This is a genomic window from Pseudomonas sp. TE3-3-F2023, from assembly GCF_036784815.1.
Taxonomy (GTDB): Bacteria; Pseudomonadota; Gammaproteobacteria; order Pseudomonadales; family Pseudomonadaceae; genus Aquipseudomonas; species Aquipseudomonas pudica.
Window position 1 is genome coordinate 1 of the sequence record NZ_CP145113.1, and the last position, 115,343, is coordinate 115,343.

At 62.1% G+C, this 115,343-nt stretch carries 97 protein-coding genes, 4 tRNA genes, 3 rRNA genes, 1 other RNA gene and 1 pseudogene (1 of these 106 running past the window's edge); 40 read left to right on the forward strand and 66 right to left on the reverse strand.

Annotated elements, in window-relative coordinates; genetic code table 11:
* Window positions 1–132: 132 nt before the first annotated feature.
* From rrf to mrcB, 14 genes are all read right to left on the reverse strand, one after another.
* A 5S ribosomal RNA gene (rrf, locus tag V3314_RS00005) occupies window positions 133–248 on the reverse strand.
* 131 nt (window positions 249–379) lie between these two features.
* Window positions 380–3,270: ribosomal RNA gene (locus V3314_RS00010) — 23S ribosomal RNA — on the reverse strand.
* Between the two features lie 238 nt (window positions 3,271–3,508).
* A tRNA-Ala gene (locus V3314_RS00015) sits at window positions 3,509–3,584 on the reverse strand.
* A 24-nt stretch (window positions 3,585–3,608) separates the two neighbouring features.
* Window positions 3,609–3,685: transfer RNA gene (locus V3314_RS00020), tRNA-Ile, on the reverse strand.
* An 85-nt stretch (window positions 3,686–3,770) separates the two neighbouring features.
* A 16S ribosomal RNA gene (locus V3314_RS00025) occupies window positions 3,771–5,307 on the reverse strand.
* The 16S, 23S and 5S rRNA genes sit together here with 2 tRNA genes alongside, the layout of an rRNA operon.
* Window positions 5,308–5,907: 600 nt before the next feature.
* The gene (gene msrQ / locus V3314_RS00030) at window positions 5,908–6,504 is read right to left on the reverse strand and encodes a protein-methionine-sulfoxide reductase heme-binding subunit MsrQ (protein WP_046613101.1); all 597 of its coding nucleotides are present in this window, start codon (window positions 6,502–6,504) and stop codon (window positions 5,908–5,910) included.
* Entirely contained in the window at window positions 6,504–7,517 is a 1,014-nt protein-coding gene (gene msrP, locus V3314_RS00035) for a protein-methionine-sulfoxide reductase catalytic subunit MsrP (RefSeq protein ID WP_046613102.1), read from the reverse strand. The genes msrQ and msrP overlap by 1 nt, the downstream gene beginning before the upstream one ends.
* A gap of 79 nt (window positions 7,518–7,596) precedes the next feature.
* Window positions 7,597–8,448 (reverse strand): CDP-diacylglycerol--serine O-phosphatidyltransferase, encoded by an 852-nt coding sequence (pssA, locus tag V3314_RS00040; RefSeq protein WP_003250045.1) that lies wholly within the window; start codon window positions 8,446–8,448, stop codon window positions 7,597–7,599.
* 150 nt (window positions 8,449–8,598) lie between these two features.
* Window positions 8,599–9,615 carry a ketol-acid reductoisomerase gene (ilvC, locus tag V3314_RS00045; RefSeq protein WP_013974255.1) on the reverse strand — a complete coding sequence of 339 codons (1,017 nt, stop codon included), beginning with the start codon at window positions 9,613–9,615 and terminating at the stop codon, window positions 8,599–8,601.
* A 57-nt stretch (window positions 9,616–9,672) separates the two neighbouring features.
* Window positions 9,673–10,164: an acetolactate synthase small subunit gene (gene ilvN / locus V3314_RS00050; protein ID WP_003250040.1), complete on the reverse strand. Its 492-nt coding sequence runs from the start codon at window positions 10,162–10,164 to the stop codon at window positions 9,673–9,675.
* A 1-nt stretch (window position 10,165) separates the two neighbouring features.
* Complete coding sequence (locus V3314_RS00055; RefSeq protein ID WP_046613717.1) at window positions 10,166–11,890, reverse strand: acetolactate synthase 3 large subunit; 1,725 nt, start codon at window positions 11,888–11,890, stop codon at window positions 10,166–10,168.
* A 408-nt stretch (window positions 11,891–12,298) separates the two neighbouring features.
* Window positions 12,299–12,631: a YqcC family protein gene (locus tag V3314_RS00060; protein WP_031324603.1), complete on the reverse strand. Its 333-nt coding sequence runs from the start codon at window positions 12,629–12,631 to the stop codon at window positions 12,299–12,301.
* Window positions 12,631–13,434 (reverse strand): tetratricopeptide repeat protein, encoded by an 804-nt coding sequence (locus tag V3314_RS00065; RefSeq protein WP_046613103.1) that lies wholly within the window; start codon window positions 13,432–13,434, stop codon window positions 12,631–12,633. Before V3314_RS00065 ends, V3314_RS00060 begins: the two co-directional genes overlap by 1 nt.
* Before the next feature lie 15 nt (window positions 13,435–13,449).
* Complete coding sequence (gene mrcB / locus V3314_RS00070) at window positions 13,450–15,771, reverse strand: penicillin-binding protein 1B (RefSeq protein ID WP_023661650.1); 2,322 nt, start codon at window positions 15,769–15,771, stop codon at window positions 13,450–13,452.
* A gap of 116 nt (window positions 15,772–15,887) precedes the next feature.
* Between mrcB and V3314_RS00075 the strand changes: the two genes are divergently transcribed.
* Window positions 15,888–17,450: a bifunctional aminoglycoside phosphotransferase/ATP-binding protein gene (locus tag V3314_RS00075; protein WP_046613104.1), complete on the forward strand. Its 1,563-nt coding sequence runs from the start codon at window positions 15,888–15,890 to the stop codon at window positions 17,448–17,450.
* Between the two features lie 244 nt (window positions 17,451–17,694).
* Entirely contained in the window at window positions 17,695–17,973 is a 279-nt protein-coding gene (locus tag V3314_RS00080; protein WP_013974260.1) for a TfoX/Sxy family protein, read from the forward strand.
* A gap of 177 nt (window positions 17,974–18,150) precedes the next feature.
* Here the strand turns inward: V3314_RS00080 and V3314_RS00085 are convergent, their stop codons facing one another.
* From V3314_RS00085 to V3314_RS00100, 4 genes are read right to left on the reverse strand one after another with little or no spacing between them, the layout of a single operon-like run.
* Window positions 18,151–19,032, reverse strand: coding sequence for a ChaN family lipoprotein (locus tag V3314_RS00085; protein ID WP_338459808.1), 882 nt, complete (start codon window positions 19,030–19,032; stop codon window positions 18,151–18,153).
* A 53-nt stretch (window positions 19,033–19,085) separates the two neighbouring features.
* Window positions 19,086–19,853, reverse strand: coding sequence for a heme ABC transporter ATP-binding protein (locus V3314_RS00090; RefSeq protein ID WP_085599560.1), 768 nt, complete (start codon window positions 19,851–19,853; stop codon window positions 19,086–19,088).
* A complete protein-coding gene (locus V3314_RS00095) occupies window positions 19,853–20,890 on the reverse strand; it encodes an iron ABC transporter permease (protein ID WP_338459809.1) in 1,038 nt (345 codons plus the stop codon). Before V3314_RS00095 ends, V3314_RS00090 begins: the two co-directional genes overlap by 1 nt.
* Window positions 20,887–21,771: an ABC transporter substrate-binding protein gene (locus V3314_RS00100; RefSeq protein WP_046613108.1), complete on the reverse strand. Its 885-nt coding sequence runs from the start codon at window positions 21,769–21,771 to the stop codon at window positions 20,887–20,889. The genes V3314_RS00095 and V3314_RS00100 overlap by 4 nt, the downstream gene beginning before the upstream one ends.
* Window positions 21,772–21,919: 148 nt before the next feature.
* Here V3314_RS00100 and V3314_RS00105 point away from each other — a divergent pair, with 148 nt between their 5' ends.
* The gene (locus V3314_RS00105) at window positions 21,920–22,237 is read left to right on the forward strand and encodes a Rieske (2Fe-2S) protein (protein ID WP_046613109.1); all 318 of its coding nucleotides are present in this window, start codon (window positions 21,920–21,922) and stop codon (window positions 22,235–22,237) included.
* Here V3314_RS00105 and sfsA read toward each other — a convergent pair.
* Together sfsA and V3314_RS00115 are read right to left on the reverse strand one after the other, a co-directional pair.
* Window positions 22,227–22,943: a DNA/RNA nuclease SfsA gene (gene sfsA, locus V3314_RS00110; RefSeq protein WP_046613110.1), complete on the reverse strand. Its 717-nt coding sequence runs from the start codon at window positions 22,941–22,943 to the stop codon at window positions 22,227–22,229. The two genes, V3314_RS00105 and sfsA, sit on opposite strands and share 11 nt — an antisense overlap.
* Window positions 22,943–24,115, reverse strand: a complete 1,173-nt coding sequence (locus V3314_RS00115; RefSeq protein ID WP_046613111.1) for a pyridoxal phosphate-dependent aminotransferase — start codon at window positions 24,113–24,115, stop codon at window positions 22,943–22,945. Before V3314_RS00115 ends, sfsA begins: the two co-directional genes overlap by 1 nt.
* A 210-nt stretch (window positions 24,116–24,325) precedes the next feature.
* Between V3314_RS00115 and dksA the strand changes: the two genes are divergently transcribed.
* The 13 genes from dksA to V3314_RS00180 all read left to right on the forward strand — a co-directional run bounded on the left by dksA (window position 24,326) and on the right by V3314_RS00180 (window position 43,185).
* The gene (gene dksA, locus V3314_RS00120) at window positions 24,326–24,769 is read left to right on the forward strand and encodes an RNA polymerase-binding protein DksA (protein ID WP_046613112.1); all 444 of its coding nucleotides are present in this window, start codon (window positions 24,326–24,328) and stop codon (window positions 24,767–24,769) included.
* Window positions 24,770–24,833: 64 nt separating this feature from the next.
* Entirely contained in the window at window positions 24,834–25,721 is an 888-nt protein-coding gene (gluQRS, locus tag V3314_RS00125) for a tRNA glutamyl-Q(34) synthetase GluQRS (RefSeq protein WP_046613113.1), read from the forward strand.
* A 245-nt stretch (window positions 25,722–25,966) separates the two neighbouring features.
* Window positions 25,967–26,143, forward strand: a complete 177-nt coding sequence (locus tag V3314_RS00130) for a hypothetical protein (protein WP_003250005.1) — start codon at window positions 25,967–25,969, stop codon at window positions 26,141–26,143.
* Window positions 26,127–29,102 (forward strand): sensor histidine kinase, encoded by a 2,976-nt coding sequence (locus tag V3314_RS00135; RefSeq protein WP_173015123.1) that lies wholly within the window; start codon window positions 26,127–26,129, stop codon window positions 29,100–29,102. Before V3314_RS00130 ends, V3314_RS00135 begins: the two co-directional genes overlap by 17 nt.
* Window positions 29,103–29,106: 4 nt before the next feature.
* On the forward strand, window positions 29,107–30,549 hold the full coding sequence (locus V3314_RS00140) for a sigma-54 dependent transcriptional regulator (RefSeq protein ID WP_046613115.1): 1,443 nt from the start codon (window positions 29,107–29,109) through the stop codon (window positions 30,547–30,549).
* A gap of 891 nt (window positions 30,550–31,440) precedes the next feature.
* The gene (locus V3314_RS00145) at window positions 31,441–32,829 is read left to right on the forward strand and encodes a polynucleotide adenylyltransferase PcnB (RefSeq protein ID WP_085599572.1); all 1,389 of its coding nucleotides are present in this window, start codon (window positions 31,441–31,443) and stop codon (window positions 32,827–32,829) included.
* Window positions 32,826–33,305 (forward strand): 2-amino-4-hydroxy-6-hydroxymethyldihydropteridine diphosphokinase, encoded by a 480-nt coding sequence (folK, locus tag V3314_RS00150; protein WP_046613117.1) that lies wholly within the window; start codon window positions 32,826–32,828, stop codon window positions 33,303–33,305. The genes V3314_RS00145 and folK overlap by 4 nt, the downstream gene beginning before the upstream one ends.
* Before the next feature lie 262 nt (window positions 33,306–33,567).
* A complete protein-coding gene (panB, locus tag V3314_RS00155; protein WP_046613118.1) occupies window positions 33,568–34,368 on the forward strand; it encodes a 3-methyl-2-oxobutanoate hydroxymethyltransferase in 801 nt (266 codons plus the stop codon).
* Window positions 34,365–35,228, forward strand: coding sequence for a pantoate--beta-alanine ligase (gene panC / locus V3314_RS00160; protein WP_046613119.1), 864 nt, complete (start codon window positions 34,365–34,367; stop codon window positions 35,226–35,228). Before panB ends, panC begins: the two co-directional genes overlap by 4 nt.
* A 264-nt stretch (window positions 35,229–35,492) precedes the next feature.
* Entirely contained in the window at window positions 35,493–37,157 is a 1,665-nt protein-coding gene (gene pgi / locus V3314_RS00165; protein WP_046613120.1) for a glucose-6-phosphate isomerase, read from the forward strand.
* Between the two features lie 166 nt (window positions 37,158–37,323).
* Window positions 37,324–39,258: an acetate--CoA ligase gene (gene acs / locus V3314_RS00170; protein WP_338459810.1), complete on the forward strand. Its 1,935-nt coding sequence runs from the start codon at window positions 37,324–37,326 to the stop codon at window positions 39,256–39,258.
* Window positions 39,259–39,300: 42 nt separating this feature from the next.
* Window positions 39,301–40,170, forward strand: coding sequence for an oxygenase MpaB family protein (locus tag V3314_RS00175; RefSeq protein ID WP_046613122.1), 870 nt, complete (start codon window positions 39,301–39,303; stop codon window positions 40,168–40,170).
* 78 nt (window positions 40,171–40,248) lie between these two features.
* Complete coding sequence (locus V3314_RS00180) at window positions 40,249–43,185, forward strand: DUF748 domain-containing protein (protein ID WP_338459811.1); 2,937 nt, start codon at window positions 40,249–40,251, stop codon at window positions 43,183–43,185.
* Between the two features lie 132 nt (window positions 43,186–43,317).
* Here the strand turns inward: V3314_RS00180 and V3314_RS00185 are convergent, their stop codons facing one another.
* Window positions 43,318–43,731, reverse strand: coding sequence for a VOC family protein (locus V3314_RS00185; protein ID WP_010955354.1), 414 nt, complete (start codon window positions 43,729–43,731; stop codon window positions 43,318–43,320).
* Window positions 43,732–43,791: 60 nt separating this feature from the next.
* Here V3314_RS00185 and V3314_RS00190 point away from each other — a divergent pair, with 60 nt between their 5' ends.
* On the forward strand, window positions 43,792–44,094 hold the full coding sequence (locus tag V3314_RS00190; protein WP_046613124.1) for a putative quinol monooxygenase: 303 nt from the start codon (window positions 43,792–43,794) through the stop codon (window positions 44,092–44,094).
* Between the two features lie 78 nt (window positions 44,095–44,172).
* Here V3314_RS00190 and V3314_RS00195 read toward each other — a convergent pair whose 3' ends face one another.
* The 16 genes from V3314_RS00195 to rlmE form a co-directional block, all read right to left on the reverse strand.
* A complete protein-coding gene (locus V3314_RS00195) occupies window positions 44,173–44,523 on the reverse strand; it encodes a BON domain-containing protein (RefSeq protein ID WP_046613125.1) in 351 nt (116 codons plus the stop codon).
* A gap of 262 nt (window positions 44,524–44,785) precedes the next feature.
* A complete protein-coding gene (gene pnp, locus V3314_RS00200; protein WP_046613126.1) occupies window positions 44,786–46,891 on the reverse strand; it encodes a polyribonucleotide nucleotidyltransferase in 2,106 nt (701 codons plus the stop codon).
* A gap of 251 nt (window positions 46,892–47,142) precedes the next feature.
* Window positions 47,143–47,412, reverse strand: coding sequence for a 30S ribosomal protein S15 (gene rpsO, locus V3314_RS00205; RefSeq protein ID WP_003249971.1), 270 nt, complete (start codon window positions 47,410–47,412; stop codon window positions 47,143–47,145).
* 146 nt (window positions 47,413–47,558) lie between these two features.
* Window positions 47,559–48,476 carry a tRNA pseudouridine(55) synthase TruB gene (truB, locus tag V3314_RS00210; protein WP_046613127.1) on the reverse strand — a complete coding sequence of 306 codons (918 nt, stop codon included), beginning with the start codon at window positions 48,474–48,476 and terminating at the stop codon, window positions 47,559–47,561.
* Between the two features lie 3 nt (window positions 48,477–48,479).
* Window positions 48,480–48,878 (reverse strand): 30S ribosome-binding factor RbfA, encoded by a 399-nt coding sequence (rbfA, locus tag V3314_RS00215; RefSeq protein ID WP_046613128.1) that lies wholly within the window; start codon window positions 48,876–48,878, stop codon window positions 48,480–48,482.
* Between the two features lie 116 nt (window positions 48,879–48,994).
* The gene (infB, locus tag V3314_RS00220; protein WP_046613129.1) at window positions 48,995–51,535 is read right to left on the reverse strand and encodes a translation initiation factor IF-2; all 2,541 of its coding nucleotides are present in this window, start codon (window positions 51,533–51,535) and stop codon (window positions 48,995–48,997) included.
* A gap of 27 nt (window positions 51,536–51,562) precedes the next feature.
* The gene (gene nusA, locus V3314_RS00225; RefSeq protein WP_003258062.1) at window positions 51,563–53,044 is read right to left on the reverse strand and encodes a transcription termination factor NusA; all 1,482 of its coding nucleotides are present in this window, start codon (window positions 53,042–53,044) and stop codon (window positions 51,563–51,565) included.
* Window positions 53,045–53,103: 59 nt separating this feature from the next.
* Window positions 53,104–53,562, reverse strand: a complete 459-nt coding sequence (gene rimP, locus V3314_RS00230) for a ribosome maturation factor RimP (RefSeq protein WP_003249960.1) — start codon at window positions 53,560–53,562, stop codon at window positions 53,104–53,106.
* 130 nt (window positions 53,563–53,692) lie between these two features.
* Window positions 53,693–53,769: transfer RNA gene (locus tag V3314_RS00235), tRNA-Met, on the reverse strand.
* 100 nt (window positions 53,770–53,869) lie between these two features.
* A tRNA-Leu gene (locus tag V3314_RS00240) sits at window positions 53,870–53,955 on the reverse strand.
* A gap of 21 nt (window positions 53,956–53,976) precedes the next feature.
* The gene (secG, locus tag V3314_RS00245) at window positions 53,977–54,375 is read right to left on the reverse strand and encodes a preprotein translocase subunit SecG (protein ID WP_046613130.1); all 399 of its coding nucleotides are present in this window, start codon (window positions 54,373–54,375) and stop codon (window positions 53,977–53,979) included.
* 4 nt (window positions 54,376–54,379) lie between these two features.
* Window positions 54,380–55,135, reverse strand: coding sequence for a triose-phosphate isomerase (gene tpiA, locus V3314_RS00250; RefSeq protein ID WP_046613131.1), 756 nt, complete (start codon window positions 55,133–55,135; stop codon window positions 54,380–54,382).
* A gap of 65 nt (window positions 55,136–55,200) precedes the next feature.
* On the reverse strand, window positions 55,201–56,541 hold the full coding sequence (gene glmM, locus V3314_RS00255; RefSeq protein ID WP_046613132.1) for a phosphoglucosamine mutase: 1,341 nt from the start codon (window positions 56,539–56,541) through the stop codon (window positions 55,201–55,203).
* A gap of 16 nt (window positions 56,542–56,557) precedes the next feature.
* The gene (folP, locus tag V3314_RS00260) at window positions 56,558–57,409 is read right to left on the reverse strand and encodes a dihydropteroate synthase (RefSeq protein WP_046613133.1); all 852 of its coding nucleotides are present in this window, start codon (window positions 57,407–57,409) and stop codon (window positions 56,558–56,560) included.
* Window positions 57,410–57,417: 8 nt separating this feature from the next.
* Window positions 57,418–59,322, reverse strand: coding sequence for an ATP-dependent zinc metalloprotease FtsH (gene ftsH, locus V3314_RS00265; RefSeq protein ID WP_015271861.1), 1,905 nt, complete (start codon window positions 59,320–59,322; stop codon window positions 57,418–57,420).
* Window positions 59,323–59,525: 203 nt separating this feature from the next.
* On the reverse strand, window positions 59,526–60,152 hold the full coding sequence (gene rlmE, locus V3314_RS00270) for a 23S rRNA (uridine(2552)-2'-O)-methyltransferase RlmE (protein WP_046613134.1): 627 nt from the start codon (window positions 60,150–60,152) through the stop codon (window positions 59,526–59,528).
* 102 nt (window positions 60,153–60,254) lie between these two features.
* On the opposite strand from rlmE, the gene yhbY reads away from it, so the two are divergent.
* On the forward strand, window positions 60,255–60,563 hold the full coding sequence (gene yhbY / locus V3314_RS00275; RefSeq protein WP_003249945.1) for a ribosome assembly RNA-binding protein YhbY: 309 nt from the start codon (window positions 60,255–60,257) through the stop codon (window positions 60,561–60,563).
* Window positions 60,564–60,704: 141 nt separating this feature from the next.
* Here yhbY and V3314_RS00280 read toward each other — a convergent pair whose 3' ends face one another.
* The 8 genes from V3314_RS00280 to grpE all read right to left on the reverse strand — a co-directional run bounded on the left by V3314_RS00280 (window position 60,705) and on the right by grpE (window position 71,118).
* Window positions 60,705–61,145: a hypothetical protein gene (locus tag V3314_RS00280; RefSeq protein ID WP_049798463.1), complete on the reverse strand. Its 441-nt coding sequence runs from the start codon at window positions 61,143–61,145 to the stop codon at window positions 60,705–60,707.
* Window positions 61,123–61,605 carry a transcription elongation factor GreA gene (greA, locus tag V3314_RS00285; RefSeq protein WP_046613135.1) on the reverse strand — a complete coding sequence of 161 codons (483 nt, stop codon included), beginning with the start codon at window positions 61,603–61,605 and terminating at the stop codon, window positions 61,123–61,125. Before greA ends, V3314_RS00280 begins: the two co-directional genes overlap by 23 nt.
* On the reverse strand, window positions 61,602–64,823 hold the full coding sequence (gene carB, locus V3314_RS00290; RefSeq protein WP_338459812.1) for a carbamoyl-phosphate synthase large subunit: 3,222 nt from the start codon (window positions 64,821–64,823) through the stop codon (window positions 61,602–61,604). Before carB ends, greA begins: the two co-directional genes overlap by 4 nt.
* Before the next feature lie 105 nt (window positions 64,824–64,928).
* Entirely contained in the window at window positions 64,929–66,065 is a 1,137-nt protein-coding gene (gene carA / locus V3314_RS00295; RefSeq protein ID WP_025340706.1) for a glutamine-hydrolyzing carbamoyl-phosphate synthase small subunit, read from the reverse strand.
* A 326-nt stretch (window positions 66,066–66,391) separates the two neighbouring features.
* Entirely contained in the window at window positions 66,392–67,198 is an 807-nt protein-coding gene (dapB, locus tag V3314_RS00300; protein WP_046613137.1) for a 4-hydroxy-tetrahydrodipicolinate reductase, read from the reverse strand.
* 13 nt (window positions 67,199–67,211) lie between these two features.
* Window positions 67,212–68,336: a molecular chaperone DnaJ gene (dnaJ, locus tag V3314_RS00305; protein WP_025340707.1), complete on the reverse strand. Its 1,125-nt coding sequence runs from the start codon at window positions 68,334–68,336 to the stop codon at window positions 67,212–67,214.
* A gap of 197 nt (window positions 68,337–68,533) precedes the next feature.
* The gene (gene dnaK / locus V3314_RS00310; RefSeq protein ID WP_135002627.1) at window positions 68,534–70,459 is read right to left on the reverse strand and encodes a molecular chaperone DnaK; all 1,926 of its coding nucleotides are present in this window, start codon (window positions 70,457–70,459) and stop codon (window positions 68,534–68,536) included.
* A 101-nt stretch (window positions 70,460–70,560) separates the two neighbouring features.
* Window positions 70,561–71,118: a nucleotide exchange factor GrpE gene (grpE, locus tag V3314_RS00315; protein ID WP_025340709.1), complete on the reverse strand. Its 558-nt coding sequence runs from the start codon at window positions 71,116–71,118 to the stop codon at window positions 70,561–70,563.
* 192 nt (window positions 71,119–71,310) lie between these two features.
* Here grpE and recN point away from each other — a divergent pair, with 192 nt between their 5' ends.
* Window positions 71,311–72,984 carry a DNA repair protein RecN gene (gene recN / locus V3314_RS00320; protein WP_135002628.1) on the forward strand — a complete coding sequence of 558 codons (1,674 nt, stop codon included), beginning with the start codon at window positions 71,311–71,313 and terminating at the stop codon, window positions 72,982–72,984.
* Between the two features lie 175 nt (window positions 72,985–73,159).
* Here the strand turns inward: recN and fur are convergent, their stop codons facing one another.
* Window positions 73,160–73,564, reverse strand: a complete 405-nt coding sequence (fur, locus tag V3314_RS00325) for a ferric iron uptake transcriptional regulator (protein ID WP_012274258.1) — start codon at window positions 73,562–73,564, stop codon at window positions 73,160–73,162.
* A gap of 97 nt (window positions 73,565–73,661) precedes the next feature.
* Here fur and bamE point away from each other — a divergent pair, with 97 nt between their 5' ends.
* Window positions 73,662–74,195, forward strand: a complete 534-nt coding sequence (gene bamE / locus V3314_RS00330; protein WP_085599585.1) for an outer membrane protein assembly factor BamE — start codon at window positions 73,662–73,664, stop codon at window positions 74,193–74,195.
* 60 nt (window positions 74,196–74,255) lie between these two features.
* Here bamE and V3314_RS00335 read toward each other — a convergent pair whose 3' ends face one another.
* Window positions 74,256–74,690: a type II toxin-antitoxin system RatA family toxin gene (locus tag V3314_RS00335; protein ID WP_046613141.1), complete on the reverse strand. Its 435-nt coding sequence runs from the start codon at window positions 74,688–74,690 to the stop codon at window positions 74,256–74,258.
* A 162-nt stretch (window positions 74,691–74,852) separates the two neighbouring features.
* Between V3314_RS00335 and smpB the strand changes: the two genes are divergently transcribed.
* A complete protein-coding gene (smpB, locus tag V3314_RS00340; RefSeq protein WP_013974300.1) occupies window positions 74,853–75,335 on the forward strand; it encodes an SsrA-binding protein SmpB in 483 nt (160 codons plus the stop codon).
* 135 nt (window positions 75,336–75,470) lie between these two features.
* Here the strand turns inward: smpB and V3314_RS00345 are convergent, their stop codons facing one another.
* Window positions 75,471–76,238 carry an FCD domain-containing protein gene (locus tag V3314_RS00345; RefSeq protein ID WP_013974301.1) on the reverse strand — a complete coding sequence of 256 codons (768 nt, stop codon included), beginning with the start codon at window positions 76,236–76,238 and terminating at the stop codon, window positions 75,471–75,473.
* A 256-nt stretch (window positions 76,239–76,494) separates the two neighbouring features.
* Between V3314_RS00345 and V3314_RS00350 the strand changes: the two genes are divergently transcribed.
* From V3314_RS00350 to V3314_RS00375, 6 genes and pseudogenes are all read left to right on the forward strand, one after another.
* The gene (locus V3314_RS00350) at window positions 76,495–78,165 is read left to right on the forward strand and encodes a lactate permease LctP family transporter (RefSeq protein WP_015271872.1); all 1,671 of its coding nucleotides are present in this window, start codon (window positions 76,495–76,497) and stop codon (window positions 78,163–78,165) included.
* A gap of 63 nt (window positions 78,166–78,228) precedes the next feature.
* Window positions 78,229–79,374 (forward strand): FMN-dependent L-lactate dehydrogenase LldD, encoded by a 1,146-nt coding sequence (gene lldD, locus V3314_RS00355; protein WP_013974303.1) that lies wholly within the window; start codon window positions 78,229–78,231, stop codon window positions 79,372–79,374.
* 75 nt (window positions 79,375–79,449) lie between these two features.
* On the forward strand, window positions 79,450–82,260 hold the full coding sequence (locus V3314_RS00360) for an FAD-binding and (Fe-S)-binding domain-containing protein (RefSeq protein ID WP_338459814.1): 2,811 nt from the start codon (window positions 79,450–79,452) through the stop codon (window positions 82,258–82,260).
* Between the two features lie 271 nt (window positions 82,261–82,531).
* Window positions 82,532–82,828 (forward strand): hypothetical protein, encoded by a 297-nt coding sequence (locus tag V3314_RS00365; RefSeq protein WP_013974305.1) that lies wholly within the window; start codon window positions 82,532–82,534, stop codon window positions 82,826–82,828.
* Window positions 82,829–82,927: 99 nt separating this feature from the next.
* Window positions 82,928–83,319, forward strand: a transfer-messenger RNA (tmRNA) gene (gene ssrA, locus V3314_RS00370).
* 325 nt (window positions 83,320–83,644) lie between these two features.
* Window positions 83,645–83,866, forward strand: a pseudogene (locus tag V3314_RS00375) (WYL domain-containing protein); the annotation flags it as partial.
* Here the strand turns inward: V3314_RS00375 and V3314_RS00380 are convergent.
* Window positions 83,861–85,399 (reverse strand): MFS transporter, encoded by a 1,539-nt coding sequence (locus V3314_RS00380; protein ID WP_338459815.1) that lies wholly within the window; start codon window positions 85,397–85,399, stop codon window positions 83,861–83,863. The pseudogene V3314_RS00375 and the gene V3314_RS00380 sit on opposite strands and share 6 nt — an antisense overlap.
* A gap of 184 nt (window positions 85,400–85,583) precedes the next feature.
* Between V3314_RS00380 and V3314_RS00385 the strand changes: the two genes are divergently transcribed.
* Complete coding sequence (locus V3314_RS00385) at window positions 85,584–86,447, forward strand: LysR family transcriptional regulator (RefSeq protein ID WP_338459816.1); 864 nt, start codon at window positions 85,584–85,586, stop codon at window positions 86,445–86,447.
* A gap of 57 nt (window positions 86,448–86,504) precedes the next feature.
* Here V3314_RS00385 and gabP read toward each other — a convergent pair whose 3' ends face one another.
* The 3 genes from gabP to V3314_RS00400 form a co-directional block, all read right to left on the reverse strand.
* Complete coding sequence (gene gabP, locus V3314_RS00390; protein WP_338459817.1) at window positions 86,505–87,896, reverse strand: GABA permease; 1,392 nt, start codon at window positions 87,894–87,896, stop codon at window positions 86,505–86,507.
* 383 nt (window positions 87,897–88,279) lie between these two features.
* Window positions 88,280–89,623, reverse strand: coding sequence for an MFS transporter (locus V3314_RS00395; protein WP_338459818.1), 1,344 nt, complete (start codon window positions 89,621–89,623; stop codon window positions 88,280–88,282).
* 175 nt (window positions 89,624–89,798) lie between these two features.
* Window positions 89,799–90,740, reverse strand: coding sequence for a 2-hydroxyacid dehydrogenase (locus V3314_RS00400; protein ID WP_338459819.1), 942 nt, complete (start codon window positions 90,738–90,740; stop codon window positions 89,799–89,801).
* Between the two features lie 99 nt (window positions 90,741–90,839).
* On the opposite strand from V3314_RS00400, the gene V3314_RS00405 reads away from it, so the two are divergent.
* Window positions 90,840–91,727 carry a LysR substrate-binding domain-containing protein gene (locus V3314_RS00405; protein ID WP_108480724.1) on the forward strand — a complete coding sequence of 296 codons (888 nt, stop codon included), beginning with the start codon at window positions 90,840–90,842 and terminating at the stop codon, window positions 91,725–91,727.
* A gap of 109 nt (window positions 91,728–91,836) precedes the next feature.
* On the opposite strand, the gene gudD is transcribed toward V3314_RS00405, so the two are convergent.
* The gene (gene gudD, locus V3314_RS00410) at window positions 91,837–93,183 is read right to left on the reverse strand and encodes a glucarate dehydratase (RefSeq protein WP_046613151.1); all 1,347 of its coding nucleotides are present in this window, start codon (window positions 93,181–93,183) and stop codon (window positions 91,837–91,839) included.
* Between the two features lie 19 nt (window positions 93,184–93,202).
* Window positions 93,203–94,555: an MFS transporter gene (locus V3314_RS00415; protein WP_338459820.1), complete on the reverse strand. Its 1,353-nt coding sequence runs from the start codon at window positions 94,553–94,555 to the stop codon at window positions 93,203–93,205.
* Between the two features lie 261 nt (window positions 94,556–94,816).
* On the opposite strand from V3314_RS00415, the gene V3314_RS00420 reads away from it, so the two are divergent.
* Window positions 94,817–95,524: a FadR/GntR family transcriptional regulator gene (locus V3314_RS00420; RefSeq protein WP_046613718.1), complete on the forward strand. Its 708-nt coding sequence runs from the start codon at window positions 94,817–94,819 to the stop codon at window positions 95,522–95,524.
* A 147-nt stretch (window positions 95,525–95,671) separates the two neighbouring features.
* Here V3314_RS00420 and V3314_RS00425 read toward each other — a convergent pair whose 3' ends face one another.
* From V3314_RS00425 to V3314_RS00440, 4 genes are all read right to left on the reverse strand, one after another.
* The gene (locus V3314_RS00425) at window positions 95,672–96,682 is read right to left on the reverse strand and encodes an NAD(P)-dependent alcohol dehydrogenase (RefSeq protein WP_046613153.1); all 1,011 of its coding nucleotides are present in this window, start codon (window positions 96,680–96,682) and stop codon (window positions 95,672–95,674) included.
* A gap of 163 nt (window positions 96,683–96,845) precedes the next feature.
* Complete coding sequence (locus tag V3314_RS00430) at window positions 96,846–97,436, reverse strand: HAD family hydrolase (RefSeq protein ID WP_046613154.1); 591 nt, start codon at window positions 97,434–97,436, stop codon at window positions 96,846–96,848.
* Window positions 97,433–98,302, reverse strand: a complete 870-nt coding sequence (tesB, locus tag V3314_RS00435) for an acyl-CoA thioesterase II (RefSeq protein WP_338459821.1) — start codon at window positions 98,300–98,302, stop codon at window positions 97,433–97,435. The genes V3314_RS00430 and tesB overlap by 4 nt, the downstream gene beginning before the upstream one ends.
* A 95-nt stretch (window positions 98,303–98,397) precedes the next feature.
* Window positions 98,398–98,967 carry a GNAT family N-acetyltransferase gene (locus tag V3314_RS00440; RefSeq protein ID WP_338459822.1) on the reverse strand — a complete coding sequence of 190 codons (570 nt, stop codon included), beginning with the start codon at window positions 98,965–98,967 and terminating at the stop codon, window positions 98,398–98,400.
* A gap of 179 nt (window positions 98,968–99,146) precedes the next feature.
* Between V3314_RS00440 and V3314_RS00445 the strand changes: the two genes are divergently transcribed.
* From V3314_RS00445 to V3314_RS00455, 3 genes are all read left to right on the forward strand, one after another.
* Window positions 99,147–99,839, forward strand: coding sequence for a histidine phosphatase family protein (locus tag V3314_RS00445; protein WP_338459823.1), 693 nt, complete (start codon window positions 99,147–99,149; stop codon window positions 99,837–99,839).
* A 195-nt stretch (window positions 99,840–100,034) separates the two neighbouring features.
* On the forward strand, window positions 100,035–100,949 hold the full coding sequence (locus V3314_RS00450) for a histone deacetylase (protein ID WP_046613159.1): 915 nt from the start codon (window positions 100,035–100,037) through the stop codon (window positions 100,947–100,949).
* Between the two features lie 148 nt (window positions 100,950–101,097).
* Window positions 101,098–102,333 carry a TIGR03862 family flavoprotein gene (locus tag V3314_RS00455; RefSeq protein ID WP_338459824.1) on the forward strand — a complete coding sequence of 412 codons (1,236 nt, stop codon included), beginning with the start codon at window positions 101,098–101,100 and terminating at the stop codon, window positions 102,331–102,333.
* A 120-nt stretch (window positions 102,334–102,453) separates the two neighbouring features.
* Here V3314_RS00455 and V3314_RS00460 read toward each other — a convergent pair whose 3' ends face one another.
* On the reverse strand, window positions 102,454–103,785 hold the full coding sequence (locus V3314_RS00460; RefSeq protein WP_135002030.1) for a DEAD/DEAH box helicase: 1,332 nt from the start codon (window positions 103,783–103,785) through the stop codon (window positions 102,454–102,456).
* Window positions 103,786–103,841: 56 nt separating this feature from the next.
* Entirely contained in the window at window positions 103,842–104,762 is a 921-nt protein-coding gene (gene yedA, locus V3314_RS00465; RefSeq protein ID WP_025340737.1) for a drug/metabolite exporter YedA, read from the reverse strand.
* 154 nt (window positions 104,763–104,916) lie between these two features.
* On the opposite strand from yedA, the gene V3314_RS00470 reads away from it, so the two are divergent.
* Entirely contained in the window at window positions 104,917–105,366 is a 450-nt protein-coding gene (locus V3314_RS00470) for an Lrp/AsnC family transcriptional regulator (protein WP_013974322.1), read from the forward strand.
* On the opposite strand, the gene V3314_RS00475 is transcribed toward V3314_RS00470, so the two are convergent.
* The 3 genes from V3314_RS00475 to V3314_RS00485 all read right to left on the reverse strand — a co-directional run bounded on the left by V3314_RS00475 (window position 105,363) and on the right by V3314_RS00485 (window position 107,374).
* Window positions 105,363–105,968: a 3'-5' exonuclease gene (locus V3314_RS00475; protein WP_046613161.1), complete on the reverse strand. Its 606-nt coding sequence runs from the start codon at window positions 105,966–105,968 to the stop codon at window positions 105,363–105,365. The genes V3314_RS00470 and V3314_RS00475 overlap by 4 nt on opposite strands.
* A gap of 8 nt (window positions 105,969–105,976) precedes the next feature.
* Complete coding sequence (locus V3314_RS00480; RefSeq protein WP_046613162.1) at window positions 105,977–106,456, reverse strand: NYN domain-containing protein; 480 nt, start codon at window positions 106,454–106,456, stop codon at window positions 105,977–105,979.
* A 162-nt stretch (window positions 106,457–106,618) separates the two neighbouring features.
* Window positions 106,619–107,374 (reverse strand): DUF2076 domain-containing protein, encoded by a 756-nt coding sequence (locus V3314_RS00485; protein ID WP_338459825.1) that lies wholly within the window; start codon window positions 107,372–107,374, stop codon window positions 106,619–106,621.
* 166 nt (window positions 107,375–107,540) lie between these two features.
* On the opposite strand from V3314_RS00485, the gene V3314_RS00490 reads away from it, so the two are divergent.
* Together V3314_RS00490 and V3314_RS00495 are read left to right on the forward strand one after the other, a co-directional pair.
* Window positions 107,541–108,197 (forward strand): YciC family protein, encoded by a 657-nt coding sequence (locus tag V3314_RS00490; RefSeq protein WP_046613164.1) that lies wholly within the window; start codon window positions 107,541–107,543, stop codon window positions 108,195–108,197.
* Between the two features lie 87 nt (window positions 108,198–108,284).
* Entirely contained in the window at window positions 108,285–108,776 is a 492-nt protein-coding gene (locus V3314_RS00495) for a hypothetical protein (protein WP_046613166.1), read from the forward strand.
* 150 nt (window positions 108,777–108,926) lie between these two features.
* Here the strand turns inward: V3314_RS00495 and hrpB are convergent, their stop codons facing one another.
* Window positions 108,927–111,455, reverse strand: coding sequence for an ATP-dependent helicase HrpB (gene hrpB, locus V3314_RS00500; RefSeq protein WP_338459826.1), 2,529 nt, complete (start codon window positions 111,453–111,455; stop codon window positions 108,927–108,929).
* Between the two features lie 117 nt (window positions 111,456–111,572).
* Here hrpB and V3314_RS00505 point away from each other — a divergent pair, with 117 nt between their 5' ends.
* Window positions 111,573–111,992, forward strand: coding sequence for a polyribonucleotide nucleotidyltransferase (locus tag V3314_RS00505; RefSeq protein ID WP_338459827.1), 420 nt, complete (start codon window positions 111,573–111,575; stop codon window positions 111,990–111,992).
* 22 nt (window positions 111,993–112,014) lie between these two features.
* Window positions 112,015–112,887: a cation diffusion facilitator family transporter gene (locus V3314_RS00510; protein ID WP_338459828.1), complete on the forward strand. Its 873-nt coding sequence runs from the start codon at window positions 112,015–112,017 to the stop codon at window positions 112,885–112,887.
* 124 nt (window positions 112,888–113,011) lie between these two features.
* On the opposite strand, the gene V3314_RS00515 is transcribed toward V3314_RS00510, so the two are convergent.
* Window positions 113,012–113,797 (reverse strand): DUF6515 family protein, encoded by a 786-nt coding sequence (locus tag V3314_RS00515; protein WP_338459829.1) that lies wholly within the window; start codon window positions 113,795–113,797, stop codon window positions 113,012–113,014.
* Window positions 113,798–114,192: 395 nt separating this feature from the next.
* Here V3314_RS00515 and V3314_RS00520 point away from each other — a divergent pair, with 395 nt between their 5' ends.
* Entirely contained in the window at window positions 114,193–114,669 is a 477-nt protein-coding gene (locus tag V3314_RS00520) for an Lrp/AsnC family transcriptional regulator (protein ID WP_003249795.1), read from the forward strand.
* A 53-nt stretch (window positions 114,670–114,722) separates the two neighbouring features.
* Window positions 114,723–114,926, forward strand: a complete 204-nt coding sequence (locus V3314_RS00525; RefSeq protein WP_196182907.1) for a DUF2788 domain-containing protein — start codon at window positions 114,723–114,725, stop codon at window positions 114,924–114,926.
* A 136-nt stretch (window positions 114,927–115,062) separates the two neighbouring features.
* Here the strand turns inward: V3314_RS00525 and V3314_RS00530 are convergent, their stop codons facing one another.
* A protein-coding gene (locus tag V3314_RS00530; RefSeq protein ID WP_085599635.1) for a pseudouridine synthase crosses the window boundary here: on the reverse strand, window positions 115,063–115,343 show its 3' portion. Its footprint extends 358 nt past the window's final position; the window shows 281 of its 639 coding nt (coding positions 359–639); its start codon lies beyond the right edge, outside the window — the gene reads right to left on this strand; the stop codon is at window positions 115,063–115,065.

Here is a 115,343-nt window from a genome sequence, read left to right on the forward strand (position 1 = left end):
ATGGCACCGGCTTTGCCGGTGTTCGCGGGTGAACCCGCTCCCACAGAGGGGGGGGGTATGCAGGCCTGGGATTTGTAGCCAGAAAGACAAAACCCCTACCTGCATGTGCAGATAGGGGTTTTGCGAAATGAATCTTGACGATGACCTACTCTCACATGGGGAAACCCCACACTACCATCGGCGATGCATCGTTTCACTACTGAGTTCGGGATGGGATCAGGTGGTTCCAATGCTCTATGGTCGTCAAGAAATTCTGTTGCCAGAATGTCCAGATGGACAGCCCAGCGAATTCGGATATGCGATATTTGTGATGTTGCGAACTTTCGGTTCTTTCGTCTTCACCACCGCAATCTGCGCTAGCAAATTGCTTGGGTGTTATATGGTCAAGCCTCACGGGCAATTAGTATTGGTTAGCTCAACGCCTCACAGCGCTTACACACCCAACCTATCAACGTCGTAGTCTTCGACGGCCCTTCAGGGGATTCAAGATCCCAGTGAGATCTCATCTTGAGGCAAGTTTCCCGCTTAGATGCTTTCAGCGGTTATCTCTTCCGAACATAGCTACCCGGCAATGCCACTGGCGTGACAACCGGAACACCAGAGGTTCGTCCACTCCGGTCCTCTCGTACTAGGAGCAGCCCCTCTCAAATCTCAAACGTCCACGGCAGATAGGGACCGAACTGTCTCACGACGTTCTAAACCCAGCTCGCGTACCACTTTAAATGGCGAACAGCCATACCCTTGGGACCGGCTTCAGCCCCAGGATGTGATGAGCCGACATCGAGGTGCCAAACACCGCCGTCGATATGAACTCTTGGGCGGTATCAGCCTGTTATCCCCGGAGTACCTTTTATCCGTTGAGCGATGGCCCTTCCATACAGAACCACCGGATCACTAAGACCTACTTTCGTACCTGCTCGACGTGTTTGTCTCGCAGTCAAGCGCGCTTTTGCCTTTATACTCTACGACCGATTTCCGACCGGTCTGAGCGCACCTTCGTACTCCTCCGTTACTCTTTGGGAGGAGACCGCCCCAGTCAAACTACCCACCATACACTGTCCTCGATCCGGATAACGGACCTGAGTTAGAACCTCAAAGTTGCCAGGGTGGTATTTCAAGGATGGCTCCATGAGAACTGGCGTCCCCACTTCAAAGCCTCCCACCTATCCTACACAAGCAAATTCAAAGTCCAGTGCAAAGCTATAGTAAAGGTTCACGGGGTCTTTCCGTCTAGCCGCGGATACACTGCATCTTCACAGCGATTTCAATTTCACTGAGTCTCGGGTGGAGACAGCGCCGCCATCGTTACGCCATTCGTGCAGGTCGGAACTTACCCGACAAGGAATTTCGCTACCTTAGGACCGTTATAGTTACGGCCGCCGTTTACCGGGGCTTCGATCAAGAGCTTCGCTTGCGCTAACCCCATCAATTAACCTTCCGGCACCGGGCAGGCGTCACACCCTATACGTCCACTTTCGTGTTTGCAGAGTGCTGTGTTTTTAATAAACAGTCGCAGCGGCCTGGTATCTTCGACCGGCATGGGCTTACGGAGCAAGTCCTTCACCCTCGCCGGCGCACCTTCTCCCGAAGTTACGGTGCCATTTTGCCTAGTTCCTTCACCCGAGTTCTCTCAAGCGCCTTGGTATTCTCTACCTAACCACCTGTGTCGGTTTGGGGTACGGTTCCCAGTTATCTGAAGCTTAGGAGCTTTTCTTGGAAGCATGGTATCAACCACTTCGTCGCCTAAAGGCAACTCGTCATCAGCTCTCGGCCTTGAAATCCCGGATTTGCCTAAGATTTCAGCCTACCACCTTAAACCTGGACAACCAACGCCAGGCTGGCCTAACCTTCTCCGTCCCTCCATCGCAATAACTGGAAGTACAGGAATATTAACCTGTTTTCCATCGACTACGCTTTTCAGCCTCGCCTTAGGGACCGACTAACCCTGCGTCGATTAACGTTGCGCAGGAAACCTTGGTCTTTCGGCGTGCGAGTTTTTCACTCGCATTGTCGTTACTCATGTCAGCATTCGCACTTCTGATACCTCCAGCAAGCTTCTCAACTCACCTTCACAGGCTTACAGAACGCTCCTCTACCGCGTCATCAAAGATGACACCCGTAGCTTCGGTGCATGGTTTGAGCCCCGTTACATCTTCCGCGCAGGCCGACTCGACTAGTGAGCTATTACGCTTTCTTTAAAGGGTGGCTGCTTCTAAGCCAACCTCCTAGCTGTCTAAGCCTTCCCACATCGTTTCCCACTTAACCATGACTTTGGGACCTTAGCTGACGGTCTGGGTTGTTTCCCTTTTCACGACGGACGTTAGCACCCGCCGTGTGTCTCCCATGCTCGGCACTTCCAGGTATTCGGAGTTTGCATCGGTTTGGTAAGTCGGGATGACCCCCTAGCCGAAACAGTGCTCTACCCCCTGGAGTGATACATGAGGCGCTACCTAAATAGCTTTCGAGGAGAACCAGCTATCTCCGAGCTTGATTAGCCTTTCACTCCGATCCACAGGTCATCCGCTAACTTTTCAACGGTAGTCGGTTCGGTCCTCCAGTCAGTGTTACCTAACCTTCAACCTGCCCATGGATAGATCGCCCGGTTTCGGGTCTATACCCAGCGACTAAACGCCCTATTAAGACTCGCTTTCGCTACGCCTCCCCTATTCGGTTAAGCTCGCCACTGAATATAAGTCGCTGACCCATTATACAAAAGGTACGCAGTCACCTAACAAGTAGGCTCCCACTGCTTGTACGCATACGGTTTCAGGTTCTATTTCACTCCCCTCTCCGGGGTTCTTTTCGCCTTTCCCTCACGGTACTGGTTCACTATCGGTCAGTCAGTAGTATTTAGCCTTGGAGGATGGTCCCCCCATATTCAGACAAAGTTTCTCGTGCTCCGTCCTACTCGATTTCATTGACAAGAGATTTTCGTGTACGGGGCTATCACCCACTATGGCCGCACTTTCCAGAGCGTTCCACTAATCTCAAATCAACTTAAGGGCTGGTCCCCGTTCGCTCGCCACTACTAAGGGAATCTCGGTTGATTTCTTTTCCTCAGGGTACTTAGATGTTTCAGTTCCCCTGGTTCGCCTCTTGCACCTATGTATTCAGTACAAGATACTCAGCTTGTGCTGAGTGGGTTCCCCCATTCAGAGATCTCTGGATCACAGTCTGTTTGCCGACTCCCCAAAGCTTATCGCAGGCTACCACGTCTTTCATCGCCTCTGACTGCCAAGGCATCCACCGTATGCGCTTCTTCACTTGACCATATAACCCCAAGCAATCTGGTTATACTGTGAAGACGACATTCGCCGAAAATTCGCATTTTGCTCTTTCGAGCAGAACTCACAAATTTTACCTTAGCCTGATTAACCAGCAGTGAAACTGGTCATCAGTCTATATCTATCACATATCCGAATTTTTAAAGAACGATCTGACAAAAGCCAGAAATCAACATTCGAAGCGAATGTTCATTTCTGAGTTTGATCAAGCAGTACAGCAAAAGTGGTGGAGCCAAGCGGGATCGAACCGCTGACCTCCTGCGTGCAAGGCAGGCGCTCTCCCAGCTGAGCTATGGCCCCGTATTCTACGGCTGAACCATGTAATGGTAGGTCTGGGCAGATTTGAACTGCCGACCTCACCCTTATCAGGGGTGCGCTCTAACCAACTGAGCTACAGACCTATAACAGGGTCGCGTTACAGCATCGTCTTTTACAATGAATCAAGCAATTCGTGTGGGAGCTCATCAGCAGGCTGATGTCGTCGATTAAGGAGGTGATCCAGCCGCAGGTTCCCCTACGGCTACCTTGTTACGACTTCACCCCAGTCATGAATCACACCGTGGTAACCGTCCTCCCGAAGGTTAGACTAGCTACTTCTGGTGCAACCCACTCCCATGGTGTGACGGGCGGTGTGTACAAGGCCCGGGAACGTATTCACCGCGACATTCTGATTCGCGATTACTAGCGATTCCGACTTCACGCAGTCGAGTTGCAGACTGCGATCCGGACTACGATCGGTTTTGTGAGATTAGCTCCACCTCGCGGCTTGGCAACCCTCTGTACCGACCATTGTAGCACGTGTGTAGCCCAGGCCGTAAGGGCCATGATGACTTGACGTCATCCCCACCTTCCTCCGGTTTGTCACCGGCAGTCTCCTTAGAGTGCCCACCATAACGTGCTGGTAACTAAGGACAAGGGTTGCGCTCGTTACGGGACTTAACCCAACATCTCACGACACGAGCTGACGACAGCCATGCAGCACCTGTGTCAGAGCTCCCGAAGGCACCAATCCATCTCTGGAAAGTTCTCTGCATGTCAAGGCCTGGTAAGGTTCTTCGCGTTGCTTCGAATTAAACCACATGCTCCACCGCTTGTGCGGGCCCCCGTCAATTCATTTGAGTTTTAACCTTGCGGCCGTACTCCCCAGGCGGTCAACTTAATGCGTTAGCTGCGCCACTAAAATCTCAAGGATTCCAACGGCTAGTTGACATCGTTTACGGCGTGGACTACCAGGGTATCTAATCCTGTTTGCTCCCCACGCTTTCGCACCTCAGTGTCAGTATCAGTCCAGGTGGTCGCCTTCGCCACTGGTGTTCCTTCCTATATCTACGCATTTCACCGCTACACAGGAAATTCCACCACCCTCTACCGTACTCTAGCTCGCCAGTTTTGGATGCAGTTCCCAGGTTGAGCCCGGGGCTTTCACATCCAACTTAACGAACCACCTACGCGCGCTTTACGCCCAGTAATTCCGATTAACGCTTGCACCCTCTGTATTACCGCGGCTGCTGGCACAGAGTTAGCCGGTGCTTATTCTGTCGGTAACGTCAAAACAGCAAGGTATTAGCTTACTGCCCTTCCTCCCAACTTAAAGTGCTTTACAATCCGAAGACCTTCTTCACACACGCGGCATGGCTGGATCAGGCTTTCGCCCATTGTCCAATATTCCCCACTGCTGCCTCCCGTAGGAGTCTGGACCGTGTCTCAGTTCCAGTGTGACTGATCATCCTCTCAGACCAGTTACGGATCGTCGCCTTGGTGAGCCATTACCCCACCAACTAGCTAATCCGACCTAGGCTCATCTGATAGCGCAAGGCCCGAAGGTCCCCTGCTTTCTCCCGTAGGACGTATGCGGTATTAGCGTTCCTTTCGAAACGTTGTCCCCCACTACCAGGCAGATTCCTAGGCATTACTCACCCGTCCGCCGCTGAATCAAGGAGCAAGCTCCCGTCATCCGCTCGACTTGCATGTGTTAGGCCTGCCGCCAGCGTTCAATCTGAGCCATGATCAAACTCTTCAGTTCAATACTGCTTGGGTTTTTAAGAAACCCTAAACTTGGCTCAGCAATCTCAAATGACTATGTGATTTCTCGCATGGCCACTTGTGATGCTGATAATCTTTGTGACTATCCGTCCGTACTCACAAGCACCCACACGAATTGCTTGATTCGATTTGTTAAAGAGCGTTTGGTTAAGAGCGTTTGGTCTCAACCGAGGCGCGCATTCTACGCTTTCCTCATTTGCTGTCAAGCGTTTATTTTGAAGTTTTTTGCGAGAAACTCGTTTAGCTTCAAATACTTGACTCGCTGCGATCTCTCGTAGCGGGAGGCGAATCATACAGCGTTTAGAAGCGCTGTCAACCATCATCTCAACCGCTGGCGACCTTTTGATCGTAGCCCTTTCAGCTCTTTCCGAACAACCTAACTTATTGAATTTCAAGAAGTTTGTCGTTCCGATGTCGCTGGAAGTGGGGCGCATTATAAGGGGATCCGAGAGGGCGTCAACCTTTAATTTCATTTATTTGAAATGTTCCAGGCGAAGACCTTATCAAGGCTACCAGGTGCTCGCCACAACACCTTCTGCGCCTGTGAGATCGAGCGCCGCACAGGCCCTTGCCCCCTCCCCTATCTCCGGCCAATTCTGGGCAGCACCCGCGCAACAGCAGGAACCCGCAACACCATCAACACAGCCCCAATACCCGCATAGATCGCCCACTCCCGCAGATCCGAGCGCACGATCCACAAGAAATGCAGCAACCCCAACCCAAGTATCACGTACACCAACCGATGTAGCTTCTTCCAACGCGCCCCCAACCGCCGCTGGCTATACCGATTCGAGGTAACGGCCAGGGCCAGCAACCCAAGAAACCCAAGCGCCCCCACAATAATGTAAGGCCGCTTGCGCAACTCCACCGCCAACTGCCCCCAGTCCAGCCCAAGGATAAAGAACAGGTAAGCCAGGATGTGCAGCACGATATAGGCGAACACCCACAACCCCAGTTGCCGGCGCACCACGATCCAACCCGACCATCCCGTCAGCTTCTGCAGCGGCGTCATGCCCAAGGTAACCAGCAGGAAGGTCAGCGCCCCGAGCCCAAGCCGGTCCATCATGATCTTTCCAGGATCAGGCCCTAGCAGATTCATCGCCGCCTCATACAACCACCAGGCCGGGAACAGGCACCCCACGATGAAGATGGCCAGGCGAAACCAGGGGTAACGCATCAATAGTTCTTCCGCAGATCAAGCCCGGTATACAGCGACGCCACTTCATCGGCATAGCCATTGAACATCTGGGTTTCTCGCACATTGGGACTGAACAGCCCGCTGGGCAGCCGCCGCTCACGCGCCTGACTCCAACGGGGGTGGTCGACCGTCGGGTTCACATTGGCATAGAACCCATATTCATCCGGCGCCAGCCCTTCCCAGGTGGTGCCGGGTTGCTCCGTCACCAGGCTGATACGCACGATCGACTTGATGCTCTTGAAACCATACTTCCACGGCACCACCAGCCGCAACGGCGCGCCATTCTGGTTGGGCAGCTCCCGGCCATACATGCCAACCGCCAGGATCGCCAAAGGATGCATCGCCTCATCCAGACGCAAGCCTTCCCTATAAGGCCAGTCGATCAGGGCGAACCCCGAACGCTGCCCCGGCATGTGCTCCGGGTCTTTCAGGGTTTCGAAGCGCACATAGCGCGCCTTGGACGTCGGCTCTACCTGCTTGAGCAACTGCGCCAACGGGAAGCCCAGCCACGGAATGACCATCGACCACGCCTCCACGCAACGCAGCCGGTAGATGCGCTCCTCTAGCTGGTACGGTTTGACGAAGTCTTCCAGTGCATAGCGCCCGGGCTTACCCACCTCGCCATCGACCACAACGCTCCACGGTTCGGTTTTCAGGCTATCGCCCTTGGCCGCCGGGTCGCCCTTGTCGGGCCCGAACTCGTAGAAGTTGTTGTAGTGGGTGGCATCCTTGAACGGCGTGATTGTCTCACCCTGGACCGTTACTGCCTGCCATCGGGTGGCCGCGAGTTTTTCACTGAACCAGCCAGGCGCCCTGCCAGCTTCGACATCGGCGTAACGGCTGGTTTCAGCTGCGCGCGCCATGCTCGGCAAGGCGCCCAGCGCCAGGCCGGCCAACGAGCCACCCAGCAGGGTACGACGGGAGAGGTAGATGCCTTCGGGGGTGATCTCCGATGCCTTGCACTCGGAAGACCTGGAAAGCTTGATGAGCATGAGCGGCTCCACAGCACTGGATAACGGATGTACCAGTAAGACTATGGAGCCGGCGGGTTATTCCTGCATTAAATGATTGTCACGCTTTGCGACGGCGTGCCTTGAGCAGGAACTGGATCGGCCCCGAAGCCGCATAGGCGAGGAAGATCAGCAGCAGGATACGCGGCGGGTCGCTGAACACCACGGCAAACACAAGCACCACGGCCAGGATAGCCACGAACGGCACACGACCCTTGAGGTCCAGCTCCTTGAAGCTGTTGTACTTGATGTTGCTGACCATCAGCATGCCGGCAGCAGCCACCAGCAGCGCCACCAGGAACGACAGCTTGGAGCCCTGGATGCCGTAGTCACTGAACGCCCACACGGTACCCGCGACCACGCCCGCGGCAGCTGGGCTGGCCAGGCCGATGAAGTAGCGCTTGTCAGCGGTGCCGACCTGGGTATTGAAGCGTGCCAGACGCAGTGCTGCACCGGCCACATAGATGAAGGCGACCATCCAGCCGACCTTGCCCATGTCGCCCAGCGCCCAGCCAAAGGCCAGCAAGGCCGGAGCCACACCGAAGGCGACCATGTCTGACAGCGAGTCGTACTCAGCACCAAAGGCGCTCTGGGTGTTGGTCATGCGTGCGACACGACCATCGAGGCCGTCGAGCACCATGGCCACGAAGATGGCGATGGCAGCGAAGGCAAAGTACTTGCTCGCCTCGCGCGGGTCACCGGCGCTCAGTGCGCTCTGTGCGCTCATCGAGCTGATGATGGAATAGAAACCGGCAAACAGGTTGGCGGTGGTAAACAGGTTGGGCAGCAGGTAGATGCCACGATGGCGCACCTTGCGCCCTTCGGCGTCATGCCCTTCTTCAACGTGCTCATCGACAGGTAGCAGGCTTTCGGCGTCGGAGGGCTTGTTCGGCTCTTCGGGACGTTCGCTCATGGAGGGTACCTTGCAACAGGATGGAAAATGTTCGACACGGGCCTGCAAAACAGGTTCTGACGGCAGGCCACTGGTCTGCTTTATACCAGAAGCGGACTGTCAGAACGAAAAAACGCGGCCGAAGCCGCGTTTTTCATCTTTCGACAAGACTTAGTTCTTGGTCTTGTCGACGATTTTGTTAGCCGAGATCCACGGCATCATCGAGCGCAGTTGCTCACCGATGATTTCGATGCCGTGAGCGGCGTTGTTGCGACGCTTGGCAGTCATCGATGGATAGTTGGTAGCACCTTCGGAGATGAACATCTTCGCGTACTCGCCGTCCTGGATGCGCTTCAGGGCGTTGCGCATGGCCTTGCGGGATTCTTCGTTGATGACTTCCGGACCGGTTACATACTCACCGTACTCGGCGTTGTTGGAGATCGAGTAGTTCATGTTGGCGATGCCGCCTTCGTACATGAGGTCAACGATCAGCTTCAGTTCGTGCAGGCACTCGAAGTAGGCCATTTCCGGCGCGTAGCCAGCTTCGACCAGGGTTTCGAAACCGGCCTTGACCAGCTCTACGGTACCGCCGCACAGAACAGCCTGCTCACCGAACAGGTCGGTTTCGGTCTCGTCCTTGAAGGTGGTTTCGATGATGCCGGTACGGCCGCCGCCTACGCCCGAAGCGTACGACAGGGCAACATTCTTGGCGTTGCCGGAGGCATCCTGGTAAATGGCGATCAGGTCAGGGATACCGCCGCCCTTGACGAACTCGGAGCGAACGGTGTGGCCCGGGGCCTTCGGCGCGATCATGATCACGTCGAGGTCGGCACGTGGAACAACCTGGTTGTAGTGGATCGAGAAACCGTGGGAGAAGGCCAGGGTAGCGCCCTTCTTGATGTTCGGCTCGATTTCCTGCTTGTACAGTTGGCCTTGGAACTCGTCCGGGGTCAGGATCATGACCAGGTCGGCAGCAGCGACGGCAGAGGCAACGTCGGTCACTTTCAGGCCATGGGCTTCTGCCTTGGCAACGGTGGCCGAACCTTTACGCAGACCGATGGTGACATCTACACCGGAGTCCTTCAGGTTGCACGCCTGAGCGTGGCCCTGGGAACCGTAACCGATGATGGCGACTTTCTTACCCTGGATGATGGAAAGGTCGCAGTCTTTATCGTAGAAAACTTTCATGAAAATACCCCTGGTTATATCTCGGCCCCTGCGGAGCCATCGCTAATTTTCTTGAATTTAGATGCTGAGCACTTTGTCGCCACGGGCAATGCCGGTAACGCCGCTGCGCACGGTTTCGAGAATCGATGCAGTGCCGATCGCCTGGATGAAGCTGTCCAGTTTGTCGCTGGTGCCGCTCAGCTGCACGGTGTACACGCTGGCAGTCACATCGACGATCTGGCCACGGAAGATATCCGTGGTGCGCTTGATCTCGGCGCGCTGGGCACCGGTGGCCTTGACCTTGACCAGCATCAGTTCACGCTCGATGTGAGCGCTTTCCGACAGGTCGACGAGCTTGACCACTTCGACCAGCTTGTTCAGGTTCTTGGTGATCTGTTCGATCACTTCGTCATGGCCAACAGTGGTCAGCGTCAGACGCGACAGGGTCGGGTCTTCGGTCGGCGCCACGGTCAGGCTTTCAATGTTGTAGTTACGCTGGGAGAACAGGCCGACCACGCGGGACAACGCACCTGGTTCGTTTTCCAGCAGCAGGGAAATGATGTGCCGCATATCAGGTACGCTCCGTCTTGCTCAGCCACATGTCACGCATCGAGCCATCCTTGATCTGCATCGGATAGACGTGCTCACTGCGGTCAACCGCGATGTCGATGAACACCAGGCGGTCCTTCATCGCAAACGCTTCCTCCAGCTTCGGCTTGAGGTCCTTCAGGCTGGTGATGCGGATACCCACATGGCCATAGGCCTCGGCCAGCTTGATGAAGTCAGGCAGCGACTCGACGTACGAGTGCGAGTGACGACCGTTGTAGGCCATGTCCTGCCACTGGCGGACCATGCCCAACACACCGTTGTTCAGGTTGACGATCTTCACCGGCAGGCCGTACTGCATGCAGGTGGACAGCTCCTGGATGTTCATCTGGATGCTGCCTTCGCCGGTCACACAGGCCACGTCCTGGTCCGGGAAGTTGAGCTTGACGCCCATCGCCGCCGGGAAGCCGAAGCCCATGGTGCCCAGGCCACCGGAGTTGATCCAGCGGTTCGGCTTGTTGAAGCGGTAGTACTGCGCCGCGAACATCTGGTGCTGGCCCACGTCGGAGGTGACGAAGGCATCGCCATTGGTCACTTCGCACAGGGTCTCGATGACTTTCTGCGGCTTGATGACATTGCCGTCACCCTTGTCGTAAGGGAACAGCTCGCCATTGCCACGCCATTCGTCGATCTGCTTCCACCAGGCATCCAGCGCCACCTTGTCAGGCTGCTCGCCGATTTCCTTGAGGATGCCAAGCATTTCGCTGAGCACGCTGTCGACAGGCCCGACGATCGGCACGTCGGCCTTGATCATCTTGGAGATCGACGCCGGGTCGATGTCGATATGGATGATCTTGGCGTTCGGGCAGAACTTGGCCGGGCCGTTGACCACGCGATCGTCAAAACGGGCACCGACGGCGAAGATGACGTCGGCATGGTGCATGGCCATGTTGGCAGTGAAGCTGCCGTGCATGCCGAGCATGCCGAGGAACTGGCGGTCGGTACCCGGGAAGCCCCCCAGCCCCATCAGGGTATTGGTGACCGGCAGGTTCAGCGACTTGGCGATTTCGGTCAGGGCTTCGGAGCCACCACCGAGGATCACGCCGCCACCGGAGTAGACGATCGGGCGCTTGGCCGCCAGCAGCATCTCGGCAGCCTTGCGGATCTGGCCGGAGTGGCCACGTACCGCCGGGCTGTAGGAGCGCAGCTTGACCTTTTTCGGGTAGACGTATTCGAACTTCTCGGCCGGGTTGGTCATATCTTTTGGAATGTCGACCACGACCGGACCTGGGCGACCGGATTGCGCCAGGTAGAATGCTTTTTTCAGAACTTCGGGGATTTCGCTGGCATGTTTGATCATGAAGCTGTGCTTCACGATCGGCCGCGAAATACCGATCATGTCGGTTTCCTGGAAGGCATCGGTGCCCACCATGGTGCTAGGCACCTGGCCGGACAGGATGACCATCGGGATCGAATCCATGTAGGCGGTGGCAATACCGGTAATGGCATTGGTCGCGCCCGGGCCGGAGGTCACCAGCACCACGCCGGCCTTGCCGGTGGCGCGGGCGTAGCCGTCCGCCATATGGGTAGCTGCCTGCTCATGACGAACCAGGATGTGCTCGACTTCCGGTTCCTTGAACAGCGCGTCGTAAACATGCAGGAGAGCACCACCAGGGTACCCGTAGATGTGCTTAACGCCTTCGTCACGCAAGAAGCGGACGACCATCTCAGCGCCAGATAAAAGCTCCACGTTGTTCACCTCTAAAACGCCAGAATACCGCCCTCACTGGACGGGTCTTAATAGGTTTACTGCCAAGCAGAGCATGAGCGAACGTCAGCACTGACTGAGCAAGTATTGGGAGCACCCCAGAGTGTTGCGGGGTTTTCCCACCCAGCGCGAGGTAACGCGTTGCGGGGTGTAACAGGTCGGCGCGGGTGTGCGCCTCATGATCTGCTTAGCGGGTCTGCTTCTGGCAGTCCCTCTACAGCGGAGATTGGATTCTTCTGATTCGGCGCCAACAAGTCAAGAAAAATTATTGCCAATTTTTCCCCAAGATGAATTCCTGCCACCACTAAAAATCGCTTCAGCAGCAGAATAAATAAGATTTCCACAAAAAAGGGCCACAATCTGCGGCCCTTGGAGGAAAAACTGAAGAAATCAGGCGGAAGGAGCAATCAATTGGTCAAATGCTGCCAACAGGCGCCGTAGCTCACGACTTTGTTCTGGCCGGTCGGTAAACACGGTTTCGGCCATTACAAGGATGCCTGATGCATTGGGCAGCGGGTGGCCCAGCTCGATGATGATCTTCATGCGCGGCAGGAAGATCCATTGCAACCACTGCTCGAAACTGAGGGTGTCGACTGCAAAAGGCACCGTACTGGCCAGTGCCTCGTCGCTTGGCGGCTCGTCATCCCACCAGCCTTGCACTTGCAGCTCACGCTCGATCAACAGCAGGTGGTCGGCAACATCCAGAATGCGCTGCTCGATCATCACGAATTGACCCGTGCCTTTTGCCGGGCCAGTGCTGCACCAGCGCTGTCACCCTGCTTTTCGCGGGCCTGGGCAATGGTGTTCCACAGCTCGGCCTGAAGGCTCGGGCGGCCGTTGGCGTAAGTCAGGGCACGACGTGCCAACTGCTCGGCCTGCGGTGCATCGCCTTGCGAAAGACGCACCTGGGCCAGGCGGTAAAGCACCTGCGGCTCGCGCGGGGCAATGCGCTGGGCACGCTCCAGGCTCGAGGCGGCACCGTTGAAGTCACCACTGCCCTGCTGGGTTTTCGCGGTGGTCAGCAGCGCCAGCACCGGGCCGTCCAGCTGCTCGTCGGCCGACAAGCCACCTGCAGCTGCGCTGCTACGCGGTATACCAGTTGGTGCGCTGGTGGTTTGCGGCGCACTGTTCATCGCCGCGATATCGAAAGGTTCGTCGGCGATCGGGTTGGGGTTGGTGGTCATCGGTGCCGAAGTGACAGGCCCTGTGGTGATCGGCCCCGGAGTGATCGGGGAGGTGCTGATCGGCGCTGCGCCATTGGCCGCCGGGAATGTCTGAATGCCCGAGGCGCCAGCGCCCTGCGGGATCATCACGGTGACGCCGGAGTCTTCAGGCAGCGTTTGCGCCTGTGCGGTGCCCGCGCTATAGCCACCCGCAGAGCGGTTGGCCGTCACGCGTTCGCTGTTGGACACGCGGGTGCTCGAGTCGACCACCGGAATATTGCCACGCGGGACGCTGGCGCACCCCTGGAGCACCGCCAGCGCCGTCACGGCAGGAAACAGCCACTTGTTCACGTCACACCTCATCAATGCAGCCTGTGCTTAATTCATCCAGCCCTTGACCCAGTCCATGACCGATTCAACTGGATCCTGCTCGCCGCCACAGGTCGCGCCGGCGGGTGGTTCACTGCCGCGAATATACGGCATCTGCACCGCTCCCGGACAGCTGCCATCAGACCCGTGGCCACTGTACGGGTCGATCCAGGCCTGCACCACGTTGTCCGGTTGCGGCATGTCCAGCGGCAGCGGGTCGGCCTTCTTCATGAAGCTGGTCCACACCTGCAAGGCACCGGTGGCACCGGTGAATGGCGTCTTGCCGTTATCGTCACGCCCCATCCATACAACGGCCAGCAGGTCCTGGCTGAAGCCGGAGAACCAGCTATCGCGTGAATCGTTACTGGTACCGGTCTTGCCCGCCAGGGTGAGATTGCGCGGCAAAGTGTTGTACACCGAGCGGCCGGTACCTTCGCGCATCACCCGCTGCATGGCGTTCTGCACCAGGTAGATGGCCCCCGGGTCGAAGGTTTGCTGGATCTGGAACGGGTAGCGCTTGAGCGGCTCGCCCTCGGCGGTGAGCACGCTGCGGATACCGCGCATCGGGGTGTTGAAGCCGCCGTTGGCGATGGTCTGGTACATGGTTGCGACCTGCATTGGCGACATGCCACCGGCACCCAGCAGCATGGCCGGGAAGGCTGGCCAGTCGACATTCACACCCAGCCGGCCAATGGTCTTGATCACGTTAGGCACACCCACTTCCAGGCCGATCTTGGCAGTCGACAGGTTGTAGGAGTTGGCCAGCCCCTGGTACAGGTAGATGGTGCCATGCGGGCGACGATCGTAGTTCTGCGGGCGCCAGACCTGGCCGTCGGCACCTTTGACCGAGAACGGCTCGTCCTGCACCCAACTGGTCAAGGTGTACTTGGTCGGTTGTTCCAGCGCGGTCAGGTACACCGCCGGCTTGACCAGCGAACCGATCGGCCGCACGGCATCAATGGCGCGGTTGAAGCCGGCGAAGCCGGCCTGGCGGCTGCCGATCAGCGCCTGCACCTCACCGGTTTCCGGATTGGTCACGACCATCGCCGACTCAACCTCGTCCGCCCCCTTGCGCCCCGCGAGGCGCTTGAAGGTCTCGCTCATCGAGGTTTCGGCCTTCATCTGCAGGATCGGGTCGAAGCTGGTGAAGATGCGCAGGCCTTCTTCGGTCAAGTCTTCATCGCGGTAGTCCTGGCGCAGCTGACGCTTGACCAGGTCAAGGAAGGCCGGGAACGAGCTGTCTGCCAGGCTGCCGCGCTTGGTCACGCCCAGCGGCATCTTCTTCGCTGCATCGACTTCTGCCTGGCTGGCCACGCCCTGCTCGGCCACCAGGTCGAGCACCAGGTTGCGGCGGGCCAGGGCGCGGTCCGGATAGCGACGCGGGTTGTAGTAGGAGGGCCCCTTGACCATGCCCACCAGCAGAGCGATCTGGTGCAATTTCAGCTCCGACAGCGGTTGGCTGAAGAAGAACTGGCTGGCGAGGCCGAAGCCGTGCACCGCACGCTGACCATCCTGGCCGACGAACACCTCGTTGAGGTAGGCCTCGAGGATCTCGCGCTTGTCGTAGTGCAGTTCCAGCAATACGGCCATCATCGCCTCGGTCAGCTTGCGGCTGAGGCTGCGCTCGCTGGTGAGGTAGAAGTTCTTCACCAACTGCTGGGTCAGCGTGCTGCCACCCTGGCGCATGGAACCTGCCGAGGTATTGACCCACATGGCTCGGGCGATGGACTTGGGCGACACCCCGAAGTGGCTGTAGAAATCACGGTCTTCCGTCGCCACCAGGGTTTCGAGCAGGTACGGCGGCACCTGGTCGATCTTGATCAGGATGCGGTCTTCGAGGTTTTTCGGGTAGATACCGCCGATCATCAGCGGCTCCAGGCGCACTACATCGAGCGTCTTGCCGTTGGCGCCGGAAAGGCCCGCCACATAATCGCCAGAGAAGCGCACACGCACGAACTGCGCCGGCTCCATGCCCTCGTAGAACTGGAAGCCACGGGTATTGAGCTCGACGGTATTGCCGTTGACTGCCGCCGCGCCCGGGCCGTTGGCCGCGCTTTCACGCCGGTAGCCGAGGGCGTCCAGCTCGGTGAGGAAGTCGTTCTTGCTCAGCTTCTGGCCGGTGAACAGCTCCAGCGGCCGGGCATACACCTTGGCCGGGATGGTCCAGCGCTTGCCGGAAAACTTTTCCTGGACAACGGCATCGAGGTAAACCGCGAAGCCGGCGACGATCACCAGGCCGACCAGGCTGAGCTTCAAAGCCCAGCCCAGCCAGGCGCGGGAGCGGCCGGTCGGGCGTTTCTGAGGGGTACGGGGATTTCGGGTTCGGGTCATGGCGGCGGATTATACGCACTTTATAAAGGCTGGGCAGACGCCCCCGGCGGTAGGCAGGGACGGCACCATTGACCATAATGGCGCATTCGAATTCCCTGCCCCCGGAAGGATTTCCCGTGAGCCAAGCCCTTATCACTGCGTTGCAGAACCCCGCCCTGTACCCTCACCCCGTGGATGGGTTCCAGCTCATCGAGACGCATATCTCCTGGGTCCTGCTCACTGGCGAGTATGCCTACAAGATCAAGAAGCCGATGAACTTCGGCTTCCTCGACTTCACCGGCCTGGACCAGCGCCGGCATTTCTGTAACGAAGAATTGCGCCTGAACCAGCGCCTGACCGACGGCCTGTACCTGGAAGTGTTGCCGATCACCGGTAGCGTCGACGCGCCGCAGATCGGTGGTGAAGGCGAAGCCATCGAGTACGTGCTGAAGATGCGCCAGTTCCCCCAGGGGCAGATGCTCAACACCCTGCAGGCCAATGGCGAACTTAATGCCGCGCACATCGACCAGATGGCCCGGCAGATCGCCGAGTTCCACTTGCAGGCCCCACGCGTTCCGGTGGAGCACCCGCTCGGCACGCCGGACAGCGTGATGGCGCCTGTGGAACAGAACTTCGAGCAGATTCGCCCGTTCCTCAGCGACAAGGCCGACCTGCAGCAACTCGACGCCCTGCAGGCCTGGGCACGCAGCAGCTTCGAGCGCCTGCATGGCCTGCTGGAAAAGCGCAAGGCCAATGGTTTCATCCGTGAATGCCACGGTGACATCCACCTGGGCAACGCCACCCTGATCGACGGCAAGGTGGTGATCTTCGACTGCATCGAGTTCAACGAACCGTTCCGCCTGACCGATGTGTACGCCGACACCGGCTTCCTGGCCATGGACCTGGAAGACCGCGGCCTGAAATGCCTGGCCCGCCGCTTCATCAGCCAGTACCTGGAACTGACCGGCGACTACGAAGGCCTGGAACTGCTCAACTTCTACAAAGCCTACCGCGCGCTGGTGCGGGCCAAGGTTGCACTGTTCAGCATGCCAGCCGATGCCGATGGCGTGCAGCGCGCCACCACCCTGCGCACCTACCGCAACTATGCCAACCTGGCGGAAAGCTACAGCGCCATCCCGTCGCGCCTGCTGGCCATTACTCACGGTGTTTCGGCAGTGGGCAAAAGCCACGTCGCCATGCGCATGGTCGAGGCCTTGGGAGCCGTCCGCGTGCGTTCGGATGTGGAGCGCAAACGCCTGTTCGGCGAACAGCAGCAGGCTGACGCTGGCCAGCTGAGTACCGGCATCTATGGCCAGGACGCCAGTGTCGCGACCTACCAGCGCTTGCACGAGGTGGCGGCGACCGTGCTGCGAGCCGGCTTCCCGGTGGTGCTGGATGCCACCTACCTCAAGCGCGATCAACGCCAGGCCGCGGCGGACATCGCCAGCCAGACCGGCGTGCCATTCCTGATCCTCGACTGCCATGCACCGGATGCGGTCATCGCCAGCTGGCTGGAGCAGCGCCAGGCAGAAAACACCGACCCGTCGGATGCCACCCTGGAAGTGGTCAAAGCCCAGGAGGCCAGCCGTGAGCCGCTGAGTGCACAAGAGCTGGTGCAGAGCACCCGTGTCGATACCCAGAGTGCAGGGAGCATGGACCAGGTGATCGAGCAGATTCGCCAGCGCTTGCCTGGGCTGTAAGGTCAGCGTTTTCCTGTGCCGGCCTCTTCGCGGGCAAACCCACCCCCACAGACAGGTACTGCGTCAGTCGTGAGACTTGCAGAGAACCTTGTGGAAGCGGGTTTACCCGCGAAGAGGCCGGCACAGGACATCTCGTCGCCCCCTATGGCAAAAGGCCGCGCATTTCCCATCCCCCGCTACACTCCTCTCTGACCTGCTCGCGATTTATCCCCCAATCCCCGTTCAGCCATCGCAAGGAGGCTCGATGAACGATGAATTGCAGCATCTGAAGAACCTTGGCAAGACCTCTGCGCAGTGGCTGCATGCAGCCGGCATCCACAGTGCATCGGATCTGCGCCGCCTGGGCGCGGTAGGTGCGTACCAGGCCGTGAAGACACGAGGGTTCCGCGCATCGAAGGTGCTGTTGTATGCCATTGAAGGCGCCCTGCTGGACATGCACTGGAACGATTTGCCACTGGAGCGCAAAGAGGCGCTCAACCAACAGCTGGATGCGAAAAGCCCTGCGCAAAAAAATCAGAAATAATCTCAGGAAAGGATTGACGACGAAATGAGAATCGTTATGATTATCACAACTGGTCGCGAGACTGGTTGGATAAGCTAAGAGCCCCTGGTTCGGACTCTCAGATTATCTCCTCATCAGGCTAATCACGGTTATTGACCCGGCAATTTGCCGGGTCTTTTTTTGCCTTTTGCAGCCTTGTCACCGCAGTTGCGCGCAATAGTCCTGCTCCGGCATCGCTGCTGTGTACCACACAAAATCAGCCTCGCCTGCCTCGACCTGCTCACCGACCTCTGCCAGAAGCAATACCTTGCTCTCCCCCTGCGCTTGCAGGTCAGCCAGGTGCAACGGCACACCCAAGTCCTTGCGCACGTGATAAGCCCCGGCCAGCAGCACTGCCGGCTGCGGTGCAGCCAGCAACCGCTCGGCCATGCGCCGGTCGCGCTGTTGCTGCACAGCCAGCATTGCCGGCAACTGGCTTTCTGGCAGCATCCCGCAATGCCCAGCACGTACATGCTCCAGCAAGGCGGCCTTGACCGCCGGCGCATTGGAGCGTTCGCCAGGTAACGAAGCCGGCTGACGATAAGCCTGGCGCATCTCGCCGGTTGATAGGTTGGCGGCCAGCAAAGGCACCCGCTGCTGCAAAGCCTCAGTCACGATTGGCCCGTACATCTGCCAATCCCAGCCGTCCTGCCAAGCCAGAGCCTTGGGCAAATCTGCCGGCAAAGGTTGCCCCGCGAGCTTGTCCAGCAGCGGTTGCTGCTCGGGCTGCAGCATTTCCAGCAGCAGGCTGCCCTGCACACGTTGGCCTTGCAGGGCGCGCAGCAGCCACAACTGCAGTGCGTGATGATCGGGGTTGTCGTGTTTCTCGCCGACCAGCACCCGGGGGGCGGCAGACAGGTGCTGCACCAGTTGCTCAGGGCTGATCAGCTGGCCATTGGCGAGATCGACGATATGCCCCAGCTCGGCATGGCTGCGCCCCTCACTGCTCTGCCAGGCGGGCAGCGGTGGCAGGTTGGCCTGGCAGCCACCCAGTACCAGCACCAGGCACAGCGAGAAAACGGACAGCAGCGGATGTCGCATGGGCAGTACCTCCATTCATGGTCTGCACCAGCACTTGTAGGAGCGCACCAGCGTTAGCGTGTGATGATCAGCGGATGCCCACGCTCTGGGTGCGTCTGTACCAGCACATCGATCCCGTATACCGCCTTCAAAGCCGCAGGCGTCAGCACTGCTGACGGTGCGGCAAAGGCATGGCAGCGCCCGTGCTCCAGCAGCAGGATACGGTCACAGTAGCGCGCCGCCAGGTTCAAGTCATGCAGGATCACCAGCACCGCGGCGCCACGCTCGGCAAAGCGGCGCACGGCCTCCAGGGTGGTGTGCTGGTGCAATGGGTCGAGCATCGAGGTCGGCTCGTCGAGCAGCAGCGTGGTACCCGCCTCGCCCGGCCACAACTGCGCCAGCACCCGAGCCAGGTGCACCCGTTGCCGCTCGCCGCCAGACAACGCCAGGTAACTGCGCTCCACCAGGTGCCAGGCATCCGCCGTCCGCAAGGCCGCCTCGACGATTTCCGCATCGCGCCGCTGCCCGGTGCCATGAGGCATGCGCCCCATGCCAACCACTTCCTCGACCCGGAACGAGAACCCCAGGCTGGACACCTGCGGCAATACCGCCAGGCGCCTGGCCCGTTCCTGCCCCGCCCAGTCGGCCAGCGGCCTGCCCTTTAGCGTCACCTGCCCGCGATCAGGCACCAGTTCACCACACAGAACATCCAGCAGGCTGCTCTTGCCCGCACCGTTGGGGCCGAGCACGCCCACCACCTGCCCCGGGCCCAGCTGCAGATGAATGTCATGCAGCACTTCATTGCTGCCCCGCCGCAAGTACAGCCCCTCGGCTTGCAACATCAGCTGCGCCCTCGTATCAGCAGGAACAGGAAGAACGGTGCACCGATAAAGGCCGTGACGATGCCGATCGGCAGCTCGGCAGGCGCCACCAGCAGCCGCGCCGCCAAATCGGCGAACAGCATCAGCGCACCGCCCGCCAACAAGGAAGCTGGCAGTACCACACGGTGATCAGGCCCGGCCAGCAGGCGCACCAGGTGCGGTACCACCAGGCCGATGAAACCGATCAACCCGGCAGCCGCCACCGCCGCACCTACGCCCAGCGCCGTGCAGAACACCAGCTCGCGCTTGAGCCGCTCCACGTCAATGCCTAGGTGGCGTGCCTCCGACTCACCCAGCAGCATGGCATTCAACGCCTTGGCCCGGCGTGGCAGCCACACAGCCACGCCCGCAGCCACCAGCAGCAACGGCCACAGCCGCTGGTAACTGGCGCCATTGAGGCTGCCCAGGTTCCAGAAGGTCAGCGTGCGCAGCGTGGCGTCGTCGGCCAGGTAGGAGAACAGCCCCACGACAGCCCCGCCCAACGCGGTCATGGCCACACCTGCCAGCAGCATCGTGGCGACGTTGGTCTGGCCGTCGCGTCGGCCCAGACGATAGACCAGCGCAGTCACGCCCAGCCCGCCGATGAATGCACAAAGCGACAATAGGTAAGGCGCAAGCACATCCGGCATGCCGCCCAACCAGCTGCCACCAACGATGGCCACCGCCGCGCCCACCGCCGCCCCGGCGGCAACCCCTACCAGGCCGGGGTCGGCCAGTGGGTTACGGAACAGCCCCTGCATCGCTACACCGGACAACGCAAGCACCGCGCCCACCGCCAACCCCAGCAAGGTGCGTGGCAGACGGATCTGGCCGAGGATCATCTCGGCCTGCTGCAGGCCGTCAGCAGCTATAGGCAGCCCCAGCAGGCGCAGGCCGGCACGCAGGGTATCGAACAGCGGCAGGCTGACCGGACCCAGGGCCAAAGACAACCACACCGCCAGGAGGCACGACAGGCTCAGGCAAACGAACAGCGTGCGTGGCTGGACCCGCTGTTTCATTGGGCGAGGCTGGCCTTGGCAGCCGGATAGAAGGTGGCCGCAAGCAACTGCAGTGTTGCCGGCAGGCGTGGTCCGAGCCCGCCGACCAGCAGCGTCGGGTCAAGCGATACCAGACGCTTCTCCCGCACGGCGCGCGAAGCCGCCAGCGCGGGGTTTTCTTTCAGCAACGCCTGCAAGGCCCGCTCATCGGCCAGCGCCCGGTCGGAAAACACGATCACATCCGGGTCCAGCGCCGCCAGTGCTTCGCTGGAGAAATTCTTGTAGCCCTGATGTTCTGCCAGGTTACGCCCACCCGCCTGGTTCAGCAGCCAGTCACCGGCGGTGCCCTGCCCCGCGATCAGCGGCTTGGCACCGGCATGCCCGAGCAGCAGCAATACTCCTGGCGCCTTCTGCCCGGCCTGGGCCTGCCTGACCTCGGCCTGCAAGGCATCGAGCTGCTGGTGGTAACCCGACGCCAAGACCGCGGCCTGATGTTCTGCCCCCAGCAACTGCCCCAGGCGCTCGAGGTTTTCATCCACCGCCGCCAGTTCAGCCTTGCTGGAGAACAGTTCGACCCGCACCCCAGCCTTGCGGATTTGCGCCAGTACCGGTGGCGGCCCCATCTCCTCGGTGCCCACCAGCACATCCGGGCGCAGGCTGAGAATGCCTTCCGCAGACAACTGCCGCTGGTAGCCGACGCTGGGCAGTGACTTCAGCGATGGTGGGTGCTGGCTGGTGGTATCCACCCCCACCAACCGCGCTTCACCACCCAGCGCACTGATCCATTCGCTCAGTGCACCACCAGCGCTGACCCAACGCTGCGGCAGCTCGGCCGCCAGGGCCTGGGTGGGGAGCACAAGGCTCGCGCACAGGGCGAGCAAGGCGACGGGACGACGCATCATCGGGTTCCTTCTGCAGGCGGGCCGCGCGCCTTGTGGCGGGCGACGGAACTGCGCACCATAAGCAGCCGGGCGCAGCGAATGCGGGCCATTTGATAATTATTCGCATTGAAGCGTCAAGCCACCACTTGTTTCACGAGTCGTCCTTGCCATGCACTTCCTTTGTACCTCCCACGGCCTGCTCGAAGGCCAAAGCCGCGCCTTCAGCGTAGACGGCGTCGAACTGTTCGGCGTACGCCGCCAAGGCCAGGTGTACCTCTACCGCAACCGTTGCCCCCACCGCGGCATCCCCCTGAACTGGGCAGAAGATGCGTTTCTCGATGACGGCGCCAGCCTGATCCACTGCGCCCATCATGGGGCGCTGTTCCTGATCGAAAGCGGCGAATGCGTGGCCGGGCCGTGCGAGGGCGAGCAGCTGCAGGCCCTGGGCTGCCACGAGGACAGCCAGGGCATCTGGTTCAAGGGGTAAGCAGCACCGGCAGGCGACGGTCGATGACGATGCCTTCAGCGGCGTCCAGGCGCGTGCCGTAGGCCAGCACCTCCACCCCCTCCGCCACCGCTGCGCGCAGGGCTTGGGCATAGGCCGCATCGATTTCCTCGGCCGGGCGCACCGCGTCGATACCGGTCAGGTTCACGCAATACAGCTGCACCGCCCGCACGCCTTGCCTGGCCAGCTTCGCCAGCTCGCGCAGGTGCTTGGCACCGCGCTGGGTAACTGCATCAGGGAAGGCCGCGACCGTGCTGTCTGGGTAGCCCAGCGTCACGCTCTTGACCTCGACATAGGCCGGGGCACCATCGAACTCCAGGCGAAAGTCGATGCGGCTACCTTCGTCGCCGTAGGCCACTTCACGCCTTAAAGCACTGAATCCTGCAAGTTCGACGATGATGCCGGCATGTAGAGCCTCTTCGACCAGTGTGTTGGCCCGCCCGGTATTCACACAGGCCAGCCGCCCTTGCGGGGTTTCGCTGATTTCCCACGTGCCCGGGAGCTTGCGCTTGGGGTCGTTGGAGCGGCTGAACCACACCTGCCCGCCTTCACGCATGCAGTTGAGCATGGAGCCGGTGTTGGGGCAGTGGATGGTCAGTTGTTCGCCGCCGGGCAGTTCGATATCCGCCAGAAAGCGTTTGTAGCGGCGTAGCAGGCGGCCCTGTTCGAGTGGGGGATGGAACTGCATCAGCCTTGCCAGCTCCGCAGGCCGCGGGCAATCCGCTGCACCGCCTCTTCCAGGCGTGGCAGGCTCTGGGTGTAGGCAAAGCGCACGTGGTGGCCGGCCAGGTGTCGGCCGAAGTCCAGGCCCGGGGTGAAGGCCAGGTGCTCCGTTTCCAGGAAATGCCGGCAGAAGGCGAACGCGTCACCGCCAAAGGCACTGATGTCGGCATAAAGGTAGAAAGCCCCTTGCGGCTCGACGGCAATGCGGAAGCCCAGCTCGCGCAGGGCGGGCAACAGGTAGTCGCGGCGACGGGCGAACTCGGCGCGGCGCTCCTCGAAAATGGCCAGGGTTTCGGGCTGGAAACACGCCAGCGCGGCATGTTGGGCCATGCTTGGCGCACTGATGTACAGGTTTTGCGCCAGCTTTTCCAGGTCGGCCACCGCGCCAGGAGGCGCCACCAGCCAGCCAAGGCGCCAACCGGTCATGCCGAAATACTTGGAAAAACTATTCAGGACAAATGCCGAGTCGTCCACTTCCAGCACGCTGGGTGCGTCCATGCCATAGGTCAGCCCGTGGTAAATCTCGTCTACCACCAGGTGGCCATGCCGTTCGCGGGTGGCGCGGGACAGGCTGGCCAGCTCGTCACGCCCCAGCACAGTGCCGGTCGGGTTGGCCGGCGAGGCGACCAGGGCACCGACCGTGTCCTTGTCCCAGTAGCGGTCGACAAGGCCGGCGGTCAGTTGATAATTCACGTCCGGGCCCACCGGCACCAGCTGCGCCCCGCCCTCGACCAGGCGCAGGAAGTGGCGGTTGCACGGGTAGCCCGGGTCGGCCAGCAGCCAGTGCTTGCCTGGGTCGACCAGCAAGCTGCTGGCCAGCAGCAGCGCACCGGAGCCACCCGGGGTGATGAGGATGCGTTCAGGGTCGACAATCAGGCCATAACGCTGGCCGTAGAAACCGGCAATGGCTTCGCGCAGCGCCGGCAGCCCGCGAGCGGCGGTGTAGCGGGTGTGCCCGGCGGCCAATGCGGCCTGACCGGCGGCAACGATGGGCGCGGCTGTGGTGAAGTCCGGCTCGCCGATTTCCAGGTGGATCACATCGTGCCCGGCCGCCTGCAGCTCGTTGGCCCGAGCCAGCAGCGCCATGACGTGGAAGGGTTCGATGGCGCGGCTGCGCGCGCTGTAGGGGTGGGCCATGACCTTCTCTCAATTGGGTCTAAACTGGAGATTCTACCTCTGCACGCCACCGAACGTGCGGTTCGCGCCGCTGTCAATTACCAGGATCGGGCGGGGTAGCGCACCCCCGATCTATCTGGTAAGTTCGGCGGCTCGCAGTCGCAGGGCCGGCGGGTGCCGGAGATGGAGCAGCCTGCGCATTGGATCAGATGAGTGAGAGGCGGTCTATTCATGTCCACCGTAGAAAAGCAAAAAGCCCAGACCATGTACGGTGTCGAGCCCTACGTAGAAACCAAGGGTGAAGAGTACATGGGCGAGCCCATGAAACAGCACTTCACCAAGCTTCTCGGCGCCTGGAAGCGAGACTTGATGGAAAGTGTCGACCGCACTGTGGATCACATGAAGGACGAAGCAGCCAACTTCCCCGACCCGGCCGACCGTGCCAGCCAGGAAGAAGAATTCGCCCTCGAGCTGCGCAACCGCGATCGCGAACGCAAGCTGATCAAGAAAATCGACAAGACCCTCGAGAAGATCAAGGCCGATGAGTACGGCTGGTGCGAATCGTGCGGCATCGAGATCGGCCTGCGTCGCCTGGAGGCCCGCCCTACCGCCGACCTGTGCTTCGACTGCAAGGAAATCGCAGAGAAAAAGGAAAAGACGGTCGGCAAAGGCTGATCTTTCTTTCCACCTGAACGGGGCGCATCATGCGCCCCGTTTCATTTATATACCCAGCCTGACCATGACCGAATCAAGCTACATCGGGCGTTTCGCCCCCACCCCCAGCGGCTTCCTGCACTTCGGCTCGCTGGTCGCCGCCCTCGCCTCCTGGCTAGATGCCCGCGCCGTGAACGGCCGCTGGCTGCTGCGCATGGAAGACACCGACCCGCCTCGGGAAATGCCCGGTGCCCGCGATGCGATCCTGCAGACCCTGGAACGCTACGGCCTGGAGTGGGATGGCGAAGTGGTGTTCCAGAGCCAGCGGCACGATGCCTATGCCGCGGTCGTCGACCGCCTGTTCAACATGGGCCTGGCCTACGCCTGCACCTGCTCGCGAAAGCAGCTCGAAGGTTACAACGGCATCTACCCAGGCCTTTGCCGCAATGCCGGGCATGCTCGTGAAGGCGCAGCGATCCGCCTGCGCGTGCCAGAGCTGCTCTACCGTTTTACCGACCGGGTGCAGGGCGAGTTCCAGCAGCACCTGGGGCGTGAAGTGGGCGATTTCGTCATCCAGCGCCGCGACGGGCTGTATGCCTATCAGCTGGCGGTGGTACTGGACGATGCCTGGCAAGGTGTTACCGACATCGTGCGTGGCGCCGACCTGCTCGACAACACCCCGCGCCAGCTCTACCTGCAAGAGTTGCTGGGCTTCTCGCAGCCGCGTTACCTGCATATTCCGCTGATCGTGCAGCCGGACGGGCACAAGCTGGGCAAATCGTACCGCTCGCCGCCGCTGCAGGCGGACCAGGCGACACCGCTGTTGCTGCGGGCGCTGCGGGCGCTGGGGCAGGAAGCAGACCCCGAGTTGTTGCTGGCAACGCCAGCCGAAGTGCTGGCGATGGCGCGCAAGCAGTGGCGGCCCGAGGCGATTGCACAGCGAACCACGGTGCCAGAGGCTGATTTGCGCTGAGGCAGGCCCGGCCCTATCGCCGGCAAGCCAGCTCCCACAGGTACAGCACAGCACTCAGATCCTGTGGTGATCCTGTGGGAGCTGGCTTGCCGGCGATAGGGCCAGAACAGGCAACCCACCCCTCAAAAACAAAAGCCCAATAAATTCAACCTCTTGGCGAACCCTATGGATTCCCGCTAGCATCCGCCCAGCCATTTGCGCCAATAATAAGTCCAAGCCCGCAGCGCCCAACCATCGAGGCCAGCATGTACATCTATCGTTTGGTCCTGCTTCTGGTCGTGGGGATCTACCTGTTCTCCCCGGCCATCATGGACTGGTGGATCGAACCGACCGGAGCCTGGTATCGCCCTTACCTGCTCTGGCTGATCCTGATCGTCGTCACCTTCATCCTGCAGAGCCAACGAGATGCCGATGAGCTTTAGCCTGACCCAGATGATCCTGATCAGCGCCGCGTACCTGATGGTGTTGTTCGGCGTGGCCTGGATCAGCGAGCGGGGGTTGATCCCGCGCTCGATCATTCGCCACCCGCTTACCTACATCCTGTCGCTCGGCGTGTACGCCAGTGCCTGGGCTTTCTATGGCTCGGTGGGCCTGGCCTACCAGTACGGCTACGGTTTCCTTGCCTGTTACCTGGGGGTGTCCGGCGCGTTCCTGCTGGCGCCGGTGCTGCTCTACCCTATCCTCAAGATCACCCGTACCTACCAGCTGTCCTCGCTGGCCGACCTGCTGGCGTTCCGTTTCCGCAGCACCTGGGCCGGGGCACTGACCACCATCATCATGCTGATCGGCGTGCTGCCCTTGCTGGCCCTGCAGATCCAGGCGGTGGCCGACTCGATCAGCATCCTTACCGGTGAGCCGGTCAAGGCACGGGTGGCCTTCGCCTTCTGTGCGCTGATCATCCTGTTCACCATCTTCTTTGGTTCCAGGCACATCGCCACACGCGAAAAGCATGAAGGGCTGGTGTTTGCCATCGCCTTCGAGTCGGTGATCAAGCTGCTGGCCCTGGGCGGTATCGGCCTGTACGCCCTGTATGGCGTATTCGGCGGCCCGCACGAACTGGAAGTGTGGTTGCTGCAGAACCAGACCGCCCTGGCGGCTCTGCATACGCCCCTGCAAGAAGGCCCATGGCGCACCCTGCTGCTGGTGTTCTTCGCATCGGCCATCGTCATGCCGCACATGTACCACATGGCCTTCACCGAAAACCTCAACCCGCGCTCGCTGGTCAGCGCCAGCTGGGGGCTACCGTTGTTCCTGCTGCTGATGAGCCTGGCCGTGCCGCTGGTGCTATGGGCCGGCCTGCGCCTGGGCGCCACCACCAACCCCGAGTACTTCACCCTGGGCCTGGGGCTTGCCGCCAACAACCAGGCGCTGGCGCTGCTGGCCTACATCGGCGGCTTGTCGGCTGCCAGCGGGTTGATCATCGTCACCACCCTGGCGCTGTCGGGCATGGCCCTCAACCATCTGGTGCTACCGCTGTACCAGCCGCCGGCCGAAGGTAACATCTACCGTTGGCTGAAGTGGACCCGCCGCGCGCTGATCGTCGCCATCATCACCGCCGGGTTCATGTTCTACCTGACCCAGAACAACCACCAGAGCCTGGCCAACCTGGGCATCGTCGCCTTCGTGGCCACGTTGCAGTTCCTGCCGGGCGTGCTGTCGGTGCTGTACTGGCCGACCGCCAACCGCCGCGGCTTCATCGCCGGCCTGCTGGCCGGCACCCTGGTGTGGATGGTGACCATGCTACTGCCACTGCTGGGAAACCTGCAGGGCTTCTACATCCCGCTGCTGGACATGATCTATGTGCTGGACGACACCAGCTGGCACATGGCGGCCATCGCCTCGCTGGCGGCCAACGTGCTGCTGTTCACCCTGATCTCGCTGTTCACCAACGCAAGCAACGAAGAGGTCAGCGCCGCCGAAGCCTGCGCAGTGGACAACGTGCGCCGCCCGCAACGCCGCGAGCTGCACGCCGCCTCGCCACAGGAATTCGCCACCCAACTGGCCAAGCCGCTGGGCGCCAAGGCCGCACAGAAGGAAGTGGAACAGGCTCTGCGCGACCTCTACCTGCCGTTCGACGAGCGCCGTCCCTATGCCTTGCGCCGCCTGCGCGACCGCATCGAGGCCAACCTGTCCGGCCTGATGGGGCCGAGCGTGGCCCAGGACATGGTCGAGACCTTCCTGCCGTACAAGTCCGGTAACGAAAACTACGTGACCGAGGACATCCACTTCATCGAAAGCCGCCTGGAAGACTACCACTCGCGCCTGACCGGCCTGGCCGCCGAGCTCGACGCCCTGCGCCGCTACCACCGCCAGACCCTGCAGGAACTGCCCATGGGCGTCTGCTCGCTGGCCAAGGACCAGGAAATCCTGATGTGGAACAAGGCCATGGAAGAGCTCACCGGCATCGCCGCCAAGCACGTGGTCGGCTCACGCCTGGTCACCATCAGCGAACCCTGGCGCGGCCTGCTGCAAGGTTTCATCAATGTGCCCGACGAGCACCTGCACAAGCAGCGCCTTGCGCTGGACGGCCAGCCGCGCTGGCTGAACCTGCACAAGGCGGCCATCGACGAGCCGCTGGCCCCAGGCAACAGTGGCCTGGTGCTGCTGGTAGAGGACCTTACCGAAACCCAGGCGCTGGAAGACAAGCTGGTTCATTCCGAACGCCTGGCCAGTATCGGCCGCCTGGCTGCCGGCGTGGCTCACGAGATCGGCAACCCGATCACCGGCATCGCCTGCCTGGCGCAGAACCTGCGCGAGGAGCGTGAGGGCGATGGCGAAATCATCGAGCTGTCCAGCCAGATTCTCGAACAGACCAAGCGGGTATCGCGCATCGTCCAGTCGCTGATGAGCTTCGCCCATGCCGGCGGCAGCCACCAGAACAGCGAAGAGCCGGTATGCCTGGCCGAAGTGGCGCAGGATGCCATCGGTCTGCTGGCGTTGAATCGGCGCAATTTCGAAGTACAGTTCTTCAACCTCTGCGACCCTGAGCACTGGGCCGAAGGGGACCCGCAGCGCCTGGCCCAGGTGCTGATCAACCTGCTTTCCAACGCTCGCGACGCCTCGCCGCCCGGCAGCGCCGTGCGTGTGCGCAGCGAAGTCAGCGAGCACACCGTCGACCTGATCGTCGAGGATGAGGGCAGCGGGATCCCGAAGAACATCATGGACCGCCTTTTCGAACCCTTCTTCACCACCAAGGACCCGGGCGAAGGAACCGGACTGGGGCTCGCTCTGGTCTATTCCATCGTGGAAGAGCATTATGGGCAAATCACCATCGACAGCCCGGCCGATATCGAACGGCAACGTGGCACCCGGATCCGCGTGACCCTGCCCCGGCATGTCGTAGCGACGTCCCCTGAAATTCGAGACCGTCGAGAGAATTGAATCAATGCCGCACATTCTGATCGTCGAAGACGAAACCATCATCCGCTCGGCCTTGCGTCGCCTGCTCGAACGGAACCAGTACCAGGTCAGCGAAGCCGGCTCGGTGCAGGAAGCCCAGGAACGCTTCAGCATTGCCACCTTCGACCTGATCGTCAGCGACCTGCGCCTGCCCGGCGCGCCCGGCACCGAACTGATCAAGCTCGGCCAGGGCACCCCAGTGCTGATCATGACCAGCTACGCCAGCCTGCGCTCGGCGGTAGACTCGATGAAAATGGGCGCGGTGGACTACATCGCCAAGCCCTTCGACCACGACGAGATGCTGCAAGCGGTGGCGCGTATCCTGCGCGACCGGCAGAACGCCCCGGCAGCCGCACCGGCGGCCGAGCCACGCGCCACCAATGGCAAGGCCGCCCCGGCCGACAAAGGCAGCGCGGCAGCCGCCAATGGCGAAATCGGCATCATCGGCTCCTGTCCGCCAATGCAGGACATGTACAGCAAGATCCGCAAGGTCGCGCCCACCGATTCGAACGTGCTGATCCAGGGCGAGTCGGGGACCGGTAAAGAGCTGGTCGCACGCGCCCTGCACAACCTGTCGCGTCGGGCCAAGGCACCAATGATTTCGGTGAACTGCGCAGCCATCCCCGAGACACTGATCGAGTCCGAGCTGTTCGGCCACGAGAAAGGCGCGTTCACCGGCGCCAGCGCCGGGCGCGCTGGCCTGGTGGAAGCTGCCGATGGCGGCACCCTGTTCCTCGACGAAATCGGCGAACTGCCGCTGGAAGCCCAGGCCCGCCTGCTGCGCGTGCTGCAGGAAGGCGAGATTCGCCGGGTGGGTTCGGTACAGTCGCAAAAGGTCGATGTACGCCTGATCGCCGCGACCCACCGCGACCTGAAGAACCTGGCCAAGGCCGGCCAGTTCCGCGAAGACCTCTATTACCGCCTGCACGTGATCGCGCTGAAACTGCCTGCCCTGCGCGAGCGCGGCAGTGACGTCAACGAGATCGCCAGCGCCTTCCTCGCCCGCCAGAGCGCGCGCATCGGCCGCGACGACTTGCACTTCTCGGCCGAAGCGGAGCAGGCCATTCGTCACTACAGCTGGCCGGGTAACGTGCGAGAGCTGGAAAACGCCGTGGAACGTGCGGTGATCCTCAGCGAGAGCGCAGAAATTTCCGCGGACCTGCTGGGCATCGACATCGAACTGGGCGACCTGGAGGAGGACGAAATCCTCGACAACGCCCTGGTCGTGGCCAGTACGGCAAATGCCAGCCATGAACCGACCGAGGACCTGTCGCTTGAGGACTACTTCCAGCACTTCGTGCTCGAGCACCAGGACCACATGACCGAGACCGAGCTGGCCCGCAAGCTCGGGGTCAGCCGCAAGTGCCTGTGGGAACGCCGCCAGCGCCTGGGCATCCCGCGGCGCAAGAGCAACGCTACCAGCGAGTAACCGTGTTGCCTGGGCGGGAGGCTCCTCCTGCCCTCATCCCTCTCTATGTGCCATTCCGGCCGCTTCGCGGGTGAACCCGCTCCCACAGGAATTTCACTGCCCTCAAGGTGGTGCGGTCCCTGTGGAAGCCGGCTTACCGGGATTTAGCGAAATCTGCGCCGTCCCCGTGGGAGCGGGTTCACCCGCGAAAGGGCCAGCAAAGCCAGCGCACACACCCCAGGTAACACTTCAGCCCCCGCAAAAATCTGTTACCCAAGCTTTCCGCCGTAACAGTTCCCGAGGCGTACGGTAACGAAATTTCGACATTTTCGACCGCCGCTAAACCGCTCACCAGCTCCAACCCCTTGATTTTACTGGGCTTGCAAAAGTTGGCACGGCACCTGCTATATGTCTGGTACAAGAACAATAACAAGCACTGCAACTCAGAATAAGAACAAGACGAAACGGCTCACGCACAATAAAAACAAGACGGCGGAGGCGCAGCTAACTGATTCTTTTGGAGAGGATGCGTGTTTGGGGCTTGCCCCACAACCAGGCAGAGAACAATAAAAACTGCACTAAAAAGCAGCGCCTGAACTGGTTGGATCGACAGATCAACGTGACATCAGCGGCCAAAGCAATCCGTTTGCTCTTAACCCCTGGATTGGGGGTCGTCCACAAGCTTCGAGATTTGTGGGCAGGGCACTCAACAAAAACAAGAAGCCCAGCAAAAAAACAATAAGAGCACGCAACGACTTCTTGGGGAGCTTAGGCTCCCCTTGTCGTTTCTACCCTTCCCGCAGGCACCCTGCTACCCGCCTACACCATTCCTTGAGTAAATGCTAGAATCCCCGCCCATCATGCGGCCATTCTCCTATTCTTGGCCGAACATTCCTTCAAACAGTGCATCCCATGCTGAAGAAGCTGTTCCAGTCGTTCCGCCCGCCCGTACCGGGCCCGCACCACAGGCGCACCACGCCTGAGGTGATCAACAAGAGCCAGCACTCGCTGCAACGCCATCAGTTCAGCCGCCATGCGGTGAGCATCGTGGAACGCCTGCAGAGCGCCGGTTACCAGGCTTACCTGGTCGGTGGCTGTGTCCGCGACCTGATGCTGGGCATCACGCCGAAAGACTTCGATGTCGCCACCAGTGCCACCCCCGAACAGGTCCGTGCCGAATTCCGCAACGCGCGCATCATTGGCCGCCGCTTCAAGCTGGTCCACGTGCATTTCGGCCGTGAGATCATCGAAGTCGCCACCTTCCGCGCCCACCACACGGAAGACGACCAGGGCGACAGCCACCGTTCGTCGCACAATGCCAGTGGTCGCATCCTGCGTGACAACGTGTACGGCACCCTGGAAGAGGACGCGCAACGTCGCGACTTCACCATCAACGCCCTTTACTACGACCCGGTCAGCGAGCGCATCCTCGACTACGCCAACGGCGTGCACGATATCCGCAACCGCCTGCTGCGCCTGATCGGTGACCCTACCCACCGCTACCAGGAAGACCCGGTGCGCATGCTGCGCGCGGTGCGTTTCGCCGCCAAGCTCGACTTCGGCATCGAAAAGCACACGGTCCAGCCGATCCGAGAGCTGGCTCCACTGCTGCGCGAAATTCCACCGGCGCGCCTGTTCGAAGAGAGCCTCAAGCTTTTCCTCTCGGGCCAGGGCGCCATCGCCTTCGAAATGCTGGTCGACCTGCAGTTGTTCGAGCCGCTGTTCCCGGCCAGTTCACATGCCCTGGACGAACGCCCGACCTACACCCACACGCTGATCAGCCAAGCGCTGAACAACACCGACCTGCGCGTGAAGCAAGGTAAACCGGTAACCCCGGCCTTCCTCTTCGCCGCGCTGCTGTGGCCAGCCCTGCCTGCCCGCGTGTTGCACCTGCAGAACCAGGGCGTACCGCCGATACCGGCCATGAACGGTGCGGCCCACGACCTGATCGCCGAGCAATGCGCACGCATCGCCATCCCCAAGCGTTTCACCCTGCCGATCCGCGAGATCTGGGACATGCAGGAGCGCCTGCCTCGCCGCAGCGGCAAGCGCGCCGACATGCTGCTGGACAACCCTCGCTTCCGTGCCGGCTACGACTTCCTGCTGCTGCGGGAAAGCGCCGGCGAAGAAACCGACGACCTTGGCCAGTGGTGGACCGATTACCAGGATGCCAACGACAGCGAGCGTCGCGAGATGATCCGCGAACTGGGTAGCCGCGACGAAGGTACCGGTGCCGGCCCGCGCAAACGCAAGCGTAGCGGTGGCAAGCGCAAGCGCAGTGGCGACGAGGCGTTCGAGTGAGTACCCGCGCCTATATCGGCCTGGGTAGCAATCTGGACGCACCTGCCGAGCAGCTGCGTAGCGCCTTGCAGGCCCTCGACCAGGTCGAAGCCACGCGCCTGGTGGCGGCCTCGGCCCTGTACACCAGCGATTCACTGCTGCCTGGCCAGCCGCGCTACACCAATGCCGTCGCCGCCCTGGACACTGCCTTGGCGCCGCTGGACCTGCTCGATGCACTGCAGGCTATCGAAAACGGCCAGGGCCGCGTGCGCAAGGAGCGTTGGGGCCCGCGCACACTGGACCTGGACATCCTGCTGTTCGGCGACCAGGTACTCGACGAGCCGCGCCTGAAAGTGCCGCATTACCACATGCATGCCCGGCCTTTCGTGCTGTACCCGCTGGCAGAACTGGTACCGGGCGATTTCCGCCTGGCCGACGGCCGCGCCCTTGCGCAACTGCTCGACGACTGCCCGTTCGTCGGCCTGGAGCGCCTGTAAACCGGGCGTTCCAGCCTTGCGCACTGGCGCGGTAACGCCAGTAACACCCTGATCGTAACAATGCGGTAACAGGGTGATTGACTTCCCCCACCTCGCTCACGACTATAGGCGTCCCGTGTGGCACCAAAGTGCCGCATACCCGTATTTAGGCCCGGACGGACCTGTGCCCGAACATCACGCGCGATGATGTGCCGCTCCGGAAGATGACTACACGCGTTGAATGCAGTCGTTTTTTACAGCGCCTGAACGAGGAATTTCCTACATGCCTGAAGTAACCCTGACCACCCTCAATGGCCTCAAGGCCAAGGGTGAAAAAATCACCATGCTGACCTGCTACGACGCGACCTTCGCCAAGGTCGCCAGCCAGGCCGGTGTAGAAGTGTTGCTGGTGGGCGACTCGCTGGGCATGGTCCTGCAAGGCCACGACAGCACACTGCCAGTGACCACCGCGGACATGGCCTACCATACCGCCAGCGTCAAACGTGGCAACGACGGCGCGCTTATCCTCGCCGACCTGCCGTTCATGGCGCATGCCACCCCGGAGCAGGCTTTCGCCAACAGCGCCACGCTGATGCAGGCCGGCGCCCACATGATCAAGATCGAAGGTGCTGCCTGGCTGGCCGAGACCATCCGCCTGCTGGCCGAGCGTGGCGTGCCGGTGTGCGCGCACATGGGCCTGACCCCGCAGACTGTCAACGTGCTGGGCGGCTACAAGGTGCAGGGCCGTCAGGAAGCCCAGGCCCGACAGATGCGCGCCGACGCCATCGCCCTGGAACAGGCCGGTGCGGCCATGCTGCTGCTCGAATGCGTGCCCAGCGAACTGGCGGCGGAAATCACCAGTGCCGTGGCCATCCCGGTGATCGGCATTGGCGCCGGCAGCGGCACCGATGGCCAGGTACTGGTCCTGCACGACATGCTCGGCCTGTCGCTGAGCGGCCGGGTACCTAAATTCGTGAAGAACTTCATGCAAGGCCAGCCGGATATCCATAGCGCTCTCGTCGCTTACGTCGAGGCGGTCAAGCAAGTCAGCTTCCCAGGCAGCGAACACGGGTTCAGTGCATGAATACAGTCAAGACCGTCCGCGAACTGCGCGCCGCAGTCGCCCGCGCCCGCGGTGAAGGCAAGCGCATCGGCTTCGTGCCGACCATGGGCAACCTGCACAGCGGCCATGCCGCCTTGGTGACCAAGGCTGCGCAGCGCGCCGATTTCGTGGTCGCCAGCATCTTCGTCAACCCGCTGCAGTTCGGCGCCAACGAAGACCTCGACAAGTATCCGCGCACCCTGGCCGCCGATCAGGAGCGCCTGCTCCAGGCTGGCTGCAATCTGCTGTTCGCGCCCAGCGTCGAAGAGATGTACCCCGACGGCATGAGCGTGCAAACCCGCGTCAGCGTGCCCGGCCTTTCCGAAGGCCTGTGCGGCGCCAGCCGGCCCGGGCATTTCGAAGGCGTGGCCACCGTGGTCAGCAAGCTGTTCAACATGGTCCAGCCCGACCTTGCCGTGTTCGGTGAAAAGGACTTCCAGCAGCTGGCGGTGATCCGCGCCATGGTGCGCGACCTGAACATGCCGATCCAGATCATCGGCGAGCCTACCGTGCGGGCCGAGGACGGCCTGGCGCTGTCGTCGCGCAATGGTTACCTCACGCCTGAGCAGCGTGCTGCGGCGCCAGCGTTGTACCGCACGCTGCAGCACATAGCTGCTGCCATCGAACGTGGCCAGCGGGACTTTGCCGCGCTGGTTGCCGAAGGCCAGACACAGTTGACCACCGCTGGTTTTCGGCCGGATTACCTGGAAGTGCGTCATGCCGTTAGCCTGCGCCCGGCAGTGATCGATGATCGAGACCTGGTGGTAATTGCGGCGGCTTACCTGGGTAATACACGGTTGATCGACAACCTGTACCTGCATGTGGAAGAAAAGACCGCGTAACGGCCTGGGGCTGCCTTGCAGCCCATTCGCCGGCAAGCCAGCTCCCAACTCGATCGCATCGGCCTCGATGCCATGCGCTATCCCTGTGGGAGCTGGCTTGCCGGCGATGAGGCCAGTACAAGCGATACAAGACAGTTGCCTCCCCCAAATTCCCCCGCCTTACCCATTCCCTGCAAGTGGCCTTTGCCTATAATGGTGCCAGCCTGAACCCGGCAATGAGTGCCGTGTCCAAGGTCTCACCACGCACCAAGGGAACCCCGCGCAATGGCGTATTACCGTACACCCCACGATGTCACGGCCCTGCCCGCCTGGCAGGCGCTCCAGCAACACCGCGACGCCATGCAAGGCTTCAGCATGCGCGAAGCGTTCGCCGCCGATGCCAAGCGCTTCGACCAGTTCTCCCTGAGTTCCTGCGGCCTGTTCCTCGACTACTCGAAAAACCTGATCACCGAACAAAGCCGCGACCTGCTGGTGAACCTGGCCAACGAAGTGGGCCTGCAGGACGCCATCAAGTCCATGTTCAGTGGCGAAATCATCAACGCCTCCGAAGGGCGCCCGGTGCTGCACACCGCCCTGCGTCGGCCGGTGGGTGACAAACTCAGCGTCAACGGCGTGAACGTCATGCCGGAAGTGCACAAGGTGCTCAACCAGATCACCGAACTGGTCGGCCGCATCCACGACGGCCTGTGGCGCGGCTACAGCGAAAAACCGATCACCGACGTGGTCAACATCGGCATCGGTGGCTCGTTCCTCGGCCCCGAGCTGGTCTCCGAGGCGCTGCTGCCCTACGCCCAGCGCGGTGTGCGCTGCCACTACCTGGCGAACATCGACGGCAGTGAGTTTCACGAGCTATCGGCGAACCTGCGCGCCGAAACCACTCTGTTCATCGTCTCGTCGAAGTCGTTCAATACCCTCGAGACCCTGAAGAACGCCATGGCCGCGCGTACCTGGTACCTGGCCCAGGGTGGCTCGGAAGCCGAGCTGTACCGCCACTTCATCGCCGTTTCCAGCAACAAGGCCGCCGCCGTGGCCTTCGGCATCCGCGAAGAAAACATCTTCCCGATGTGGGACTGGGTGGGCGGGCGCTACTCGCTGTGGTCGGCCATCGGCCTGCCGATCGCCCTGGCCATCGGTACCGCCAACTTCAAGGAGCTGCTGTCCGGTGCCTACACCATGGACCAGCACTTCCAGACCGCGCCGTTCGAAAAGAACATGCCGGTACTGCTGGCCCTGCTGGGCGTGTGGTACGGCAACTTCTGGGGCGCCCAGAGCCACGCGATCCTGCCGTACGACCACTACCTGCGCAACATCACCAAGCACCTGCAACAGCTGGACATGGAGTCCAACGGCAAGAGCGTGCTGCAGGACGGCACCCCGGTGAAGACCGACACCGGCCCGGTGATCTGGGGCGGCGTCGGCTGCAACGGCCAGCATGCCTACCACCAGTTGCTGCACCAGGGCACCCAGCTTATTCCGGCCGACTTCATCGTGCCGGTGGTGAGCTTCAACCCGGTGGCCGACCATCATCAGTGGCTGTACGCCAACTGCCTGTCGCAGAGCCAGGCGCTGATGCTGGGCAAGACCCGCGAGGAAGCCGAAGCCGAGCTGCGTGGCAAAGGCCTGAACGAAGCAGACATCGAAAAGCTTGCCCCGCACAAGGTCATCCCGGGCAACCGCCCGAGCAATACCCTGGTGGTGGAACGCATCAGCCCCCGCCGCCTGGGCGCGCTTGTGGCGATGTACGAGCACAAGGTCTTCGTACAGAGCGTGATCTGGGGCATCAACGCCTTCGACCAGTGGGGCGTGGAGCTGGGCAAGGAGCTGGGCAAAGGCGTTTACCAACGCCTGGTCGGCAGCCTGGAAGAGAGCGCCGAAGATGGCTCCACCCAAGGCCTGATCAACTACTTCCGCGGCCGTCACCGCGGTTGATCCCAAAGCCGTCATACGGCCGCTCCGTGTAGGAGCGGCCCATCGCGGCACAAGGCCGCTCCTACAGGGACCGAGTCTACCCTCAAGGAACATCACCTCTGGCTACACTGTCCTATCGAATAGCCGTTGCAGTCCATCGCCCCTTACAAGAGCAGGACCACCCGCCATGTTCGATATCCGCAACTACCCCCAGGCCCTGGCCGCCAGCCAGTCCGCCGCCCTCACTCCCGACGAGTACCGCCGCCTCTACCGCCAGTCGGTGGATGACCCCGACACCTTCTGGGCCGAACAGGCCAGGCGCCTGGACTGGATCAAGCCCTGGTCGAGCGTGCAGCAATGCGACCTGAAGACCGGCAACGCTCGCTGGTTCGACGGCGCCCAGCTCAACGTCAGCTACAACTGCATCGACCGCCACCTGGACCGACGCGGCGCACAGACCGCCCTGCTGTGGGAGGGCGATGATCCCAGGGATTCCAAGGCCATCACCTACCGCGAACTGCACCGCCAGGTATGCCGCCTGGCCAATGCGCTGAAAGCACGCGGGGTAAAGAAAGGTGACCGGGTGTGCATCTACATGCCGATGATCCCCGAAGCCGCCTTCGCCATGCTTGCCTGCACCCGCATCGGTGCCATCCACTCGGTGGTGTTCGGCGGCTTCTCGCCCGATGCTCTTCGCGACCGTATCCTCGATGCCGACTGCCGTACGGTGATCACCGCCGATGAGGGCGTGCGCGGCGGCAAACGCATACCGCTGAAACAGAACGTCGACAAGGCCCTGGCCAGCTGCCCCGCGGTCAGCAGCGTATTCGTGGTTCGCCGCACCGGCGGCGATGTCGCCTGGACCGAAGGCCGTGATCTCTGGTACCACGAGGCAACGGAAAAGGCCGGCGACGACTGCGCTCCCGAGCCAATGGGCGCCGAAGACCCGTTGTTCATCCTCTACACCTCCGGCAGCACCGGCAAACCCAAGGGCGTGCTGCACACTACGGGCGGCTACCTGCTGCAGGCCACCCTCACTTTCAAGGTGGTGTTCGACTACCGTGACGGCGAGGTGTTCTGGTGCACCGCCGATGTCGGCTGGGTTACCGGCCACAGCTACATCGTCTATGGTCCGCTGGCCAATGGCGCGATCTCGCTGATGTTCGAAGGCGTACCCAACTACCCGGACACCTCGCGCTTCTGGCAAGTGGTCGACAAACACAAGGTGAACATCTTCTACACCGCCCCTACCGCCTTGCGCGCGCTGATGCGCGAAGGCTCCGCGCCGCTGCAGGGCACTTCACGCCAGAGCCTGCGTCTGCTGGGTAGCGTCGGCGAGCCGATCAACCCCGAAGCCTGGGAGTGGTATTTCGAAGAAGTCGGGCAAAAGCGCTGCCCTATCGTCGATACCTGGTGGCAGACTGAAACCGGCGGCATCATGCTCACCCCGCTGCCCGGCTCGCAATCGCTCAAGCCCGGCTGTGCCACCCAGCCCATGTTCGGCGTGCAACCAGTGCTGCTGGACGAAAAGGGCAAGCTCATCGAGGGCCCCGGTGCCGGTCTGCTGGCGATCAAGGCCAGCTGGCCTGGGCAGATCCGAAGCGTCTATGGCGACCATCAGCGCATGGTCGACACCTACTTCAAGCCGATGCCCGGCTACTACTTTACCGGCGACGGTGCCCGCCGCGATGCCGATGGTGACTACTGGATCACCGGTCGCATCGATGACGTGATCAACGTTTCCGGCCACCGTATCGGTACCGCCGAAGTGGAAAGCGCGCTGGTGCTGCATGACAGCGTTGCCGAAGCGGCGGTGGTCGGTTACCCCCACGACCTCAAGGGCCAAGGCGTCTACGCCTTCGTCACACCGATGAATGGCGTAACACCGGACGACGCGCTCAAGGCCGAGCTACTGGCCCTGGTCAGCAAGGAAATCGGCAGTTTCGCCAAGCCCGAGCTGATCCAGTGGGCTCCGGCGCTGCCCAAGACACGCTCAGGCAAGATCATGCGGCGTATACTGCGCAAGATCGCCTGCAACGAACTCGACAACCTGGGCGATACCTCGACCCTGGCAGACCCCAGCGTGGTGCAGGGCCTTATCGACAAACGCCTCAACCAGTAACCGGCGGCCGCTGTTGTTGGCCGCCCTGAACCACAGGTCGCCATGGAAGCCCTTCGCCGCCGCATCGAAACCCAGGTCATGAGCCTTACCGGGCTGGCCCTCGGCCAGCTCGACCTGGAATCGCCCAAGGGCGACCCCGGCCTGTTCGGCCCGCACAGTATCAGCTGGCGGGTACATGGCGACTTCCCGAGCATGCTGGTCGGAGGCATCAGCGCCCTCATGCTGCAGTTGCTGCACCCGCTGGCCCTGGCCGGGGTGTGGGACCATTCCAACTTTCGTGAAGACCTGCTCGGTCGCCTGCGCCGCACCAGCCAATTCATTTCCGGCACCACCTTCGGCGCCACCCGCGATGCCGAATGGTTGATCGACAAAGTGCGCACCATCCACCTTCAGGTGACCGGCATCGCGCCGGATGGCCGCCCGTATGCGGCCAGCGACCCGGACCTGCTGACCTGGGTGCATGTGGCGGAAGTCAGCAGCTTCCTCGCCGCCCATCTGCGTTACCGCAACCCGCACCTTGCGCGCGCAGAGCAGGATGCCTACTACGCAGAGATCGCGCTTATCGCCGAGCGCCTTGGCGCCCGCGACGTGCCGCGCTCGTGCCAGCAGGTCGAGGACTACCTGCAGCGCATGCGGCCACAATTGCACTGCGACGCCCGCAGCCATGAGGTGGTCGGCATCCTGCTCGATGCCCCCGCCCCCAGTCGCCTGGCAAAGCCGGTGGGCAAGCTGATGCTGCATGCCGGCATCGACCTGCTGCCGGGGTGGGCCCAGACCATGCTCGGGCTGCAGCACGGCCCGTTGCAGCGGCGCATCATCCGCCTGGGCCTGCAACGCACCGCGCCAGTACTGCGCTGGGCGATGCGTGACGGCTCGGCGCACCGGGCCAAACGGCGCATGGGCATCGAATGAAGTCGAATGGTCGCCTCAGCGGAACTGATTTAACGTGCCATACTCCAAGCTCTCCTGCTTAGACAGACGAAGCGACACATGTACAAAGGATTGACTCGCGCCGTTGGCGCACTGCTGGCCTTGGTAGCCCTCTACAGCCTTCTCGGCTTTCTCGTTCTCCCCGGTGTCGCGCTGCGCATCGCCAACCAGCAGTTGGCCGAGTACGCAACCGTGCCTGCCCATCTCGAACGGATCGAGCTCAACCCCTTCAGCCTCGAGCTGACGCTGTGGGGCCTGCAGATCGGCGAGCCTGGCAAGGAGCAGGTCGGCTTCGACCGGCTATACGCCAACCTCTCGCTCGACAGCCTGTGGAGTGGCGCCCTGCACCTTGACGCAGTGGAACTGGTCAAGCCACGCAACGAAGTACTGTTCGCCAAGGACGGTACCCTCAACCTGACCCGCCTGTTCAAACTGCCAGCCAGCGAAGCCAAACCTGACGAACCGCCCAGCGACCCGTTCCCGCTACGCATCGGCAGCATCAAGCTCAGCGACGGCTACCTGCACTTCGAGGACCTGCGCCCGGGCGAGCCGATCGAGTTCCTCTATGACAACATGAACCTGGAGCTGAAAAATCTCAGCACCCTGCCCAACGACAACGCCGACATGACTTTGGTGGCCATCGGCCCCAACGGCGGGCGCATCGACTGGAAAGGCACCCTGAGCCTGGCGCCAATAGCCTCTGAAGGCACACTGAAGATCACCGAAGGCAGGATGAAGGCATTCTGGCCCTATGTACGCGATGCCGTGCCACTGGTGCTGGAAGAAGGCGTGGTCAGCCTCGACACCCACTACAAGCTCAACCTTGCCAAACAGACCGAACTGTTGCTGGACAACGCGTCGGTGCGCATTGCTCCGTTCGCCATCAAGGCCCCGGATGGCCGGCCGCTGGCACGCCTGGCCAGCCTGGAGGTAAGCGAAACCTCGGTCGACCTGGTCAAGCAGCTGGTCACCGTGGGCAAGATCCGCAGCGAAAAACTGGAAACCTGGGCTGCGCTGGAAAAGGACGGCCAGCTCGACTGGCAAAAGCTGTTCGCCAGCCAGCCGGCCAAAGCCACGCCGAAGGAAAAGGCCGAGCCTGCCACCGCCGAGCCAACGCCCGAACAGCAAGCCGCCAAGGAGCCAAGCAAACCTTGGCAGGTGTTGCTCAAGGACGTGCAACTGCGTAACTATCTGGTGCACTTGGCAGACCGTTCCCAGAAGGAGCCGGTGGCCCTGGACGTCGGCCCGCTCAATGCCGATCTGCAAGGTTTCGACAGCCTCAACAAGTCGCCTTTCACGCTCAAGCTCGATACCGGTGTGGGCAAGCAAGGCAAACTGCAGGCAGCCGGCCAGGTCAACCTGGCGCCCATCTGGGCCAAGCTGGACGTGAGCAGCCGCGACATCGACCTGCGAGTGGCCCAAGCCTATATAAGCCCGTTCATTCTGCTGGAGCTGCGCAGTGGCATGCTCGCCAGCGACCTCAAGGTCGACTTGAAGAACACCGCACCGCTGGCCTTCAGCGTTACCGGCAAGGCACAGGTCAGCCAGCTGCACACCCTCGACACCATCAAGAGCCGTGACTTCGTCAAATGGCAGCAGGTGAACGTCGATGGCCTGTCCTACGTGCACGGCGATGCGCTGTCGATCGACAAGGTGACCCTGCTGCAACCCTATGCGCGCTTCATCATCAACGAAGACCGCACCACCAACATCAACGACCTGCTGATCCCGCAGCCGGCCGGCGCTCCGGCAACCAGCCAGGCCAAGCCGGCCGCTGCCAGCAACGACAAGCCGCTGGGCATCCACATCGGCCAGATCGACATCAACGACGGCTCGGCCAACTTCGCCGACCTGTCTCTCACACCCAACTTCGCTACGGCCATCCAGCAGCTCAACGGCCGGATCGGCACCATCGACAACCGCAAGCCGGTGCCGGCCAAGGTCGACGTCAAGGGCAAGGTCGACCGCTACGCGCCGGTCACCATCAAAGGCGCCCTGAACCCTTTCAACCCGTTGGCCAGCCTGGACATCGCCACGAGTTTCAAGCGGGTCGAGCTGACCACACTCACCCCCTACTCCGGCAAGTTCGCCGGCTTCCGCATCCGCAAGGGCCGGCTCAACCTCGACTTGCACTACCTGATCACCAATGGCCAGCTGAAGGCCGAGAACAAGGTGGTGGTGGAGCAGCTGCAGTTGGGCGAGAAGGTCGACAGCCCCGACGCCGTGGACCTGCCGATCCGACTGGCGGTGGCGTTGCTGAAAGATACAGAAGGCAAGATCTCGATCGAGCTGCCTGTGTCAGGCGACCTCAACAACCCGCAGTTCAGCGTGATGCCGATCGTCTGGCAAACCCTGCGCAACCTGGTGTTGCGTGCGGCGCAGGCACCGTTCAAGTTCATTGGCGGGCTGGTTGCCGGCGGTGGCTCGGAAGACCTGGGCAACGTGTCCTTCGCGCCGGGCTCCAGCGAGCTCGGTGGCGACGCCAAGGCATCGCTGGACAAGCTGGCGTCGGCCCTGAAGGAACGCCCGGAGCTGCGTCTGGAAATCGAAGGCACCAGTGCCCAGGCCAGCGATGGCCCGCTGATCGCCCAGCAGCGCCTGGAGCGTGAGTACCAAGCCACCTGGTACAAGATCCTGCAGCGTCGCGGTGACAAGGTACCGGCCAATGCGTCGATGCTGGTGGTCGACGACAGCGACAAACCAGCGATGCTCGAAGGTATCTACCGTAATCGCCTGAAACAGCAGCCGCCTGCCGAATGGGAGCAACTGGGCCGTGACAAGCGCACCGCCAAGCTGCGCGAGGCGGTGATCAAGTCCTGGGCCGAGAGTACTGCGCTGCTGCGCACGCTGGGCCAGGAGCGGGCCAGCAGCATCAAGGATTACCTGGTGGACAAAGGCCAGCTGGAAGATGACCGGGTGTACTTCATCGATACCAACCTGGGCCAGGCCGAGAGCGATGGGCGGGTGGTGACGCCAATGCATCTGGATGCCGAGTAGTTTCTACCAGCAGGGCTGGCCTCTTCGCGGGTAAACCCGCTCCCACAAGGTATGCGCTGGCCTTGAGCTGTGCGCGCTCCCTGTGGGAGCTCATCGGGGCGCCGAATCGCCGCGAAGAGGCCGGTACAGGCTTCACACCAAACGCTGGCCCGACACCGCCGGGTGATACAACGGCTGCACCTTGTTCCCTGCCGGGTCCAGCAGGTGAAAGCTGCGCGCCCCGTCACCATGGTTGAACGGCCGGTCCAGCAAGGTCACGCCGTGCGCCTTGAAGTACTGGTACCAGGCTTCCAGCTCCTCCACGCTATCGACGATGAACCCATAGTGGTCCAGGGTCTGCAACCCATTGGCCGCCCCTGCCCCACGCCCCAGCGACAGATTGTCGTTACCACAAGTGAGATACACCAGGTCTTCGTTGGCCCGGTTCAGCACCTCCATGCCCAGCACATCGACGTAGAAACGTTCGCACTCCTCAAGGTTGGGCACCAACAACGCAATATGACGCAGGCCATTCAGGCGACCAGGGCGGGCAGGCAATTCGGACATTGGCGAGGCTCCATTTTTGTATACAATTCAAAGTAGAATTTAAAACAAAAGGAGAGCCTTGTGTATAGTCTGTTCATCAAGACCCGAGTGAAGCCCGGTTGCGCCGAAGATTTTCTGACTGCGATCAAGGTCAATGCCGCAGCGTCTGTCGCCACCGAATCGGGCTGCCTTGTGTTCGACGTGTCGCAGGACCGGGCCGACCCGGAGGTGATTTACCTGTACGAGATCTACCGCGATGAAGCGGCGTATGAAGCGCACACCGAAACCGCGCACTTTCGCGATAGCCGGCCGTTGGTCGAGCCGCTGATCATCGAGCAGGAATGCTTCGAGAGTGATGTGATCGCACGTAACCCGGTTTACTAGCCGCAAATGAAAAGCCCCGGCAAATAGCCGGGGCTCGGAGCAAAGATGGCCAAATCCGTTTGGCCGACGGGACAATCCTTATTCGGCTTTCAGGCCATCCGACATCACACTCTTGACGCCTTTGATGTTCTTGGTAATACGAACAGCTTCTTCTTTCTGGGACTGAGTCACCGCCACGTCAGACGACAGCGAGACGACACCTTGGCTGGTCTCGACTTTGATGTCGCTGCCTGGAATACCTTTTTCAGTCAGCAGGTCCGCTTTCACTTTGGTAGTGATCCAGGTGTCAGAACCTTCCTGCTTGGCGTTGTCCACGGTATTGGCGGCCAACATGACTGGAGCCTGGGTTGGCTCTGCAGCGAATGCGCCGTTAGCCAGGGTCAGGGTCAGGGCGGTAGCAGTAGCGGCAGCAATGGCGAACTTCTTCATGTGAGTCACTCCTGTTTTTCGAAAGGTCTGCGCCGTATGTCCTGGCGTCAGATATGAAGGTAGTTGCACGCGCTGTGCCAGCTTTTCCGCCTCGCTTGTTTCCTTTTAAATCAATAAGTTAACGAAAAATCAGTATTCCTGTCGTCGTGCATTTTGCAATCCGCACCGTAAACCTGCATGCAAGATGCAAGTCCGCAAAAGGTTCCCTTTCGCCCATGAAAAAAGGGCCCCGAAGGGCCCTTTCCTGTAGCGTGGCAGTCGCTTAGACGCCCGAGGCCTTGGCCGCGGCAACATCCTTGATCGACAGCTTAATACGGCCGCGGTTGTCCACGTCCAGTACCAGTACTTCGACTTCTTGGCCTTCTTTCAGGATGTCGGTAACTTTCTCGACGCGAGCATCGCTCAGCATGGAGATGTGTACCAGGCCGTCCTTGCCAGGCAGGATGTTGACGAAGGCACCGAAGTCGACGATGCGTTCGACCTTGCCGACGTAGATCTTGCCAATCTCGGCCTCGGCGGTGATGCCCAGGATGCGCTGCTTGGCAGCCTCTGCCGCTTCCTTGGTTTCGCCGAAGATCTTGATCGAGCCATCGTCTTCGATGTCGATCGAAGCCTTGGTCTCTTCGCAGATGGCGCGAATGGTGGCGCCGCCTTTACCGATGACGTCACGGATCTTGTCGGTGTCGATCTTCATCGCGATCATGGTCGGAGCGTTGGCCGACAGCTCGCTACGCGACTGGGCGATGATCTGGTTCATCTGGCCGAGGATGTTCAGGCGCGCTTCCAGGGCCTGGCCCAGGGCGATTTCCATGATCTCTTCGGTGATGCCGTTGATCTTGATGTCCATCTGCAGCGCGGTAACACCCTTGGCGGTACCGGCTACCTTGAAGTCCATGTCGCCCAGGTGGTCTTCGTCACCCAGGATGTCGGTCAGGACAGCGAACTTGTCACCTTCCTTGACCAGACCCATGGCGATACCAGCAACTGGGGCCTTCATCGGTACACCGGCGTCCATCAGGGCCAGGGAAGCACCGCAGACCGAAGCCATGGAGCTGGAACCGTTGGATTCGGTGATTTCCGAAACCACACGGATGGTGTACGGGAAGTCGCTGTCGCTCGGCAGCATGGCCTGCACGCCACGACGGGCCAGGCGACCGTGACCGATTTCACGACGGCCGGCGCCGCCCATGCGGCCGCACTCACCCACCGAGAATGGCGGGAAGTTGTAGTGCAGCATGAACGGGTCTTTCTTCTCGCCTTCCAGGGTGTCCAGCAGCTGGGCGTCACGTGCGGTACCCAAGGTCGCGACAACCAGGGCCTGGGTTTCACCACGGGTGAACAGCGCCGAACCGTGGGTCTTCGGCAATACGCCGACTTCGATGTTCAGCGGGCGCACGGTGCGGGTGTCACGGCCGTCGATACGCGGTTTGCCGTTGACGATGTTCTCACGGACGGTGCGGTATTCCAGTTCGCCGAAGATGTCCTTGATGGCGCTGGCGGACGGGCCGGTCTCTTCGTTGCTCAGACGGGCAACAGCTTCGTCGCGCAGCTGGCCCAGGCGGTTGTAGCGGTCAGCCTTCTGGGTAATGGTGTATGCCTGCGAAACGGCTTCACCGAACTCGCCACGCACCAGGTTCATCAGCTCGACATTGGCCGGGGCTGGCTGCCAGTCCCAGGTCGGCTTGCCGGCTTCGGCGGCCAGTTCCTTGACGGCCTGGATCACGGCCTGGAATTCGTCGTGTGCGAACAGTACGGCGCCCAGCATCTGGTCTTCGGTCAGCTCTTTGGCTTCCGATTCAACCATCAGTACAGCCGATTCGGTACCGGCAACGACCATGTCCAGGCTCGAGGCAGCCAGTTGCTCGTAGGTCGGGTTCAGCAGGTAGCCGGTGCTTTCGTGGAAGGCAACGCGAGCGGCGCCGATCGGGCCTTCGAACGGAATGCCGGAAATGGCCAGGGCAGCCGAGGTACCGATCATCGCAGCGATGTCCGGGTCGGTCTTCTTGCTGGTGGAAACCACGGTGCAGACAACCTGCACTTCGTTCATGAAGCCTTCCGGGAACAGCGGACGGATCGGACGGTCGATCAGGCGCGAGGTCAGGGTCTCTTTCTCGGAAGGACGGCCTTCACGCTTGAAGAAGCCACCCGGGATCTTGCCGGCGGCGTAGGTCTTTTCCTGGTAGTGAACCGACAGCGGGAAGAAACCCTTGCCTGGATCAGCCTGCTTGGCGCCTACCACGGTCACCAGCACGGTGACGTCGTTGTCGACGGTAACCAGCACAGCGCCGGTTGCCTGACGGGCAATACGGCCCGTTTCGAGAGTAACGGTCGATTGACCGAACTGGAAAGTCTTGATTACCGGGTTCACGGTTTCCTACCTTTTTCAGTGGCTCTTGGGGGGAACTGGTTTCTTGCGAATTCTTGGGCAGAACGGGGAATCGGCCCCATTGACCGTCCAGATACAACACGAGGCTGGGAGCCTGGCGCCAAGCGGAAGATCCGCTCAGCGTTGCCAGGCTGCCAACCTCGGAGATACGCGTGGCGTGTCCAACGGCAGCGCTGCAAAACAGCCCTGCCGAAGCCTGCGACACGCCATGCACACCACTGGCCAGGCCGCTATTAGCGACGCAGACCCAGGCGACCGATCAGGGCGCTGTAACGAGTGGTGTCTTTGCCCTTCAGGTAGTCCAGCAGCTTACGACGCTGGTTGACCATACGAATCAGACCACGACGGGAGTGGTGGTCTTTGTCGTTGGCCTTGAAGTGGCCTTGCAGCTTGTTGATGTTGGCGGTCAGCAGAGCAACCTGCACTTCCGGGCTACCGGTATCGCCGGCGGCTTGCTGGTATTCGGCAACGATCTGAGCTTTTTCTTCAACGCTGAGGGCCATGTGGCTTCTCCTGATAACGGATCCCGCATGCGGGTCCAATAGGCCAGGGACAAATCCCTGTATTAATAAAAAAGGTGTGACCGTGCCTACTGACAGCCACCCTTGGTCCCGTGGAACCTGGCAATTGCCCGGCCCCGCGGTTTCGGTCATTCCGACCGAATCAGCCGACGCGGCGCAATGCGCCCGTCTTCGCTCACTTCACCGATACCGATGAAGCGTGCATTGTGATCCTGTACCCGGACCATGCCAAATTGTGGCGCGTCCGGCGCGCGTACCGCCTGCCCATGCAACCAGTAGAACGCACTGTGCTCGGACAGGCACACCAGTGGCCAGTCCTGCAGGCCGCTGTCAGAAGGCATAAGGAAGCGGTCGAGCGCTTCGTTGCCGCCTTCGGCGTGGGCCTGTTCGAGTTCCTCGAGAGTGACCGTCTGCGCCAGCGCGAAAGGCCCGGCCTGGGTCCTGCGCAGCTCGGCGACATAGGCGCCGCAGCCAAGAGCCTCGCCGATATCCTCCACCAGGGTGCGGATATAGGTGCCTTTGCTGCATCCTACGCTCAACCGCGCACGGGTGCCTTCGCACTCGAGCAACTCCAAGCGGCCAATAGTAACAGAACGCGCCTCGCGCTCCACTACCTCTCCTGCACGTGCCAGCTTGTACAGTGGCTGGCCGTCACGCTTGAGCGCCGAGTACATCGGCGGTATCTGGCTGATCTGGCCACGAAAACGCGGCAGCAGGGCCTCGATGTCGGAGCGACCAACGGTCACCTCGCGAGTCTGCAGCACCTCACCCTCGGCATCGCCGGTGTTGGTAGTCTGCCCCATCTGCATGACTGTTTCGTAGCCCTTGTCGGAATCGAGCAGGTACTGCGAAAACTTGGTTGCTTCGCCAAAGCACAGCGGCAGCACGCCGGTTGCCAGCGGGTCGAGGCTGCCAGTGTGGCCGGCCTTTTCCGCATTGAGCAGCCAGCGCACCTTTTGCAGGGCCGCGTTGGAGGTGAAGCCCAGCGGCTTGTCGAGCAGGATGATGCCGCTGACGTTGCGGCGGATACGTTTGACCTGGGCCACCGCTTACTCCTCGGCGTCCGGCTTGTCGGCATCCTTGTGCAGACGGTCTTCGGCGACCGCGCGCTCGATCAATGCCGACAGGTGGGCACCACGGCTGACGCTTTCGTCGAAGTGGAAATGCAATTGCGGCACGCTGCGCAGTTGCATCACGCGCCCCAGGTGCAGGCGCAGGAAGCTCGCGGCGCTGGTCAGGGCCTTGAGGGTCTGCGGCACGGCGTCGGCGCCGTCCTGGCCCATCACGGTGATGAACACCTTGGCGTGGCCGAGGTCGCGGCTGACGTCCACGGCAGTGATGGTCACCAGGCCGACGCGCGGGTCTTTGACTTCACGGCGGATCAGCTCCGACAGCTCGCGCTGCATCTGATCGCCGATGCGTTGGGTACGGCTATATTCTTTTGCCATTCTTGCTACCTGTAACTTAAAGCGGCAAACGCCCGGCCAGGCTGAAGCCTGACCGGGCGCTACCTTCAGAGGCGCTGCCAGCCGCCCAAGGGCGGGGCCTGCACCACGCTCGCCCCTTACAGGGTACGAGCCACCTGGACTTTCTCGAAGACTTCGATCTTGTCGCCGACCTTGACGTCGTTGTAGCTCTTCACGCCAATACCGCACTCCATGCCGTTACGCACTTCGGAGGCATCGTCCTTGAAGCGACGCAGCGACTCCAGCTCGCCTTCGAAGATCACAACGTCTTCGCGCAGTACGCGGATCGGACGGTTGCGGTACACGGTACCCTCGATGACCATACAGCCAGCGATGGCGCCGAACTTCGGCGAACGGAACACGTCACGAACTTCGGCGACACCCAGGATGTTCTCGCGAACATCGCTGCCGAGCATGCCGGTCAGAGCCTTCTTGACGTCTTCGATGATGTCGTAGATCACGTTGTAGTAACGCATATCCAGACCTTCCTGCTCGACGATCTTGCGCGCGCCGGCATCGGCACGCACGTTGAAGCCGAACAGTACTGCATTCGAAGCCAGCGCCAGGTTGGCGTCGCTTTCGGTGATACCACCGACGCCGCCACCGATCACGCGCACCTGAACTTCGTCGTTGCCCAGGCCCGACAGCGAACCCTGCAGTGCTTCCAGGGAACCACGTACGTCGGTCTTGAGGACGATGTTGAGGGTCTTCTTCTCTTCCTGACCCATGGTCTCGAAGATGTTTTCCAGCTTGCCGGCGTGAGCACGAGCCAGCTTGACCTCGCGGTACTTGCCTTGACGGAACAGGGCAACCTCACGGGCTTTCTTCTCGTCGGCAACCACGGACAGCTCGTCACCGGCTTCCGGGGTACCGTCCAGGCCGAGGATTTCGACCGGGATCGACGGGCCGGCTTCCTTCACAGGCTTGCCGTTCTCGTCGAGCATGGCGCGCACGCGGCCATAATTGGAACCGCACAGGACCATGTCGCCCTGACGCAGGGTACCGTCCTGAACCAGGATGGTCGCCACCGGGCCACGGCCCTTGTCCAGGCGCGATTCGACAACCACGCCACGACCTGGAGCGGTCGGGGTAGCGGTCAGCTCGAGGATCTCGGCCTGCAGCAGAACAGCTTCAAGCAGCTCGTCGACGCCGGTACCCATCTTCGCCGAAACCTTGACGAATGGAGTATCACCACCCCAGTCTTCGGAGGTCACGCCTTCGACGGCCAGCTCGTTGCGAATGCGATCGATATCGGCACCCGGCTTGTCGATCTTGTTCACCGCAACCACCAGCGGAACGCCCGCGGCCTTGGCATGCTGAACGGCTTCGCGAGTTTGCGGCATCACGCCGTCGTCCGCCGCCACCACCAGGATGACGATGTCGGTAGCCTTGGCACCACGGGCACGCATTGCGGTGAACGCAGCGTGGCCTGGAGTATCGAGGAAGGTGACCATGCCGCGGTCGGTTTCCACGTGGTAGGCACCGATGTGCTGGGTAATACCACCGGCTTCGCCAGCAGCAACCTTGGCACGACGGATGTAGTCGAGCAGCGAGGTCTTGCCGTGGTCAACGTGACCCATGACGGTAACGACCGGCGCACGCGATTCGACTTCACCTTCGAACTTCAGCGATTCGGCCAGGGAGTCTTCCAGGGCGGTATCGCTGACCAGGGTCACTTTGTGGCCCAGTTCTTCGGCGACCAGCTGAGCGGTTTCCTGGTCGAGCACCTGGTTGATGGTGACCGGAGTACCCAGCTTGAACATGAACTTAACCACTTCAGCGGCCTTGACCGACATCTGTTGGGCCAGTTCCGAGACGGTGATGGTCTCGCCGATGGTCACGTCACGGATGACTGGACCGGTCGGGTTCTGGAAGCCGTGCTGGTTGCGCTTCTTCAGCTTGCTCTTGCCACCGCGGCCACGGCGTACGCCATCGCTCTCTTCATCGGTGGTGCGCGGTGCGGCCCGTGGAGTCGGAGCCTTTTCCTTCTCCTTGACCTTGACCTTGATCGACACGCGCGGGGCCTCGCCACGACGCTCGCCACCACGACGGTCTTCGTCACGGGTACGGCCTTCGTTGCGACGGGCTTCGTCCTTCTTGCGCTCGGCAGCACGGGCTGCGGCGTCTTCGGACGCCGGGGCATCGGCAACTACCGGGGCCGGGGCAGCGGCAGGCGCCGACTCTGGCTTGGCGGCAGGCGCTGGGGCTGCAGCGGCGGTTTCGGCGGCCTGACGGCGAGCCTGCTCTTCGTTGCGCTGGCGAACTTCGGCCTCGACCTTCTCGCGAGCGGCGTTTTCAGCCGCACGGCGCTCTTCCAGTTCACGCTTCTGCTCAGCCTGGATTTCTTCCGGGCTACGCTGCACGAATACTTTCTTCTTGCGTACTTCTACGCTGATGCTCTTGCTACCGGCGACACGCAGGGTGCTGGTGGTTTTGCGCTGCAAGGTAATCTTGCGCGGCTCTTCCGCCTTGCTCTTGTGGCTGCTCTTCAAATGAGTCAGCAAGGTCTGCTTCTCATTGTCGGTCACTACCTGACCGGCGTCGGTGTGCGGCAGACCTGCCTCACGCATCTGCTGCAGCAGGCGCTCTACCGGTGCCTCGACCTCTTGGGCCAGTTCTTTCACCGTGACTTGCGTCATGCACTTCTCTCCTCAGGCCGCGCCTAATTACTCGAACCAGTGGGCTCGGGCGGCCATGATCAACTTGCCGGCACGCTCTTCGTCGATGCCGTCGATGTCGAGCAGATCGTCTATCGACTGCTCGGCCAGGTCTTCGCGGTTAACCACGCCGCGCACCGCCAGTTCCGCCGCCAGGTCTTTGTCCATGCCCTCGAGGGAGAGCAGGTCGTCAGCCGGATGGGCGTCTGCCAGTTTTTCTTCGGTAGCGATGGCCTTGGTCAACAAACGGTCCTTGGCTCGAGCGCGGAGCTCGTTGACGATATCTTCGTCAAAGCCATCGATGTTGAGCATTTCTTCCAACGGTACGTAGGCAATTTCTTCGAGGCTGGTGAAGCCTTCGTCGACCAGCACTTGGGCCAGCTCCTCGTCGACTTCCAGTTCATCGATGAAATTGCGCAGGATGTCACCGGTTTCGGCCTGCTGCTTGGCCTGGATGTCCTTCTCGGTCATCACGTTCAGGGTCCAGCCGGTCAGCTGACTGGCCAGGCGAACGTTCTGACCGCCACGACCAATGGCCTGGGCCAGGTTGTCCTCGGCAACGGCGATGTCCATGGCATGGGCATCTTCATCAACGATGATCGCCGCGACTTCAGCCGGCGACATGGCGTTGATGACGAACTGCGCCGGGTTATCGTCCCACAGGACGATATCCACACGCTCACCACCCAACTCCCCGGATACGGCCTGGACGCGCGAACCACGCATGCCGATGCAGGCGCCTTGCGGGTCGATGCGCTTGTCCTTGGAGCGGACGGCGATCTTGGCTCGCGAACCCGGATCACGGGAGGCAGCCATGACTTCGATGAGGCCCTCGGCAATTTCCGGCACTTCGATGCGGAAAAGCTCGATCAGCATCTGTGGCGCGGTGCGCGACAGGATCAGCTGTGGGCCACGATTCTCGGTGCGAATTTCCTTGAGCAGCGCACGCAGGCGCACGCCAACACGGAAGGTCTCGCGCGGAATGATGTCTTCGCGGGCCAGCAGGGCCTCGGCGTTGTTGCCCAGGTCAACGATGACGTTGTCGCGGGTAACCTTCTTGACGGTACCGGAGATGATCTCGCCAACGCGCTCGCGGTAGGCATCGACCACCTGGGCACGCTCGGCCTCACGGACCTTCTGCACGATGACCTGCTTGGCGGTCTGGGCGGCAATACGACCGAACTCGATGGACTCGATCTTCTCTTCGATCACGTCACCGACCTTGGCTTCAGGGTGGGTTTCGTGAATCTTGCTCAACCAGGTCTCGATCGCCGGATCATCAAGATCGGCTTCGTCGACCACGGTCCAGCGACGGAAGGTTTCGTAGCTACCGGTGTGGCGGTTGATTTCCACACGCAGGTCGACTTCGTCTTCAAAACGTTTTTTGGTTGCAGTGGCCAGTGCCACTTCCAGCGCTTCGAAAATGACGCCGGGCGGTACACCTTTTTCGTTGGATACCGATTCAACAACCAGCAGTACTTCTTTGCTCATCGTACGCCTCGCCTTGCGCAAGCCATTGGGCCCGGATAGTCCGCCGGGCCCGGCACGTCTCAGTCAAAACTGGGAATAATATTGGCCTTGTCGATCGAGTCGATCGGCAACAGGAACTCTTGATTGTCCACCTGGACCACCACGTCCTGCTCCTCCACACCGCGGAGAAGGCCCTGGAAGTTACGACGACCCTCGAAGGGTGAGCGCAGCTTGATCTTCACTTGTTCGCCGGCATGCGAGGCAAACTGTTCCAGAGTGAACAGTGGGCGATCCATGCCTGGAGAAGACACCTCGAGGGTGTACTCACTGCTGATCGGATCTTCCACATCGAGAATTGCGCTGGCCTGACGGCTGACCGCTTCGCAGTCGTCCACCAGGATACCGCCTTCCTTGTCGATGTAGATGCGCAGTACCGAATGCTTACCCTGGGAAACGTATTCGATCCCCCAGCATTGATAGCCCAGACCCTCGACAACCGGGGCCAACAAGGCCTGCAACTGTTCTAGCTTGCTCGACACCTGAACCCCCTCGTGCATGCTGTGCAAATAAAAAATGGGCGAAGCGCCCATCCCTGAAAGCGCCGTTGGACAACGACGCCGAAAACTGTTCGGTTAGCAAAAAGCCCCTGAAAAGGGGCTCCGCTGAAGCTGGTTGCGGGGGCTGGATTTGAACCAACGACCTTCGGGTTATGAGCCCGACGAGCTACCAAGCTGCTCCACCCCGCGACAAAGCTGGGGCAAAAGTATAAGACCGAACCCTCTTGAGGGTCAAATCCGAACCTTCACCTGCAAGAAAGCCCGCTAAAGCGGGCTCTCAAGCTTTAATTGGTACCGAGAAGGGGACTCGAACCCCTACACCCTATGGGCACAACCACCTCAAGGTTGCGTGTCTACCAATTCCACCACCTCGGCAATACTACTACTTGAAACCCGTTACTTCTGCTCTTGTGCCGGAGGAGGTACATCACCCGTACTAGGAGTGGTTTCGCTCTTCTGCTGCTGGAGCACCGGTACATCATCATTAACTGCCGGTTTCTGCGGCTCTTTCACTTCTAGCACTGCTGGATCTGGAAGACCTGCTTGGCTAAGCTGGTGAGCTTGTTGCTTCGCGAAGTATCCTAACCCAAGTGCTGTCAAAAAGAAAGTGGCAGCGAGTATAGCAGTTAATTTACTCAGGAACGTTGCAGAGCCTTGGCTCCCGAACACGGTATTTGAAGCACCCGCGCCGAAAGATGCACCTGCTTCAGCACCTTTACCCTGTTGCAACAGAACCAGCACTACAAGCGACAGCGCTGCCAACAGATGAAAAACAACGATGACTGTTTCCAGCATTTGTTCAGTTTCCTGCGGCGCGACAAATTGCACCGAATTCGTCTGCGTTCAGGGAAGCCCCACCAATGAGCCCCCCATCGATATCCGGCATGCCGAACAGTTCGGCCGCATTGGCCGCCTTCACGCTGCCGCCGTAGAGCAACTGCACCTTCGCAGCCACTTCAGCATCTTCTGCCGCCAACTGGCCACGGATGGCTGCGTGCACATCCTGGGCCTGCTGTGGCGTGGCCGTAAGGCCAGTGCCAATGGCCCATACAGGCTCATAGGCAATTACTGCATTGGCAAAAGCCTTAACACCGAATTCCTCGATGATACTGCTTAGTTGACGCCCGACAACTTCGAGCGTTTTGCCAGCCTCGCGCTCTTCAAGGGTTTCCCCTATGCAAAGCACTGGCTTCAAACCTTTGGCTTGGGCCGCTGCAAACTTTCGATTGAGCACTTCGTCAGTTTCGCCAATGATCTGGCGACGCTCCGAATGACCAATCAACACTAACTTGCAGCCTGCTTCAACCAGCTGTTCCGGAGCAACTTCTCCGGTCAGCGCACCCTGTTCGGGTTGTACTGCAGAATTCTGTGCGCCGACAGTAATTTCCTTACCTGCCAGGCCATCGATCACTTGATTGATGAACAAGGCCGGTGGAAACACAGCGACTTCCACTCCGCTCGGCAAGGCCAGATTTCTCAAGCCTTCGGTCAGCTCAGCGACGCTAGCGCGGGTACCGTGCATCTTCCAGTTACCAGCTACCATAGGGCGACGCATGCTTTACCTCGTCGGTCAAAGTGGGCGCAGATAGTACCCAACCCTATCTGCGCTGGCAAGCGCCTTCAGACACAAACTTCGTCGACCAGTTTGGCCAACGCTTCTGCGTGCGCACGCACCTGGCTTTCGTCCTCGCCCTCGACCATCACCCGCACCAACGGCTCGGTACCGGATTTGCGCAGCAGCACGCGGCCGCGGCCGGCCAAGGCCTCGGTCACCTTGGCACTGGCTTCCTTGACCGCCGGGTGCTCCAGCGGGTCGACCTTGCTGGCGCCATAGCGCACGTTGATCAGCACCTGCGGGCACTTGCGCAGGGCCTGACGAGCCTGGGCCAGGGTTTCGCCGCGACGCTTGAGTGCCATCAGCACCTGCAGCGCAGCGATGATCGCGTCACCAGTGGTGGTGTGATTGCAGCACACGACGTGACCGGAGTTTTCACCACCGACCAGCCACTCACGCTCCAGCAGCTCGGCCATGACGTAACGGTCACCGACCTTGGCCCGCACGAACGGGATATCCAGGTCCTTCAGCGCAAGCTCCAGGCCCAGGTTGCTCATCAGCGTGCCCACCACCCCACCCTGCAGCTTGCCCCGCTCCTGCAGGTCGCGAGCGATGATGAACAGCAGCTCGTCACCATCGACGATGGCGCCGGTGTGGTCGACCATCAACACGCGGTCGCCATCACCATCGAAAGCGATGCCCAGGTCGGCATGACCGACCAGCACGGCAGCCTGCAGCGACTCGATGTGAGTCGAGCCACAGCCTTCGTTGATGTTCAGGCCGTCGGGTTGGGCATGCAGCACGGTTACGTCGGCACCCAGCTCACGGAAAACGCTTGGCGCGACCTTGTAGGTGGCGCCATGAGCACAATCGACCACCAGCTTGAGGCCGTCGAAGCTGGTGCTGCTCGGCACGCTGCTCTTGCAGAACTCGATGTAGCGGCCGGCGGCATCGTTGATGCGCGAAACCTTGCCCAGCTTGCCCGACTCGACAACGGTCATAGGCTGGTCGAGCAATTCCTCGATCATCAGCTCGACTTCGTCCGGCAACTTGGTCCCCTGGCCCGAGAAGAACTTGATGCCGTTGTCGTCGTGCGGGTTGTGCGAGGCACTGATGACGATGCCGGCTTCGGCATGGAAGGTACGCGTCAGGTAGGCGATAGCCGGCGTAGGCATCGGCCCGAGCAGCATCACGTCGGCACCTGCCGCGGACAGGCCGGCTTCGAGTGCGGACTCGAACATGTAGCCGGAAATACGCGTGTCCTTGCCAACCAGTACCCGGCAGTGGCCTTGCTTGCGGAAGGCCATGCCGGCGGCCCAGCCAAGCTTCAGCATGAAGTCAGGCGTGATCGGGTATTCGCCGACGCGACCACGAATGCCGTCGGTACCAAAGTATTTTCTGCTCATAGGGACTCCAATGTTCTTATTCGGCGTTTTGCACCGCAGCGATCATGCGCACCACATCAACGGTTTCGGCCACATCATGGACACGAAGGATGCTCGCCCCCTTGGTCATGGCCAACGCCGCCAGCGCAAGGCTGCCGTACAACCGCTCGCCGACCGGACGTTCCAGCGTCAGGCCGATCATGCTCTTGCGTGAAACACCCACCAGCAGCGGGCGCTTCAGGCGATAGAGCGCTTCCATGTGTTTGAACAAGCTCAGGTTATGCGCCAGTGTCTTGGCGAAACCAAAGCCCGGATCAAGGATGATTCTGTTTGCATCTATGCCAGCCGCAGCACAGGCGGCCATTCGCTGTTCAAGATAACGCGTAACGTCGGCGGTCACATCTTCGTAATGCGGGTCGTCCTGCATGTTGCCTGGCTCGCCGCGCATATGCATGAGGCATACCGGCAGGCCGGTATCCGCTGCAGCGTCCAGGGCGCCATCGCGCTCCAGGGCACGCACGTCATTGATCAGCCCGGCACCGAGACGCGCCGATTCACGCATGACCGCTGGCGTGGAGGTATCGACCGAGATGACCACATCGAGGCGACTGTTGATCGCCTCGACCATGGGGGCCACCCGCTCCAGCTCCTCGGTCACCGATACCGCGCGCGCGCCCGGCCGCGTGGATTCGCCGCCGATGTCGATCAGCGTGGCACCTGCGGCAACCATCGCCTCGGCATGACGCAACGCCTCGTCACGCTGGTTGAAGCGCCCGCCATCGGAGAAGGAATCAGGGGTGATATTGAGAATACCCATGACATGGGTACGCGACAAATCAAGAACCCGGTTGCCGCAAGGCAACCGGGTCGGGTACTGCACTGAGCTCATAGATGCCCTTAGTGTTGAGCCGCTGGACCGCCAATCGGCGATTCCGGGCGATCACCCTGGGCAGCAGGCTTGCCCGAAGCCGAGTCATCATCCCAGTCGCGCGGTTCGCGGGGGGTACGGCCGGCCATGATATCGTCAATCTGCTCGGCGTCGATGGTCTCGTACTTCATCAGCGCTTCGGCCATGGCATCGAGCTTGTCACGGTTGTCGGTGAGCAACTGCTTGGCCGTGGCGTAGCACTGGTCGATGATGCTGCGCACTTCCGAGTCGATCAACTTGGCGGTTTCGCCGGAAACGCTGGCGTGCTGGCTGGCAGCACTGCGACCCAGGAACACCTCGCCTTCTTCCTCGGCGTACATCAGCGGGCCGAGTTTTTCGGAAAGGCCCCACTTGGTCACCATGTTGCGGGCGATCTGGCTGGCACGCATGATGTCGTTGGAGGCGCCGGTAGTGACACCGTCGAAGCCCAGAGTCATTTCCTCGGCAATACGGCCGCCATACAGCGAGCAGATCTGGCTGATCAGTGCGCGCTTGGACAGGCTGTAGCGGTCTTCTTCCGGCAGGAACATGGTCACGCCCAGGGCACGACCGCGCGGAATGATCGAAACCTTGTAGACCGGATCGTGCTCAGGCACCAGACGACCGACGATGGCGTGGCCAGCCTCATGGTAGGCGGTGTTCTGCTTTTCTTTCTCGGACATGACCATGGTCTTGCGCTCGGCGCCCATCATGATCTTGTCCTTGGCCAGCTCGAACTCTTTCATTTCGACCAGGCGCTTGTTGGCGCGCGCGGCAAACAGAGAGGCCTCGTTGACCAGGTTGGCCAGGTCCGCACCGGAGAAGCCAGGGGTACCACGGGCGATGACGGCCGGGTTGACGTTCTCGCCGACCGGCACCTTGCGCATATGCACCTTGAGGATCTGCTCGCGACCACGAATGTCCGGCAGGCCGACCACCACCTGGCGGTCGAAGCGGCCGGGGCGCAGCAGAGCCGGGTCGAGCACGTCCGGGCGGTTGGTAGCGGCGATGACGATGATGCCATCGTTCATCTCGAAGCCGTCCATCTCCACCAGCAACTGGTTGAGGGTTTGCTCACGCTCGTCGTGACCGCCACCCATGCCGGCGCCACGGTGGCGACCAACGGCGTCGATCTCGTCGATGAAGATGATGCACGGGGCGTGCTTCTTGGCCTGCTCGAACATGTCGCGCACACGGCTGGCACCGACACCGACGAACATTTCCACGAAGTCCGAACCGGAAATGGTGAAGAACGGCACCTTCGCCTCGCCGGCGATGGCCTTGGCAAGCAAGGTCTTACCGGTACCGGGCGGGCCGACCATCAACACGCCACGCGGGATACGGCCGCCCAGGCGCTGGAACTTGCCCGGGTCGCGCAGGAACTCGACCAGCTCGCCGACCTCTTCCTTGGCTTCGTCGCAACCTGCAACGTCGGCCAGGGTGGTCTTGACCTGGTCTTCGGAAAGCAGGCGTGCCTTGCTCTTGCCAAAGCTCATCGGCCCGCCTTTGCCGCCCGCACCGCCCTGCATCTGGCGCATGAAGAACATGAACACGGCGATGATCACCAGGATCGGGAAGCTCGCAACCAGCAACTGGGTCCAGATGCTCTGCTGCTCAGGCTGCTTGCCTTCGATGATGACGTGGTTGTCGACCAGGTCGCCGATCAGGCCATTGTCGGTAATGGCCGGGCGCACGGTCTTGAAGTTGTCGCCGTCGGCGCGCTTGCCGGTAATGATGTAACCGTCGACGGTCACACGCTCGACCTTGCCATCCTTGACCTGCTGGATGAAGTCGGAATAGTTGAGGGTCTGCGGCTCGTTAGGGCTGGAGAAGTTGTTCATCACTGTCACCAGGACAGCTGCGATGATCAACCACAGGATCAGATTCTTTGCCATGTCGTTCAATTCGCTACCCTCTGAGGCCGGCGCACGACGCAGCCGCTCCTCGCATGATATTCATCGCCCTAACTTACTACATTACCTACGCAGCCGCAGGCACCGTCTGTAACCCTTTGTGAAAGCTAGACTACACGAAGTTCGGACGATCCTGACGCAGCGGCCGATTGGAAATAACTATCGGCCACCACGCTTCACGCCTTTCATGCCCCCTTGAAGCCCCTGCCCAGCAGGTACTGTTCGCGGGAACGGTCACGCGACGACGACGGCTTGCGCATCTGCACCTTGTCGAACTTGCTGCGCACGTCCTTGAGGTACACGTCAAAACCTTCGCCCTGGAAAATCTTGATCAGGAAGTCGCCGCCGGGCTTTAGCACGCGGGTTGCCAGATCGAGGGCCAGCTCGCAAAGGAACATGGCACGCGGCATGTCCACCGCAGGCGTACCACTCATATTGGGGGCCATGTCGGAAATCACAAGGTCTACGTGCGAATCGCCGACAGCCTCGAGAATGCGCTGCAACACTTCATCATCGGTGAAATCACCTTGGATGAAGGTCACATCGGGGATCGAGTCCATCTCCAGGATGTCGGACGCGATCAGGCGACCCTGGCCACCAATCAGACGACTGGTCACTTGCGACCACCCACCAGGAGCCGCGCCGAGGTCGATCACGCTCATGCCTGGGCGGATCAGCCGGTCCTTTTCCTGGATCTCCAGCAGTTTGTAGCTCGCACGCGAGCGGTAGCCATCCTTTTGTGCCTGTTTCACAAAAGGATCGTTGAAATGCTCTCGCAGCCAGTTTGCGCTGCTTTTGGAACGTTGTACCACGGGGCACCTCGATGATATGCGTCGTGATTGACTGGGCGGAGCCGGTGGCCCTCGGGTAAAATGCCGGTCAATTTTACAGAATCAGACGGAAAGGGTCAGATTATGCCGCTCAATAACGAGCAGAAGAAGCAATACAAGTCCATTGGTCATGACCTGAAGCCGGTCCTGATCGTTGCTGGCAATGGTTTGAATGAAGGTGTCATCGCCGAACTGGAGCGCGCCTTGGTCGACCATGAGCTGATCAAGGTCGAAATTCGCTCGGAAGACCGCGAAGAGCGTGCCGAGACCATTGCCGAGCTGTGCAAGGCCGGCCGTGCCGAGCTGGTGCAGACCATCGGCAAGAAAGCCCTGATCTACCGCAAGAACCCACAGCCGAACAAGCAGCTGTCCAATATCCACCGTTACAAGTAACGGCAAAGGGGCTGCTGCGCAGCCCATCGCCGGCAAGCCAGCTCCCACAGGTACGGCGCACGGCCTGAAATCGATGCAGTCGGTGTGGGAGCCGGCTTGCCGGCGATGGGCCGCGAAGCGACCCCAGCGATCTCGAGCCGCTTAGCGGCGCACCTTGACCGGAACCGGCTGGGCCACCAGCACGATGCCGGAAAAGCCCAGCACCAGGAAACAGAGCAGCTGCCAGCGCTCGCCAACGGAAATACCGTAGCGCAAGGTGTAATACCCCACACAGGCACCGAAGCCGAGCAACAGCATCTGGCCACGGAACTGCTGCCACCAGGCCGACAGGCCGTCCACCCTTGCCAGCACCGCCAGCTGGGTCAACAAGCCAAGCAGCGCCACACCGATCAACCAGCGGTCGATCTGCCCGGCGATATCCTGCACCAGCAGCGGCGCCAGGCCACTGACCTTGAGCGCGGGCACCAGTCCCACGTGAAACACCCACAGGCCACCAACCCAGAAAACCTGGGCCAGCTGCCAGAGGATTCCCTCGAGGGATGGCGCCCGCAGGCGCCGGTCAGATGTGCTTGACTTCGACAATCTCGTACTCGACCGTACCGTTAGGCGTCTTGACGACAACGGTATCCCCTTCTTCTTTGCCAATGATGGCGCGGGCAATCGGGGCGCTGTTCGAAAGCTTGCCTTTCTTCACATCGGCTTCATCTTCGCCAACGATCTGGTAGGTAACTTCATCATCGGTTTCGGTGTTGGCCAGCACCACAGTGGTGCCAAAAATCACCTTGCCGGTGTGAGCAATGGTGGTCACATCGATCACCACCGAGTTCTGCAAGCGACCTTCGATATCGCGGATACGCGCCTCGACCATGCCCTGCTCTTCACGAGCGGCGTGGTACTCGGCATTTTCCTTCAGGTCGCCCAGTTCGCGCGCTTCACCAATGGCCTGGCTCAAGCGCGGGCGCTCGGTCTTGCTCAGGAAGAGCAGCTCCTCTTCCAGGGCGCGAGCGCCCTGAACAGTCATCGGGTACTTGGTAATGCTCATGCTTTCAGTCCTGCATGCAGATCCTGCAGGCGGCGAACGGTCTTTTCCGGACCAAATTTCAGCGCCTCGCAGATGGCTTCACCGGCCGCAATGGTAGTAGTGCAGTAAATCTTGTGCTGCAGTGCATTGCGACGAATCGAGTAGGAATCGGCGATCGACTGGCGGCCTTCGGTGGTGTTGATGATCAGCGACACTTCGTCGTTCTTGATCATGTCGACCACGTGCGGGCGACCTTCGGTCACCTTGTTCACACGGCGCACTTTCAAGCCAGCCGCTTCGATAACCTTGGCAGTGCCGGCAGTTGCAACCACTTCGAAGCCCAGGGCGATCAGGTCGCGAGCAACGCCAGCCACTTGCGGCTTGTCGTCGTCACGCACGCTGATGAAGGCGGTACCGCCGATCGGCAGCACTTCGCTGGCACCCATCTGGGCCTTGGCAAAGGCTTCACCGAAGCTGTCACCAACACCCATGACTTCACCGGTCGATTTCATCTCAGGGCCGAGGATCGGGTCAACCCCTGGGAACTTGGCGAACGGGAAGACGGCTTCCTTGACGCTGTAGAAGTTCGGGATGATTTCCTGGGTGAAGCCCAGCTCTTTGAGGGTTTTGCCGGCCATGACGCGAGCCGCGATCATCGCCAGGGAGGTGCCGATGCACTTGGAGACGAACGGCACGGTACGCGAAGCGCGCGGGTTGACTTCGATCACGTAGATCTTGTCGCCCTGCAGGGCCAGCTGCACGTTCATCAGGCCGACCACGCCCAGCTCCAGGGCCATTTTCTTGACCTGTACGCGAACTTCATCCTGCACTTCCTTGCTCAGCGAGTAAGGTGGCAGCGAGCACGCCGAGTCACCGGAGTGAACACCGGCCTGCTCGATGTGCTGCATGATCGCGCCGATCACCACGTCGGTGCCGTCGCATACCGCATCCACATCCATCTCGATGGCGCAGTTGAGGAAGTGGTCGAGCAGTACCGGGCTGTCGTTGGACACCTGCACGGCTTCACGCAGGTAGCGCTTGAGCTCGTCCAGCTCGTAGACGATTTCCATGGCACGGCCGCCCAGTACGTAGGACGGGCGCACTACCAGCGGGTAGCCGATGCCGCCAGCAGCGCTAATGGCTTCTTCTTCGCTACGCACGGTGGCGTTTGGCGGCTGCAGCAGGCTCAGTCGCTGAACCATCTGCTGGAAACGCTCGCGGTCTTCGGCGCGGTCGATGGCGTCCGGGCTGGTACCGATGATCGGTACGCCGGCTTCTTCCAGGGCGCGCGCCAGTTTCAGCGGGGTCTGGCCGCCGTAGTGGACGATCACGCCTTTCGGCTTCTCGACGCGGCACACTTCCAGCACGTCTTCCAAGGTCAGCGGCTCGAAATACAGGCGGTCGGAGGTGTCGTAGTCGGTGGAAACGGTTTCCGGGTTGCAGTTGACCATGATGGTCTCGTAACCGTCTTCACGCAGCGCCAGTGCGGCGTGTACGCAGCAGTAGTCGAACTCGATACCCTGACCGATACGGTTAGGGCCGCCACCCAGGATCATGATCTTGTCGCGGGTCGACGGGTTGGCCTCGCACTCTTCCTCGTAGGTGGAGTACAGGTAGGCGGTGTCGGTGGCGAACTCGGCAGCGCAGGTGTCGACGCGCTTGTACACCGGGAACACTTCCAGCTTGTGGCGGTGACGGCGCAGGTTCTTGTCGGTGATACCCAGCAGCTTGGCCAGACGCTGGTCGGAGAAGCCCTTGCGCTTGAGGCGCAGCATGTAGTCCTTGTCGATCGACGACAGGGCCAGGGTCTTGACCTTTTCTTCTTCCTTGATCAGGTCTTCCATCTGCACCAGGAACCACATGTCGATGCCGGTCAGGTCGAAAATCTGCTCGCAGGTCATGCCGGCACGCATGGCGTCGGCCACGTACCAGATACGCTCGGCGCCCGGCACGGTCAGCTCGCGCTTGAGAATGCTGCTGGCTTCAGGGTTGGCCAGGTCGACTTTCGGGTCGAGGCCGCAGGCGCCGACTTCCAGGCCGCGAAGGGCTTTCTGCAGGGACTCCTGGAAGGTACGGCCGATGGCCATGACTTCACCCACGGATTTCATCTGGGTGGTCAGGCGGGCGTCGGCTTTCGGGAATTTTTCGAAGGCGAAACGCGGCAGCTTGGTGACGACATAGTCGATCGACGGCTCGAAGGACGCCGGGGTGCGGCCGCCGGTGATGTCGTTCTGCAGTTCGTCGAGGGTGTAGCCGACAGCCAGCTTGGCAGCGATCTTGGCGATCGGGAAACCGGTGGCCTTGGAGGCCAGCGCCGAGGAACGCGAAACGCGCGGGTTCATCTCGATCACGACCATGCGGCCAGTGTTCGGGCAGATACCGAACTGCACGTTGGAACCGCCGGTTTCCACACCGATTTCACGCAGCACCGCCAGCGAGGCGTTGCGCATGATCTGGTATTCCTTGTCGGTCAGGGTCTGTGCCGGGGCAACGGTGATCGAGTCACCGGTGTGCACGCCCATCGGGTCGAAGTTCTCGATCGAGCAGACGATGATGCAGTTGTCCTTCTTGTCGCGGACCACCTCCATCTCGTATTCCTTCCAGCCGATCAGCGATTCGTCGATCAGCAGTTCCTTGGTCGGCGACAGGTCCAGGCCACGGGCGCAGATTTCTTCGAACTCTTCACGGTTGTAGGCGATACCACCACCGGTGCCGCCCATGGTGAACGACGGACGGATGATGCACGGGAAGCCCAGGCGCTCGAGGACGGCGTTGGCTTCTTCCATGCTGTGGGCGATACCGGAGCGCGGGCACTCCAGGCCGATGTCCTTCATTGCCTTGTCGAAGCGCGAGCGGTCTTCAGCCTTGTCGATGGTGTCGGCGTTGGCACCGATCATTTCCACGCCGAACTTTTCCAGAACGCCGTGGCGCTCCAGGTCCAGGGCGCAGTTCAGTGCAGTCTGGCCACCCATGGTCGGCAGCAGTGCGTCCGGGCGCTCTTTCTCGATGATCTTGGCCACCGACTGCCATTTGATCGGCTCGATGTAGGTGGCGTCGGCCATGGCCGGGTCGGTCATGATGGTGGCCGGGTTGGAGTTCACCAGGATGACGCGGAAACCTTCCTCGCGCAGGGCTTTACAGGCCTGGGCGCCGGAGTAGTCGAATTCGCAGGCCTGGCCGATCACGATCGGGCCAGCGCCGAGAATCAGGATGCTTTTGATGTCTGTACGTTTTGGCATGGTTGTCACTCAAATCCGGGGTCAGTCGGCAAGCCGCCTTGAACAATCTGGGTCAGGCGCTTCCGGGCGCGGCGCAAGCCGGCCCGGGGCCTTGAAGCAGGATGCTCAGCGGCGCTTGGCCATGGCATCGATGAAACGATCGAACAGTGGCGCGACGTCGGTCGGGCCTGGGCTCGCTTCAGGGTGGCCCTGGAAGCTGAACGCGCTCTTGTCGGTACGCTCGATACCCTGCAGGGTGCCGTCGAACAGCGACTTGTGGATGGCGCGGACGTTGCCCGGCAGGGTGGCTTCGTCAACGGCAAAGCCGTGGTTCTGGCTGGTGATCATGACCACACCAGTGTCCAGGTCCTGGACCGGGTGGTTGGCACCGTGGTGGCCGTGGCCCATTTTCACGGTCTTGGCGCCAGAGGCCAGGGCCAGCAGCTGGTGGCCCAGGCAGATGCCGAATACCGGGATCTCGGTCTCGAGGATGTCCTTGATCGCCTGGATAGCGTAGTCGCACGGCTCGGGGTCACCAGGGCCGTTGGACAGGAACACGCCATCCGGGTTGAGTGCCAGCACTTCGCTGGCCGGGGTCTGGGCCGGCACCACGGTCACGCGGCAGCCACGGGCAACCAGCATGCGCAGGATGTTCAACTTGACGCCGTAGTCGAAGGCGACGACGTGGTACGGCAGGTCAGCGGCTTCGATGGTCGGGTGACTGTCGGTCTTCAGTTCCCACACACTGGAGCGCCACTCGTAGCGCTCCTTGGTGGAAACGACCTTGGCCAGGTCCATGCCCTTCAGGCCTGGGAAGGCGCGGGCAGCGGCGATGGCGGCTTCTTCGCTGATGTTGTCACCGGCGAGGATGCAACCGTTCTGAGCGCCCTTTTCACGCAGGATTCGGGTCAGGCGACGGGTGTCGATGCCGGCGATGGCGACGACGTTGTTGGCCTTGAGGTACTCAGGCAGCGACTGGGTGTTACGCCAGTTGCTGGCCAGCAGCGGCAGGTCACGAATGACCAGGCCAGCGGACCAGACGCGGTTCGACTCGGCGTCTTCCGGAGTAGTACCGGTGTTGCCGATGTGCGGGTAGGTCAGGGTAACGATTTGCTGCGCGTAGGAAGGGTCTGTAAGGATTTCCTGGTAGCCGGTCATAGCGGTGTTGAATACCACCTCACCAACGGTTTGACCGTCGGCACCGATAGCTTCACCGCGGAAAATACTGCCGTCGGCAAGGGCGAGTATGGCTGGCTTTGTCAAGAAGACCTCCCGTAAATCAAGCATGAAAGGGCGATCGCAGGTTGCAAAAAAGCGGAGTGACGTATGGACACGTCACCCCGCTTTCATGTGCTGAATTCAATTCGCTGCGCGCTTTTAGTGGACACACTAAAGCTGTAGCTTACAGAAAAGTGCGTTTTCGGTCTACCGCGGATGTGCCTCTAAAACACATCAATGCGACAGGCTGACATCGGCGCCGGCTTCTTCGCGGGTAAATACGCCCCACAGGTACAGCGCTGCCCTCAGGCATGGCGCTATCCCAGAGGGAGCGGGCAAGCCCGCGAAGAAGCCAACACCAGTCCAACTGCTTAACGCAGCTCGAGCACATCCTGCATGTCGTACAGGCCAGGCTCACGCCCGTCCAGCCACAGTGCCGCTCGCACGGCACCCTTGGCGAAGGTCATGCGGCTGGAAGCCTTGTGGGTAATCTCGACGCGCTCGCCTTCGGCGGCGAACAGCACGGTATGGTCACCCACCACATCACCGGCACGTACGGTGGCGAAGCCAATGGTCTGACGCTCACGTGCGCCGGTCTGCCCTTCACGGCCATACACGGCCACTTCCTGCAGGTTGCGACCCAGCGCCTGGGCAACCACTTCCCCCATGCGCAGCGCGGTGCCCGACGGCGCATCGACCTTGTGCCGGTGGTGCGCTTCGAGGATTTCGATATCCACATCGTCACCCAGCACGCGCGCTGCGGTATCCAGCAGCTTCAGGCACAGGTTGACACCGACACTGAAGTTGGCGGCGAAGACGATCGGGATTTCCTTGCCAGCTTCGGCCAACTGCTGCTTCTCTTCCGGAGTGAAGCCCGTAGTACCGATGACCATGGCCTTGCCCGCCTTGCGGCAGAACGCCAGGTTCTTCAGGGTTACCGAAGGGTGGGTGAAGTCGATCAGCACGTCAAACTCATCGACCACCTTGCCCAGGTCGTCGGAAATCGGCACACCAATACGGCCCAGGGCCGCCAGCTCACCAGCATCAGCACCCACCAGCGAGCTGTCCGGGCGGTCAATCGCCGCCGTCAGGCCTGCCTGGGGTGCCTGCTGCTGCACGGCTTCGACGAGGGTCTTGCCCATCCGCCCTGCCGCGCCCATCACTGCAATACGTCGCATAGCCATTTCCTTGTCAGAGATCGCCGAAGAAGCGCTTCACGCCATCGAACCAGCCACTGGCCTTGGGCGAGTGGGAGCTATCACCTTCCAGCGAATCACGCAGTTCTTCGAGCAATTCGCGCTGGCGGCGACTGAGGTTGACCGGAGTTTCCACCGCAACGCGGCACAGCAGGTCACCCGCACCACCACCGCGCACCGGGGCAACCCCCTTGCCGCGCAGACGGAACTGCTTGCCGGTCTGGGTGCCTTCCGGGATCTTCAGCTTCACCCGACCATCCAAGGTCGGCACTTCCAGCTCGCCACCCAGGGCGGCATCGGTGTAGCTGATCGGTACTTCGCAGTACAGGTGCTTGCCGTCACGCTGGAAGATCTCGTGCTCACGCACGTTGATCACCACATACAGGTCGCCAGTCGGGCCACCATGGGTACCAGCCTCGCCCTCGCCCGACAGGCGGATGCGGTCGCCGGTATCGACACCTGCCGGTACCTTGACCGACAGCGTCTTGTATTCCTCGACACGGCCTTCGCCGTGGCACGAGGTGCAGGGATCGGTAATGATCTTGCCCTGGCCATGGCAGCGCGGGCAGGTCTGCTGTACCGAGAAGAAGCCCTGCTGCATGCGCACCTGGCCGATACCGCCACAAGTCGGGCAGGTGGACGGGGTGGAGCCCTTCTTGGCACCGGAGCCGTCGCACGGCTGGCAGTTGACCAGGGTGGGCACGCGGATGCTGACCGTGGTGCCACGCACCGCCTCTTCCAGGTTAAGTTCCAGTGTGTAGCGCAGGTCGCTGCCGCGCTGGGCGCCGCCACGCGAGCCGCCACGCCCACCACCGAAGAAGTCGCTGAACACATCGCCGAAGATGTCGGAGAAGTTGGCACCACCGAAACCTGCGCCACCGCCACCCATGCTCGGGTCCACACCTGCATGGCCGTATTGGTCGAAAGCCGCACGCTTGCTGGCGTCAGACAGCACTTCGTAGGCCTCGTTGGCCTCCTTGAACTTGTCTTCCGACTCTTTGTCGCCTGGGTTGCGGTCCGGGTGGTACTTCATCGCCAGGCGGCGATAAGCCTTCTTGAGGTCAGCTTCGCTGGCGCCGCGCTCGACACCCAGTACCTCATAATAATCACGCTTGGACATAGGTCATTTGCACCTTGTTGGGCGTCTGGCATCTGCGCCGCGCCATCAGCACCTGCCTTATGCCCACCAGGGCCACTGACAGATGCTGTAAAAATTCTCGAATTCCAGATACGCCAACGCGGGAGCAAGCCCCCGCGCGGCGACATCCTACCAGCTCACCGCCAAACGGCGGTGAACCGGCCGACAACTTGCAGGGATTACTGCTTGTTGTTGTCTTTCACTTCTTCGAACTCAGCGTCAACCACGTCATCGTGCTTGGCTTCCGGCTCGGCTTGCTGCGCGCCACCCTGAGGCTGTTCGGCCGACTGCTCGGCGTACATCTTCTGGGCAACCGGTGCCGAAACCTTGGACAGCTCTTCGACCTTGGCGTCGATGGCAGCCTTGTCGTCGCCTTTGACAGCGGCTTCCAGGGCAACAACGGCAGCCTCGATGGCGGCTTTCTCTTCGGCGGTAACCTTGTCACCAGCGTCAGCGACCATCTTGCGGGTCGAGTGAACCAGCGCGTCACCCTGGTTACGGGCAGCGGCCAGCTCTTCGAACTTGCGGTCTTCCTCGGCATTGGCCTCGGCGTCACGCACCATGCGCTCGATTTCTTCGTCCGACAGGCCGGAGTTGGCCTTGATCACGATCGACTGCGACTTGCCGGTGGCCTTGTCTTTGGCGCTGACGTGCAGGATGCCGTTGGCGTCGATGTCGAAGGTTACTTCGATCTGTGGCACGCCACGTGGAGCCGGCGGAATGTCAGCCAGGTCGAACTTGCCCAGCGACTTGTTCTGGGCAGCCTGCTTGCGCTCACCTTGCAGCACGTGAATGGTCACCGCGCTCTGGTTGTCATCGGCAGTCGAGAACACCTGCGACTTCTTGGTCGGAATGGTGGTGTTCTTCTCGATCAGCGAAGTCATCACGCCACCCATGGTTTCGATACCCAGGGTCAGCGGGCTGACGTCCAGCAGCAGCACGTCTTTCACGTCACCGGCCAGCACGGCGCCCTGGATGGCAGCACCCATTGCCACGGCTTCGTCCGGGTTGACGTCCTTGCGCGCTTCCTTGCCGAAGAAATCGGCAACGGCTTTCTGTACCAGCGGCATACGGGTCTGGCCACCGACCAGGATCACGTCGTCGATCTTGCTGGCGTCGATGCCGGCGTCTTTCAGAGCGATGCGGCAAGGCTCGATGGTACGGGTAACCAGATCTTCGACCAGCGATTCCAGCTTGGCGCGGGAAATCTTCACGTTCAGGTGCTTCGGACCGGTAGCGTCTGCAGTGATGTACGGCAGGTTTACGTCGGTCGACTGAGCGGAGGACAGTTCGATCTTGGCCTTTTCAGCGGCTTCTTTCAGACGCTGCAGTGCCAGGGGATCGTTCTTCAGGTCCATGCCGGACTCTTTCTTGAACTCGTCCACGAGGTAGTCGATCAGGCGCATGTCGAAGTCTTCGCCACCAAGGAAGGTGTCGCCGTTGGTAGCCAGTACTTCGAACTGGTGCTCACCGTCGACTTCGGCGATTTCGATGACCGAAACGTCGAAGGTACCGCCACCCAGGTCATAAACGATGACGGTGTGGTCGCCCTTGGCCTTGTCCATGCCGTAAGCCAGTGCAGCGGCAGTCGGCTCGTTGATGATGCGCTTTACGTCCAGGCCAGCGATGCGACCGGCATCCTTGGTGGCCTGACGCTGGCTGTCGTTGAAGTAGGCCGGAACGGTGATGACCGCTTCGGTAACGGCCTCGCCGAGGTAGTCTTCGGCGGTTTTCTTCATTTTCTTCAGGACTTCGGCGCTGATCTGCGGCGGAGCCATGTCCTTGCCGCTGGCCTGAACCCAGGCGTCGCCATTGCTGGCCTTGACGATCTTGTAAGGCACCAGCTTGATGTCTTTCTGTACCACATCTTCTTCGAAGCGGCGGCCAATCAGGCGCTTCACTGCGAACAGAGTGTTGTGCGGGTTGGTGACCGCCTGACGCTTGGCCGACTGACCCACCAGGATTTCGCCATCATTGGCGTAGGCCACGATCGAAGGGGTGGTACGCGCACCTTCGGCGTTTTCGATGACCTTGACGTTACCGTTTTCCAGAACAGAGACGCACGAGTTGGTGGTCCCCAGGTCGATACCGATGATTTTACCCATGTTAACTCTCCCGAAACTTGAATTTGGTAGCAGCGACTACTTTGGCCAACTGCGGTAATACTTGAAGGCTTGACACCTAGATGGGGATGCCCGGAAGGATTTCAAGCCTTTTCATCGATCGAGGGCTGCGCGGCGCTCGGCGCCTTGCTGACCACCACCATGGCAGGGCGCAGCAGGCGGCCGTTGAGCAGATAGCCCTTCTGGAACACGTTCAGCACGCTGTTCGGCTCGACTTCGGCGTTTTCCTGCATGGCCATGGCCTGGTGATGCTCTGGATTGAACGGCTGGCCGTGAGGGTCGACCGCTTCAAGGTTGTAACGCTTGAGGGTGTCCTGGAACATCTTCAGGGTCAGCTCGACACCTTCACGGATCTGCTTGACGTGCTCGTCGTCGGCACTGGAGTGCGCCAGGGCCAGCTCCAGGCTGTCGATCACAGGCAGCAGGTCGCCCGAGAACTTCTCGAGGGCAAACTTGTGGGCTTTCTCGACATCCTGTTCGGCACGACGGCGAGCGTTCTGCACGTCGGCAACGGCGCGCAGCGCCTGGTCCTTGGCGGCGGCCAGCTGCTCCTCGAGTTCCAGGACGCGGGCGTCGGCAGCATTACCTGCACCGGTCTCTTCGACGTTTAGGTCTTTCTCGTTCAGCTGTTCGTCAGCCATGGGGTCTCTCCTGCGCAATTTTGTGGACTGCGAGCCAGGCTCGCCTTGGATGACGGCTATATGGGGCCGGAAAAACCAGCTTCAAGGGGCAAGGTGGTTTTCCCGGCTGCAACAGAATCTGCCAAGGGGCATTGGCAGGCCTGAAAAAAGTACTGTATAAATAAACAGACCTGACCTTTCGGGAGCCGCCCCATGCTGGTGCACCTGTCCATTCACAACTACGCCATCGTCGAGCACCTCGATCTCGAAATCGCCCGCGGCATGTCCGTCATCACCGGCGAGACCGGTGCCGGCAAGTCGATCATGCTCGACGCCCTCGGCCTGGCGCTGGGCGACCGGGCTGACAGCGGCGTGGTTCGCCCCGGCACGGACAAGGCAGACATACTCGCCACCTTCGACCTGGTGGACATCCCCGAGGCACATGCCTGGCTGGCCGAGCGCGACCTGGACAACGACGGCCTGTGCATCCTGCGCCGGGTGATCACCGCCGAAGGCCGCAGCCGCGGCTACATCAATGGCACGCCCTGCCCACTCGGCGATCTCAAGGCACTGGGCGAGCTACTGATCGATATCCACAGCCAGCACGAGCACCAGTCGCTACTGAAGACCGACACGCACCGCCGCCTGCTCGACGAGTACGCCGGTGCCGTCGACCTGGCCCGCCAGGTACAGCTGGCGGCCAAGCGCTGGAACCAGACCCGTCTGGAGCTGGAGCGCCTGTCCAACTCCGGCGATGAGCAGCGCGCCCGCCATCAGCTGTTGAGCTACCAACTGGAAGAACTGGACAACCTCGGCCTGGGCGAACACGAGCTGGAGCAGCTGGAGCAGGAACACAAGAACCTGACCAGCGCCGAAGCCCTGTTCGGCATTTGCCGACAGGTCATCGACCAGTGCAGTGAAAGCGATTCGGGCAATGTGCTCAGCGCCCTCACCTCCAGCCTCAACCGCCTGGGTGCCGCTACCAACTCGCCGAAGGCACTGAGCGAAGCGGCCAACCTGATCGCCAGCGCGCAGATCCAGGTCGAGGAGGCCGTGGGCGAGCTCAACCGCTTCCTCGACAACTTCGACGCCGACCCCATGCGCCTGCAGGCACTGGAAGAACGCCTCGACACTATCTATACGCTGGCGCGCAAACACCGCGTGCACCCCACCGAACTACCCCACCTGCAACAGCAGTTGATGGAAGAGCTGGAAGGCCTGAACGCCAGTGACGAGTCGATCGAGCGGCTGGGTGAAGAGCTGGCCGCTTTCGCCCAGCACTATAAAGAGAAGGCTCGCGAGCTCAGTGCACTGCGCCAGCAGGCCGCCCAGCAGCTGGCAGTGGCCGTCGAGCAGGAAATCCAGCGCCTGGGCATGCCCGGCGGGCGCTTCTGCATCGCACTTACACCCAATGAGGGAGCAGACCTTTCGCCTCATGGCCTGGAGCAGATCGAACTACTCGTCAGCGCCAACCCCGGCCAACCGCTCAAAGGCCTGGCCAAGGTGGCTTCAGGTGGCGAACTGTCCCGCATCAGCCTCGCCATTCAGGTGATTACCGCGCAGACCTCGCGCATTCCCACCCTGGTGTTCGACGAAGTCGACGTCGGTATCGGCGGGCCTACTGCCGAAATCGTCGGTCAACTGCTGCGCCGCCTGGGCGAACGCGGCCAGGTGCTAACCGTTACTCACCTGCCGCAGGTGGCGGCACAAGGGCATCACCACCTGTTCGTGCACAAGGTGCGCAACAGCGACACTACCCATACCGCCGTGGCCAACCTGGGCAAACGCGAGCGGGTCGAGGAAGTGGCGCGGATGCTGGGCGGCATAGACCTGACCAAGGAATCCCTGGCGCATGCGCGCAAGATGGTGGTGAGCGGCAAGGCCTGAACCCTTCTTTTCCAGGCCTCTTCGCGGGTAAACCCGCTCCCACAGGATATTCCGCAGTACCTGTGGGAGCGGGTTTACCCGCGAAGAGGCCTGCACAAACGACCCAGCTCTCAGCCTCAGAAAGCACAAAGGCGACCCGAAGGTCGCCTTTGCCATTCATAACGATAAGAAATCGTTACTTCTTTTTACGCACGTACAGGACCAGATTGTGGTCTACCAGCTCGTAGCCATGCTCGGCCACGATTTCGCGCTGGCGTTTCTCGATCTCGGCATCCATGAACTCGATGACTTCACTGGTATCCACGTTGACCATATGGTCGTGGTGACCGCCATCGGCCAGTTCGAACACCGCATGACCGCCGTCGAAGTTGTGGCGAACCACCAGACCCGCCGCTTCGAATTGGGTCAGTACGCGGTAGACGGTGGCCAGGCCCACGTCCTCGCCAGCCTCCATCAGCGCCTTGTAGACATCCTCGGCGCTCATGTGACGCTGCTCGGTGGAGTCGAGCATCTGAAGGATCTTGACTCGAGGCAGGGTCACCTTGAGACCGGCTTTGCGCAATTCGCTATTTTCAACCATGGTCAGCTTTCTCGCCGATGCTGCTTCGCAGCTTCTCTTAATACGGGTATGATCGGGGTTTACGTTGTCCAGCCAAGATAGTGGAAGTCGCCCACCGATGCAAAACACCAAGCTCTTGCTAACCAGCCTCACCCTAGTGGGACTGCTCGCACTCGCCGGTTGCTCGTTTCCCGGGGTTTACAAAATCGACATCCAGCAGGGCAATGTCGTTACGCAAGACATGATAGACCAATTGCGCCCCGGAATGACCCGCCGGCAAGTAAGGTTTATCATGGGTAACCCGCTGATCCAGGACACCTTCAACACCAACCGTTGGGATTACCTGTACAGCCTGCAGCCAGGCGGCGGCAAACGCCAGCAAGAACGCATGAGTGTGTTCTTCAACGAAAGCGATCAGCTGGTCAGCCTTTCTGGCGACTTCATGCCAGGCGTCAGCCGCGACCAGGAAATCCTTGGCGGCAGCAGTGACACCACGGTCAGCCCGGCCAACCAGGCAGAGCAGCCAACCGTGCAGCCTGAAGAAAAACCGGCCAAGCCAGGCTCGGTGGAAGAATCCATCCAGCGCGAGATCGACACCATCGAGACCACCCCGGTCCCGACTCCAGCGCCGTTGGAAACCTCGCCTCAATAAGCGGCGAGCAGAAACAAAAAGCCCGGACCTGGTCCGGGCTTTTTGTTGCCGCTTTTTCAGTCAGGCATTCAACTGCTTGGCACGCTGGCAAAACGCATCCACCAGCGTATTGGCCGCCTGGTTGAACAGCGGACCCAGGGTCGCGCGCACCAGCGGGCCGGCATAATCGAACGACAGGTCCAGGCTGATCTTGCAGGCCTTGTCACCCAACGGCTTGAACACCCACAGGCCATGCAGCTGGGTGAACGGCCCTTCTTCCAGGTTCATCTCGATGGACTGCCCCGGCACCAGTACATTGCGAGTGACGAAGTGCTGGCTCATGCCGCCCTTGGCCACTTCGAGCTTGGCGCGCATGTGCGTGTCGCTGGCTTCGATCACCGTCGAGGCCGAGCACCAAGGCAGGAACTGCGGATAGCTGGCCACATCGTTGACCAGATCGTAAAGCGCCTGGGCAGGGTATGGCAGCAGGGCGGAGCGTTGAATATGGGTAGTCATCCAGGCGTCACTTCCAAGGCTGGGTGGCGGCGCTTCGCAGCGCGCCGAAAACAGGTTCTGCCGCAAAGACAGGGGCTGTATTGTCCGGTATTCATTGCAGTGGCTCAAGCACACCGAAATCCCATAGCCGACGACGCGGCGACTGCCTATAATGCCGCCCCTATGGCTAAACAAAAGAAACATCCGACCGGGACCATCGCGCAAAACAAGAAGGCGCGACACGATTACTTCATCGAACACAAGTTCGAGGCCGGGCTGGTCCTGTCCGGCTGGGAAGTAAAAAGCCTGCGAGCCGGCAAGGCGCACCTGACTGACAGCTACGTGCTGCTGAAGGACGGTGAAGCCTGGCTGTTCGGCAGCCACATCACCCCGCTGACCACGGCCAGCACCCACGTCATCGCCGACCCCATCCGTACTCGCAAGCTGTTGCTGAACAAGCGCGAGCTCGAGCGACTGGAAGCGGCCGTGGCGCAAAAGGGCTACACCTGCGTGGCCCTGGCGCTGTACTGGAGCAAGCACCTGATCAAGTGCGAAATCGCACTGGGCAAGGGCAAGAAGGAATTCGACAAGCGCGACACCATGCGCGAGCGCGATTCCAACCGCGAGCTGCAGCGGGCAGTGCGGAACAAGGGCAAGGAAGAGTAATACCTCTTCTTTAGCCTGTTCCGGCCTCTTCGCGGGCAAACCCGCTCCCACTGGATTAACACTGAGTTCAGATTCGGTGCAGTCTCTGTGGGTGCGGGTTTACCCGCGAAGAGGCCAGCACTGCCAGTACAAATCTCAACGCCCGCTACGCCGCTCCGCCCGCGCCACTCGCTGCGCTTCTTCATGCGCCTCTTCCAGCACCTCCTGCACATACAGAATGTGCCGGCTGGACACCTCCCGCGCATCCTCCGCCCTGCCCTCGACTATCGCCAGGTACAGCTCCCGGTGCTGGCTGATCAGCATGTCCCGGGTCTCGGTGCGTTGCTGGTACATGCCACCGATGTTGGTCACTACATTGCGCTTGAGCAGGTCGAACAAGCCCCGAATGGTGTGCAGCAGCACGGCATTATGGCTGGCTTCGGCAATCGCAAGATGGAAGCGCGCATCGGCAGCGCCCTCCTCTGCGCGAGTCACCTCATCGGCCCTCGCATAGCAGTCCTGCAGCGCATCGAACGCCGCCTTCAGCCGCGCCCGGTCCGGCTGGGTCGCGCGCTGGGCCGCGTAGTAGGCGCAGGACGCCTCCAGGGTATGGCGGAATTCGAGCAGGTCACGCTGCGCCTCGGCACTGTGCTCGAGCAGCTGTAGCAACGGGTCGCTGAACGTTGACCCCAGCGACTCGGCGACAAAATTGCCCCCACCCTGGCGGCTGACCAGCAGCCCCTTGGCCACCAGCTTCTGGATCGCCTCACGCAGTGACGGGCGGGACACACCAAACTGCTCGGCAAGGACACGCTCGGCCGGCAACCGCTGCCCCGAGGTCAGCGTGCCTTCCAGAATCATCCCTTCCAACCGATCGACAATGTCGTCGGACAGGCGCCGTTGGCGGACCTGATCAAAAACCATCACATGCTCTCCACAAACCCCCGGCAGATTTCAGGGGGCGTCTATTCTCGCCGATCCAGATCGCGCAAACACCCACCAGGTGACGATTTTCCCGGCCCACCAGGCGCCCGCTCATCGGCACACGACCAAAGTTTTGCACGGGACAAATTGACACACCCACGAAGACGCTTTTAACCTAGCGCCCAGCCATTGTAAATTGGTCTTACCAATTATCCAATGCCAGTGCCTGACCAACAACAATTAGGGGCCACCCCATATGCAAACCTGGCAACAAATCTATAGCCCGCTTGGTAGTCTTGGCCTGTCCGCACTGGCGGCGGTCATTCCCATCGTCTTCTTCTTCCTCGCCCTCGCCGTATTCCGCCTCAAAGGCCACGTGGCCGGCAGCATCACCCTCGCATTGTCGATCCTGGTGGCCATCTTCGCCTTCCAGATGCCTGTCGACATGGCATTCGCCGCTGCGGGTTATGGCTTCCTCTACGGCCTCTGGCCGATTGCCTGGATCATCGTTGCCGCGGTGTTCCTGTACAAACTCACGGTCAAGAGCGGCCAGTTCGAAGTGATCCGCAGTTCGGTGCTGTCGATTACCGATGACCAGCGCCTGCAAGTGCTGCTGATCGGCTTCTGCTTCGGCGCCTTCCTGGAAGGTGCGGCCGGCTTTGGTGCACCGGTGGCAATCACTGCCGCGCTGCTGGTGGGCCTGGGTTTCAACCCGCTCTACGCCGCTGGCCTGTGCCTGATCGCCAACACCGCGCCAGTGGCCTTCGGCGCCCTGGGTATCCCGATCATCGTGGCCGGCCAGGTCACCGGCATCGACGCCTTCCACATCGGCGCCATGACCGGTCGCCAGCTGCCGCTGCTGTCACTGTTCGTGCCGTTCTGGCTGGTGTTCATGATGGACGGCCTGCGTGGCGTGAAGGAAACCTGGCCTGCCGCCCTGGTCGCCGGCCTGAGCTTCGCCGTCACCCAGTACTTCACCTCGAACTTCATCGGCCCGGAGCTGCCGGACATCACCTCGGCCCTGGCCAGCCTGATCGCCCTGACCCTGTTCCTGAAAGTCTGGCAGCCCAAGCGTTCGTTCGCCGAAGCCAAAGGCAGCGTCGGCGCCGCCGTGGTTCAGCCAAGCGGCAGCCAGCCAAGCCCCTACAGCTTTGGCGAAATTTTCAAGGCCTGGTCACCGTTCCTGATCCTCACCGTGCTGGTCACCATCTGGACCTTGAAACCGTTCAAGGCAGCGTTCGCCCCAGGCGGCGCGATGTACAACTTCGTGTTCAACTTCGCCATCCCGCACCTCGACCAACTGGTGATCAAGACCGCACCGATCGTCGCCGCGCCAACCGCCATGCCAGCGGTGTTCAAGCTCGACCCGATCTCTGCCACCGGCACCGCGATCTTCCTCTCGGCGCTGATCTCCATGGCCGTGCTGAAGATCAACTTCAAAACTGGTCTGACCACTTTCAAGGAAACCTTCTGGGAGCTGCGCTGGCCAATCCTGTCGATCGGCATGGTGCTGGCCTTCGCCTTCGTCACCAATTACTCCGGCATGTCCTCGACCATGGCGCTGGTGCTGGCGGGTACCGGTGCCGCGTTCCCGTTCTTCTCGCCATTCCTCGGCTGGCTGGGCGTGTTCCTGACCGGTTCCGACACCTCGTCCAACGCCCTGTTCAGCTCGCTGCAGGCCACCACCGCGCACCAGATCGGGGTCAATGACACTCTGCTGGTAGCAGCCAACACCAGCGGCGGCGTGACCGGCAAGATGATTTCGCCGCAGTCGATCGCCGTGGCCTGCGCCGCCACCGGCCTGGTTGGCAAGGAATCCGACCTGTTCCGCTTCACCGTCAAGCACAGCCTGTTCTTCGCCACCATCGTCGGCCTGATCACCCTGATCCAGGCCTACTGGCTGACCGGCATGCTGGTTCATCACTAGAGTGAAAGGGGCCGGGCGCCATCGCGCGCCCGGCAGTCCCCACATGCAACGCTGCGAGAATCCATGATCATTTCTGCCTCTACCGACTATCGCGCCGCGGCCCAACGCAAGCTGCCTCCCTTCCTGTTCCACTATGCCGACGGCGGCGCCTACGCCGAGCACACCCTGCGCCACAACGTCTCGGACCTGGCCAGTATTGCCCTGCGTCAGCGCGTGCTGAAGAACATGTCCGAACTCAGCCTTCAGACCAAACTGTTCGACGAAACCCTGAGCATGCCAGTGGCCCTGGCCCCGGTCGGCCTCACCGGCATGTACGCCCGCCGCGGCGAAGTGCAAGCGGCGCGCGCGGCAGCTGCCCACGGCATCCCGTTCACCATGTCCACGGTGTCGGTTTGCCCGATCGAAGAAGTGGCCCCGGCCATCGACCGGCCGATGTGGTTCCAGTTGTACGTGCTCAAGGACCGCGGCTTCATGCGCAACGCTCTGGAGCGGGCCAAGGCCGCCGGGGTCAAAACCCTGGTGTTCACCGTCGACATGCCGACACCCGGCGCCCGGTACCGCGACGCCCACTCTGGCATGAGCGGCAAGAACGGCCCGCTGCGTCGCGTGCTGCAAGCCATGACCCACCCCGAGTGGGCGTGGGATGTCGGCGTGATGGGGCGCCCGCACGATCTGGGCAACATTTCCACCTACCGTGGCAACCCCACCGGCCTTGCCGACTACATCGGCTGGCTGGCCAACAACTTCGACCCGTCGATCTCCTGGAAAGACCTGGAGTGGATCCGCGAATTCTGGGACGGCCCGATGATCATCAAGGGCATCCTCGATGCCGATGACGCCCGTGATGCGGTCAGGTTCGGTGCCGACGGGATCGTCGTGTCCAACCACGGCGGCCGCCAGCTCGACGGCGTGCTGTCCAGCGCCCGCGCCCTGCCGGCAATTGCCGATGCGGTCAAAGGTGACCTGAAGATCCTCGCCGACTCCGGCATCCGCAGCGGCCTCGACGTGGTGCGCATGATCGCCCTGGGCGCCGATACCGTACTGATCGGCCGCGCCTTCCTCTACGCCCTTGCCGTGCACGGCCAGGCCGGGGTGAAGAACCTGTTGGAGCTGTTCGAGAAGGAAATGCGCGTAGCGATGGTGCTGACCGGCGCCAAGTCGATCAGCGAAATCACCCGCGACTCGCTGGTACGCGAACTGGGCGCCTGACCGCCCGCAAGAACGACCGCCTGATTGACCCGGGGCATGTGGCGCACAGACGCCACGGCCCCGCGAGGAGACTGCATGAGCCTGCCTGCCGCGTTCCTGCGTGATGCCGAGCGCCTGATCCCCGCCGAACGCCGTTTCGACGACCCCACCTCCACCCTGGCCTTCGGCACCGACGCCAGCTTCTACCGGCTGATCCCCAAGCTGGTGGTGCGCGTCGAGTCCGAGGACGAAGTGGTCGGCCTGATCAAACTGGCCCAGCGCGAGCGGGTGCCGGTCACCTTCCGCGCCGCCGGCACCAGCCTGTCCGGCCAGGCCATCAGCGACTCGGTGCTGATCGTGCTGGGCGATAACTGGAACGGCCGCGAAATCCGCGGCCAAGGCGAACAGATCCGTCTGCAGCCCGGCGTCATCGGCGCCCAGGCCAATGCCTGGCTGGCCCCCTTCGGGCGCAAGATCGGCCCCGACCCGGCCTCGATCAACGCTTGCAAGATTGGCGGCATCGTTGCCAACAACGCCAGCGGCATGTGCTGCGGCACCGCGCAGAACACCTACCACACCCTGGCCGGCCTGCGCCTGGTGCTGGCCGACGGCACGCGCCTGGACAGCGAAGACCCCGCCAGCGTCGCCGCGTTCGAGGCCAGCCACGCCGACCTGCTGGAAGCACTGGCCCGCCTGGGCCGCGAGACCCGCGCCAACACTGCACTCGCCGAGCGCATCCGGCACAAATACCGGCTCAAGAACACCACCGGCCTGTCGCTGAACGCACTGGTGGACTACGACCAGCCGCTGGATATCCTGCAACACCTGCTGGTCGGGTCCGAAGGCACCCTGGGCTTCATCAGTGCCGTCACCTACGACACCGTGCCCGACCACCCGCACAAGGCCAGCGCCCTGTTGGTGTTCCCCAGCGTGGAAAGCTGCTGCCGCGCGGTGACCGTACTCAAGCGCCAGCCGGTCTCGGCCGTGGAGCTGCTCGATCGCCGCAGCCTGCGCTCGGTGCAGAACATGCCCGGCATGCCGCTGTGGGTAAAAGGCCTGTCGGATAATGCCTGCGCCCTGCTGATCGAGTCCCGCGCCGCCAGCCAGAGCCTGCTGCATGAACAGCTGCAACAGGTGATGGCCTCGATCGCCGACTTCCCGCTGGAACAGCAGGTGGACTTCAGCGAAGACCCGGCCGTGTACAACCAGCTGTGGAAAATCCGCAAGGACACCTTCCCTGCTGTTGGCGCCGTGCGCCAGACCGGCACCACAGTCATCATCGAAGACGTCACCTTCCCCATCGAGCAACTGGCAGACGGCGTCAACCGCCTGATCCAGCTGTTCGACAAGCACCGCTACGATGAAGCGATCATTTTCGGCCATGCCCTGGAAGGCAACCTGCACTTCGTCTTCACCCAGGGCTTCAACAGCGCCGCGGAAGTCGCCCGCTACCAGGCCTTCATGGACGATGTGGCGCAGCTGGTGGCGGTGGAGTTCGGCGGTTCGCTCAAGGCCGAGCACGGCACCGGGCGCAACATGGCACCGTTCGTCGAGCTGGAATGGGGCCATGACGCGTACCAACTGATGTGGAAGCTGAAGCGTCTGCTCGACCCAAACGGCATCCTCAACCCCGACGTGGTGCTGAGCGAAGACCCGGATATCCACCTGAAGAACCTCAAGCCGCTGCCCGCTGCCGACGAGATCGTCGACAGGTGCATCGAGTGCGGCTTCTGCGAACCGGTGTGCCCGTCCAAAGGCCTGACCCTGAGCCCGCGCCAGCGCATCGTCATGTGGCGTGACATCCAGGCCAGGCAGCGCGCCGGCATCGACACCCGCGAACTACGCCAGGCCTTTCAGTACCAGGGCATCGACACCTGCGCCGCCACCGGCCTGTGCGCCCAACGCTGCCCGGTCGGCATCAACACCGGCGAACTGGTGAAGAAACTGCGCAGCCAGGCTGCCGAGCATGAAAGAACCGCCGACTGGCTGGCCAAACACTTCCACACTGCCTTGGGCGGCGCGCGCCTGACCCTGACCGCCGCCAACACCGCACGCAAGCTGCTCGGCGCCCCACGCCTGGGCCGCCTGAGTGCCTCGCTGAACAAAGCCAGCAAAGGCCGCCTGCCACAGTGGACCCCGGCGATGCCACAACCCCTGCGCCCACTGGACTTCGGCCCGGCCAGCAACGACGCCCGCCCTCGCGTGGTGTACCTGGCCGCCTGCGTCTCGCGGGTGATGGGCCCGGCCTATGCCGACCGCGAGCAAAGCTCGCTGCTGGACAAGACCCGCGCCCTGCTGGAAAAGGCCGGTTACCAGGTGGTCTTCCCCGACAACGCCGACAGCCTGTGCTGCGGCCAGCCGTTCGCTTCCAAGGGCTACCCCGAACAAGCCGAACACAAGCGCCAGGAGCTGATCAACGCCCTCTTGCACGCCAGCCGCGGCGGCCTCGACCCGATCTACTGCGACACCAGCCCCTGCACCCTGCGCCTGGTGCAGGACCTGGGCGAAAGCCGGCTGGACTTGTACGACCCGGTGCGCTTCATCCGCACCCACCTGGTCGACCGCCTGGAGTTCGCGCCCCAGGACGAGCCGGTAGCCGTACACGTGACCTGCAGCACCCAGCACCTTGGCGAAAGCCAGGCGCTGATCGACCTGGCGCGGCGCTGCAGCAAACAGGTGGTGATCCCGGAGGGCATACACTGCTGCGGCTTTGCCGGTGACAAAGGCTTCACCACCCCCGAGCTCAACGCCCACTCGCTGCGCAGCCTGAAGGAGGCGGTGCAGTACTGCAGCGAAGGCATCTCCACCAGCCGCACCTGCGAGATCGGCCTGAGCAGCCACAGCGGCATCGACTACCACGGCCTGGTCTACCTGGTAGACCGCGTCACCCGGCCGCGTAGCATCTGACCCTGTGGGAGCGGGCATGCCCGCGAACACCGGCGCAGCCGGTGCCATACACCGCGCCGCCTGCTTCGCGGGCACGCCCGCTCCCACCGGTTCAGCGCATACCCCGAGCCAACCCAATTCCATGTGGGAGCGGGTTCACCCGCGAACACCGGCAAAGCCGGTGCCATCGCCATCCTCATTTCACTCCGCCACCATCCCGATTGAACCCCCGCCAATCCCCCGCAGTCCACCCTTACAGGCCCACCTTCCAGAGGCCCAGAAGGAGACTCCCATGAAAGGTACCGCGCTTTCGGCCCTGTTCGCGGCCGCCACCCTGCTGGCTTCGCCGGTGTTCGCCGCCGAAGACCTGTGCACCGCCAACCTGCAAAAGATCGACGACAGCATGGCCACCGCCGGCGCCACCTCCGAAGGCCTGGACAAGGCCATCACCGAGCACGTCGACAAAGCCAAGGCTGCCCAAGCCTCGGGCGACACCAAGGAATGCATTGCCATCACCAGCAAAGTCCTGGAGCGCCTGGAAAAAACCGAGAAAGGCAGCGGCACCAGCGGCGGCGGTAGCGGCGCGTGAGCCCAGAAGCGGGCGACCGGACCGGCTGTCGACGTCGCCCGCGCAATGGCGTATACTCCGCCTCACGTACCGTAAGGTGCGTTAGCTTAGAGCTAGTGTGGGGCCGATCAGGATTCGACGCCGGTAGCGAAACTCTAGGTGCATGCCGAGTTGGTAACAGAACTCGTAAATCCACTGTTGCAACTTTCTATAGTTGCCAATGACGAAAACTACGAGGGCTACGCTCTCGCTGCGTAAGCAGCTGAGCCCGCTCTCCTGGTAGCTTCGGCTCCAGCAATCATCAGGGGATGCCTGTAAACCCGAAATGATTGTCATACAGAACAGGATCGTCGTGTAGCACGTTGGGGGCAAAGCGACTAAAACTTACCCAACTCGTCCAAAGCACCCTGCCCGTCGGGCGGCTGCGGATTAACTCAGTAGACAAGGCTAAGCATGTAGTACCGACAGCGGAGTACTGGCGGACGGGGGTTCAAATCCCCCCGGCTCCACCAAATCCCAAAGAAGAAGACGCCCTCGGGCGTCTTTTTTTGTGCCTGGGGCTTTGGGGTGCGCGAGCCCCAAAATCAGATTTCACCCCTTCCGTGTAGGGCGTTTCCAAAAGATACTCCCAAAGCCTGTTTTCCGTTGCGGTCGTTTTTTAGCGTTCTAGGCTCGGTGGGTCGTTGTTCATCAACGACCAGCTTTGACAGGCTGATGACGACCATACACACGGTTTTGCCTATAGCGGCTGTGTGTGGGGCACCTCGTGTGCGCCGGTTTGGTCTTCACCGGTCTGTCAACCCATACACGGCTGCCACCACTTGTTTGACAGCAAGCGACTTTGTCCTCAGCCGCCTGCGTGGGCAGCCAGACTTGCTCGACCAATCGCCGAACACCCGCGAGCAGGATGAAGACTGGAATATCGAGGTGCCGGTCATCTTCGAACCTGACGGGCGATTGAACGCGGCGCAGAAGGCAATCATCGAAACCGACTTCGGCATGACGCTGGGGCAGTTGGTGGTGCCCAGCCGCAGGGCGCTGGTGAAGCACGTTTCATGATCGCCCCTCGGCCAGCAATACCTCTGGCATGGCCGGCAGCGGCCGGCTCAGCAACACGCCAACCAGTAGCGCAAACAGCAGCGCCGCCACACCGGCGACCAGTAACACAGCTTCGAAGCCTCCGATGAACGCCTGGTGGGCCAAGGGTGCCACCGTTTCCCGCAACCCGGGCTCAAGCAACGCCAATGCCGCCTGCAAATCACCCGCGGCAACCCGCGTGGCCATTGCGGCAACCTGGCCCGATTGCCCAGGCGCCACGGCAGCCATGGCCTCATGCAGCAACTGCCCACTATGTGCAGCCAGCACACCACCCAGCCCACCGATGGCCAGCACGATCGCCCCGAACCGCGTGGTTGTACTCAACCCCGAAGCCATGCCGGTGCGCTCACGCGGTACGCAAGCCATGATGTTCTTCTGCGTATCGCCATTCAGCAGCCCGGCGCCCGCACCCAACACCAGGCTGGCGAGGGCGAATGCACCGTAACCGTCCTGCTGCGTGGCCCAGGCACACAGCAGGTTAACCGCCCCGACCAATACCAGCCCAAGTGCGAACACCTGCGCCGGGCTCAAGTGTGCAGCCAGGCGCATGCCCAGGCGTGGCGCCAGCAGCATGGCCACGGCAAACGGCAACATGCCCGCCCCTGCGGCCAGGGCTGACAGCTGCAGGCCGTTCTGCAAGTACAGCGGCAGCAGGGTCATCATCACCTGGGCGCAGGCAGCGTAGGCGAACATACCCAGCAAGGCACCAACGAAGCGGCCGCTGCGCATCAGCCGCAGGTCCATCATCGGCCGTTGCTGACTGCGCTCGACCATGACGAACAGGCCAAACAGGAAAGCGCTGATCACCAGCCGACCCAACGTTTGCGCACTGCCCCAGCCCACCTGGCTGGCATCGATCATTGCCCAGATCAGGTAACCCAGGCTGCCGGCGAAAGTCAGGCTGCCCCATGGGTCGAGCCGGGCCGCAGCGCTGTCACGGGACTCTTCGACACTGCGCAGCACCATCACTGCAAGCACTGCCACCAACGGCAGGTTGATGTAGAAGATCCAGCGCCAGCCAAGGGTGCTGGCGATCACACCGCCCAGCAGCGGCGCAAAGGTAATGGTGGCGCCCATGCAGGCGCCCCAGAAGGCCCAGGCGCGCACGCGTTCCTGGGGTTGATGGAAGCGGTGGCCGATCGCGGCCAGGGCCGAGGTCAGCAGCAGCGCTGCGCCAACGCCCTTGGTTGCCCTGGCCAGGTCGAGGAACATCAAGGTGGGCGCCGCGCCGCAGGCCAGCGAGGCGATGCCGAACAGGGCCAGGCCGAGCAGCAGCATGCGGCGGCGGCCAAAGCGGTCGGCCAGGCTGCCAGCGGGCAGCAGGCAGGCGGCAAAGGCCAGCAGGTAGGCGCTGACCACCCATTCGATATCGGCAAACGAGCCGGACAGGTCACGGGCGATGCTGGGCAGGCTGACCGCGACGATGTTGGTGTCGAGGATGATCAGGGCGCAGACCAGGGAGGCGGTAAGCAGAGTGAAACGCGCAGAGGGCATGGTGAGGCTCCGGATGCAGGGCTGGTTGGTCAAAATGCCGGGACCGCTTTGCGGTCCCCTGCAATTCCCCGGCAGCCTTTGCCGCCAAGCCATCAGCCTTGTAGTGTTGGCCTCACCATAACGCCGCCAGCCCCCAGGCTTGTTAGCCCCGGCGGCCCGCGTCATTACCCTGCAGGTAACACCCATGGAAATCCGCCATTTCCGCTACTTCCTCTGCGTCGCCCGCCACGGTCACTTCACCCGTGCCGCCGAACAGCTCGGTATCGCCCCGCCCACCCTCAGCCGGCAGATCCAGGACATGGAGCGCGAGCTGGGCGTGCGCCTGTTCGAGCGCAACCAGCGCGAGGTCAACCTCACCGCTGCGGGCCAGGCGCTGTTGGTCGAGGCCGAACATGCAGTGCGCCAGTTCGACGCCGCGCAACTGGGTGCGCAACGGGCAGCCCGAGGCGAAAGCGGGCGCATAGAGCTGGGCTATGTGGCTTCGGCCGCGTATTCGGGCATGCTCCAGCAGCAAGTCAGCCGCTACAGCGAAACCTGCCCCGCAGTGCTCATGAACATTCGTGAACTGCCCATGGCCGAACTGCCCGGCATGGTCCGCGACGGCTTGCTCGACCTTGCCTATGTGCGCTCGCCGATGGAGCTACCCGAGGAACTCGAAGCCATCGCCTTGCACCAGGAAGGTTTCGTCCTCGCCCTGCCCGCCAACTCGCGAATAAATGAAGTACCGCAGATCCCGGCCTCGCGCCTGGCCAACGAAACCTTCATCCTGCCCGAACAGATCTCCGGCACGCTGGAAGTGGCAGCACAAGGTGGTTTCGTCCCGAGGCTCGGCCCCCAGCCGGGCAGCCTGGTGGCGGTGATCACCTTGGTATCACTCGGCCAGGGCATCGCAGTGGTGCCAGAATCGGTGGTCCAGCGCGTCAGCCTGCCGCAGGTGAACTACCGGCGTATTGTCGACTGCCAGGCCAGCTCGTGGCTTAGCCTTATTCATCGACGTTTCGAGAAGGCGCCAGCAGCAATCAGATACATCGATATGATGAAGAGCTGAAAAAACAAAGGGCACCTATCCACTGGTGCCCTTTGCCCTACCGCCAGGTGAACTGAATCACCCCATCGAACGCACCCCCACAGGTTGCGCATGGCCCCGCGTGGTCACGATCCCCAGGAAGGAAATCACTATCGCCAGGCCCAACGTAGAGGTCACCTCCGCCCGGTGTTCAGGCGTGAACATCATGACTGCAAGCGCCCCGCCAATGAACAGGATCACCGCCCAGGTGAGGTATGGGAACAGCCACATGCGGAACTTCAGCTCGGTGTTTTCCCGCTCCAGGCGGCGGCGCATGCGCAGCTGCGAAATGGCGATGACCATGTACACCAGCAAGGCGATGGCGCCGGAGCTGGCCAGCAGGAACTCGAATACACCCTTCGGCGCGAAGTAGTTGAGGATTGCAATGGCCGCGCCGATCAGCGTGCTGCCGAATACCGCAGCGCGCGGTACACCGACCTTGGAGGTCTTGTTGAGCATGGCCGGTGCGTCACCGCGCTTGGCCAGCGAGTACATCATCCGCGAGGCAATGTAGATCGAAGAGTTCATGCAGCTGGTCACTGCCACCAGCACCACCAGGTCGACCATGAAGGCCGCGTTGGGAATGTTCATGATTTCCAGCGCACGCTGGTAGGAACCCACCACCGCGAGCTGCGGGTCGTTCCATGGCACCACCGAAATGATCACGAAGATCGAGAGGATGTAGAAGGTGCTGATGCGCCAGATCACCGAGCGAGTGGCCTTGGCGATGTTGCGTGACGGATCGCTGGATTCGGACGCGGCGATGGTAACCGCTTCGGTGCCGATGAAGCTGAACATCACGGTGATGAACGCACCAACCACGGCCGACCAGCCCTTCGGCGCGAAGCCGCCGTGCTCGGCCATCAAGCCGCTAAGGCCGCTGACCTCGCGGTTGGGCAGCCAGCCCATCAGTGCGGCGATACCCAGGCCGATGAAACCGAGAATGGCCGTGACTTTCAGAATGGCGAACCAGAACTCGAACTCACCGTACTTGGCCACGCTGAACAGGTTGGTACCAGCCAGCAGCAGCACCGAAGCCAGGGCGAATATCCAGCTGTCCACCTGCGGAAACCAGGCGTTCAGCACATGCCCGGCGGCTAGCGCTTCGATCGGGATGACCAATACCCAGAACCACCAGTACAGCCAGCCGATGGTGTAGCCGGCCCAGCGGCCGATGGCCTGCTCGGCGTAGGTGGAAAACGATCCGGTGTCCGGGTGAGCCACGGCCATTTCGCCGAGCATGCGCATGACCAGTACCACCAGGGTCCCGGCCACGAAATAGGAAATTATGGTAGCTGGCCCGGCTGCCGCGATGGCGTGGCCAGAGCCGACGAAAAGTCCGGCGCCGATGATGCCGGCGATGGACAGCATCGTTACATGACGTGGCTTGAAACCTTGTGCAAGGTTGCCATCAGATCCCACGGTGTTCATTGATGTTGTTCTCTTTTTGCTGACACAAGGATGGACGGGCAGGTGTAGGCGAAAATATCTCCTTTGAAATCAATAAGTCGACACGTTACTCGCGCTCTGTTGTTGATATTTGGCACGCGTCACAGAGCAACGTGTCAGTGCAGGTCGGGCTTCATTTAAGCCCCGCAGGGCTGTGGGAAATTACACGAGAACGCCCCGGAACTGTTCGATCACGACAGGGCATTTCCATGAACGCCAGATGTCGTGAATGGCTTGCCCGATCGCGTCACCAGGCCGTCTGGAGCTTTTGTTTTTCATTTGGGTGTGTTTGTGGCTGTACTGGCCCTTTCTGCCAGCCACAAAAAAGCCCCGGTCTCCCGGGGCCTCTGTTGCCAGGCGTCTGCCTACGCCTGCCCGGTACGCTCGAAGCGTCGGGCCAGCAACAGGTAAGCGAGGATCCCCAGCACGCCATGGGCGGCCACGAACCAGAGTGCGTTGTGAAAGGAGCCGGTGCTGGCCACCACATAACCGATCACCAACGGGGTGACGATACCGGCGATGTTGCCGATGCCGTTGAACACTCCACCGCACAGGCCGACCATCTTCTTCGGCGCCACATCCGACAACACCGCCCAGCCCACCGCCGCCAGGCCCTTGCCGAAGAACGCCAGGGTCATCAGGGCGATCACTGCGGCATTGCCGCCCACATAGTTGGCCAGCACCAGGCTGGTGGACAGCCCCATGCCGATGATGAACGGGGTCTTGCGGGCCCTGGACGGGTGCACGCCGCGGCGGATCAGCCAGTCGGACAAGAAGCCTCCGAGAATGCCACCGGTAAAACCGCAGATTGCCGGCAACGCGGCCACCCAGCCGGCCTCCATGATGGTCATGCCACGGCCCTTGATCAGATAGATCGGGAACCAGGTGATGAAGAAGTAGGTGAGCGCGGTAATGCAGTACTGGCCCAGGTACACCGCCCACAGGTTACGGCTGGTGAACAGTTGCGCAAGCTCGGCCCGTGTCGGTCTGCTCTTGGCAGCCTTGCGTTCCTTTTCCAGGTCGACCAGTGCGCCGCCTTCACGCATGTAGTCCAGCTCTTCGGGGCTCAGCCCTGGCGCACTGTGCGGCTCGTGGTACAAGCGGAACCACACCACGCTCAGCGCCAGCCCCAGCACGCCCATCCAGATGAACACCTGCTCCCAGCTCAGCGCATGGGTCATCCACGCCATCAACGGTGCGAACACCACCACGGCCATGTACTGCGCCGAATTGAAAAATGCCGAGGCGGTGCCGCGCTCGCGGGTGGGAAACCAGCAACTGACGATGCGCGAGTTGGCCGGGAAAGCCGGCGACTCCACCAGCCCCAGCATGAACCGCATGGAGAACAGCGCCACGGCGGCGGACACACCAGCCAGGCCCATCCAGCCCACGGTCCCTTGCAGCAGGGTGAACAGCGACCAGAGGATCAGGCTGATGCCGTAGACCCGGCGGGCGCCGAAGCGGTCGAGCAACCAGCCGCCAGGCACCTGGCCCAGGGCGTAGGCCCAGGCGAAAGCAGAGAAGATCATGCCCAGCATGACCGGGTCCAGGCCGAGGTCCTTGAGCACCTCGGTACCGGTAATCGACAGGGTGGCGCGGTCGGCGTAGTTGATGACGGTGATGACGAAGATCAGTGCCAGGACCAGGAAGCGATGGCGACCGAACCCGGCCACGGCCTGCGGTGCGGCGACGGCGGATTTGCTGTTCATGTGGACCCTCTTGCTTCTCGGTGGAAGCGATTGTTCTTGTGCGGAGAAGGTGTGGCCTTTGGGGCCTTCTGTTGCCTGTGCCGGCCTCTTCGCGGCTAAAGCTGCTTCCACAGGGTCAGTGCAGTGTTCAGGGCATGCGCTGTTCCTGTGGGAGCCGGCTTGCCGGCGATGGGGCCTACACGCAATTCGGGGGAACCTCGCCACGGAAGCAAGCAGCGAGATTCGATAAAACCATCTGCCCCATTTCCAGCCGGGTTTGCAGCGTGGCGCTGCCTCGATGTGGCTGCAGAACGACCTGGTTCAGGTCACGCAGCGCCGGCGGCACATGCGGCTCGTGGACGAAAACATCCAGCCCGGCCCCGGCAATGCGCTGCTCCCGCAACGCCTCGACCAGCGCCTCTTCATCGACCAACTTGCCGCGCGCTACATTGACCAGGTACCCCTCCGGCCCCAGTGCATCGAGCACCTCGGCCGTCACCAGCACCTCGCCGCCATCGGCGGCAGCTGCAACCACCAGCACATCCACCGAACGCGCCAGTTCGACCAGATCGGCTTCAAAGCGGTAGCCGGTTTCTGGTTGCTCGCGCCGCCCGTTGTAGGCAATACGCATGTCGAATGCAGCGGCACGCCGAGCGATAGCCTTGCCCACCTCGCCAAGCCCGGCGATGCCCAGTTCTATACCGCTGACCTTGCGCGCCAATGGCAGGTCTACCTTGCCCCACAGGCCATCACGCACCAGCCGCTCCCCCTCGCCCAGGCGGCGCAAGATGCTGATGATCAAACCCATGGCCAGGTCGGCCACATCGGCGGTGAGCACGCCCGGCGTGGTGGTGACATGGATGCCGCGGCTGGCCGCATGGCGCAGGTCCACGGCATCGGTGCCAATGCCGCTGATGGCGATGATCTCGAGCGCGGGCAGTTGCTCCATCAGCTCATTGGACAGGCCCTTGGCACCACCTGTAACCACCCCACGAATGCGCGGGCCGGCATCGTCGAGCAACTGTTGCGGGTTGGAATGCTGATACAGGCGATGTATCCGATAAGCGTTGACCAGCCGGGCATCGATGGCCTCTGGTACTGGCTGGGTCAACAGCACTTCGATGGGGTTCTCGTTCATGGTGCGCATCCGGCAGTTCAAAGACATGACTCGATGCTAGGCCGGCATTTGATACAGGTCTAATATAGATACTGGATCGAATAATTCAGGAATTGAATCATGGAGTTGCATCAGCTGCGCTGTTTCGTAGCCGTGGCCGAAGAGCTGCATTTCGGCCGTGCCGCCACCCGCCTGCACATGACCCAACCGCCCTTGAGCCGGCAGATCCAGCTGCTGGAACACACCCTGGGCGTGCTGCTGCTCGAGCGTAACAACCGCCAGGCGCGGCTGACCCTGGCGGGCCAGAGCTTTCTCGAAGACGCCCGTCGCATCCTGCAGATCGCCGAGTCGGCCAGCCAGTCGGCGCGGCGCATTGCTCATGGCGAAGCGGGCCGGTTGACCTTGGGCTTCACCGCAGTGGGTGCCTACAGCATGATCCCGCGCTTGCTGGTGCATGCCGGGCAGACGCTGCCGGACATCGAACTGGTGCTCAGCGAACGCGTCTCCAGCACCCAGGTGCATGACCTGGAGGCAGGGCTGATCGATGTTGGCCTGGTGCGCCAGGTGCTGCCCAGCGCGCGCGTGGAGTACCTGCCGATCCACCGCGAACCCTTTATCGCCGCCCTGCCCGCCGGGCATGCGCTGGCGGCACGTGAGCGGCTCAGGCCGAGCGATTTCGATGATCAACCATTCGTGATGTACAGCGCCAACGAAGGGCGCTATTTCCATGACCGCATCGCCAACCTGTTTGCCCGGCATGAGGTGCAACCACGGTACCTGCACCAACTGGGGCAGACTCACTCGATACTGGGGCTGGTCAATGTGGGGCTGGGCTGCGCAGTGGTGCCGGCCTCGGCGCAGGCATTGCGCCTGGAGCAGGTGGTATTCAGGCCGTTGGTGGGGATGGAGCAGCAGGCGGAGATTTTCCTGGCGTTCTGCCGGGATAACCCCAACCCGGTGCTGGGGGCATTCGTGGCGATGGCGCGGAAGTTTTTCGAAGCAGGTTGATTTGTGCCTGTCTCTTCGCGGGCTCGCCCGCTCCCACAGGATAAATGCAGGCCTGGAGCCTGATGCAGTACCTGTGGGAGCGGGCAAGCCCGCGAAAGGGCCAGCAGCCTCAACGCACCAGGCAAGGCCGCTTGTTATCGAAGCTCCACCCCGGAATCAGGAACTGCATTGCCACGCTGTCATCCCGCGCGCCCAACCCCATGCTGCGGTAGCACTCATGCGCCTTGGCCAGCTGGTCTTCATCCAGCTCCACCCCAAGCCCCGGCCGCGCCGGCACGTGCACATGCCCATCGACGATGCGCAGTGGTTCACGGGTCAGGCGCTGGCCGTCCTGCCAGATCCAGTGGGTGTCGATCGCAGTGATTTCACCCGGCGCCGCAGCTGCCACCTGGGTGAACATTGCCAGCGAGATATCGAAGTGGTTGTTGGAATGCGAACCCCAGGTCAGCCCCCAGTCGTTGCACATCTGCGCCACCCGTACCGAACCCTGCAAGGTCCAGAAGTGCGGGTCGGCCAGCGGAATGTCCACCGACTGCAACTGGATCGCATGGCCCATCTGCCGCCAGTCGGTAGCGATCATGTTGGTGGCGGTGGGCAGGCCGGTGGCGCGGCGGAACTCGGCCATCACCTCACGGCCCGAGTAGCCGTTCTCGGCACCGCACGGGTCTTCGGCGTAGGCCAGCACATCGTGCTTGTCGCGGCACAGGGCAATGGCCTCCTTCAATGACCAGGCACCATTCGGGTCGAGGGTGATGCGGGCTTCGGGGAAACGTTCGGCCAACGCCGTTACGGCTTCCATCTCCTCCTCGCCGCGCAACACCCCGCCCTTGAGCTTGAAATCGCTGAAACCATAGCGCGCCTTGGCGGCCTCGGCCAGACGCACCACCGCCTCCGGCGTCAGGGCCTTTTCGTGGCGCAGGCGGAACCAGTCGTCCTCGGCATCGGCTTCGTTGCGGTAGGCCAGGTCGGTCTGCTGGCGGTCGCCGATGTAGAACAGGTAACCGAGCATCTTCACCGCCTCGCGTTGCTGCCCCTCGCCCAGCAGTGCCGCCATCGGCACGTTCAGATGCTGGCCAAGCAGGTCGAGCAGCGCAGACTCGATGGCCGTCACCGCATGCACGGTGATGCGCAGGTCGAAGGTCTGCAGGCCGCGACCAGCCGAGTCACGGTTGGCGAAGGTCTGGCGCATGGCATTGAGCACGCGCTGGTAATGGCCGACCGGCTGGCCGACCACCAGGCTGCGGGCGTCCTCCAGTGTCTGGCGGATCTTCTCGCCGCCGGGCACCTCGCCCAATCCGGTATTGCCGGCGCTGTCACGCAACACCACCACGTTGCGGGTGAAGAACGGGCCATGGGCACCACTGAGGTTGAGCAGCATGCTGTCGTGCCCGGCAACGGGGATCACGCGCAGCTCGGTGACCACAGGGGTGCTGGTGTGAAGGGTCTGCATGTTCATGGTTGTTGTCTCGCAGTCATCAATGGCTCTGACCCAGGGCCAAAGGGGCCTTGAGGTCATCGGAAGGGACGCCCTTTGGGCGAGTGCGTACGAAGAAGATGGCAATGGCCGCCAGCACCGAGGTCACCGCCAGGCCATACAGGCCGCCCTGGATCGAACCGGTCTGCTGCTCGAGCAGGCCGAAGGTGGTTGGGGCGACGAAGCCACCGAGATTGCCGACCGAGTTGATCAACGCGATCACCGCAGCGGCGATGCGGGCATCCAGGTAACCCTGCGGGATCGGCCAGAACAGTGACGACGCCGACTTGAAACCGATGGCCGCGAAGCACACCGCGACAAAGGCGAACACCGGCCCACTCGTGGTGGACATGAACATGCCGATGGCAGCGATCACCAGCGCACCTGCGACCCAGGCCTGCTGGAACTTCCAGCGCGCCGAGCCGGCGGCGAAGGCATACATGGCCAGGATCGAAATCAGCCATGGGATCGAGTTGAAGAAGCCGACCTGCAGGTCGCTGAGGTCACCCATGCGCTTGATGATGCTCGGTAGCCAGAAGGTAGCGGCGTAGATGGTCAGCTGGATGCAGAAGTAGATCAGGCAGAACAGCAGGATCTGGCGGTCCTTGAGCAGGCTCCAGGTCGATGGCTTGACCACGCCGATCGCTTCACGCTCAAGCTGCTCGCGATCGATGGTGGCCACCAGTGCGTCCTGCTCGGCCTGGCTCAGCCACTTGGCGTCCTGCGGCCTGGAGTCGAGCCAGAAGAACACGAAGAAGCACAAAGTCACCGAGGCCATGCCTTCGATGAACAGCATCCATTGCCAGCCATGCATGCCCAGCCCCTGGATCTGCATCAGCGCACCGGCCAACGGCCCGGAAATCAGCGATGCCAGCGCCGAGCCGCTGAGGAAGATGGCAATCGCCTTGCCGCGCTCGGCGGCCGGCAGCCAGCGGGTGAAGTAGTAGATCACCCCGGGGAAGAAGCCCGCTTCGGCAACGCCCAGCAGAAAGCGCAGCACGTAGAACTGGGTTTCGTTCTGCACGAAGGCCATGGCAGTGGCCACCAGCCCCCAGGTGAACATGATGCGGGTCAGCCACAGCCGTGCGCCGACCTTCTGCAGCAGCATGTTCGAGGGCACTTCGAACAACGCGTAGCCAATGAAGAACAGGCCGGCGCCAAAGCCATAGGCCGCAGCGCTGATGCCCAGGTCGCTTTCCAGATGCGGGCGGACGAAGCCGATGTTGACGCGGTCCAGGTAGTTGACGATGAACATGATGACGAACAGCGGCAGGACGTGGCGCTTGACCTTGGCCACGGCGCTGGCCAGGGCGTCGCCTTCATTCCGGGCAGACGGAGCGAGGGTATCGTTCACTTGCGGATCTCCCACTAATTGTTTTTGTGCGGGTCGAGGTTGTCTGACATGGCAGTGGGGAAGAGCATATGCGCAGCCCAGTTGTACGACAAGGCCGCAAACATCGGTAAAATCACAAAATACAAGCTATCAAAATGCGTATTAGCGTCGATTTTGCAAAATACACCAAGCTATCCGCTGACTTGAGTACAGGAAAAATCGGCAAAAAATATTTTTATCCGTTAACTTGTCGTACAAGCACAACAACAATTGGACTACACCATGGCCACCGAGCAAGCCCACAAACGCGGCCACAGCCGCGCCCATGACCTGGTCTCCAGGCTGACGCAACAGATCTTGCTGGGCACCTTCAAGCCAGGCGACAAGTTGCCCTCGGAAAACAGCCTGGTACGCGAGCATGGGGTCAGCCGCACCGTGGTCCGCGAGGCCCTGTCGAAATTGCAGGCCTCGGGGCTGGTGGAGCCACGCCACGGTATCGGTACGTTCGTGATGGAGCGCCAGGGCCAGGCCGGTCTGCGCATAGCTGCGGAAAGCGCGGCGAATGTGCGCGACCTGCTGGAGTTGCGCATCGGCCTTGAAGGCCAGGCCGCAGCCTTGGCCGCGCTACGCCGTGACGAGGGACACCTGACGCGCATGCGCCAAGCGCTGGATGATTACCAGGACCTGGCCGCCGCCGGCGACAGCTGCATCGAGGCCGACCGGCGCTTTCACCTGCTGATTGCCGAGGCCACTGGCAACCTGTACTTCACTGAAATGCTGTTGCAGCTGGGCAACGGCCTGATCCCGCGCAACCGAATGGCCCTGGCCGAACGCAGCGGGGCGAAGCTGGCCCGGCAGGCGTACCTGGCCAACCTCGAGCATGAGGCGATCCTCAATGCCATCCGCCGACAGGACCCGGACGCGGCCCGGGCAGCGGTGTGCCTGCACCTGTCCAATAGCCGCGACCGGTTGTTGCCCGAACAAGCCTGACAAGATCCCCTGTAGGAGCGGCCTTGTGTCGCGAAGGGCTGCACAGCAGCCCCTGGATTTCAGCTACAGAATTACAGGCCGGGGGCCGCTTTGCGGCCCTTTCGCGACACAAGGCCGCTCCTACAAAGAGAACCGCGTCGGGCCCTGCTACCAGGTCAGGCAGATCTTGCCGAAATGCCGGTTGCTCTCCTGATAACGGAACGCCTCGACGATCTGCTCCAGCTCGAAATGCTTGTCCACCACTGGCCGCAGGCCATTGGCATCGATTGCTCGCACCATCGCCTGTTGCTGGGCGCGGCTGCCCACCAGCACGCCTTGCAGGCGAATCTGCCGCACCAGCGCCTGCACCAGTGGCAACTGGCCGGCCACGCCGGTGAGGATACCGATCAACGACACATGCCCGCCAATGCGCGCGGCAATCATCGATTGCTCCAGCGTCGCCGGGCCACCCACTTCGATCACATGGTCGACGCCGCGGTTGCCGGTCAGCTCGCGCACTTTCTCACCCCACGCCGGGGTGCTCTTGTAGTTGATCAGGTGGTCGGCACCCAGGGCCTTCAGTCGCTCCAGCTTGGCGTCGCTGGACGAGGTGGCGATCACCGTCGCGCCAGCCAGCTTGGCAAATTGCAGGGCGAAGATAGACACGCCGCCGGTACCCTGCACCAGCACCGTATCGCCAGGCTTGAGGTGATCGTCGCTCGTCAGTGCACGCCAGGCCGTGAGACCGGCCGTGGTCAGCGTGGCAGCTTCAGCATGGCTGAAGCCCCTGGGCGCCAGGGTGAAGGAGGTGGCGCGAGCGGTGACCTGCTCACGGGCGTAACCATCGATACCATCGCCGGGCACCCTGGCGAAGCCTTCCACATTGGCTTGGCCGTCAAGCCAGTCTGGGAAGAAGGTACTGACCACATTGTCGCCGACCTGGAACTCGGTGACGCCGCTACCCACCGCGACCACTTCGCCAGCGCCATCGGCCATGGGGATGCGCCGCTCGCTCGGGCCCCACATGCCGCTGACCACGGCGAAATCGTGGTAGTTGAGAGAGCTGGCGTGCAGGCGCACGGTGATTTCGCCGGCCTGGGGTGCGAGAGCCTCGCTGGTACCGACCTCAACCTTGTCGTAGCCGCCGCCGGGTTGTACGTAGATGGCCTTGCTGGTCATGGATAGGTCTCCGTTCAGGGAATAGATTGGGGTTCAGCATAGACAGGTCCGGCCCTATCGCCGGCAAGCCAGCTCCCACAGGTATTGCACAGGTCTCAGCTCTAGTGGTGTCCCTGTGGGAGCTGGCTTGCCGGCGATAGGGCCTACATTGCCAACACAAGATTCAGCCCAGCATCACCTTAAGCGCCCGGCAATCGGCCGCATGCCAATCCACCAGCTCCGGCCACGGATTGTCCGGCAGGTTCACCAGAACCGTGCGCGCCCCTGCGGCGCGCCCACAGTCCAGGTCAAACCGGTAATCCCCCACCATCACCAACTCACCCGGTGCCACACCCCAGGCATTGGCAATCTTCAGCAGCCCATCCGGGCTTGGCTTGGGCGCCGCTTCGTCACGCCCCAGAATGTGCTCCACCGGGAAGCAGTCCGCCAGGCCGATGGCCTCCAGTGTCACATGCGCCAACTCACGGGCGTTGCGGGTGAGAATGCCCAGCCGGCAACCACGCTCGGCCAGTTCGCGCACCAGTTCAACCGCCCCGGTGGCCGCCGTGGAAGCAATCGCCAGGTCGCGCTCGTGCTCCAGCAGCCAGGCATGCTTGGCTGCCGCTTCGTCCGCCGGCAAGGCCGCCAGGTGGGTGAGGATGTCGTGCTCGGCCGGGATATCCAGCGCCAGGCGGATAGCGGCAAAATCGTGCACAGCCACCGTCAGGGTGCCGTCCATGTCGAACACCCAGTTGCGCACCTCGCCCAGGCTCATGCCCAGTCCTTGCGGTGGCGAATCAAGCCTTCCTGGCAGGACGACGCCACCAGTTGCCCGGCCTGGTTGAAGATGCTGCCTCGGCAGAAGCCGCGGGCATTACCTGCCCAAGGGCTGTCGGTGGCGTACAGCAGCCACTCGTCGGCACGCAGGTTGCCATGGAACCACAGCGAATGATCGAGGCTGGCAATCTGCATGTCACGCTGCCAAACCGATTTGCCGTGGGGCAGCAACGCAGTGGTCAGCAGGCCGAAGTCCGAGGCGTAGGCCAGCATGTATTTGTGCAAGGCCGGGATATCGGGCAGGTTGCGGTCCGCGCGAAACCAGGCGTACTTCACCGGGTCGCCAGGCTTGGGGTTGAACGGGTCGCGCTCGGTGACCGGGCGGATCTCGATCGGCTTGGCGCACAGCACCTTGTCGCGAATTCGCTCGGGCAACTGGTCGGCCATGGCCCGGGCCAGCTCTACTTCAGTGGGCAAGTTTTCCGGGCCGACCACCTCGGGCATCTGCGCCTGGTGCTCGAACCCTTCCTCGTCGTACTGGAACGAGGCGCTGCAGGTGAAGATCGGCTGGCCCTTCTGAATCGCCGTCACCCTCCGGGTGCTGAAGCTGCCGCCATCGCGCACGCGGTCCACCGAATACACCACCGGCAGGCTGGCATCGCCAGGGCGCAGGAAGTAGCCATGCAACGAATGCACATGGCGTGCATCCTCGACCGTCTGGCTGGCCGCCGACAATGATTGGCCCAATACCTGCCCGCCGTACAACTGGCGGAAGCCCAGGTCCTGGCTGCGTCCACGGAACAGGTTCTCCTCGATGGACTCGAGGCTCAACAGGTCGACCAGGTCGTCCAACACATGACTCATCGGGGGTTCTCCTAGCAAGGCAACATGTCTCTACAGCACTCTCATGAAGGCAAATGATACAGGGTTTGTCATTCGCGCCGGGCATGGCCATGAATTCAGGCGTGCAGGGTACGCTCCCAGTGAGCGCGGTCGATGCGATACAGCACATGCGGGCGCAGCGGATGGCCCACGGGCAGGCGGGGGTGTTCGAAACTGCCGTTCAGATCCTGCTGCATACCGATGGCCTGCATGACCTTCTGCGACGGCAGGTTGCTCTCGCTAGTGAACGACACCACCTCTTCCAGGCGCAATTGGGCGAAAGCACAGCGCAGGCAGGTCCACGCCGCCTCGCTGGCGAAACCCAGGCCCCAATGGCGGCGTGCCAGGCGCCAACCGATCTCCACCGCCGGCGTAAAATCGGCATCGAAGGCCACGTGCAGCAACCCGGTCATGCCGATGAAGGCACCGCTGTCCTTGCGCTCCAGGGCCCACAGGCCAAAGCCATACTCATTGAAATGCCCGCGCACGCGGCCGATCAGCGCGGCTGCCTCCAGGCGCGTCAGCGGCGCCGGGAAGTAGCGCATCACCTGCGGGTCGGCACACAAGGCGGCGAATTCGCGCAGGTCGTCGTCGTGCCACTGGCGCAGCACCAGCCGCGCGCTTTCCAGTTGCAGGATAGGGGTCATCGGGCGTGCTCCGGTTTTAGCGTCTTGCAGTTTACAGCGTAGGCGCGGGTGCAGGTTTCACCCAGCCGGCGCGCCCGAACGCAATTTTCACACGCCCTTCACCGCCCCCCGACAGGCCTGTTGGCAGGGTGCCAGCCAATACCGCCGCGCCAGCCGCGACCATGCCAACGGAGCAACGCATGCTATCGAGCAACACCCTGGGGCACCCTGCCATCCACGCCCGGCGCAAGCGACGCCTGACCCGCAAAGCCCTTGGTGCCGCTCTTGGCCTGTGCATGGTCGTGGCGGCGTTGAGCACCTGGCTTGCGACGAGGACGCACATTGCGGACCTTGGCAACGAACAGCAATTGATTGACAGCGGCCTGCTGCAAAACTGGGCCGACGGTACGGTGATCGTGATGATCCGCCACGCCGAGCGCTGTGACAGCGCCCCTGGCCCGTGCCTGGACGACCCCACCGGCATCACCGTGGGCGGCAGCCAGGCCGCGGCTCGCGTTGGCCAAGGACTGCACCAGTTGGGTCTGGACAACGCCGATATGCTCAGCAGCCCGAAACTGCGCACACGGCAAACCGCGCATTTCATCCTTGGCCAGGCGGTGGCCAGCGAAGACTGGTTGGAAAGCTGTGACAGCCGGTTCGCCAGCGAAGCGCTGGCACACAAACGACCGGGGCATAACCTGGTGCTGGTGACCCACAACGGCTGCATCGACCATTTTGCCCGTCAGCAGAACGTTGCGGGGGGCGAGCGTGAGAGCGCCTATGCCAGTGCGCTGTTCGTTTCGGTGGATGGCAATGGCAAGGCGCGCATCCTCGGCCGCCTGAACGAACCGGACTGGCAACGGGTGCTGGCCAGTACCACGAAACAGCACTGACGCCGCTCCTGCCTGCCAGGGCAACTGCCTTTCACTGCCTTTTCTGGCCTCATCGCCGGCAAGCCAGCTCCCACAGGTATCCCATAGCCTTTTAGCCTTGTGCAGTAACTGTGGGAGCTGGCTTGCCGGCGATTGGGCAGCAAAGCTGCCCCAGCCATGGCAAGATCAGCACTGACCCCGATTGCGACCCCACCCATGCCGTTGCCGCTGATCTACCACGAAGACTACAGCCCGGAGTTCCCTGCCGAACACCGCTTCCCCATGGACAAGTTTCGCCTGCTGCACGACCACTTGATCGACAGCGGGCTGACCACCGACCAGGCCCTGCTGCGCCCGGATATCTGCCCCAACGACATCCTCGCCCTGGCCCACGACCGCAGCTACATCGAGCGCTACATGAACGGTGACCTGTCACGCGAGGACCAGCGCCGCCTCGGCCTGCCCTGGAGCGAGGCCCTAGCCCGGCGTACCGTGCGCGCCGTAGGCGGCTCGCTGCTGAGCGCCGAGATGGCGCTGCAGCACGGCATCGCCTGCCACCTTGCCGGCGGCACCCACCACGCCCATTACGACCACCCTGCCGGCTTCTGCATCTTCAACGACCTGGCCGTGATCAGCCGCTACCTGCTGGAGGCCGGCCGGGTACACCGGGTGCTGATCTTCGACTGCGACGTGCATCAGGGTGACGGCACCGCGCGCATCCTGCACGACACACCAGACGCCATCACGGTGTCGCTGCATTGCGAACAGAACTTCCCGGCGCGCAAGGCACAAAGCGATTGGGACATTCCCCTGCCCCGGGGCATGGGCGACATGGCCTACCTGAAAGTGGTGGACGACGCCCTCAACTACCTGCTGCCACTCTATCGACCCGACCTGGTGCTGTATGACGCCGGTGTCGATGTGCACAAGGACGACGCCCTGGGCTATCTGCAACTGACCGATGCAGGCGTTGCCGCCCGTGATGAAGCAGTGCTGCGCCACTGCATGGGTCGCGATATCCCGGTGGTGGGCGTGATCGGCGGTGGATACAGCAAGGACCGTGCAGCCCTGGCCAGGCGCCATGGCATCCTTCATCACAGCGCGGCACGCGTCATCGGTTGTTCACAATGACTGTGGAGCCGCTTGTGGATAACCTGCGGGAAAGGCGCTGCAGCCCTTTACAGGCAAGGCCTGCAAAGCTCTGATCATTTTTTGAGCAGTGCTTCCACAGACCGCGCTGCGCTAGAATGCGCCTCTTTTCCACAGCCTGCTGCCCACCATGTCTGATCTGAGCCCCGCCTCCCCTCCCCTCGCTGTCGTCATCGGCGGCGGCCCAGCCGGCCTGATGGCCGCCGAAGCACTGGCCCAGGCGGGCCTGGCGGTCGAAGTTTTCGATGCCATGCCTTCGGTGGGCCGCAAGTTCCTGCTGGCGGGTGTCGGCGGCATGAACATCACCCATTCCGAGCCCTACCCGGCATTCGTCAGCCGGTACGCCGAGCGACAGGGCGAAATCGCCGCGCTGCTGCAGGACTTCGATGCCGACGCCTTGCGCCAGTGGATTCACGGCCTGGGCATCGAAACCTTCGTTGGTACCTCGGGCCGGGTATTCCCCACCGACATGAAAGCCGCGCCCCTGCTGCGCGCCTGGCTCAAGCGCCTGCGCGACAGCGGGGTAGTTATCCACACCCGTCACCGCTGGCTGGGCTGGAATGCCGAAGGTGCATTGCGGATTGCTTATCCACAAGGCGAGCGGCTGGTGAAGGCTGCCGTGGTGGTGCTGGCGTTGGGTGGCGGAAGCTGGGCGCGACTGGGCTCGGACGGTAGCTGGCAGCAACTGCTGGCCGCACGCGCTGTGGATATCTCGCCCTTGCGGCCCAGCAACTGCGGTTTTGAAGTGGCAGGCTGGAGCACGCTGCTCAAGGACAGGTTCGCTGGGGCGCCGTTGAAGAACATTGCGCTCAGCGTTCCCGGCAGCGCGCCGCGCAAGGGTGAGTTCATCCTCACCGCACAGGGTGTGGAAGGCAGCCTGGTGTATGCATGGTCAGCGCCGGTGCGCGAGGCCATCAACCGCGACGGCCACGGGGTGTTGCTGCTCGACCTGTTGCCGGAAAAGCCTGTGGACAAGATTGCCCAGGCGCTGGCCAAGCCACGGGGTTCGCGCTCCATGGCCAAGCACCTGCACAGCCAGCTGGGTATTGATGGGGTCAAGGCTGCGCTGTTGCGCGAGCTGACCGATCAGGCGACGTTTGCCGACCCTGGTGCCTTGGCGAGGGCGATCAAGGCATTGCCGATCACGTTGGTGCGTACGCGGCCGCTGGATGAGGCGATCAGCAGCGCGGGCGGGGTGCGTTTCGAGGGGCTGAATGAGGGCTTGATGGTCAAGGGCATGCCAGGGGTGTTCTGTGCCGGCGAGATGCTGGACTGGGAGGCCCCGACCGGGGGGTATCTGCTGACGGCGTGCTTTGCCAGCGGCTTGCGCGCCGGGCGGGCGGCGGCAAGCTGGCTGAAATCCTGACACATACTCGATCCACTGTGGGAGCGGGCGTGCCCGCGAACACGGGCGAAGCCCGTGCCATGCACCGCGGTGCCTGCTTCGCGGGCACGCCCGCTCCCACAGGTGCCAAGCTTCCCCAGGCTACGGCTTACGCTTGCGCGCCCCACCATTGAAGCTCGGCACCTTGCGCACCGCCTTCACCGCCGGCTCGGCACTACCTGATTCAGCGCTGTCCATCCAGCGCCCCAACCCGCGCTTGGCGCTGTTTTCCTTCGGCTTCTTGGGCTTCTTCGGCTTCTTGATCACCTGGCCACTGGCGTCGGTCATCGGCACCCGGTGGTCAGGGATGAAGTCCGGCTCTTCATGACGCGGCAGGGTCTGCCGGGTCAGCACTTCGATTGCCGCCAGCAGCTGTACTTCATCGGCACACACCAGCGAGATCGCCTCGCCCTTGTTGCCCGCCCGCCCGGTACGCCCGATGCGGTGCACGTAATCCTCGGCAACGATCGGCAGGTCAAGGTTGACCACCAGCGGCAGGTCATCGATATCCAGGCCGCGGGCCGCCACATCGGTCGCCACAAGCACCTGGATTTCGCGGGCCTTGAAGCTGTCCAGCGCGCGCTGGCGGGTAGCTTGCGGGCGGTCACCGTGGATGCCGTCGGCATTCACACCCTCGGCCAGCAAACGCTCTACCAGTTGATCGACGCCGTTGCGGGTCTTGGCGAACACCAGCACCTGCTTCCAGCGCTGCTTGCGCAGCAGGTGGCAGAACAGGTCCACCTTGCGTTTTTTATCCACAGGCACCAGCCACTGTTTGACGCTGGTGGCCGTGGCATTGCGAGGGCTGACTTCGATGCTCAGCGGGTCATTCAGGGCCAGCCCCGCCAGCATGCGGATCTGGTCGGAGAAAGTGGCAGAGAACAGCAACGTCTGGCGCTTGCGTGGCAGCGCGGCGTACACCGACTGCAGTTCTTCGGCAAAGCCCAGGTCGAGCATGCGGTCGGCTTCGTCCAGCACCAGGGTCTGCACCTGATTGAACTTCACGGCGTTCTGCCGGAACAGATCGAGCAAGCGCCCCGGGGTGGCCACCAGCAGGTCGACACCACGGCGCAGGCGCATCATCTGCGGGTTGATGCTGACCCCGCCATACACCGCGTAGGTGCTCAGCGGCAGGTTCTCGGCATACTCGCGCACATTGTTGTGCACCTGCTCGGCCAGCTCACGAGTGGGCACCAGCACCAGTGCGCGGATCGAGTTGCTGGCCACCTTCTCGCCTTCCAGCGCCAGGCGCTGAAGCACAGGCAGGGCAAAGCCCGCGGTCTTGCCGGTGCCGGTCTGGGCCGCGGCCATCAGATCGCGGCCGGCCAGCACGGCGGGGATGGCCTTGGCCTGCACCGGGGTCGGGGTGGTGTAGTCCAGTTTCTGCAGGGTGCGCAGCAGCGGTTCGATCAGGCCGAGTTTGGCGAAATTCATGGCAATACCGTCAGGGGGGTTCAGCGAAGGCGGCAAGTTTACCGCATCACCCCTGCCTACTTGCAGATTTCGCCTTTCAATGGCTGCGCCGGCTCTGGTGCCTTGCGCCACTGCGGTAGGCCGATCAGCACCACTGCGCCGATGATCACCGCCATGGCCACACATTCTTCTGCACCAATCTGCTCACCGGCAAAGACGATACCCAGCAGAACGGCCACTGCCGGGTTGACGTAGGCATAGCTGGTGGCAGCTGCCGGGCGCACGTGCTTGAGCAGGTACATGTAGGCACTGAACGCCAGGATCGAACCGAAGAATACCAGGTAGGCCAGTGCCCCCCAGCCGGCAGCGGTCGGCATCTGCGTCATGCGCTCGCCAGACAGCACGCTGCCGAGCAGCAGCACGGCGCCACCGACCAGCATTTCCGCAGCGCTGGCCATAGGCCCCTGAGGCAGCGGCAAGGTCTTGCTCCATACCGAGCCGAATGCCCACGACGCTGCCGCAAAGATGATCAGCGCCGCGCCAATCGGGCTTGCCTGCAGGTTGGAGCCCAGGTTCAGCAGGCCGATACCCACCAACCCGAGGGCGATCCCCGCCCACTCCAGCTTCGAATTGCGGTGCCCGAACAGCAGGCCGAACAGCAAGGTGAACAGCGGCACGGTCGCCACCGCCAGCGCCGCCACGCCCGAGGCCACGCCGGCATGCTCGGCCACGGTCACGCCACCGTTGCCACAGCTGAGCAGCAGGAAACCGATCGCCCCCGCAGCCCGCCACTGCGGCCAGGTCGGTGCCGGTACACCGCGCCAGCGCAAGAAACCATACAGCAGGCCCCCGGCAATCAGGAAGCGCACCCCGGCCATGAGCATCGGTGGCCAGCTCTCGACGCCAATGCGAATGAACAGATAGGTAGAGCCCCAGACCAGGTACAAGGCCAGGAAAGCGCCAATGAGCAACAACGGGAAGCGACGGGAGGCAGGCATGGGAAACACTCGAAATCCGTTTACGGGTGGCTTAGTTTAGAAAGGCCACCGTGTAAACTTAAGTTACAAAGCAGCTTTAAATGACCCGAACACTTTGCATTGCATGGTTATTCGGATGCTTTTCAATCGAATCGAAACCAGGCAGGGAAATTCCATGGACAAGTACGACCGCATGCTGCTCGCCGCCCTGCTCGACAACGGCCGCGCCACCTTCGCGCAACTGGCGCGCCAGGTGAACCTGTCGGCGCCGGCGGTGGCCGAGCGGGTGGCCAAGCTCGAGGCCAGCGGAGTAATCACCGGCTACCAGGCCAAGGTCGACATGAGCAAGATTGGCCTGCCGATCCAGTGCGTGATCGAACTGCGCCTGGCCAGCCACGGCAACCAGCAGGCCTACGAAGCGTTGACCCAGATACCCCAATTGACCGAATGCCATCGGGTAACCGGCGACCCCTGCGTCATCATGCAGGCAGCGGTGGGTTCGATGCCGGAGCTGGAAGAACTGATCAACCGGGTCGCGCAATTCGGCTTCAGCAAGACCTCGATCATTCTCTCCAGCGCTGTGGAGCGGCGGGTGCCGTTGGGGCAACTGGAGAAGAAGCCCTAACAGAACCTGGCCAGGGTTTCACGAACCTTCGCGGCAGGTGTTTTCTGCAGGCGGCAGAGCAGGTCGTGCGAGAGTTGCTGCACACCATGGCCCTGGCGCAGCACGCCGGCCAGGTGTTGCAGCAGGTTGGCGGCCATTTCGGCGTCGGCCATGGCCCGGTGCGCGGTACCGGTATCCGGCAGCCCGGCCCAGCGGGTCAAGGTGCCCAGCTTGTGGTTCGGCGCCGCCGGCAACAAACGCCGTGACAGCAGCAAGGAGCAGGCGAAGGCCTGGGTGCGGCTACGGCCGATGCGGCCCAGTTCGTAGTCCCAGAACTTCTGGTCGAAGGCGGCATTGTGTGCCAGCAGCGGGGTGCCACCAACGAACTCGGCCACTTCGTTCATCACCTTCTCCACCGGCGGCGCACTGCGCAGCATGGCGGTGGTGATGCCAGTGAGCCCGGCGACGAAGGCCGGTACCGGAACACCAGCGTTCATCAGGCTCTGGTAGCGCTCGACGATGCGCCCGCCCTCCAGCATCACCACCGCCACCTCAGTGGCGCGGCAGCCGGCACCGGGGCTGATGCCGGTAGTTTCAAAGTCGATGACAGCGATACGTTCCATGAAAAATCTCAGTGTTTTAGCAACAGCGCACCCTCGATGGGCACATAGCGGGTGGCGGCACGAATCAGCGAGAGCGCGGTAAGCCCCGGCACACCATACACCACTGCTTCGGTGCCATGGCGCTGTCTCACCCGCTCCAGCAGCAGATCGAAATCGCCATCGCCAGAGGCCAGTACCACTTGGTCGACGCGGCTGGCGGCGTCGATCACATCCAGGGTAATGCCCACATCCCAATCACCTTTGGCCGAGCCATCGCTGCGCTGGATGAAGGGCTTTAGGCGCACATCGAAACCGAGGTTGCGCAGGATCTGCTGGAACTGCTGTTGTTTGCTGTCGCCACGGTCGATGGCATAGGCCACGGCCTCGACGATCTGGCCTTCGCGGCTGACGTCGGCCCACAGGGCGGTGTAGTTGAAATGGCAGCCGTGGGCCTGGCGCACGGTGTAATAGAGGTTCTGCACATCGGCGAACAACGCGATCTTTTTCACCTTGGAACCCCTTGGTCGGCCTGGAGTGCTGGGGGCAGCTGTGCAGCCCTTTCGCGACACAAGGCCGCTCCCACAGGGGTTCGCGTACCCTTGTAGGAGCGGCCTTGTGTCGCGAAAGGGGCGCAAAGCGCCCCCAAAATCGCCAGCAGTATGCCAGACCTGTCAGACGTACGAATCGTCGTCCGAGAAGAACCCACCATCATCGCTGCCATAATCGCTGTCGGCATAACCACCCTGGTCGCTGTCCCAGCCACCGTTGTCAGCTACCTGCTGCTGCGCCCCCGAGTCGTTCCAGCCACCGTTGTCACTGGCCGGCGCCGGCTCTTCCTTGATCACCTCGACCACCTCCTCCGGCTGCGAGTTGTGGTTGAACAGGCTGCTGATGCCCTGCGCCAGCAACACGCCACCCGCCACACCGGCTGCAGTCTGCATCGCGCCGCCAAGGAAGCTGCTGGCACCACTGCGTGCCGGTGCAGCGCCAAAGCCAGACTGCTGCGCTTGTGGCTGGGAAAAGCCCGGCGCCGATGGCTCACGCCAGCCACCGCCAGATGTCACGGGTGCTGCAGCGGGACGCTGCGGTTGCGCGGCCGGGGCCGCATTGCGCCCAGCCGAACCAAAGATGCTGGACAGGAAACCACCACCGCCATTACTCGGCGCACTGCTGGCGCGGGCGGCCTCGGCCTGGGCACGGGCCTGCTTCAGTTCGGCTTCCAGTTGCTTGTTCTGCTCGTCGAGGCGCTTGATCGCTGCCTCCTGCACCAGAATCGCCTGGGCCATGTAATAAGGCGCCGCCGGCTGCTGACGTACATGTTCCTCGATGCATGCCTGGGCCTGCGCATCACGTGGCTGGCTCGGATCCTCGGCTTGCTTGAGGCGGCCGAACAGGCCATCGATCAGGGTTTGTTCTTCAGTATTCATGGGGCGACCTCGTGGGGTAGCGGACAACGGACAGCGTCAAAGATGGGGCGTACAGGCGTGGGATTCAATCACCGGCGGCGTGAAACTTTTTTCAGCAAGTGACAGCCTCAAGCCTGCTTTGGGCTAAAGTTAAGCCCCTGTTTTTACTGCCATGCGATCTTGACTGATGAATCCGCTGAGCGTCCTGCGCGACTCCCTGTACTTCTTCCGCCGTCACTTGCCAAACATTCTCCAGCTGTGCCTGCCGCTGGTGGTGCTGGAAGCCTTGCTCACCCAGTTGCTGTACCGGCAGATGGGCGACCAGGCATCGCCGGCCTACGGCATGCTGATCAGCCTGCTGTTCTACCCGCTGTACAGCGCCGCGCTGATCCTGTACCTCGACACCCGCAGCAATGGCCAGGATATCGCCAAGCGCGACCTGTTCGCCCGTGCCCTGCAACTGTGGCCGCAACTGGCCATGCTGATCCTGATCAGCTCGCTGCTGATCATGGCCGGCCTTGCGCTGTTCATCTTCCCGGGCGTGTGGATCATGATCAACCTGGTGTTCGCCGAATACCTGCTGGTACTGCGCGGCCGCCCGGTGGTGCAGTCGATGCGCGACAGCGCCAGCATGACCACTGGGCACTTCATGCGCATCATGATCTGTGTCGTAGGTGTGCTGGCGCCGATCTGGTTGATCGACGGGCTGCTGCTGATGGCCTTCCCCGAGCCATCCCCCGGCATGGAGCTGGCCATGGACAGCCTCAGCGGCGTCCTGCAGCTGTTCAGCACCGTGGTGCTGTATCGCCTGTTCATGCTGCTGGAAGGTGAAGCCGGGGCCTGAGGCATCCGGGAAAGTCTTCGTTCTGCTCGCACGCCCGACGGTGGCATTAGTGTAAACACTCCTTCAATGCCATTAGAGTAAATCGTCATGGACCAAACAATTAGCACTCAATATGCCGAATCGTTTCGAGGCCGGCTTTTAATGTGCCTCGACGATGGTTATGCCAATACTCGGCTTAGTCTTAGTAGCGACAAAACCGAGGGTTTCTTTGATTTCTCCCCAGGGGATGACTGGTTAATATTGGGCGGACGCACGCTGCCGCCACTGTTGGAGTTCCGTTATATCTCCAAAACCGAAGATCGCCTGCATTATCACATCCACCTTTGGGGACAACCAGACAAGAAGTTGGGTGTCAGCCGCAATGGCTACCTCGGCTTCTACAAGTATGCCGAAGTCACCGATTACTGGATGATCGAGCCACTGCACCTGCTCAATGGATCTCTAATCTGTCATCTGCGAGACCAAAGCGGGCAGAGCGTGGGCGCCATTGACTACAAACGAGACGACTACGGAGAAACGTTAGCCCCGCTGAATGTCAAGAAAGGTCAAATCGTCACCTTCGACCTGACGAAATATTAATTCATAGAGAGCACTTCGATGAAGCGCACATCTATTGGGCTTCTTAGCCTTCACAAATTTTCTTTGGCTGAATTACATGATTCATGAGGGTAGCCAGATCTCTCTCCCTCTGAACAAGGTAACTGATCTGGATACCGCTCTGCGTCACATTCAGGTGCCGCGCGGCTTCGCCCGCGCGGTCGCATCTGCCACCAAGGGGTCATCCGGCCAATAGTGCTTGGGATAACGCCCTTTCAAATCCTTCTTCACCTCGGCATAAGTCGTGCGCCAGAAGTTGGCCAAATCCTGGGTCACTTGTACCGGCCGCCGTGCCGGTGACAACAAATGCAACTTCACCTGCTGACGGCCTTGGGCAATGCGCGGAGTATCGGCGAGGCCGAAGAGTTCCTGCAGACGCACGGCGAGAATCGGTGGGTTTTCACTGTAGTCCAGGCGAATGTTCGAGCCGGAGGGCACCGCCAGGTGCGCCGGTGCCCATTCGTCCAGGCGCTGTGGCAATGGCCAAGGCAGCAGATTGCGCAAGATCGAGGACACATCCAGGGCGGCGAAATGGCTCAGCCGCGAGACCTTGCCCAAGTATGGCTGCAGCCAATCTTCCAGGGTCGCCAGCAGCGCTTCGTCCCCCAGGTCAGGCCATGCGCTTTGCCCCTCTTTGTCCAGATCAAGCTGACGTAACAGCGCCACCCGTGCTTGCCATTGGCGAAGTTCCGGGGTCCAGGTAAACACGTTCAGGCCCTTGCGCCGCACCAGGCCAAGCAACGCTTTGGCGCGGGCATCGTCATCCAGGTTGGGTAACGGTTCACGCCCCAGCACCAGCTCGCCGACCTTGGTCTGGCGTTCGGCACGCAGCGCCTGCTCGCGTTCGTCCCAGTCGAGGATATCCACCCGCTCGACCTGCTCGGCCAGCACGCCTTCGAGCAGCGCCGGATCGAATTCGGCAGCCAGATAGATGCGCTCTTCGCGCTGGCCCTGGCGGCTGCCCAGGTCGGCGATCACCAGCCACGGGCACTTCATCAGTGCATCGACTTCGGCAAACAGCGCCGCTCGGCCGTTGGCCAGCCGGTATTCCGCACCGCCTTCGCGGCGCTGCTGGGCGACGCGGTCGGGGTAGGCCAGCGCCAGCAGCGCGCCCAGCCAGCGCGGGTGATCGGGGTCCACGACCGGCGCGCGTGGTTTGCCACGCAACAGGCCACGGTACTGGCGAGCCAGTTGGCGCGCACGCTGCACGCCGCCGTGGCTGCCACGGGCAGCCTTGCTTTCGCCACTGACCAGCGCCAGCCGGCTGTGCAAATCAGCACCACCGCCGCGCTGGATATCCCGCTCGCCCAGCAGCGCAGCCACATCACAGGCCATCTGCGCCAGGCCAAGGTCCTGGCCGCGCAACAGCAGATGCGCGATACGTGGATGCGCCGGCAACTCGGCCATGGCCTGGCCGTGTTCGCTGAGGTTGTCACGGCTTCCGGGCTTGAAGGCATTGAGCCGTGCCAGCAGGTCCTGGGCCTGAGCGAAGGCGGCAGTGGGGGGCTGGTCGAGCCAGCGCAACTGCTCGGGCGTCACGCCCCAGCGTGCCAGTTGCAGGGCCAGGCCGGCCAGGTCGGCCTGCAGGATCTCGGCGTTGCCGTGTGCGGCCAGCTGTTCATGCTGGGCCTCGGACCACAGGCGGTAACACACGCCGGGCTCCAGGCGGCCGGCACGGCCGGCGCGCTGGGTAGCACTGGCGCGGGAGATGCGCTGGGTGTCCAGGCGGGTCATGCCGCTGCCAGGATCGAAGCGCGGTACCCGGGCCAAGCCTGCGTCGATCACCACGCGCACGCCGTCGATGGTCAGGCTGGTCTCGGCGATATTGGTGGCCAGCACTACCTTGCGCAGCCCCTCGGGCGCCGGGTCGATGGCTGCACGCTGGGCGTCGAGATCGAGCTCGCCATGCAGCGGGCAAAGCAGGACCTCGGGTCGCTCGGCCAGCGCTTCCTGCAGGCTCTGGTGCACCCGGCGAATCTCGGCTTGACCTGGCAGGAATACCAGCACACTGCCGGTCTGGTCAGCCAGTGCCTGCAACACGCTCTCCACTACCCGTGGCTCGATGAACTCACCCGGTTGGAAAGGCCGCCCCCAACGGATGTCGACGGGGTGCATGCGGCCTTCGCTGCTGACCACCGGGGCATCATCCAGCAGCCGCGAAAGGCGCTCGCCCTCCAAGGTCGCGGACATCAGCAGAATCTTCAGTGGCGGGTCGTCTCGCAGCAATTCCCGGCCATTCAGGCTCAATGCCAGGGCCAGGTCAGCATCGAGGCTGCGCTCGTGAAACTCGTCAAAGATCACCAGCCCCACGCCCTCAAGCGCCGGGTCGGCCTGCAGGCGGCGGGTGAGGATGCCTTCGGTCACTACTTCGATGCGGGTTTTCGGCCCGACCTTGCTGTCCAGGCGGATGCGATAGCCCACGGTTTCGCCGACCTTTTCGCCCAGTTCGCTGGCCAGCCGCTCGGCCGCAGCCCGCGCTGCCAGACGCCGGGGCTCGAGCATGAGAATGTTCTGCCCGGCCAGCCACGGCTCGTTGAGCAGCGCCAGCGGTACTCGGGTGGTCTTGCCGGCGCCAGGCGGTGCCTCTAGCACCGCTTCGTCACGGTTTTCCAGGGCCTGGCGCAGGGCCGGCAAGACAGCATCGATCGGTAATGAAATCATGGTGGTCCTCGAACAGTCTGGCGAGTATAACGGCGAACCCAAGCTGCCCTATCATGGTCTTAGCTTCAGGTGCAGGCGTTTCGCTTGCCCTGCTGAATACCTTTTCGGAGTTTTTACATGCGCATCCCATCCCGCGTCATCGGTGGCGCCCTCATCGTCACCTTGCTGACCCAACTGACGGCCTGCGGCACCATTCTGTACCCGGAACGTCGTGGCCAGATCGGCGGCAAGATCGACCCAGTGGTTGCCGCAATGGATGCCATCGGCATCCTGTTCTATGTGATCCCGGGGCTGATCGCCTTCGGTATCGACTTCGCCACGGGCGCCATCTATTACCCAGGCGGGCGATCCGCCCAGGTCGACCCGGTCAAACTGCGCGAAGCCGTGAGCCCCGATGGTAAGGTCGACAACCTGAAGTTGCAGGCCATTCTGGAAAGCGAATTGGGCCAGCGCCTGCCGCTGAACGACCCACGGCTGATCCAGCATCGCGGCAGCATCGAGCAGTTGGCCAGCCTGGGCCTGGTGCCTACTGCCTGAAGCACAAGGACGCTACCCACGGATGATGACCACCCCGGCTGAACACCAGCGCCTGCTACGCCTGGCCACTCGCGCATCGCTGGCGGTGGCCAGCATCCTGGTCCTGAGCAAGGCGCTGGCCTGGTGGCTGAGCGGGTCGGTCAGCCTGCTGGCCGGGCTGACCGACTCGGCACTGGACGCTGTTGCCTCGTTCCTGAACCTGCTGGCCGTGCACTACGCCCTGCGGCCAGCCGACAACGACCACCGGTTCGGCCATGGCAAGGCCGAAGCCCTGGCCGGTATGGCGCAGGCGCTGTTCATCGGGGTCAGTGCGGTGCTGATCGGGGTGCAAGCGGTTGACCGCCTGCACACGCCGCAACCCTTGGGCGATACCGCCGTCGGTATCGGGGTGATGCTGCTGTCGCTGGTGCTGACCCTTGCCCTGCTGGCACTGCAACACAAGGTCATCCGCCTGACCGGCTCCACGGCGGTACGGGCCGACTCCCTGCACTACCGCTCGGACCTGCTGCTCAACGGCAGCATCCTGCTGGCCCTGCTGCTGGCACGCTTTGGCTGGCCGCAGTTGGATGCGCTGTTCGGCTTGGGTATCGCTGTCTATATCCTCTGGAGCGCGCTGCAGATCGCGCGGGAGAGTACGGCCATCCTGATGGACCAGGAACTGCCCGGCGATGTTGGTGAAGACATGGCTGCGCTGGTGCTGGCCATTCCCGGGGTTGAAGGCGTGCACGACCTGCGTACTCGGGTGTCGGGCAACCAGTGGTTCGTGCAGTTGCATCTGGAGATGCCGGGGCAATTGCCGCTAAATGAAGCGCATGCCTTGTGCGTGGAGGCCTCGAGGGTGATCCGCCAGCGTTATCCACAGGCGGATGTGATGGTGCATGCGGATCCGGTGTGAACCTGCAAGGGCCCTATCGCCGGCAAGCCAGCTCCCACAGGCACTAAACATGGCTTCAGGCCGGCGCGGTTCCTGTGGGAGCTGGCTTGCCGGCGATAGGGCCGGGACAGGCAGCACATCTGGATCAGTTGATGCTGTAGCCTCGGCCGCTGAAACAAGCGCCCAGCGCCCGCCGGTAGTTGTCCGCCACAGTGGCCGACGGCGCATAAGTCGCCGTCGCCGGGTCGAAGCCTGACTGGCTCACCGCCCAACGGTGGCACTGGTAACGGTCCTGATCCTGCTGTTCCCGCCCTTGCCCGTACATCGGGTAGGCCACCACGTCATACCCACCGCCTATAGGTGCCGGCACCGCAACCGGCGGGTTGACCACCACGTACTCGCGGCTGTCGGCCAGGTACTGGTAATAGGTATCGGCCACAAGGAAGAACAGCGCCCCGCCCAGCCAGACTTCCCGCGCATAGGACGGCAGGTAGTCGACCCGCACGCCACGGGGCGGGGTTACCACGACATAACGGCCACCATGGGGGCGATACCAGTAGCCACCTGAGTAGAAGTAATCATCGCCACGGTAGGGTACTTTCCAGTAGCGGTCCGGGAAATGATCGATGGTGTGCCCCGGGCGATACTGCGGCCCCGGCCCCCAGCCATTGCCATGACCATCCGGGCGCCCTTGCCAGTCACCACCGGGCCGTTGCCCCGGGCCACCGGCTTCCCAATGGCGGTTATCGCCATGGCGGCGGGGAATGTCCTGGTAATAGCCCTGGCGTGGCGGCTGGGTCTGCTGCACTTCGTCACGCGAATTGAGCGAGCGGCCCGGCGCCCCCTCGCCCGGCCCTTCGGCCATGGCCCCGAGGCTGATGCTCAACCCCAACACACCAACACCTGCCAACTGCCAGATGCGCGACTTCATGCTGTTCCTCTCGGTAGAAAATACGGCAACCACAGCCAGTCTACCGCGCCTGTCATGCAGGCCAATTAAATTTCCGGACATGAAAAAAGGGAGGCCGCTGGGCCTCCCTTCAGGAATTGTCGTCCGTGCTCGGCACTTGTGGCGCCGGCTCACCTCACACCGTCTTCTGGAAGGTGTGTAGCCCGGGGGCCTGCAGATCCTGTTGGATGGCTGGCCGCGACCGCCCGCCTAGGGCGCGTCGCCGTGGACTGATGTCCGGGCAGTGATTCTGTGGATAAAGATACCGGACAGGCCGCGGCAGATGATTGCGAAGATTGCTTGGATAAATAGCACTTGCGCAATTTTTCACCCTGGATTGATAATTCACCGCAATCCGAACAGAAAAGGCATAACCCATGAGCAAACTTGACCGCTACGACCTGAGCATCCTCGCCGAATTGCAGCGCGATGCGCGCATTTCCAACCAGGAACTGGCCGAACGCATCGGCCTGTCGCCTTCGCCATGCTCGCGTCGGGTCAAGCAACTGGAGGACGATGGCTACATCTCGCGCCAGGTGGCCCTGCTCGACCGCAAGAAGCTGGGCCTGAGCCTGACTGCCTATGTGCTGATCGGCATGGACCGACACACCCCGGAGCGTTTCGAAACCTTCGAGGCGGCCATCCGCAACCTGCCACAGGTGCTTGAATGCAGCCTGGTCACCGGCATGGATGCCGACTACCAGCTGAAAGTGGTGGTGCCAGACATGGACCATTACCAGAAACTGCTGCTAGGCAGCCTGACCCGCATTGAAGGCGTCACCAGCGTGCGTTCGAGCTTCGTGCTGAACCAGGTGCTGGCCAGCACCGAGCTGCCCTTGACCCACCTGCGTTAATGCCTGCGCCAGCAGGCGTATAATCGGACGCTCAAACCGCCTGGAGAACACCGATGGATCCCGCCGTATTCGAAGAGTGGATGATGATCACCCTGGTCACCGTGTTGATCGGTTTCATGGGTTTCATCGTCTGGGACCTGGCGAAAAAGTCCAAGGCCGGGCGGTTCGGGACCCTGATCCTGTTCTTCGTGCTGGGGCTGGGGGTGTTGGCCTTCATCATCAAGAGCGTGGTGGTGGGGTTTCTCGAAGGGGTGTAAGGCTCAAGAAAGCCGGGAGCGCTTTGCGCTCCTTTCGCGACACAAGGCCGCTCCTACAGGGATCGCACAATGCCTGAGTTTGCGCTGCACCTGTAGGAGCGGCCTTGTGTCGCGATGGGCCGCAAAGCGGCCCCCGCTAGCGCTGCAATTTCGCCGCCACTTCGCGCCAGCACCCCTGCTCCAACCCATCCAGCGCCCAGTCGCCAATCCGCACCCGCACCAGGCGCAAGGTCGGCAACCCCACCGCCGCCGTCATCCGCCGTACCTGGCGGTTACGCCCTTCGCGAATAACCAGCTCCAGCCAGCTGGTCGGCACGCTCTTGCGAAAACGCACCGGCGGGTTGCGCGGCCACAGCTCGGGCTCGTCCAGGCGCCGCGCCTCGGCCGGCAAGGTCGGCCCATCGTTCAGTTCCACGC

Bases quoted from the DNA above. Each gene is read 5' to 3' on its own strand.
- msrQ (WP_046613101.1), bottom strand. From the start codon at position 6,504: ATGCGTTACCCCTGGTTTCGCCTGGCCATCTTCATCGTGGGGTGCCTG.
- msrP (WP_046613102.1), bottom strand. From the start codon at position 7,517: ATGCTCATCAAGCTTTCCAGGTCTTCCGAGTGCAAGGCATCGGAGATC.
- pssA (WP_003250045.1), bottom strand. From the start codon at position 8,448: ATGAGCGAACGTCCCGAAGAGCCGAACAAGCCCTCCGACGCCGAAAGC.
- ilvC (WP_013974255.1), bottom strand. From the start codon at position 9,615: ATGAAAGTTTTCTACGATAAAGACTGCGACCTTTCCATCATCCAGGGT.
- ilvN (WP_003250040.1), bottom strand. From the start codon at position 10,164: ATGCGGCACATCATTTCCCTGCTGCTGGAAAACGAACCAGGTGCGTTG.
- V3314_RS00060 (WP_031324603.1), bottom strand. From the start codon at position 12,631: ATGATCGAGCAGCGCATTCTGGATGTTGCCGACCACCTGCTGTTGATC.
- V3314_RS00065 (WP_046613103.1), bottom strand. From the start codon at position 13,434: ATGAGGTGTGACGTGAACAAGTGGCTGTTTCCTGCCGTGACGGCGCTG.
- mrcB (WP_023661650.1), bottom strand. From the start codon at position 15,771: ATGACCCGAACCCGAAATCCCCGTACCCCTCAGAAACGCCCGACCGGC.
- V3314_RS00080 (WP_013974260.1), top strand. From the start codon at position 17,695: ATGAACGATGAATTGCAGCATCTGAAGAACCTTGGCAAGACCTCTGCG.
- V3314_RS00085 (WP_338459808.1), bottom strand. From the start codon at position 19,032: ATGCGACATCCGCTGCTGTCCGTTTTCTCGCTGTGCCTGGTGCTGGTA.
- V3314_RS00090 (WP_085599560.1), bottom strand. From the start codon at position 19,853: ATGTTGCAAGCCGAGGGGCTGTACTTGCGGCGGGGCAGCAATGAAGTG.
- V3314_RS00095 (WP_338459809.1), bottom strand. From the start codon at position 20,890: ATGAAACAGCGGGTCCAGCCACGCACGCTGTTCGTTTGCCTGAGCCTG.
- V3314_RS00100 (WP_046613108.1), bottom strand. From the start codon at position 21,771: ATGATGCGTCGTCCCGTCGCCTTGCTCGCCCTGTGCGCGAGCCTTGTG.
- V3314_RS00105 (WP_046613109.1), top strand. From the start codon at position 21,920: ATGCACTTCCTTTGTACCTCCCACGGCCTGCTCGAAGGCCAAAGCCGC.
- sfsA (WP_046613110.1), bottom strand. From the start codon at position 22,943: ATGCAGTTCCATCCCCCACTCGAACAGGGCCGCCTGCTACGCCGCTAC.
- V3314_RS00115 (WP_046613111.1), bottom strand. From the start codon at position 24,115: ATGGCCCACCCCTACAGCGCGCGCAGCCGCGCCATCGAACCCTTCCAC.
- dksA (WP_046613112.1), top strand. From the start codon at position 24,326: ATGTCCACCGTAGAAAAGCAAAAAGCCCAGACCATGTACGGTGTCGAG.
- gluQRS (WP_046613113.1), top strand. From the start codon at position 24,834: ATGACCGAATCAAGCTACATCGGGCGTTTCGCCCCCACCCCCAGCGGC.
- V3314_RS00130 (WP_003250005.1), top strand. From the start codon at position 25,967: ATGTACATCTATCGTTTGGTCCTGCTTCTGGTCGTGGGGATCTACCTG.
- V3314_RS00135 (WP_173015123.1), top strand. From the start codon at position 26,127: ATGCCGATGAGCTTTAGCCTGACCCAGATGATCCTGATCAGCGCCGCG.
- V3314_RS00140 (WP_046613115.1), top strand. From the start codon at position 29,107: ATGCCGCACATTCTGATCGTCGAAGACGAAACCATCATCCGCTCGGCC.
- V3314_RS00145 (WP_085599572.1), top strand. From the start codon at position 31,441: ATGCTGAAGAAGCTGTTCCAGTCGTTCCGCCCGCCCGTACCGGGCCCG.
- panB (WP_046613118.1), top strand. From the start codon at position 33,568: ATGCCTGAAGTAACCCTGACCACCCTCAATGGCCTCAAGGCCAAGGGT.
- panC (WP_046613119.1), top strand. From the start codon at position 34,365: ATGAATACAGTCAAGACCGTCCGCGAACTGCGCGCCGCAGTCGCCCGC.
- pgi (WP_046613120.1), top strand. From the start codon at position 35,493: ATGGCGTATTACCGTACACCCCACGATGTCACGGCCCTGCCCGCCTGG.
- acs (WP_338459810.1), top strand. From the start codon at position 37,324: ATGTTCGATATCCGCAACTACCCCCAGGCCCTGGCCGCCAGCCAGTCC.
- V3314_RS00175 (WP_046613122.1), top strand. From the start codon at position 39,301: ATGGAAGCCCTTCGCCGCCGCATCGAAACCCAGGTCATGAGCCTTACC.
- V3314_RS00180 (WP_338459811.1), top strand. From the start codon at position 40,249: ATGTACAAAGGATTGACTCGCGCCGTTGGCGCACTGCTGGCCTTGGTA.
- V3314_RS00185 (WP_010955354.1), bottom strand. From the start codon at position 43,731: ATGTCCGAATTGCCTGCCCGCCCTGGTCGCCTGAATGGCCTGCGTCAT.
- V3314_RS00195 (WP_046613125.1), bottom strand. From the start codon at position 44,523: ATGAAGAAGTTCGCCATTGCTGCCGCTACTGCTACCGCCCTGACCCTG.
- rpsO (WP_003249971.1), bottom strand. From the start codon at position 47,412: ATGGCCCTCAGCGTTGAAGAAAAAGCTCAGATCGTTGCCGAATACCAG.
- rbfA (WP_046613128.1), bottom strand. From the start codon at position 48,878: ATGGCAAAAGAATATAGCCGTACCCAACGCATCGGCGATCAGATGCAG.
- infB (WP_046613129.1), bottom strand. From the start codon at position 51,535: ATGACGCAAGTCACGGTGAAAGAACTGGCCCAAGAGGTCGAGGCACCG.
- nusA (WP_003258062.1), bottom strand. From the start codon at position 53,044: ATGAGCAAAGAAGTACTGCTGGTTGTTGAATCGGTATCCAACGAAAAA.
- secG (WP_046613130.1), bottom strand. From the start codon at position 54,375: ATGCTGGAAACAGTCATCGTTGTTTTTCATCTGTTGGCAGCGCTGTCG.
- tpiA (WP_046613131.1), bottom strand. From the start codon at position 55,135: ATGCGTCGCCCTATGGTAGCTGGTAACTGGAAGATGCACGGTACCCGC.
- glmM (WP_046613132.1), bottom strand. From the start codon at position 56,541: ATGAGCAGAAAATACTTTGGTACCGACGGCATTCGTGGTCGCGTCGGC.
- folP (WP_046613133.1), bottom strand. From the start codon at position 57,409: ATGAGCTCAGTGCAGTACCCGACCCGGTTGCCTTGCGGCAACCGGGTT.
- ftsH (WP_015271861.1), bottom strand. From the start codon at position 59,322: ATGGCAAAGAATCTGATCCTGTGGTTGATCATCGCAGCTGTCCTGGTG.
- yhbY (WP_003249945.1), top strand. From the start codon at position 60,255: ATGCCGCTCAATAACGAGCAGAAGAAGCAATACAAGTCCATTGGTCAT.
- greA (WP_046613135.1), bottom strand. From the start codon at position 61,605: ATGAGCATTACCAAGTACCCGATGACTGTTCAGGGCGCTCGCGCCCTG.
- carB (WP_338459812.1), bottom strand. From the start codon at position 64,823: ATGCCAAAACGTACAGACATCAAAAGCATCCTGATTCTCGGCGCTGGC.
- dapB (WP_046613137.1), bottom strand. From the start codon at position 67,198: ATGCGACGTATTGCAGTGATGGGCGCGGCAGGGCGGATGGGCAAGACC.
- dnaJ (WP_025340707.1), bottom strand. From the start codon at position 68,336: ATGTCCAAGCGTGATTATTATGAGGTACTGGGTGTCGAGCGCGGCGCC.
- dnaK (WP_135002627.1), bottom strand. From the start codon at position 70,459: ATGGGTAAAATCATCGGTATCGACCTGGGGACCACCAACTCGTGCGTC.
- grpE (WP_025340709.1), bottom strand. From the start codon at position 71,118: ATGGCTGACGAACAGCTGAACGAGAAAGACCTAAACGTCGAAGAGACC.
- recN (WP_135002628.1), top strand. From the start codon at position 71,311: ATGCTGGTGCACCTGTCCATTCACAACTACGCCATCGTCGAGCACCTC.
- fur (WP_012274258.1), bottom strand. From the start codon at position 73,564: ATGGTTGAAAATAGCGAATTGCGCAAAGCCGGTCTCAAGGTGACCCTG.
- bamE (WP_085599585.1), top strand. From the start codon at position 73,662: ATGCAAAACACCAAGCTCTTGCTAACCAGCCTCACCCTAGTGGGACTG.
- V3314_RS00335 (WP_046613141.1), bottom strand. From the start codon at position 74,690: ATGACTACCCATATTCAACGCTCCGCCCTGCTGCCATACCCTGCCCAG.
- smpB (WP_013974300.1), top strand. From the start codon at position 74,853: ATGGCTAAACAAAAGAAACATCCGACCGGGACCATCGCGCAAAACAAG.
- V3314_RS00345 (WP_013974301.1), bottom strand. From the start codon at position 76,238: ATGGTTTTTGATCAGGTCCGCCAACGGCGCCTGTCCGACGACATTGTC.
- V3314_RS00350 (WP_015271872.1), top strand. From the start codon at position 76,495: ATGCAAACCTGGCAACAAATCTATAGCCCGCTTGGTAGTCTTGGCCTG.
- lldD (WP_013974303.1), top strand. From the start codon at position 78,229: ATGATCATTTCTGCCTCTACCGACTATCGCGCCGCGGCCCAACGCAAG.
- V3314_RS00360 (WP_338459814.1), top strand. From the start codon at position 79,450: ATGAGCCTGCCTGCCGCGTTCCTGCGTGATGCCGAGCGCCTGATCCCC.
- V3314_RS00365 (WP_013974305.1), top strand. From the start codon at position 82,532: ATGAAAGGTACCGCGCTTTCGGCCCTGTTCGCGGCCGCCACCCTGCTG.
- V3314_RS00380 (WP_338459815.1), bottom strand. From the start codon at position 85,399: ATGCCCTCTGCGCGTTTCACTCTGCTTACCGCCTCCCTGGTCTGCGCC.
- V3314_RS00385 (WP_338459816.1), top strand. From the start codon at position 85,584: ATGGAAATCCGCCATTTCCGCTACTTCCTCTGCGTCGCCCGCCACGGT.
- gabP (WP_338459817.1), bottom strand. From the start codon at position 87,896: ATGAACACCGTGGGATCTGATGGCAACCTTGCACAAGGTTTCAAGCCA.
- V3314_RS00395 (WP_338459818.1), bottom strand. From the start codon at position 89,623: ATGAACAGCAAATCCGCCGTCGCCGCACCGCAGGCCGTGGCCGGGTTC.
- V3314_RS00400 (WP_338459819.1), bottom strand. From the start codon at position 90,740: ATGAACGAGAACCCCATCGAAGTGCTGTTGACCCAGCCAGTACCAGAG.
- V3314_RS00405 (WP_108480724.1), top strand. From the start codon at position 90,840: ATGGAGTTGCATCAGCTGCGCTGTTTCGTAGCCGTGGCCGAAGAGCTG.
- gudD (WP_046613151.1), bottom strand. From the start codon at position 93,183: ATGAACATGCAGACCCTTCACACCAGCACCCCTGTGGTCACCGAGCTG.
- V3314_RS00420 (WP_046613718.1), top strand. From the start codon at position 94,817: ATGGCCACCGAGCAAGCCCACAAACGCGGCCACAGCCGCGCCCATGAC.
- V3314_RS00425 (WP_046613153.1), bottom strand. From the start codon at position 96,682: ATGACCAGCAAGGCCATCTACGTACAACCCGGCGGCGGCTACGACAAG.
- V3314_RS00430 (WP_046613154.1), bottom strand. From the start codon at position 97,436: ATGAGCCTGGGCGAGGTGCGCAACTGGGTGTTCGACATGGACGGCACC.
- tesB (WP_338459821.1), bottom strand. From the start codon at position 98,302: ATGAGTCATGTGTTGGACGACCTGGTCGACCTGTTGAGCCTCGAGTCC.
- V3314_RS00440 (WP_338459822.1), bottom strand. From the start codon at position 98,967: ATGACCCCTATCCTGCAACTGGAAAGCGCGCGGCTGGTGCTGCGCCAG.
- V3314_RS00445 (WP_338459823.1), top strand. From the start codon at position 99,147: ATGCTATCGAGCAACACCCTGGGGCACCCTGCCATCCACGCCCGGCGC.
- V3314_RS00450 (WP_046613159.1), top strand. From the start codon at position 100,035: ATGCCGTTGCCGCTGATCTACCACGAAGACTACAGCCCGGAGTTCCCT.
- V3314_RS00455 (WP_338459824.1), top strand. From the start codon at position 101,098: ATGTCTGATCTGAGCCCCGCCTCCCCTCCCCTCGCTGTCGTCATCGGC.
- V3314_RS00460 (WP_135002030.1), bottom strand. From the start codon at position 103,785: ATGAATTTCGCCAAACTCGGCCTGATCGAACCGCTGCTGCGCACCCTG.
- yedA (WP_025340737.1), bottom strand. From the start codon at position 104,762: ATGCCTGCCTCCCGTCGCTTCCCGTTGTTGCTCATTGGCGCTTTCCTG.
- V3314_RS00470 (WP_013974322.1), top strand. From the start codon at position 104,917: ATGGACAAGTACGACCGCATGCTGCTCGCCGCCCTGCTCGACAACGGC.
- V3314_RS00475 (WP_046613161.1), bottom strand. From the start codon at position 105,968: ATGGAACGTATCGCTGTCATCGACTTTGAAACTACCGGCATCAGCCCC.
- V3314_RS00485 (WP_338459825.1), bottom strand. From the start codon at position 107,374: ATGAATACTGAAGAACAAACCCTGATCGATGGCCTGTTCGGCCGCCTC.
- V3314_RS00490 (WP_046613164.1), top strand. From the start codon at position 107,541: ATGAATCCGCTGAGCGTCCTGCGCGACTCCCTGTACTTCTTCCGCCGT.
- V3314_RS00495 (WP_046613166.1), top strand. From the start codon at position 108,285: ATGGACCAAACAATTAGCACTCAATATGCCGAATCGTTTCGAGGCCGG.
- hrpB (WP_338459826.1), bottom strand. From the start codon at position 111,455: ATGATTTCATTACCGATCGATGCTGTCTTGCCGGCCCTGCGCCAGGCC.
- V3314_RS00505 (WP_338459827.1), top strand. From the start codon at position 111,573: ATGCGCATCCCATCCCGCGTCATCGGTGGCGCCCTCATCGTCACCTTG.
- V3314_RS00510 (WP_338459828.1), top strand. From the start codon at position 112,015: ATGATGACCACCCCGGCTGAACACCAGCGCCTGCTACGCCTGGCCACT.
- V3314_RS00515 (WP_338459829.1), bottom strand. From the start codon at position 113,797: ATGAAGTCGCGCATCTGGCAGTTGGCAGGTGTTGGTGTGTTGGGGTTG.
- V3314_RS00520 (WP_003249795.1), top strand. From the start codon at position 114,193: ATGAGCAAACTTGACCGCTACGACCTGAGCATCCTCGCCGAATTGCAG.
- V3314_RS00525 (WP_196182907.1), top strand. From the start codon at position 114,723: ATGGATCCCGCCGTATTCGAAGAGTGGATGATGATCACCCTGGTCACC.